Genomic DNA, 115,343 nt, shown 5'->3' with positions numbered 1-115,343 from the left:
ACAAAAGAACAGTGCCGGTAAAGACTTTAGTCGCTTTACTGACACTCTAAAAGGGCGAAAAAGGGGCTGCACACTTAGTCGGTGCAGTCCCGTTTTTTTTGTCTACTCCCCTCCCCCACTACGACAAAATGTCAGTCGTAAACACTCGTCACCCTACGCCGCGCTTTGGCACGCCGTTTGGAGAATGGGACGGCGAATCGCCCGAAAGGGCATCCAACCAACCAGAATTTCAAATAGTAAAAACAGATATAGAACATGGGAAAGATTATTGGTATAGACTTAGGAACAACCAACTCGTGTGTCGCCGTATTGGAAGGTAACGAGCCGGTAGTGATTGCGAACAGTGAGGGTAAACGCACCACGCCTTCCGTGGTAGCTTTCGTAGAAGGTGGCGAACGGAAAGTGGGCGATCCGGCCAAACGACAGGCCATCACTAACCCGCAGAAAACGATTTTCTCGATCAAGCGTTTCATGGGCGAGACGTTCGATCAGGTACAAAAAGAAATTGCCCGCGTGCCGTATAAGGTAGTGCGGGGCGACAACAATACGCCGCGCGTCGACATCGACGGACGGCTCTACACGCCGCAGGAAATCTCGGCCATGATCTTGCAAAAGATGAAGAAGACGGCCGAGGATTATCTGGGTCAGGAGGTATCGGAGGCTGTGATCACGGTACCGGCTTACTTCAGCGACGCACAACGTCAGGCCACCAAGGAGGCCGGCGAGATCGCTGGCTTGAAGGTGCGCCGAATCGTCAACGAGCCTACGGCCGCATCGCTGGCTTACGGTCTCGACAAGGCAAACAAGGACATGAAGATCGCCGTCTTCGACCTCGGTGGCGGTACGTTTGATATCTCCATTCTGGAGCTCGGCGGCGGCGTCTTTGAGGTAAAGTCGACCAACGGCGATACGCACCTCGGCGGCGACGATTTCGACCACGTCATCATCGACTGGCTGGCCGAGGAGTTCCTCAAGGACGAAGGCGTCGACCTGCGCAAAGATCCGATGGCGCTGCAACGCCTGAAGGAGGCTGCAGAGAAGGCCAAGATCGAGCTCTCCAGCTCGACGAGCACGGAGATCAACCTGCCCTACATCATGCCCGTGGACGGTGTGCCCAAACACCTCGTTCGTACGCTGACCCGCGCTAAGTTCGAGCAGCTGGCCGACACGTTGATCAACGCCTGTCTGGAGCCGTGTAAGCGCGCCCTGTCCGACGCTGGCATGTCGACGTCAGACATCGACGAGGTGATCCTCGTGGGCGGTTCGACACGTATCCCGGCCGTGCAGCAGCTGGTGGAGAAGTTCTTCGGCAAAGCACCGTCGAAGGGCGTGAACCCGGACGAAGTCGTGGCCATCGGCGCAGCCATCCAGGGCGGTGTCCTCTCGGGCGACGTGAAGGATGTGGTGCTGCTCGACGTAACTCCGCTGTCGCTCGGTATCGAAACGATGGGCGGCGTGATGACGAAGCTGATCGAGGCCAACACAACGATCCCCACGAAGAAGTCGGAAGTCTTCACTACGGCTGTCGACAATCAGCCCTCGGTTGAGATCCACGTCTTGCAGGGCGAGCGTTCGCTGGCCAAAGACAACAAGTCGATCGGCCGCTTCCACCTCGACGGTATCCCGGCCGCCATGCGCGGTGTGCCGCAGATCGAGGTGACGTTCGACATTGACGCCAACGGTATCCTCAACGTCTCGGCCAAGGACAAGGGCACAGGCAAGGTGCAGAGTATCCGCATCGAGGCCTCCAGCGGTCTGAGCGACGACGAGATCCGCCGCATGAAGGACGAGGCCGCAGCCAACGCCGAGGCGGACAAGAAGGAGAAGGAGCGCATCGACAAGATCAACCAGGCGGACAGCATGATCTTCCAAACGGAGAAGCAGCTGAAGGACCTCGGCGACAAGTTGCCGGCCGACAAGCGTTCGCAGATCGAGGCTGCGCTGGGCAAGCTCAAGGATGCACACAAGGCACAGGATCTGGCTGCCATCGACACGGCCATCGCCGAGTTGAACAACGTCTTCCAGGCCGCCAGCCAGGATCTCTACAATGCGCAGAACGCGCAAGCTGGTGGCGCCGGTCAGCCCTCAGGCAACGCCTCCGCGGGCAATGCCTCGAACAACGACGGCGGCGTAACGGATGTAGACTTTGAAGAAGTGAAGTAATCTGCGCGATCCATCTCTTAGAGAGCGTTATTCGTACCATCATACAAGTGTGAAGAAATCGCAGTCGGCCCAGTAATACGGTGCAGGCTGCGATTTCTAAGTCTGCAATAACAATAAAACGGTTTCATGACTAGTGAACAGAGAAATTATATAGAAGTTCTGACTTTCCTCCAGGATCAAGAAGTTCATAAATTCCCTATGAGTTCTTTTGAAGCATGGGTTGAATACCAATGTCCTAAAATATCTCTACACGGGATGACCACAGTTCAAATTACAGAAAAAGGACGCATTAGCATTGTTGGAGAAAAGTTTGATATAGCAGGTATTCGTCGAGTAGGTCGGGAGCATTACTGCTCCCGACCCCTCTAAGAACCGTACGTGAGAGTTTCCCCTCATACGGCTCAAGCAACTCAAAGTTTCTATTATGAAACCGGCTCATAAGCTCTAATTTTACGGGTAAGTGTACGACTGCATCTATCGTGGGCGATAAACTTGTATCTGCCGGACTTGTCGGATAATTCCTTGATAGTCCAGATTTTATCCGGTTCGATAATCTCACCGCACAACGGACAACGCTGGTTTTGTTTTTCCCACATTCTGAGGAAGCCCTGTCTTCCTTTGAAAGTGCTTAACATTTTCATTCTGTTACGCATCTCAAAGTATGGACGCCATTCCGGGTCGAATGGGTTGGCTTTACTGCGGATTTTGATAGGCTTGGTCTTCATGTCAATGTCGGATAGATACTTCAGTGTGTACGGGAATGTCTTCCCGTTGTTCTTCAGTGTCGTACCGAATGTCCACGCCCGGCCTTTCTTCGACAGAAAATACTTGTTGTAAACCCAGTTCTTTCCCTTGTGGCGGTGGCGGCGTAATGCCCACGCCCACAGTTTGTAGAAGATTTGTGCGTCTGCGTTCTTGAATGTTTTGGCGGCTACGCAACCTTTGTAATAGTTGCCCCAACCAGTTATGAAAGGATTTAGAAGTCCGATAAGTTTGTCCTGCCTAATAGCTTGATTCTTACGAATAATGCCTTTAATTTTGGCAAGAAACTCCTTAACATTCTTCTTTGACGGCTTAATAAGCAGCGTACCTTTGTATTTCCTGATATTGAAACCCAGAAAATCAAATCCTACCTCGATGTGAGTAACCTTCGTCTTTTCTTCTGATAGGGTAAGCCCCCTTGCTTGAAGAAACTCGCTTACTGCGGGTTTGATTAGCGATTCCAATGTTTCCCTGTCGGAACAGGTAATAATGAAATCGTCTGCGTAACGCACAAGATTTACCATAGGGTTGAAATGCCCCTTGTTGATACGTCTTAGCTTGAACTTTTCCGCAAGCATAGCTTGCAGGCCGTCAAGTGCCATATTAGCGAGAGTAGGCGATATAATACCGCCCTGCGGCGTTCCTTCCTCGGTGGGGAATAGTTGTCGGTTGAATACAAATCCACTTTCCAGCCATTTGCGAAGCATGACCTTATCCATAGGGATATTGTCGAGCAACCATTCATGACTGATGTGATCGAAACAACCTTTGATGTCCCCTTCGAGTATCCATTGCGGAGACACCCCTTTTGAAAGTACCGTAAAGCATTGTTCTATCGCATCGACCGTACACCTTTCCTTACGGAAACCGTAAGAGTGCCTGTCGGCGGTAGTTTCTGCCACTGGGTTTAGTGCCATCAGGTATAACGCCTGCATAGCCCTGTCTTTCATCGTGGGTATTCCTAACGGACGGAGTTTGCCGTTACTCTTCTTGATATGTACCCTTCGTAACGGTTGCGGGTTGTAGCCACGCCTTTTCAGGTTGGCGATTGCACCCATTTTTGCGTTGGGAGTAGTCCAGAGAACTTTATCCACTCCCGCAGTGTTCTTACCTTTGTTAGAGGTAACTCGCTTGACTGCCAATGCTTTGGCGTAAAACGAATGGGTCAGTGTCCATTGCAAGGCTTTAACCTTGCCCGGACGACCTTCTTTCTGAGCCTTTACAATACGTCCTTGCAGCTTCTGAACCGCAGTTTCGCATCTGACCCAATCAATGTCGGTCCAGTTGTTCCACTGCCTACGGTCAGCAGGTGCACACGATAAGTTAATCTCGTTCATTTGCATTCCTTCTTTTTGAAAGTTCTACATAGTTTCTTGTAAAGAGTTACTTTGCAGAAGTCTGCCCGCTTTCGCGGCGGAGTAACGTTGAAACTCCTATCCGCCCCGTTACAGGACGGCATTCGCTTTTTCTGCGTTCCCATACCCGCACCCCATTCGGTCTTCCTTGCGGTCGGCTTACCTGCCCATAGGCAGGAGAGATACGGGCTTACCAAGTTTCGTGTAAGTAACAAATGAGCGGGTTAGGTTCTGTCCATTGCGCCGGCAGTGCTTTGTCCGTGTAACCCCACAATACAAGGGGTTATCCGACTGCGTTACCTTTTTGGTTCAAGCCTATCAGCAACTTTGGCTTGTTCATACATTACGACGCTTATAACAGTTCGCTTGTGCTAACCATACCGCCCAGCCTCGCTCCCCAGCTCTTTTGTGCTAAGAGCAGTTGCCGTTCCCTCGCGGTTCAGGCTCCTCCTTGCGGAAGGGCTACTTTGTCCGGCCAGCTTCGCACCCCGCCTTTTGAGCGACGCACGTGACCGTAGGCTACTATTGACGGAACAATAGGTTTAATCTGACTTTAATGACATTTGTTACTTCATTTAATTGTTAAACAATTACTTACACGACTTCTTGTCGCACATACTGATTTTAGTACAAGATACCAGACCTGTAAATACAATAGAAAAGATAGAAAACTCACAATTGCAGGGAATTCAGATATAATGAATGGAGATTATACTGTATCAATCTCTATTGAATAAAGAATAATCGACACGGAAGAAAGGAAATCGATATAGTTTCAGTTATAATAATCGCGGTAACCTTCGTATGAGGTTACCGCGATTATTATAACTGAACAAAAAAGCGTCGCTTATTCGACTCCTCATTAAGTATTTAGTGGGCGTATAATTCCCTTGCCCTGCCGGCCGGAAAATGGATCCGCGCAAGTTCCGCCGCATTTACTGAGACGTTTGCGCAGGCCACGCAAGTTCCGCGGCATTCACCGAGACGTTTGCGCAAGCTGCGCAAGTTCCGCGGCATTTACCGAGACGTTTACGCAAGCCGCGCAAGTACCGCGGCATTCACCGAGACGTTTGTGCAAGCCGCGCAAGTACCACGGCATTTACCGAGACGTTTGCGCAGGTCGCGCAAGTTCCGCCGCATTTACCGAGGTGTTTGCGGGACTCCCGCAAACGCCAAAAAATTTTCCGAAAGACTTGCGGGACTCCCGCAAACGCCAAAAAGTTTTCCGAGAGACTTGCGGGACTCCCGCAAACGCCAAAAAGTTTTCCGAGAGGCTTGCGGGACTCCCGCAAACACCAAAAGGTTTCTCGAGAGACTTGCGGAAGTTCCACAAATACCCACGACTCCGTCAAAATGTCAGTCCGGTGGCGACTGGCATTTTTTTTGACCCAAGGGGCCGGCGCGTGATCCGAAAGATCACCACCAACTATCCAATAGATCCATTCATAAACAACAAATAGACAGAAGACCACTATGGCAAAACAAGAAACCAAGGGGAACATTGGCGTAACCAGTGAAAACATCTTCCCCGTCATCAAAAAATTCCTCTACAGCGACCACGAGATCTTCCTCCGCGAGCTGGTCTCAAACGCCATCGACGCCACGCAGAAGCTCAAGACGCTGGCCTCCGTCGGCGAGTTCAAGGGCGAGCTGGGCGACCTCACGATCCGCATCCGCACGGAGAAAGGCAAGCTCATCATCTCCGACCGCGGCGTGGGCATGACGGCCGACGAGATCGATCGCTACATTAACCAAATCGCCTTCTCCGGCGCCGAGGAGTTCGTCAAGAAATACAAGGACAACGCGGCCGCCATCATCGGCCACTTCGGGCTCGGCTTCTACTCCTCGTTCATGGTGTCGAAAAAGGTGGAGATCGTCACCCGCTCGTATCAAGAGGGCGCCACGGCCGTGCGGTGGAGCTGCGAGGGCACGCCGGAATACGAAATGACCGAGACGAAGAAGGACGACCGCGGCACGGACATCATCCTTCACATCGACGACGACAACAAGGATTTCCTCGAAAAGGACAAGATCACCTCGCTGCTCGAGAAATACTGCCGCTACCTGCCCATCCCCATCGCCTTCGGCAAGAAGCAGGAGTGGAAGGACGGCAAGTATGTCGACACCGACGAGGACAACATCGTCAACAACACCCACCCCGCCTGGGTGCGCAAGCCCTCGGAGCTGAAGGATGAGGACTACAAGGCGTTCTACCGCGAGCTCTACCCGATGGCCGACGAGCCGCTCTTCTGGATCCACCTCAATGTGGATTATCCCTTCAACCTGACCGGTATCCTCTACTTCCCGCGCATCAAAAGCAACATGGATTTGCAGCGCAACAAGATCCGGCTCTACAGCAACCAAGTGTTCGTCACGGACTCCGTCGAGGGCATCGTCCCCGAGTTCCTCACCCTGCTGCACGGCGTGCTCGACTCGCCCGACATCCCGCTCAACGTCTCCCGCTCCTACCTGCAGAGCGACCAGAACGTGAAGAAGATCTCCGCGCACATCACCAAGAAGGTGGCCGATCGCCTGGAGGAGATCTTCAAGAACGACCGCAAAGCCTTCGAAGAGAAGTGGGACAGCCTGAAGCTCTTCATCCAATACGGCATGCTCAGCGACGAGAAGTTCTACGACCGCGCCGCGAAGTTTGCCCTGCTCAAGGACGTCGACGGCACCTATTACACCCTAGAGGAGTATCGCAAGCTGATCGCCTCCGAGCAGACCGATAAGGAGGGCAATGTCATCTACCTCTACACCACCAACCCGGACGAGCAGTACAGCTACATCCAAGCAGCTAAGGATCGCGGCTACAACGTCCTCGTCATGGACGGACAGCTCGACGTCCACGCCATCGGACAGCTGGAGCAGAAGATCGAGAAGACGCGCTTCGTCCGCGTGGATAGCGACACGATCGACCGCCTCATCCTTAAGGCCGACGCCCCCACGGTAAGCCTCACCGACGATCAGCGTCAGGCGCTGCAACAAGTCTTCCGTAGCCGCTTGCCGAAGATGGACAAGACGGACTTTGTGGTCACTTTCGAGGCGCTCGGTCCGTCGGCCAACCCAGTCATGTTGACCCAAGGCGAGTTCATGCGCCGCATGCGTGAGATGTCGGCCATGCAACCCGGCATGTCGTTCTACGGCGAGATGCCCGAGAGCTACAACCTCGTGCTCAACACCGATCACCCGCTCATCCTCTCCGTCCTCAGCGACGAGGAGAAGGCCTGCACCGACAAGCTGCAGCCCATCCTCTCCGACATCAAGGGCTGGGAGGCACGCCAACACGATCTCCGCGAGGCGCAGAGCAAGAAGAAGGAAGACGAACTGACCGAGGCCGAGAAGGAGGATATGACGAACACGAACCGCACGCTCGACGAGCTGTGTGGCCGTCGTGACGCCATCCTCACGGAGTACGCCGCCGGCAACAAGGTGGTCGGTCAGCTGATCGACCTCGCCCTCTTGGCCAACGGTCTGCTGAAGGGTGAGCCGCTGAGCCGCTTCATCCGCCGCAGCGTGGAATTGATCGGCTAAAACGGCCCCATTCGTAAGAACAGCCCCCGAATTATAATCCGCCAATCAAAAAGTACAAGGTTTCCAATCAAAAAGTACAAAAACGGGACGTGTTTTTCGCGCCCCGTTTTTTGTATCCCTTTCACACTTCGAAAGGGGGCATTTTCGCCCCTTTTGATCGTCTACTTTACTTCTTGGAAGGTCGTCGAGTAGGTCAGATTGAACACGACGATCTTATTGCTGCGTGTCTGCATTGTGGCACGGCTGCGGCTGAGGGTGGAAACCGTATCGCCCAGCGTCTCACCTTGGAGGGCATCGTGTAGCTTTTCCACCGTGTCGAGCATTTGCAGGGCCATGTCGCGCACCTTTTCAGGGGCGTGGTTGTGCGTTTCGCCAGCCGGCGGAAAGGCCACGCGTAGGGTGATGTCAGCCATCACCAATTGCGTATTCACTTCCACGGCGAGGTCACGGCAATTCGTGTAGTCGATGCTCAGCAGACAGCAAGGCCATTCCACGGGCGGGCGTTCGCCGGATGCGCTCAGCTGCCCGCGGTCGAAGTCTATAAAACGAATCTCGGGTACACACTGCCCGATCCGGTCGCATAAAGCGATAAACAGTTCCTTATTCATTGCCTCTATTCTATTTGATTACAGTATGCCATCGATGGCCTCATCGAGACGCTTTTTGATGCGGTCGGCCATGTCTCGAGAATAGCCCATGAATTGCCGCTTGGGGATATTCATGTGACGCGTGTGCGCCTTTACCGTGCCCGGGGCGTCGCCGGCATCCGCCTTTTTCTTATTCGCTTTGCCCTTCGTGCTGCGCACGTAGGACTGTATGGCCACATCCCCCTCGAAGCCCTCGTTGTGCACCTCTGCATAGGGCACTTGGGCGTTACCAGCTGAGATGACGACCTTATCTGGCCCCACGTAGGCGGGGCGGATACTATTCATCAGATTACCGCTTTGCACCAATAGGGAGCCGCTCTTTTTCGGTCTGCCTGGTATCCACGGAGATCCATCGAACCCTTTCACCGCAAAGCGCTCTTTGTAATACTCTACGGCTGTCTCTGACACAATGGCAGGCGCAGTGCTCAAAATCTTTTCCGGTAACGCCTTCAAATAATTCTTGAACTCATCTATATCCATATTCTGTTCCCTGTTTCGTTGTATATTTGCATTGAAGTCTGCAATCACGGTTAAGCAATATCGTCAACACCTCGGGGATGATGGGGGGAGAAGCGTCTGTAACAGCTACAGCGTGGATTGCTGATTAATCCCCATACAATAAGCCGGATCGCTCCGGCTTATTTTGTTTTCGGGGCTTTCTTAATCAGCAACCCGCGACGCACATTCTTATCCCTTAGTACATACCACGATTTTAGCATCAGCTTCGCTCGTTCAACTTTTCCAATCACGGCGATCGCCTCATCTTTGTAGTATTTGATCATTATGTAATTGTTAACTGCCCTCACATGGGTGTTCCTATCTTTTCGATCTCGACCAAGCCACACTTCATCAGGTGCATCAGCTACTTCCCGGATGGCATTCAAAAACTCAGTACGGAAAGCCCGTTTCTTTACTATGTCCGTAGAGTGCACCCTAAACGCCTTCTTTGTCATCTGCCACACACGGCCGACATAGTCTTTCACCTTCAATAGTTCCATGCCGGCCTCAATGACTTTATTCGCATCAAACCATTCTTCCGGTGATCCCTTGTATTTGGGCACCTCTTTTTTTGCTTCCTCTTTTAGCACATCGATCGATCCCTCAACGCCCCATTCGTCTGGGGTGATCTGCTCGATCGTCTTATCCGGCATATCCATGAAGTTTTGGATATACATTTGATTAGCTGTAAATACTTCGGCCTCATTAGCCCGATTGATACCGAATCCCTGTGTCTCGCACCGTTTCCATTCGGGTGATTCGAGGTATCCGTCGCACTGCGCGCGCATAGCTTCCATATCCAAATCAGCCCCTTCATGCCTCATTCTGGGGGTAATGTAGCAGCGACAGTTCCATCCGTTTGGCGGCATAATCTTTTGCCAGCGCGGGTCTTCTATTGGTAGAATCAGCCCCTCCAACGCTTGGTGCTCCTGTCGGACACGATCGTCACCCACGGTGCGGTACTCCCAAAACGGGAATACGTTCGTTTGTGCCATAAGGCGCCGATAAGTGCTTACCGATTCTCCCACAGATACGGCCGTATTGTACTCCGTGCGCAGCCATTGCTCATTGTAGACCTTTAGCAGCGCTCTGGCCTTCTTCCTGAAATCGCTGTATCCCTTGCTCTCGCGGAACAGACGGTTCAACTCACTCACCTCGGCCAGTGTTTTGGCGGCTGAGAAATGAAACAGGTTTTGCTCCAAGGCGGTGATGTAAGCATCATCGTTGGCATTGTAGACAAAGCCACTATCAGCCAGACGGACGTCCGCGCGGCGATAGCCCTTTCGCAGTCCGCGGATGAGCTCCGTGTGGGTGTAGGCAAACAGGTCGGCGCTGAAATAAGCGCGGCCCTTTGTCTCAATCGTCTGTCGGATCAGGGCATCCGCAAGCGTGGCTTCCGAGAGTGTGAGGATGTCGGATGTCGCCCGGCCGTATGACCGGGCGGGGACGAAAAAATCGAATAACCGGGTAAAGAAATTGCTGCGGTCGCGATCCGCATGTTTCACTTTGCGACTTGTCGGCGCATCTTCCTCCGCTGCCTTTTTGTCAGGCTCTGGCGCGTCTGCCTTGCCTTCGTCGAGGCTGGCTTCCTCGTCCGTTTCTTCTTCCTCACTGTCCCCTTCAGGCACGCTAAAGAGTGGCTGCGCCTGCCGGCGGGCAATAGGCTCGCCGGGCTCGGGTAGAGGAATGTTGTACTTTTCATGCAGGTAGCTCTGCGGGATGGGTAGGATGTCCGAGAGTTGGATGATCTCGGGCACCTCGAGCTCGCGTTTGGCATCCATGTAGCGGAACTTTCCGCCGGTGATCGGATAGCCGCGGCGGATGAGCATGGGCACGAAATAGCGATTGAGCATGCGCTCCACGAACCGCCTATCGGCACGGTACTTCTTTTCTTGAACAGCCATGTGCACCTGTCCCTGCGCCAGCGAACTGCCGTCTACGGTGGTCATCGTTTGCCCCAAAATGGTGATCAGGATTTCCTCCGTGCAAGCCTGCCGGAACTCTTTATATAGAAGCCCGTTGCCAGACGCAGCGTTGGCTTCCTGCGTGGCCTCCGTCTCTTTGGGGATAACGAGATAAGGCGCCGATCCGGCCGTCTCAAAAGCACGGATCAATTCGCGGCGGCTGGCTTCATCCATTGCGCTGTATTTGCCGATGCGAAGCGGCATGCCGAACAGCTCGACAAACTGCGCCCAGTCGCCAAATCCGCCGCGTTTGTAGATGACCAATGGCGAGACCTTCAGCAGTAGCCCGAGATCGTCGTCTTTGCCCCACTGAATGACCCGATCATCACCGGCGTAGGAAATGCCGCGGTCATCCGTCTGCTGCCTTACGATCTCTTTCAACTTCGGGCGGATGTGCTTCCGATTGATAGACGTAAAGCGAAAGGTTCGATCCTCATCAAAATCGAACTCATCGACGGAGATACCCCAGAATTTGGCCATCATAATCTCGCCGATCAGTTCCTCGAACTCGACCGTATCCATCAGATCATACATCACATCCACGTCTTTGTTGTCGATAGTGAACGACAGATCGGCGTCTTTGACGGCGTCGATACGTTTATCGATGGCGTCGGCAAGCACGCCATCCAGCAGGATGTCGCTATAGAGGTCGTAGAGCTTTGTACGGTTACCGTTGTCGGCCATACGCAGTGCGGAGCGCCACGCGGCCACATCGTGGACAGTGCGCTGTCGCGGGCTGCACGATGATCTGCGTAGAGATGGGGCCAGCGGCGGCCTGTTTATGCTTCGTTTTATTGCTCATTAAATGGCGTTTAATCGGTGTTTAATCAGTGTTGAATTGTTTAGGGCTTCGCCCTGTTTAGTTGTTTAGTTGTTGAACAATTCAACGAATAAACGGGGCGAAGCCCCCAACAACTAAACAGGCCGCAAGGCCTAAACAGCTTAAAAATGCTGGCCGCGTTTGGGGTTGCTGCCAAAGTGGATCTTTCCGATCGGCGACTCATTACCGGGCTCAGCGGTGCGCGGGGGTAGGTCTGGCGAGAGATCGCCCTTTTGCACAAGCCGTAGCCACGCGATGGCGCTGTCGTAGCGCTTTTCGCGCAGTTCCATATCGATACAGGCATTTCCGAGGTTCACAAAGTGCCACACGGCAATGTCTTTGACAAATAGCAGCAGCAAGGCATTGCGCGCCTCACCTTCGGCTGAGAAAATGGCAGCCGTATCGAAGTCATGCAAGTAGCTTTTGGCCTCGGCAATGGCGGCGTCGATGGCGGCCACGGGTATGGCCTCCGTGTCGCGGCTAATGACGGCCACCGTCTCGTCATGCAGGTGGGTATAAAGTTCGTCGACTGTCAGAAACATGGGGGAAGAAATGAAAAACGAAAAGTGAAAAACTAAGCCTGCCCGGCGCTCAGCTGGGCGATGATTTCGCGCTCGCGGTCGGAGATCGCCCACGTCACGCTGGCAGCCTTTTCGGCTTTAAGGCGGTCGGCCTCGAGGAGAGCGGCTTCCATGCGGGCGGCCTGCCTATCAGACAGCAAAAAGCCACCGCCGTAGATAGCTTTTTTCACCGCTTGCTGGCTGTCCAAACGGCGGACAAACGTGGCCTCGCCGCGAGGGATTGAGAGCGCTACGCCGTGGCTGGCGCAGCGGGCCAGATCGGAGAATGTCAGTACATGCGAGGGGTAGCTATAGCACGGCAAAGGATCCTTGCTGCGCGCAGCCGCGGTGAGGCGCTCATAAAGATCGGGCACGGACATAGCCAGCACGTCACCGAATAAGTTGCTGGCAAAAGAGGTGCGCACCGCGGCGCCGTTCTCATAAATCACATCCGCGCCGCAAACGAGACGCGTGTAGGGCGCATCGAGACCCAAAATCGTCTTATGCTGAGCGAACAGGAAGAAGCGTACGCCGCGCTCTAAGTACCACCGTACGATCTCGGCGAAAATCGAAAACGGCGGGTTGTCCACCACGACGCACCCATCGGGATATTCCACTTCGCGGTAATCCATATCCGGCCAAAAGGGGCGTACGATCTGGGCGTCGGCGAGGTCGACCTGTTCGCTGAGCCAGCCGCGCACGATGTCGTACACCTCGGGTGGCGTGTAGCAATCGTCGGAGGTGCGTTTGCGCTCAAATTTGGCCACGAAAGCCTCGTAATCGTCTTGCCTCTTTTTCATCTGTCCGCCCCCCTTCAAATGATCGCCGCCACCTTGTCCAGATTCACCCAGTAGGGGGCGTCTTTCTCGTTGTAAAACTTCACTTGTCGGCGCTCGAAGTCGACGGCAGTTACGTAGACCTCCCGCCCATCCATCAGCCGCGCCCTGGTCTTTCGCGTGAAAGCGAGAGCGTCGAAGGCTGCGGGGGTGATCGGCGTGGGGCCTTGCACCAACGTAGGCTGGGGCGGTACGGCCGGGGCGCCCGGAGCGGCTGGCCGAATGGGAGGCACCACCGGCGGTTCGATGGGTGTTGCTTTGCGCTCGAAGTCGGGCGTGTAGGTCACGTTTGGATCGCCGCCGGCCATGTAAAGGGCCACCTGCCGGCCGATGGCGGTCATCTTTTCGCAGTAATACTTCTTGCGGGCGCTCTGGATGTCGGTGATCCCGAGGGCGCGGTAACGCTTCACGATGGCCTTCTCATAGTCGAGCTTCAAGTCATCGATGCCTTCGCCCCTCTCAAGTGCACGCTGCGCGGCGGGGCTGAAAAGGGTGCCCCAAACAATGGGCGTGCCTTCGATTTTGTCAATCACCTCCGAGGGGGTGTCCGTCTTGAGGTTCACGCCCCAACGGGGGTGCTGAATGAGCTGCAATTTGGCCCGGGCAAAGTCTATGTGATTGGCATAGTTGGCATACGGATCGAGGCTGCCCTCTACTTTGTCATCTCCCAAGCGGCCGCTTTGCCCGCGACGTGCTTTGATATTGCAGTAATTGAAGTCGCCTACGGGTCTCATGCCTGCGCCGGTATCCAGCACGTCCATCGCAATCATCAGCTGGCGCATCGCGTTGCTGAGCGTATTGTCAGCCTCGAAATAGGCGCGGTCGCTGGCCTTGACAAAGGACGGCCGGGTATTGGCTCCAAAGGCGCCCTTGACGGGTTGGCCCTTGTAGCTGTAGGGGACGTAGGCCGGGGTAAACTCCGGCGGTATGGTGGTTTTGGTTGGAGTGTTCATTGTTGTTGAATCGTTTATTTGTTGGGTTGTTGAGGGGGCGGTTGATGGCCGTGCAAGGTGTCATCTGCCTTCTTCCGTAGAATCTCGGCGAGGTTATCCGTTCCAAGGGCTTCAATCACGGCTTGCACGATAGCCTCAGAGCGGCGGCGAGTCTTTTCGTCGGCCTTTTCGCGTACGCTGAGAATCTCGATGATGCAGAGAAAGACACTCATCAGACAGGTAATGACGGGCAACCCTACGATGGGGTGCAGCTTCATCAATACAAACAGATGCGAGAAATGCAGCATGTAGTCGATCATGGTCGCAATGACCACGGCGCCCTCATAGATGACGAACTTCGTGACCGTCCGGCTGAGTGGTTTCGAGCGGATCTCTTGCTTGCTCTCTTTGGCCTTCCGTATGCCGCTGATGAGGTCTACGATGATGGCGATTAAAACGAATAGGAAACACGCGGTGGCCACGGGAAACATGGCACCGGTTCCTTCAAAGAGTACTTTCATTGTTGTTAGTCGTTGTTTGTGTCGAAAAGACAGGGCGCCCCATCCTGTAATGTGGTTAAGGCAGGGCGCCCCAAGGGAAGCGGCTAAATCTCAGCCACGACCTCCCGTTCAATCAGCAAATACCCCTCGGAGGTGCGAGAAAGCGTAACCGCCTCACCCAAATGAATCCGATTGTTAGGAGCATTCAGCTCACCCCCTCCGATCGGAGTATTCAGCTCAAACTTAGCGACGGGGGAACAGATGACGCCCTCACCGCCCGGCGTAATCGTAGCCGAAAGCGGCATAGATACCCCATTCACTGTTGGAACAATGTCACGCCCCGGCATTCCAGCGGCGACCTCTGCCGGGCCGGCCAGACTCTTATTCGTCACCTTGTACTTGTGCACGATACCCGTAAAGGCAGGCACCCCTGTAATGGATGTGTTCAGTATCATAAGATGACGATGTTAACGGTGAGCGATTCTTGTGGCTGCATGGCGCACGCAAACGTCAAGCGGCCTTCTTCCTGCGCGGCAGCATATACGCCGCATTTCCCATACGTCGTAACCGAATCTGGTGCAGGGCTCACGATGATCGTGCTCTCAGCTGTCACGCCGTCTACGGCCACTGAGATACGACCCATACCGGCGGGATCCCAACCCGTGGACTCGAGTGTGATCGTTCGTGTGGTCACCTTGCCGGTGTCACCCTTTTCACCTTTCTGGGCAGCAAGGAAGTCGGACATGCTGCCCTCGTTGCCTGCCTCTTTCCAAAGGTCGTACGTCGATTTACCGGCGTCACCCTTTTCACCTTTCTGCTTCGCCAGGAAGTCGGACATACTGCCCTCGTTGCCTGCTTCTTTCCAAAGGTCGTACGTCGATTTACCGGCGTCGCCCTGTTCGCCTTTCTGCTTAGCCAGGAAGTCGGACATGCTGCCCTCGTTGCCTGCCTCTTTCCAAAGGTCGTACGTCGATTTACCGGCGTCGCCTTGTTCGCCTTTCTGCTTAGCCAGGAAGTCGGACATGCTGCCCTCGTTGCCAGCCTCTTTCCAAAGGTCGTACGTCGATTTACCGGCGTCGCCTTGTTCGCCTTTCTGCTTAGCCAGATAGTCTGCCACGCTGCCCGTGTTGCCCTGCTCTACCCAAAGCTCGTAGGCACTTTTGCCAGCCTTTCCCGGTTCGCCTTTCAGCTTAGCCAGAAAGTCGGCCACGCTGCCTTCGTTGCCCTGCTCTTTCCAAAGCTCATAGGCCGATTTGCCATCCTGCCCGAGCCGCTGGTCGAGCGCTACTGTTACGTTAAACTCTTTTCCTTCCATGTCTTACGTTGTTTAATTGTCTACTACTTCAATACCTGTGTTCACTTCGCCCGAGGCGATGTCATAGAATCCATCCGGAAAGGTGGCATCATAGATGCGCGTCCGAAAACGTGCAAAGAGGGGGCCCTCGGTGAATCGGGGGTTGTCGAGGCCTACGACCACCTGCCCATTATCCACCTTCAATCCCGGGGGGAACGCTTCGCCGAGCTTTCGCCCGACGACGATACGCCGCGACCGCGACGTGTAAAACTCAAATTGCAGGTCGCACTTCGTTGGATCGACGGGGTTACCCATTCGGTCCGTAATGTCGATGCGAAACTTTGCATCCGATTGCTTTTGCAAATACTGTCTGTCCATACTTCGTATAATCGTTAATGGTTCATTGTCTATACTTCCGGCCGCGTCCACGCATAGGGGCGGCGCTGAGTGAGGTAGTTCGGATCGGCCATATTGCGGTATGCTTCACGCTCGAATCGGATAGCCCGGTAAGCCGTGTGAGCATCGCGGAGACGCAGCATTCCCCATAGCCATTCCAGCATATAGATGAGGTAGAATCCGAGGTAACCCGTTTCGCGCATCTGCGCCGTGTGGATGGCCTCATGCCGTAGGATGGCTTCGGATAGCGGCCGATACTCCCGCCGAGCGAATACGACGCCCAGCAGATTGATGGCCGTAAAGCCACGGAAAGGCACGAGGCCGTTGTAGATCACTTTCATGCCTTACGCCTTCTTTTCAGACGTACCACTCGCGGGTCGGAACGCACTGGCCACCTCGTCCACGATAGCGGCAAACACAGCCTTCTTTTCCGCGTCGGACAGATTGCTCCCTTTATCGATGTAAAAGCTGATCCACCCGTCCGGAAAGGCCGAAACACTGCCGAGGTTCCGAACCTCACGTTCGATCGAGTCATTCAATTCTATCGTTCGTCCGCCTTCTTCCGTGATGTTGTACCGGATCGACAGCGTGCCAGCCTCGTCGATCTTTGTCACGCCCTGTCTGATAATTCGTTGCAGTTCCATAGCCGTCATCCCTCTTTTACGTCGATCGCCGCGTTTTTGACATCTCGAATAATCGAGTAAATGAATTTCCCGGTGAGGCGCTGAATAAGCAGTGCAAATTCATCGTCTGAAAACGTTTCTTCCTTGCCCGCGGGGGCAAAGTACACCTTACGTGCCAGCGCATCGACATCGAGGGTAAACGACTCCGCGTAGATGGCATTGCCGAACGCCCGCCGCTGGTCGAGCACCTCGAAGCGCCCGGGCTCTACTTCCAATTTGATTCTGCTGAAATCGATTCTTTTCATATTGTCTATTGTTTGATTGTTCGTTTGTGTCATTCCCAGCAAACGATCCACTTGTTTTCTTCGATCATTAGCTGCCTGAAGGTGTTTCCACCTTCCTTCTTTACCGTGTTCACATGGGGTAGTGGCCCCATATTGAGGCGGAGGCGTGGCTGCCACTCTCCGAGGAATGGGGAGATCTTGACATAAAACCCTGCGTCCCCTTTCTCATAGCTAAAGCCGTCGCCGCCCATGGATACCGTTCCCCCGCCATTCGTCCGCTTTACGCTGATCTCACCGCCTCTGATTCTCGTATATCCGTAATTCCCATCTCTGACATCGACACCGCCGTTCGGACTAATACTTACTCCTTTTGATCGTTCATAATCCCCATAGTGTTCCACCGTGAGAGAACCACCCCTCACTATAAAATCACCAATTTGTGCAGCCTTCTTTACGATCAAATTGTTCGTGTCGATCAGACTCGTTTTGATATACCCCCCATCAATGATCGTTTCATCCATCATTGCCTTCCCGATTTTGTTTCTCCAGGCGAGGCTACCCAGACTGCTGCTGTCTGGCTTGTTATCGATCTTTTCCCGCTGCGTATTGAGTTGTGATTGCAGGCTCTTGAACTCAGCGCGACCAGTGAGGGAGATGTTTTGCGATATGAGATTAATCGCCGTCGGGCTTTGGGTGATGTACGAGGCGATCGTGTCCCCGTTGGCCAGCTGCGCGGAGGCGTAGAGCGCATTACCTTGTGCGGTGGTTATAAAGCCCGCCGTTTGCAGTCGGTAGATCTTATCCTCGGACGTTGCTTGCCGATTCAGCAGGCTGTTCACCTGATTTTGCGACCACGTTTGCAGCGCCGCGAGCTGATCCTTTGTTCCCCCGGCCGTGACATTGATACGCCCCACCTCACCGCGGATCTGATCGGCAAAGACCTTGAACTCCGAACGCGTCTCATAGATCGAGAGATCCGGTTTGTCCGTCAGGTTGCTGTATCCCACGGAGCCCGATTCGATGCGAATATTCCCGCCGATCACCCCCTCGGCCACGTTGAAATACGTCCGGCCGTCGGGGCTGATGATGTTGCGGATGCGCATTTGCCCGGGTAGGATTTCCGTGTAGCCGTAGGCCGTGGCGAAGCTGCGTTCCCCGCCCGATTCAGACGAAAGCAGCCCCACGAGGAAGTAATAAAAGCCATCGCCCGGGTCATACTTGTATACCTCTTGCAACAAGAACTCGCCCGACGTGCCCCCTTTGGCACATTTAGCCACGAGGTAAAAGGCCGATTTTTCGCCCCCGAGGAAGGGCGAGGTGTAGCCCGCCACGTCCCAATACTTATAATCCGTCGCTTTGTGTGCTGATGAGGTCTTATTGATGCCCATCGTCATATGCTTCAGGATGGCAGCCGGAGCCGTGAACACCTTCGTCTCATTATTCATCTCGAACAGCGGGATGATTTCGCGCTGCGTCTCCGTCCGGTTGTCGACGAACATGAATTGCTGATACTCGTTGCCCACCAATACGGACATCGTGCGCACCCAGATGGGATTGACGCCAGCCGAAAAATTGTCCAGCGCCTTTTCCAGCATATCCTGCGCCTCTTTGGCATGCTCATAGGTGCGCGCCGTCTCGTGACGCAGCTGTCGGAAGCCCTCTTCCGTTGTTACCTCGTTGCGATCGATCTTACCCAGCTGCCCCGACACGCTGCCCGGCGATGCCACATTCGAGAGCTCGAACTGGGGGCGGCGCGGGGTGTTCACCGGCGTGCGTACCCCAGTGATACGGATCAGCAGGCCGTCCGTGGGGGCGTACTTATCTGACTCGAGCAACACGAATCCACCTTTGACGATGCGGCTGCCGATCTCTATCCAGTGACGGTCGGCATACAGCTCATCCAGCTCGGCGGAAAAGGTGTATCGCTCTACTTCGTTTTCATATTTCACCCGCACGGCCTCCCGGAACATCTCCCACGAGGCGCCCGTCCGTGTGGTATTGTCGCACACATAAGCGTCGGGCAGCGAGCAACCGAATACGGCATAGGTGTCACCCACCTTCGGGATGTAGACCGTGCCGCCGGGGGGGCCTGCGGGCCCCTGCGAAGTTTGACCGGGTACCCGGCCATACTCGCCGGCCGGCGCACCGGCCCCCGTCAGGTTGCCGCTTTGGAAAATGACTTTCATCGTCTGGCCTTTGATCAGCGCCTTATTGTAGTCGAGGGCCTCAGGGATGGAACTGTCGATAATGTCGTAATTCACATGGCCATCTTTACCGGCAATCATCTCGACGGACGAGACCGTGCCCACGCGTTTGGGGTAGATCTGCGACAGGTCGATGCTATCCTCGACAAAGGTCAGAAGCGGCCGGTCGGCACGGGTGATCTCCGTACCTGTCGCATCCGTTTTGTAGCTGCGCGCCGTGGCGGCGTTGAAGCCCGCTTCATCGGCGAACTTCGTCCCATCGAAAGCGATCGTTTGCGACTTTGGAAGCAGCAGTTCCACACTGCCATAGGTCGAGGCGTCGATATTCTTCCGCCCGCCCTGTACAAGCAGGATCTCGCAGGGCTTCTTTGACCCGAAATTGTCACGCGACACGCCCGGCTTCAGCCCGCAATCGCGCCCGTAACGCAAGCGCAGCGGGTTGGCTTTGTTGTATTCCACACGGCGCAGGTAGATGGCTTTACCCCGGATCTCCCATTCCGTTTTGAACTCATCGGCCAGCATTTGCAGGGCATCGGCGCAGGAGGTGTGGCTGTATGAAAGCGTCTTTTCCGTCGCCTCAATGCAGCCGCCCACCGTCCAGCCGCTATCCCTGCGACCCTGAGTGCCTTCACGATCAGCTCCAAGTGTGCCCGCGGTTTGGCCGTGTAGGCAAACTTCAGCAGGTTTTGAATCGTCGTGTCGCGCACTTTGTACTTACGCAGGGCAGCCTCTGGGCCTTCCATCGTCACGGTGTATTCGAAGTTGCGGTCGCCGTGGCAGATGAATTTTTGCGCGCTTTCCAGCCGGTAGCGCGTACCTCGGAAATCGGTGTAGGCCCCTTCCGGGATCTCCACATATTCAGGCAGGGAATAGTAGAGCGTCAGCAGCTTTGTCTGATGGATCCGATCCTCGGCATAGCTGCTATCGTCCGGCTCGACGTCGAGGATTAGCGCATCCTTTTTATCGTAGATTTTCATCGGATCACCGTCAAATTCAGTTCAAACTCATACAGGATGAAGCCGGGGCCCGGTGCGCCGGGCAGCGAAGCTACAGCCGGGGGGGCGGGCCCCGGTAAAGTCTTATTTCTGTACATGGCTATTTCTCTATTGTTTAATCGTTATTGTATTGTCTCTTTTAAGTTCCCTCCCAGGCGACCCTCGCCGCAGGCTCCAAATCGGTTTTTGGTGCAAAAAGAGGGTCGCCGCGGGCTTCAAATCAGTTTTTGGTGCAATCCTTGGCACGTTTCGGGCTCCAAAACGGTTTTTGGTGCAATCCTTGGCACGTTTTGGGCTTCAAAACGGTTTTTGGTGCAATCCTTGGCACGTTTCGGGCTCCAAAACGGTTTTTGGTGCAATCCTTGGCACGTTTCGGGCTCCAAAACGGTTTTTGGTGCAATCCTTGGCACGTTTCGGGCTTCAAAACGGTTTTTGGTGCAATCCTCGGCGAGTTTTAAGGTATCCGTGTAGGGGCGCAACAGCATACACCCCACAAACGTCCCGACAGGGACGGGTGCCGGACATATTTATTCGGCCCTACGGGGGGCGTCTCATGGGGGCGAATGCAGGGTTCGCCCCTACACACGGGTACCCGGCAGACTTCCCAGCCTCGGCAGAGGCCGCCGGGGCCCGCAGGCCCCCCGCCCCGTACCACCCACACGCCAAAGGCCGCCCGGGCGTCCACGCCATCGATGTAGATATTCGTTTTCATTTCCGTCTTATCCGTTATGCTGTTCGCAGGATGACCCCGCGGGAATTGATTGTCTCCAGTTCGCGTTTCATACTGCCGATGCCGCTTTCGATCTGCTCGAGGCGTCGACAGTAGGCCGTATTGTCACGTATCTCTGTCAGTATGGCTACACCTACCACGAGGGTCTGATTGATCCCCCCTACGGATAGTTTGATGGCGTCTTGATAGATCAGCAGCGCCGTCAGCCGTCCCTCGATGGCCGTAGCCGTGATCGATACCTGTCGGCAGAGAGGGGGGGATCTTGCGGATTCTCCCTCTTCACAGCGGCAGCGCCTCTTTGCCGGCTAACCTGCTTTGCTGCCCCCCTTTTCTTGCCTTGATGCAAGAAAAGGAGCAAAAGAAAATCAAGGGCTGGGCGCGCTTCGCTCGACGTTGAGGGCGCTGCGGCGGGGCAGCTCACCGCGTATAGGTCCGGGGAGGCCTGACAGCCGGCAGCATACTCCACACTCTGCATGTACCCGGCAAGGTTCGCCGGCGTCCGCAGACGCCCCCGCCTCGTCCACAAGCCCCGGGAAGACCTTCATCAGATCATCCGTGACCTTGTCTTTCTTCTTGCTGAATATGCCCGCAAGCAGTCCGCCGATCGTCCCCACCACGGCGCCGATGGCCGTACCGATGCCAGGGACGATCATCGAGCCCACGGCCGCGCCGGCCAGTGCCCCCGTGGCCGCCCCTTTGACTACGTTGTTGCCGTCGACTACGTTGCGCAGGTCGACGTTGGCCTGCCCCTCATGCAGCTTGCCGATGGCCTTGGAATAACCGTCCATTGCGTTATTCAGCGCTTTGAAGCTGTCTTTGATCTCGCCGGCGTAGTTGCGCACAAAGGCGCCCGACTTGCTTTGCAGGCGCAATTGCTCATTCAGCGACAGGGCATATTCATGGGCAAAGGCGATTGAGTTTTTGTAGAACTCTTTTTCCACGGCACGGCGTTTTTCGGCCGCCGCGGTGATCATATTGATCAGCGTGGCCGTGCCCGAGATGGCCGTACTGATGGCGCCCACCTTGCCCCGTGTCGTATCCATGTCGCGGGAAAGCATCTCACTGGCGGCGGCGAGGCTCGAACCGATTGCCGCGAAGGCCTGACCCACGCTGCCGCTCAGTCCGCCCAGCGCCGCGGCCATCTGCCCGAAGGCGCCGAGCACCTCGGACAGCTTTTGCGTCGGGATACGTCCGAGTTCCTTATTCAGGGCTTCGAGTTCCTCGCGGGCAAGGGCTATTTCCTTAGCCAGCTTATCCGTCGGGGCGAGCTTGTACCGCTCTTCCATCAGCCGGATACGTTCCTTTTGCACCCGGCGCTCTTCCTCGAGTTGCTTTTTGCGACGATCCGCTTCCCAGCGATAGAAAGATTCCGCATTGGCCATCTGCTTACGGGTGATCTCAATGTCATAATTGAGCATCTCCGCGGTGTAGCTGTTTTTGGCCAGCGTGATCTCTTTCTCTTTGGCGACGGTGAGTTCGGCGATCAGTTTCTCATTGTTTTCCGCCATCCGCAGCCGCTCTTTGTAGTAGCTTTCGATGTCATCCAGCTGCACGGCCAACTCATCGGCGAAGCGCAAGCGCCCTTCCTTGAATGCGCCGTTGACGGCTTCATCAATCTCAGCCGCGGACTTCTTATAAGACTTTTCGGCCAGATCGACGAGGTTTTTGAAGTAGGTCGTTTCTTCCTCCGATAGGGTGGCATTTTTGCCGTAGGCCTCTCGTTTGGCCTTCAGCATATCCTCCTCCTGCTGTTTGATGGCAGCCAGTTCCTTCTTCTTATTCAGTTCGGCCTGCTGGCGTTGTTTGTAGTAGCTGTCATTCAGCAGGTCGATCTGCTTTTGCGCAAACTCGAGTTGGTTATTCTCCCATTCCCGCTGGTAGGCCTTTTGCAGTTTGAGCCGTTCCTGTTGTTCGCGAAGCGCCTTTTCTGCATCCTTGTTCCCTCTTCCGGAGCTGGAACGCGCCGCCTTGTCTATAGCGCCCAGTTCCTTTTCCCGATCCGTGTCCAATTTGATCAGAGAGGCCTTCAGCTGGTTCACCTTGTCGATGTCTTCCAGACTGTTTGTCGTTAGTTTGTTTTGGCCCTCCTGTATGCGTAGTTCCTCAGTAAGTTGTCGCTTCCGCTCGTCGTAAATCTCATTGACGACGGCCTTGTATTCGTTGGCTAATTGGATCCGCCTTTTGCCTTTGGCGCTTTCCATCTGCTCGCGCAGCTTCTCCGCTTTGGCCTCTTTTTCCGCTTCTTCCACCCGCCATTCGCTACGGTCACGCGACAGCTTTTCCCCAGCTACACCCAACTCAGCCGTTTTTTTGGCTGCTTCATGTATAGACGTGAGATAATCAGACACGCGCTCATTGGCACGATCTATTCCCCAGTAGAATTTTGAAAAACCTGCACTAAGCTCGTCAAAACCCTCCGTAAAGCCCGAGAAAATGATTTTGCTCAGCCCTTTGAACATATCCCCCAAAGCCAATAAGCGGTTGGCGAGATTCGACAAAATGGCTCCACACACATCGTTTACAGCCTTTATCGGATCGCGGACGGCGTTATAGATCGTTTCGCCGAGCTTAATGAGCGATTCCCTAAGCTGCCCCATCACACCAGAAAGATAGCCAGACGTACGGGCAAACTCCATCTGTCCCTCAACAGACGAGTTGAACCACATCACCAAGGATCGCAGGGCAACGACGATGGCGTCGAGGAGAAAAACAATCCCAGAGGCTTTGAGGGCCCCAAAGGCTTTAGAGAGGGATCCAACTCCCGAGGCGGCTGTATTCAGTGGCCCAGGCAGCTTATTGATGACATCGGCTTGCACACGAAAGCCCCGCGACACGAGATTGCTCCCCTCAGCCATCTTTTTTAGGACTTTGGAGGCCTCTATCTCTAATCGGTCGAGACTGTTCGTCACGCCGTCGACATCCTTATCCAGATTGCCCTGAAACTCGAATGTTACGTATATCGTTTTTTTCGTCGGCCACGGCCTTTTCTCGTTAGTTGTTGGTGGGTTATGGGGGCGGAGGCTGTCCCGCCGTTTTAAGCCAGATTGAAAAACTTCTTGGCTTCGGCCTCAGAGGTGATTTCACCCTCATCAGCCGGCTTCTTCTTTCCGTATTTGGGTTGGTCATTGATGGCCGCCAGCACAACGCTCCACGGCACTTTATACATCAGTTCGCGCCACGTCCAAACGCCTTGCGAGGCGATCTGGAACAGTGCGCCGAAAGGGCTATGGGGGCCTTCGTCCCTTAACTCCCCGTCGCTTCCCGGCTCAGATTCGGAGTCGTCACCTGTAGATGAGCAATCGATCTGATAATAGTCGTAAAATGGCCCGCGCCACTTAGCAGGACGATCACTTTGGCCAGCTCGGCCATCGTTTGGGCATCCATCCGTCGGCGTAGGTAGGCCGCCACGGCACGATGAAACAGCGCACTCATCAGCCCCGAACGGATCAGCCCGAGGGCGATCAGCCGACTGGCACGGACGCCGTTTTTGGCTGCTGAGGTGAGCACCGCGGCAGCCTCGCCCGTTTCGAGCGTTTCGAGGTCGACGTGCATACGCACATACATCCGACTAATGCGCAACAGTTGGGCGTAGACGGGGCGCCGAAAGCGCATCGGGAACACCTTTATCCCCAACATGCGCAGTGGGCGGGGCGCCGGCACCTTGACCAGCAGCCCCGTATCCAACAGCGCGTCGGCCACATCGATCTCGACCGCCCGCTTGTTTTCCGTCTCTTCCATTATGTCCAGCTGAATGGCTCGTAGGTGCCACTATCGTCCCCATCGGGATTCATACAGCGCGCCGTGACTTCGATCTGCGCGATCTCCGTACGGGTCAGGTTCCACTGGAAGAGGGCGAGGATCTTTGCGCGGGGAATGTCGAAGCCCACCTTGTAAGGCGTAAGCACACGAAGCGCCTTTTCCACTTCCACGTAGTCCTTCGGAGGGATGAACTTTTTCACGTTATGCTCCGTGCCAGACTGATCCTTGATTTTGCCATCCACCTCTTTGCCACCAAACAGGGTTTTCAGCACTGCGTTATCCCATTCGAGAATGTTAAACGTGAGGTTCTTCAATCCCTTTTCCGAGATCACGGATTCCACCGGGGCATCCGGCTCTTCCTCGCAAAAGAACTCTTGTGTCTGATCCTGTTCGGTGGTAAAGGTGGCCGTGCCCTTCAGGGTGCGGGCCAGCTGCTTCATCTCTTCCGGCATCTTAGCGCCGCCGTCTGTCACGTCGCCGAACAGGATGGCGCTCAGTCCGACAGATCGGATTTTCTTTCCTAATGCCATGTCTTTTCTTTAATTGTTAATGGTTGTTGGTTGTAATAATTAGGGGATACCCCCGCGGCCTCTGATGTAGAGCCGCACGATGAGCCACGCGGCCATACCGAGCACAAGGGCCAGGAAGGCGTATCCGCCGCCCATCAGCGCCCGGTGATGCCACCGGAAGGGGCGTTCCACGGTGACATACTCCGTGCGGACACGGTCAGTCAGCTCGCGGATGGTGCGGTCGCGCAGGGCGATCACCCGGCGGAGGCTGTCTTCGTGGCAGTGCACATCGAGCAGGGCACCGCGGTAGCCCGTATCGGTCAGGACGTCCGTCAGCGTCACGTTCGGCACGATGCGCGTGCCGGGCACGGCGATCAGCCGCGAGAGTGCCACCCTGCCCGACTGGCATTCCAGATAGGCACGGATCAGGGCCGAATCGGGTTCGATGACCACGAGCGTATCGCGCACCGTCTCGGCCACTTCCCTTTGCGTCATCTCGCGCTCCGTGTACGGCATGCGCAACAGGCGGCAGCTGGTCAGGCAGAGCAGGGAACTAAAAACGAAAAGTGAAAAGTGAAAAACGACCCGCGGCCGGGTGCCTCTCCTACCGGTAGGACTTTTTGTTTCTAGCTTTTCACTTTTCGTTTTTAGTTCCCCAAAGAAGGCGCGCGCACGGCCGGGAGAGAGGTCGGCCAGTGCGCGCAGCCTCGGAACGAACAAAAAAGTGAGGGGAAACACCTTGGCAGGGTTACTTATTCGTTTTTGCGGGGTCGGCCTTTGGGGCCTTTGCCTCCGTGGATGGTTCCGCCTTCGTAGCCTCGGAAGGTCCCACCGTCTCGGGCGCCTTCGCGGCCTCGGAGGCTTTCACCGCCGTAGATTCTTCCGGCTTTGGCGCCGCTTCCGTGGGGCTCACCCACGGGGCCGGGCCACCCAGACGGACGTACCTGTCCGCGCCGCCGGTGTACATCATCACCGTATCCCCGGGGTAGCACGGAATGCCCGAAACGGTCACCGGTTTATCGGTCTCGTTTTCCACGATCAGCATGGAGGCAGGCTGAATGCCCTGCGGGAAGGCGCGCAGCTCGGTCGGGTCATTGGCAGTCACCGGTACGATGCAAGGATTGCAATCGTGACCGATGATGCCGTCCGCCGTAGGCCGGCGCAGCGCCGCGGCCGGGAAAGGTACCATGACCACATCCGGCCCCTCTAAACTGTCCGGGGCAACGAACGTGTACCGCCGCCCCGTGGTCTCATTTCTGTACATCATCGTTTAATTGTTATTGTATTGTCACTTTTAGGCTACTCGCTGCCGGCGACCCTCACCCGCGGCCCCCAAACCCGCCGAGGATTGCACAAAAAACCGATTCGGAGCCCCAAACCCGGCGAGGATTGGGCCAAAAATCAATTTGAAGCCCAAAACCCGGCGAGGATTGGGCCAAAAATCAATTTGAAGCCCAAAACCCGCCGAGGATTGCACCAAAAACCGATTCGGAGCCCAAAACCCGCCGAGGATTGCGCCAAAAACCGATTTGAAGCCTAAAACCCGCCGAGGATTGGGCTAAAAACCGATTTGGAGCCCGCGGCGAGGGTCATTTCACAGTACCCGTGTAGGGGCGAATTGCATTCGCCCCCATTAGACGGCCCCCGTAGGGCCGAATAAATATGTCCGCTGCCCGTCCCTGCCGGGACGTCTGTGGGGCGTATGCAATACGCCCCTACACGGGTACCCTGCAGACTTCCCTGCCTCGGCAGAGGCCGCCCCTACACGGGTACATGGTCATTGTTAGGTGTTGAGGCCTCCGGCCTGTTGAGTTGTTGAGGCCTCCGGCCCGTTGAGTTGTTGAGGCGTTTGTTCGTTGGCTTGACAAGCAGTTCAACATCTCAACGACTAAACACCTAAACATCTAAACAGGGCCGTTAGGCCCCAACACATAAACGCCTATTCCTCCGGCAGGGTGATGTCCGGATTGCCGTCGCCGCCCGGCTTCTTCGGTTTCTCGCCGCCCGGCTGGGGCTGTTCGCCGGAGCCACCGCCCGGCTTCTTGGGGTCTTTGGGATCTTTGGGATCCTTGGGATCACTGCCGCCCGGCTTCTTCGGATCCTTGGGTTGCTTCGGGTCTTTAGGCTCCTTGGGCTCCTTCGGCTGCTTGGGTTCCTTGGGGACGGATGGCTTGCGGGGCGTGCGCTTCTTCTGGGCGGCGGACTGCTTCCAGGCGGCGTCCAGCTCGGCGGCGCGCTGATTGAGGCGGGCGGCGAGGGCCTCGATGGCCGGCTTCTCGATGGGCGTGGAGCCGAAGAGGTAGTTGGAGCGGAGGGTGAAGAGGATGCGCTCGTAGGCCGCGTCGGTCCGCGGGCGGACTTTGGAGGCCAGCGGCAGCTTCGTGGCCGCGCGTCCGTCTGAGCGCTTGGTGGCCAAGTCGGAGAAGGCCTTGTTGAGGGCCTCGAGTTTGGCCGGCAGGTCGGCGAGGTGAAGCGTGGTGAGGTGGGCCGTGAGCTCCGCCTTCTTCAGGTCGACCACGAGGCCGGAGATGAGGGCCGTCTCACGGTCAGCCGCCTCGGTGGGGGCGCCGCTGTAGACGCTGACGGTGGGCATGAGCGCGGCGGCAGCTTTCTGTACGGCCTCGTCGGGCGAGAGTCGGGCGGCGCGGACGGAGGCGAAGAAGTACTGCACGGCGCGATCGCGGGCCGTGTCAGCCTTCACGAGCTCGGCCGTGAGGGCGTCGGCTTGGGCCTCGCGGTTGAGTTCGGTCTCTTCGGTGATGCCGCCGTTGTAGTCGGTCATGATCTCGGCCGGGATACCGGTCTTGGCCTGATCGGCCGATTTCAGGATGCCGTGCATTTCGGTGTGATAGGTCACGTGCATCGCGTTGTCGAGCTTCGTCTGCCCGACGGTCTTAATCTCTAAATCTTTGTCCATACTGATGTTTGTTGTTGGTTGTTGGTTTGTTTAGGTGTTTAGTTGTTCGTTGTTAGTTGTTAGTTGTTAGTTGTTAGTTGGTTCGTTGGTTTGTTGATTCGGCGGCAAAGGTGAAGGGCGCTCAGACGCCCCGCAAATCGGCGTGTAAAGAACTGCGGATTCAGGCGGTTTTAACGGTTAAAATCGGCGGCTCTTTGCCGTGGGGATCCGGGCAGTCGGCACTTGTTTTTCCGACAATTAGCGGTGTAGGAAGGGGGTGAAAAGAGGCTCGGAGCGGAACCGATATGCAGGTAACAGGTCAAACTTCGCCGCCCGGCGCACCGGGCCCGGTAGTGGTGTCCGCGATGTGATCAATGTATCGCAGGCCTTACTGAACCCTCGCTGCGCGCCTTCGATCCCACAAAGGCCATCGAGGTCAGCGCCCTATTCGATCAATACATTAAAGAGATGCTCCGATGAAGCTGACGGACAAACAGGCTTTACAGGAATGGGAGCAATACCTGCAATCCATCCGCGAAGAAACGGCCATCGATCGCGCCATGCCCGTGGCCGAACGCGAAAAGCGCCGCCAATGGCCCCTGAGGCGCATCCCGCCCAGAATGGATCAAAGAGCTGTTCCCACTCCCCTCCCTCATGTACCCGGCCAACTTCGCTGGCGGCAGCAGCCGCCCCCGGCCAAACTTCGCCGGCGGCCGCAGCCGCCCCCGACGATTTCGACACGGATGAAGAATGCCGCAATCCTGAAATCATCGCCGACAAATGGAACTGGACCAGAGCAAGCCCTCTACTTTACACGCTCATTCAGCGAGCCCCTGTTGGTTATTTGGTGCGGCAACATCATCGCCCGCGATTGCTGTATTGCCCGAGCCGGTGCGCGTGCCCGTGAGCTGGCCGGGCGGAATAAGCCGCTGGGAAATTGGGACATCATCAATATCCGAATGGTAGACATCCGCCGCCCCGACCCCAAGCGAGACTTTGCTGAGGGCGTTTCGGTCTGGCCGGAAAAGAATACGGAGGCGATGATCGACGAAGTACTCGCTCAGGTGTCGGCCGCCTCGGCGCAAAAGGAATGCTTCAACAACCCAGTGGTTGAAGGGACGTACTTCAAAGAGATCACATGGGGCGCCGTGCCCCCGCTTAATAAGTTTCCTTTCCTCATTAGTTATGGCGACCCGGCGCCCTCCAATCGTACGACGCACCGCAAAGGCGTGAAAGCGCTCGGATCGTTTAAGTCGAACGTGCTTTTGGGCATTTTGGATGGCCGTCTGTATGTCATTACGGCCTTCCTCGACCACGTCACCAATGATGAGTTCGTCAATTGGTACTACTACCAAAAGGATTACGTCCGCGACCGTACGACGATTTACAACTACATCGAGAATAACAAGCTACAGGATCCCTTCTACGAACAGGTTTTCAAGCCGCTTTTCCTGCAAAAGGCCATCGAACGGAAATTCATCATCTCTATCGCACCCGACGAACGAGCCAAACCGGATAAGTTCGCCCGAATTGAAGGCAACCTTGAGCCGCTCAATCGGGCGGGCAACCTGATTTTCAACATTGCCGAAAAAGAGAATCCCCACATGCAGCGACTCGAGGAACAGTTTAAGCTCTTCGATGATGGACTCCCCGCCCCAGCCGACGGCCCAGACGCAGTGGAAGGGGGTTACTTCGTGGCTCAGCGTAAGGTTGCCGCCATCACCCCCACGGCGTGGTCGATCGGCACGCGGCCGGTGAATAAGAAAAGGTATTGAAAGCGTTTTTTACCCCTCCCAGTTCCACGAGGGGTAGGCACGACGGAGGGCGGCGGCTGTTTCGCGGCGGGTATGTAGGTCGGACAGGTAGTGGCTGACCCCACGCAGCACGTCCATAATAGACCGTTCGTCTACGAAAAACTCATGCTCGGACAGAATGTGCATCACATCATCGAAGCGGCGACGGCGTACCTCTGTCCAGTAATAGAAACGCGCTGCCAGCAGCCGGCGGCGCGCCTCGCGACGCTCCACCCGTGTCAAACACATGGAAGGATTTCCCTCCGTCTCTTTCGTCTGGTTCTGTCCGGTCATCATTGATTGCTTGTCCTTGCTTTTGCAAAGGAAGCAAAAGCGGAGGGAAAGGGCGACGATTTGGCAGGTGAAAAGATAGACACAATGTCACCCGCCTATATACAGCAAAGGCGGCCTATCCATCCCGGACTCCGGCCGCCCCTATCAAAAGAAATTTATAACATCTTACTCTTATACCTTGTCTACTTCTTTCCTGACGTCAGGAAAATGCTCCCCCCGCTCTATCTCTACGATCCCCCGTATAATCTCATAAGCCACTTGCGGGACAATCGCGTTGCCGGCCGCTCTTAGGGCTTCTTCGTTGAATCGTTTATCGGCACGGCGGGGCGCCTGCGGGCGCCGGCGAAGTCTGCCGGGTACAGGCCCGATGGCTGCCCCCGGTGAGTATCGTACGGCGGCCATAGTCGGTGCCGAATCGTGGAATAAGTCTTTCATCGATGATCGTTTTTGTCAGTGTACGGATGTCTTTATGATGATAGGCGGCGGGGAACAGGGAGGCCAACACGTCGGAACCAAATGCGCCGATCTCACACGATACGACCGTCTCGATGCCGCCCCCGCGCGTACCCGGCCAAACTTCGCAGGCGGCCGCAGCCGCCCCGATATGAATCATCCCCGCCGCCATCCTGTTTTACTCCTCGCTGACCGTTTCCGATGTGTTATTCTCGGTGGCATGCGTCCGACAAACTTCGCAGGCATGTACCCGGCAAGGTTCACTGGTGGCCTTGAGATCCCCCCGGCCAAACTTCCCTGCCTCGGTAGAGGCCGCCGCCCGGTAGGCCTCTTCCTGGCGGCGGATCCACGCGGCAATATCTTTCCACGGGAGCATCCCGCCTACGTTCTTATCGTCCACGTAGCAATGCGCATACACCTTGCGCGCGTCGCTGCCATAGGTCACCACCTGATCCGGCTGATGATCATTGATTCGATCGAAACCAATGCCCTTTTCAAGCAGCCAGTTCACCATCTCCGTTTGCTGGCGCCCTTCGCGGCATGTCCAGATAATGATGTAGTGCCCTTCGGCGCGCAGAGCGTTGATCGCCTCACGCGCCCCAGGCATCGCCTCGCCGATCCTCGGCCACTGGCCGTCGTGGATCGTTCCGTCAAAGTCTACTGCGATGATCATACGTCCGTCATGCTTAAGGGGATGGCCACCCAGGCGCCCGACTCGTCGCGTACCGCCGCGCGGATGTAGTCTTTCGAGGGCGTGGGTTGGTAGCTCTCTTGGATGATGCGCACGCCCTCTATAAAGCGTTCGTCACCCGTTTCCTCGGCCATCTTTTGCAGTTGTAGCACGCGGGAGGCCTTCAGATTGCCCGCCTCGTCGCGCGACAGCAGCCGCAGGATGGCCTTGACCAGCGCGCGGCTGGCATCGTCGCGGGCCTGCGATTCGATGTACGTTTTGACCATCGCGATACCCTCGTTCACCGTGTCGCGGTAATTGTCGAGCATGTAGTGCCCGATGGTGATGCGCATCGTGCCCTCGGAGTTGGTGAACGTGTGCGACTGCTGATCGTCTTTGACGCCGAACAGCTCCGCCTTCATCTCTAATGCCCCGCGGAAGGCCTCCGCCGCGGCCGTCTTTTTCTGGGCGATAGCCTCGCTGATATTCGTCAGCTCGGGCATTACGGCCGCGATCGTCTCATCCACCAATTCCGTGTAGGCTTCGCGATCGGACTTCCGTTTGGCCTCCGCCGCTTTTTTCTCTTTAGCCAGTTTGTAGGCCTCAAACTCTTGGCGCTCCTCGGCCGTCATTTCTACTGTTGTCATTTCTGTTTATGCGTTTAGGTGTTTATCTGTTTATGCGCCCAGGGATCTCTTTCCGTCCGTCGGGGAACATCACATAGAGGAAGCCCCCGCCGCCCTGAGGTGTATCCGCCATTCGGCCGACCTTTTCAATGTCTTTTACACGCTGCATAAAGGCGTTGTAAAGGCTGCGTAAACGATCCAGCGGAATGCGGTTGAAGTTCGTTGCCCCGGCCGCTCGGCAGGCAATAGCCTTTACCCGATTTACATCCGCCTCATAGTCCATTGCTTGGCAGTAGCCGAACACGGCGGCCATCACCCGCTTGCGCCAGCGGTCAGCCTCGGACGCCCGCGGGGTCATCGCCACGGCCAGTTTACTGCACACGTCGGCCAGCCCTGCGCAATCCATTTCCGAGGAATGCTCTACGCCATACGAGGCGAGGATCTCGCGCTTACCGTCCTCATCGATCCGCGCCCTGTTCAGCAGCATGTGGAAGCGCTTCAGTAGTTGCCGCTTCCGGTGATCGTTGTCTATTGTTTTCATCATTCTTTGAACTAAAATCTAAAAGGTAAAAACTAAAAGTCCTACCGGCAGGAGGGGGCCGGTCGGGTACCCGGCAACTTTTCATTTTTAGCTTTTCGTTTTTCCGTTTACCTCCCGCCCCCAGTATTCATCCGCGCCTTTATCCCAGATCACCACCGGGCGACCGCCGCCGTAACGGCTCGTGGGGAAGGCTTTGAACCCCTCGATGCGGAAGGCCACGTTGGCATCGCGCAGGATGCGCAGGGCCGTGGGCGTCGAGGGGCGACGGCCGTCCACGTGACTGATGTAGACGAACAGCTTCGTGGGGAAGCGTCGTTTGAGGTCTTTGTATTCTGAAAACTTCAGATCCATGAATTGCACGGAATCGATAAAGACGATGTCCGCACTGCGTTGCCGCCGCAGCCTTTCGCAAAGCTCGTCCTTGCTTTCGCGGTCGAGCAGTATCCAGCGGGCGCCCGCCTCGAGCAGGCCGGCGCGGTCGACAGCCATCTGGATCGTCCGCGAATTGCCCTCCTCGACGCTGTTGTAGGCCACGCGGCCGAAGGCGGTCAGATACTTGGATAGCATCATGGCGAAGGTCGTTTTGCCATTCTTCGTGTCGCCATAGATGATCCAGCTGCCCGTCAGTTCGGGCTCACCCACCGCATCGCGCCATACACCGTCGAACCCGAGGGTGTTGAACTTTGTGGTCAGCACATTGCGCGCCGTCAATGCTCTTTTCATAAGCTAAAATCTAAAAGTGAAAAGGTAAAAACTGCCAGGGTATAGCCGGATGAGATTCACCGCTCCTGCCGGCAGGACTTTTCGTTTTTCGTTTTTAGTTGTTAGTTCCCTTCGAGAGTTCGATGTTTATCCGTCGGAGGGATGGCGTGTTGTCTTCGCCCATCAGGCGGCGCAGCAGGCGATTCACATCCGTATCCGCTCCGGCGTTGGCTTTGATGATCATCGCGGCCGTCAGTTGCAGGAAGCGCTCGGCCTCTTCGCGGGCCGTGGGCACGACCTTGCCGTAGCGCTTGCCAAAGCGGCCGAAGATTTCGGCGTAGCCCACCTTCTTGTTGTCGATGGCCCGGCGGATCTTTTCGCTGAGGCCATCCGCGCCCATCATGTAATACCCGCAGCAGTGCTCCGTGGCGTTCCATAGGGCTTTGATCTCGAGGAAAGCCTCATAGCTGAGGTCGCCCGCCTCGTCGAGGATGACCAGCGGCCGATCGAGCGTTTTGAGGTAGAACACGAGGTCGTTGTAGACGTCCGCCAGCCGCCCCGTGCTACCCACGCCAAACTCTCGGGCGATGCCCCGTAGCAGCTTTTGCCGCGTTTTGACCTGCGAGCAATCCACATAGACGGCATTGCGGTGCGTTTTGACATATTGCCGGGCGGTGTAGGTCTTTCCGATGTCGGTCAGGTCGCAGAGCATGGCCGAGAGGCCGTTCTGCTGGCACATTTCGAGCTGCGCCGTGATGTATTTGAAGACGGGTGTTTCGGCCGTCTGCCATGCCGGCGCATCGGTCAGGCCGACGCCCAAGCGGCGGGCAATGCTGATCCACTTTTCGTCGGCCAGCACCCCGACCGTCTCGCCCCGCTTGATGCGGCTGTATTGCGCGCTGCCTATGCCAAGCGTGGCGGCAAAGCGGGCGTCCGAGCCGTCGAAATTGCCCCGACGCGCCGCCAGCGCGGCCCGGATTTTCTCTTTGTATTCGTTCGTGAGGCTCATATATTCGCGTGTTTTTAACGTTATTCTTACTTGCTTATGACTGAGTATTATTTGCTTGAATGCATGATCCCTGACGAGCTGCCCGACAAGCAGTTCGTCGAGAGTACCAAAGCTCTTTTGTCGTTTTCCCGGCTGATGAAATGCCCTTGCCGGCAGGTGCAAGGGGAAAACTATTGGTTAGTTGAATTGCCGGCTGACCCATATGCTTTCTGCGAGGCGATAAATGCGTTTGAGGCGTTTTGTCCACTTTATCAGATTGCTCATTCTCTACAATATTATCCTGTCGAAACATGTCCTATTCGTGTTAAGTAGTTTCTATTTTGTTGGTTCATAATTGATCGATCGCGCGGGCGGCCCAATCCTCCATCGAGGCCGTCAGTTCGTCTTCCTCATAGCCGATCGGCTGACGGGTTTCGACGATTTGGACGGGCGCCGCGGCCGTGGCCTCAGCCGTCTCTTTACTGATCCGGCCCACCTGGGGGATCTCTCGGCGCCGCTCGCGGATCATCCGGTCGAAGCGCGCCGCACGCTTATGTTGCGTGAGCATCCGCGCCTCGTCCGCCTCAGTGCGTTCCGCGGCGCATTCGTTGTAGGCCATCTCCGCCCGAGCTGTCGCCTGACCGATGTAGGCGTCGCCCTGATAGAGGTAGACGCACGGCACCGAGCCATCCTCGAGGGGCAGCCAGTAGGCCGTCACGCGCCGATCGTTCGGCTGGAGGCGGCTGAGCATATCGAAGTCCGCAAGGGCGAACTCGGCATTGGCCACCCGCACGTAGTCGTTGTTGCGGATGGTCGTTTCGGTTATGTTGCCGATGTGTTTATACAGCCTTTCCGGCGCGATTGGCCGCAGCGTCGGGTTGGCGTGCTTCAAAAGCACCTCGCGGCGAGTCAGCCCGGGGAACTCTTTCTGCCGTGGATGCAAGGCGTTATTATGCAACTCAATGTCTGCCAAATCGTCGGCAATGATCGTTTGCGGTTGAAAGGTGGGATCGATGAAATCACCATGCACCTTGTTGCGCACGCTTTTGAAGGCCTCCGCCTTGCCGTACCAACGGCCGCGCATGTGCCCTTGCTTCTTCGATGTGCCCCATTTGAGCGACCGGATGTTGTGCTCGGCCCGTTTCTCGGTGGGCGACGAACAGAATCGGACGAATTGGAAGGCCTCGGGCAGCCATTCGATGTTTTGCATCAGGTGATGCTCCACTTCCAGCTCGGCCGGCATGGGCAGACCCAGCTCCGTGAGCTCGCAAAAGACGTTGCGGAAGGCCTCCATCACGGTGTCCAACGTCGGTGTGCCCACGGTGTAGGCCGGGCGGAACCAGTAGCCCGAGACGACGTCCACGCAGAGGTATTTGGCCACCCAGCCGCGGGTGCTTTTTCGGGACAGGACGGCGTCGTCCATCGAGATTTTGGAGAGGGCAAACCTGCCATTGTGTCGCACATGCTTCGGGCGCTGCGAGTTGGCGTAGTCGAACTGGCCGTTGCGGTCGGCATAGACGGCCGTCTCGTTGACCACGTTTTTCAGGTACCGCCGGATGGTCGAGCAGCTCACCGCCTGCGGGCGGCCTTTGTAACGGTAATCCTCGGGGCGGAACACCTCGCCGGTCGTCCGGTCGAACAGCTCCGTATCGCCCGCCGCGAACTCCATGTAGAGTTCGTGCACTCGGGCTGCAAACGGCTTGTCGTTCGTTCGCCAAAGCGCCACGATCAGGTTTTCAGCCCGGCGGGACACCTTCCGCGCCGCGTCGTTGCCCATGTTGCGGGGCAGCAGCGAGGCATACCCCTCAGCCATGTAGGCGCGGAAGGCGCGCTCGAGGCTGCGTGCGTTGGTGTACTCGGGGACGGCCACGCCATACGTTTCGGCCGACCGCCGGCATTCCTCCGTGTGCCACTGGAGCATCGTCTGCCAGTAAGCCCCTTTCTTGAGCTTCGACCCACTGGCCGCGCGGCGCTCCGTCTGTCGGCGCAGCCCGTCGCCGAGGGCGTTGAAGATCGAGGCCTTGGCCGTGAGCTGCCGGACGGTCTCTTCCGAGAGGCGTGTCCCGTCTGCCTTTTCGTAGGCGGCGAAGAAGGCTTCCGCCTCCCGGTCTACATCCACCGCGTAGAGCGCCCGGTGTTCCTCGCGCGGCACGCGCCCCATCACCCTTTCGATCACCCGCAGCCAGTCGGCCCGACGGATCGAACGCGCGTCGATCACCGTCTCACCTCCTTTGCGTTGGCTGATGATGGATACATCGCCGTTTTGTCTGTCATAACAAAACTGCCGATACGTCAGCCCCGACTCACACCAGTCGTTCACCGTCAGGGCGGGCACTCCATCTATATATGCGTAAGCGGGCATCGTTCTTTTTATCTCCTTTCAATGTCCGGTTCGGGGGAGTCGAACCCCCGCGGCCACTTTCGGCCGTCAAAACCCTGAACCGGCGCCCCCTTAGGGATCAGGCACCCCCTTGGGGACTCACGTCAAACAGTTCTAAGAAATAAGCATCTATGTCGAGCAAAAAAGTATTCTTCTAATCCTCGCCGAAGTGGTCGGCTATGCGTTTCATCCGTTCCCGGTCGAGCCACCAAATCACCCCCACCATAACACCTGCAACCAGGTACAGGGCAATGTCTGTCATCGTCTCCGATCCTTCCGTCGGGCTGCACGAGAGCAACACCCCAAGGCATCCGAACCGAAGCCACATCCCCACGCTTGTCATTCTGAGCGCGCCCAAAAACATGCGTAGCATAGCCCTACGCCCTCCCTTGGATATATCGTTCCACCCGTTCGGCCGTCAGACTGACCGACTGCCCATCGTCCGAATCAAACAAGTAGACATCCAACTCCCGGTATCGGTATCGCAGCATTTCGCGCCGCCCCCGGCCCGTGTACCAATAGCACGCGCCGGACCTCAATTCTCTCGCCTTCATATATAATTCCTCCTTTCTATCACGCTCAACTCTCTGTATAAAACAGCCTCCAGCGCCCATTTCAGGCGCTTATCGCTATAAATGAAGTTGCACGCCTCCACCAGCATCTCATTGCTGCCTTTTGATGAGACACATACAACAGGGAAGTATTCGCCCTCACCGCTCCGTTCGATCGCAACCAAAATCGTCGCACGGACTTCGCCTTTCTCTTCGACCATTTCTTCCAGCTCGTCCGCCATCTTATGAACCCGTTCAACAAATAGATGCCTACGCTCCTCGATGCCCTCCGTCGTATGGGGGGAAGCGACAAAAACGCCTTTCAGTAAGTAACTCAGCTCGTCAAACCCATAAAGAGCGCTGTCCACCCCCGAAGGCCCCAGTGCCATTGTGTCCTTATCCATTTCGTTTTTCAGCTGTTAATGATCAATTCTATCGCATCGCTCAGCGCGTCGATACGCGCCTGTGCACGCAGCAGCTCCACATATAGCGGGTGCGCCGCCTGGACGATCGCTTCGTCCATCAGTTCCTCTTCCAATCGTTCCGCGTCCGCCCGCGCCAGCTCCAACTGCTGGCCCAGCTCGCCGATTACGGATTCATACTTCGTTTCCATCGCGTCGTTTTTCGTTGCCATTCAGTTGTTCGATGACGGACGTCATCCGCGCCTCCGACAGCGGATTCACATACTCCCGACAGTTCTTCAGCGCCCGTTCCTGCAAAGCCAGCATCACGCTCCCGGCATGCCCACCGGCCTGCCCAGCCACTACCCGCTGCACGAACCACACCGGGTAACCTGTCGAGCGCGCCACCTGTATATAGTCCCGTCGCGACAGGTAGCGCTGCATCCGCCCCATCATCACCCGTTCCAGCTCTTCCCGTTGCTCGTCGGTCAGCTGTGCCCCCGGATCCACGTAGTAGCCATATTTCCGAAGGCTCGGCAGCACCTCGCCCGTCACCCATTTCCGGAACGCCCGGATCTTTTCTCTGCGCTCGTTTATGTAATCGGTGCTCACTCCGCGGGCTTTTTGAGGCTGATATTGAAAGATCATTGAATACAAACCACTCTCATTTACGATCGCAACGGTCTAATTTCCACCGGGGGTCTCCATTTGCGTCACCCCCTTTTCATCATCATCCAAAGCCCTCATCGTTCGTTCTCTATGAGTGTCACCGAAATAGTCCGCCACATCCTTTGCAACAAACCACGGCTCATCCTTAATCATTTGCACCCGAATCGATGCCCCTTCTTTCCATTGTAAAATGCTCGTTTCCATTCTTCTTACTCCTTCATTTTAATACAGTTACTTGTTCCTTTCCTTTCTCTTTCAGACCCATATCCAGCGCCCGTTGCCGGATGCGCTTGACCAAGTCACTGCGAAACTCACCGTTCAAAGCCATGTTCACCATCCGGGTAGTCACCCCAAATGCCTCAGCCAAAGCCTTTACCGATGCCGAATCCCGCAGGATCTTTCTCATTTCATTGTTCGTGCTCATATATCTTATCTTTAGCGCGCCTTCCTATCAGGAAAGCGCTGCAAAGAAAAGAGGGATAATTCAATTATGAAAGAAATTGCGAGAGAAATTTCAGTTCTAAAGAGGCGTATTCTGGAATACGCTGATAGCAAGGGGATTAAAAAGTATGAGATTTACCAGAATACGGGTATATCCAATGGGGTTCTTTCCCAAAAAGGCGGGTTGTCCGAGGATAATGTAATGAGATTTCTCTCGCATTATAGTGATCTATCTCCCGAATGGCTACTTACTGGCAAGGGGGCTATGCTGCGCGGGCAATCGGCGCCGGAAGTGGCTCCCCCACCATCGGAGCCGGCCTTCCCCGGCTTTATCGAAGAAATAAAGTCTCTATCCGTCAAAGTCGGCCGCTTAGAAGCTGAAAATGAGCACTTGCGCACCGCCATCGAGGCCAAACAGAGGGAGATCGAGGCCCAACAAAGAGAGATCGAAGCCCAGCGAAGGGAGATTGAGGCCAGACAAAAAGAGATTGAGGATAAGGAACGACAGATCAAGCTGATGCGCATTGATCACCTGAAAAAAGAGGAACCCGATATTCATACTCAATATCTCGAACCTGCCCACGCACCTCTACCCCCCGAAAACCCCGTAGAATCCGCCGAACTGTTAAAATCTCAGCCCCAAGAAGCCCTCTTTACCCCCTGAAAACGGCCTAAAACGCTGGTTTTAAGCCCCTTTGTTGCGTCCCATCCGTCGCAACTCGCGTTCCTACGCCGTAATAAGGGGCAAAACTCACCTCGAAAAGTCCACAACTTAACACATTCTTAACCCGTAGGCGGAGGGCACTCACCCCCGTTTGTTGTCAATATTCTGTCATTATTCGGCGCCAGGATTGTCATTATCGCGTCATTATTCGATTTTGAGGGGTAAAAAAGAGGGGTGCCCGAACCCACGTCCGAACACCCCTTTTTAGGCCCTTTTTAAGGCCTCTGAGCGCCTTTGTTTATCCCCTCAGATCATCAGTATTCATGCGCCTTTTCGCGCGTTTTTGGCCCTTTGAGAGGCCTCAATCCAACCCGCCCGTTGTAGGCCCTCAATTCCATCCCCTTGAATCCAACCGAAATCCAAGCAAAATGTACTCAATGTTTGGCGGCTCTTTTTCTCAGTTCTCTGTTTTTCAGCTCTTTCCATTTTCCCCGTTGTACTTAATGTTTTGTGGGGCATAGAATCCTCCGCAACAAAAGGAAGGGTTCGGGGGCTTTCTTATATCCTCACTGAAAAAACAAAAGCGATCTTCATTACGAAGGTCGCTTTTGCCAAAACTCCAAATCTTTTTCGGGTATCATGAATAAGGCGTAAAGATTGTTCTGGTTATCTGCCCGCAAAGAAGGGGCAAAGCTGATAGGCCTGCAAATTTTCGAACCTGTTCTACAACATGTTTTGAGAATTTGCTCGTCCCGTATTTTCTACTTACCGGACGAATTGCACGGCCATGCCTCGTACGGTGTCCGACACGCGGCCATCGGCGTAGGCCGGCTGACCGTTGACGAACGTCATCCGCACGGCGTGCTGGAAAGTCTGGCCTTCCATCGGCGACCATCCGCAGTGGTAGAGCAAATTCTCGCGTGTGACGCGCCACGGTGACGTCGGGTCGACCAGCACAAGGTCGGCGTAATAGCCCGGACGGATGTAGCCGCGGCGGTCGATGTGGAAGAGGTCGGCGGGATTGTGCGCCATCTTCTGCACCACCTGCTCACGTGTTACGACGCCGCGCGCGGCCAGCTCAAGCATAGCCACCAACGTGTGCTGCACCATCGGCCCACCGGACGCGGCCGTGAGGCACGATCCTTCTTTCTCGGCCGGTAAATGCGGCGCGTGATCGGTAGCGACGATGTCAATGGCACCCGTGAGGAGGGCGTGACGAAGCGTCTCGCGGTCGTCGAACGACTTGATCGAGGGGTTCCACTTGATGCGGTTGCCGTAGGTGGCATAATCGGCGTCGGTGAACCAGAGGTGATGCACGCAGACCTCGGCCGTGATCTTCTTCTCCGTCAATGGCCGACCGGTGGCGAAGAGCGAAAGCTCGCGCTCGGTGGAGACGTGGAGCACGTGCAGACGCACGCCCATCTTGTCGGCCAACTCGACAACGCGCGACGAACTGGCGTAGCAGGCTTCGGCGTTGCGGATCTTGGTGTGAAAGGCGGGCGGCAGATCCTCGCCCATGAGGTTGATGTAGCGCTCGCGATTGCGCTCGATGATGGATTCCTCTTCGGCGTGGACGGCGATGGGCAGGTCGGTCTCGCCAAAGATGCGGCGGACGGTGTCGGCGTTCATGGCGCCGTTGCCGGTGGAGGATCCGAGGAAGAGCTTGAGGCCGGGCACGCGGGTGGGGTCGAGGCGACGGATCTCGTCGGCGTTGTCGTCCGATCCGCCGAAGTAGAAGGCGTAGTTGGCCGCCGATGTATCGGCCGCGCGCGCCATCTTCCACTCCCATTCGCGCCGTGTGACGGTCTTGGGGTTCGTGTTGGGCATGTCCATGAAGGTAGTCACGCCGCCGGCCACGGCCGCACGACTCTCGCTGGCGATGGTGCCCTTGTGCGTCATGCCGGGTTCGCGGAAATGCACATGGTCGTCGATCACGCCGGGCAGCAGCCATTGGCCGCGGGCGTTGATCACGGTGGCGCCATCCGCGCGCGGCGTCTCGCCTTCTTCATAGACCGCGGCGACGAATGCGCCGTCGATCAGTACCGATCCGACAAACGAGCGTCCCTCGTTGATGATCACGGCGTCTTGAATCAATGTCTTCATATAAGGAATCGTAGGGGGTAGTATAGGGTAGTATAGGGTAGTTAGATGTAGAGGGGGAACCTCTCATATGGGCAAAAAGAACGGGGGGCGCGTCCATTATGAGGATGTGCGCCCCCCGCGTTTACGGGTTGTTTATCCGACTTTCTTCTGTGGATATTTCCTGAAGAAGCCCTGCCACTTGAGCCGGAGTACGCCGAAGAGCGCCTCGCCGAAGATGGATGAGTTCATTTTGGATGTCCCCAGCACGCGGTTGACGAAGACGATGGGCACCTCCACGATCTTGAATCCGCAGCGGTGGGCGGTGTATTTCATTTCGATCTGGAAGGCGTAGCCCTTGAAACGGATTTTGTCGAGTTCGATGGTTTCGAGCACCTGGCGGCGGTAGCACTTGAATCCGGCGGTGGTATCGTGCACCTTGAGGCCGGTCACGAAGCGGACGTAGGCCGAGGCGTAGTACGACATGAGCACGCGCCCGAGGGGCCAGTTGACCACGTTCACGCCGTTGCAGTAGCGCGATCCGACGGCCACGTCGGCGCCCTGTTCGGTGCAGGCGGCGTAGAGCCGAAGCAGGTCTTGGGGGTTGTGGCTGAAGTCGGCGTCCATCTCAAAAATGAAGTCGTAGCCGTGCTCGATGGCCCACTTAAAACCGCAGATGTAGGCCGTGCCGAGGCCCTGCTTGCCGCTGCGTTCGACCAGATGCAGCCGCCCGGGAAACTCGCGCTGGAGGCGTTTGACGATGTCGGCCGTGCCGTCGGGCGAGCCGTCGTCGATGATCAATACGTGGAAGGCCTTCTCCAAGCCGAAGACGACGCGGAGGATGTTTTCGATGTTCTCTTTTTCGTTGTACGTCGGGATGATGACGATGCTGTCCGTTTCCATACTGGTTATTGTTTGTCGGGCGTCTCCACCGCCGCGCACGAGGTCGGAGGGAGGAACGTGGCCCTGTTTTCTTCTTTGATTTTCACGGGCCAAAAGTAGAAAGATTGTTTGGCGCCCCTTTTGCGCCCCCCCGCGGCGTGCCGACTCGGTTTCCGAACCGTTCCCGAACGGTTTCGCCCCAGAATCAATGTTTCCAGACCATTCCCGAACGGTTTCGCTCCAGAATCACTGTTTCCAGACCATTCCCGAACGGTTTCGCCGTAGAATCACGGTTTCTGGATCGTTACCGGACGGTTTCACCGCAGAAACACGGTTTCTAAACCATTCCCGAACGGTTTCGCCGTAGAATCACGGTTTCTGGACCGTTCCCGAACGGTTTCACCGCAGAATCACGGTTTCTGGATCGTTCCCGAACGGTTTCACCGCAGAATCACTGTTTCCGGACCGTTCCCGGACGGTTTCGCCGCAGAGTCACCCTCAAAAAAGGCATGCCTCCCGACAAACGCGGGAAGCATGCCAACATGAGCTAAGCTAAAAATAGTACCCCTCTCGGGGAGATCTGTTTACCAAGCGAAAATGGGGTACTCCTTCATCGTGTGGTTCACCTTCTCGCGAACGGAGGCGATGGTGGTGTCGCACGTCGGTTTGGAGAGCACCGTGTCGATCATCTCGACAATCTCACCCATGAGCGACTCCTTAGCGCCGCGGGTGGTGATGGCCGGGGTACCGATACGGATACCGGAGGTCTGGAACGGCGAACGGCTGTCGAAAGGCACCATGTTCTTGTTCACCGTGATGTCCGCGGCCACGAGCGCCTTTTCGGCCACCTTACCGGTGAGGTCGGGGAACTTCGTGCGCAGGTCGATGAGCATGCTGTGGTTGTCCGTTCCGCCGGAGATGATCTTGTAACCCTTGTCGACGAAGGCCTGGGCCATGACGGCGGCGTTCTTCTTCACCTGCGTCTGGTAGGTCTTGTATTCGGGCTGCAGCGCCTCCTCGAAGGCCACGGCCTTGGCGGCAATGACGTGCTCCAGCGGTCCGCCCTGAATGCCGGGGAAGACGGCCGAGTCGAGCAGCTGCGACATCTTCTTCACCTCGCCTTTCGGCGTCTTCTTGCCCCACGGGTTGTCGAAGTCCTTACCTAAAAGGATGACGCCACCGCGCGGTCCGCGCAGGGTTTTGTGGGTCGTAGAGGTGACGATGTGGGCGTACTGAAGCGGATTGTTGAGCAGTCCGGCAGCGACGAGTCCGGCGGGGTGTGCCATGTCGATCATGAGCAGGGCGCCGATCTTGTCGGCGATCTCACGCATGCGCTTGTAGTCCCAGTCGCGGGAGTAGGCCGAGGCGCCGCCGACGATCAGTTTCGGACGCTCGCGGAGGGCCACTTCTTCCATCTGGTCGTAGTCCACGCGGCCCGTCTCCTCCTTCACGTTGTACTCCAGGGCGTGGTAGAGGATGCCCGAGCTGTTGACGGGCGAACCGTGCGAGAGGTGTCCGCCGTGCGAGAGGTTAAGGCCGAGGAAGGTGTCGCCAGCGTTGAGCACCGCCAGGAAGACGGCAGCGTTAGCCTGTGCGCCGGAGTGCGGCTGCACGTTGACCCATTCGGCGCCGAAGAGCTTCTTCAGCCGCTCAATGGCCAGCGTTTCGCTCTCGTCCACCACCTCGCAACCGCCATAGTAGCGCTTGCCGGGGTATCCTTCGGCATACTTGTTCGTCAGGCAACTGCCCATGGCCTGCATGACCTCGTCGCTGACAAAATTCTCTGAAGCGATCAGCTCAATACCTTTCAGCTGACGCTGATGTTCGCGTTCGATAATCTCGAAGATTGCTTTGTCTCTTCTCATAGAAATACTCTGTTTACGATTACGTCTTACGTGACTTGAATAGTGATTATTGATTCTTTAACGGGGCGTAAAAGTACCCTGATTTTAATATCCGCAAAGAGAGGCCGCTTCTGGTGCGCCCTCCCCCGGGGGGGAGATCACCGGGAGGGCAGGAGGGCGGGCGGGGGCAGGTGCATACCGGCCATGACGAGTCCCTCGCGGCGGGCATAGTCGAGGATGCGACGACGGGTGCGGGCGGCGGCGGGTCGGTCCATGTCGTAGGACGTGCTGTACTCCGGGCGCTCGAGTTGCAGGGCGGCGCCGTGGATCAGGTCGCCGATGATGAGCAGCCGGCCGACGCGATAGGCAGTGTGGCCGGGCGTGTGACCGACGGCATCGATGGTGAGGACGCCGCCGGGCAACGTGTCGCCGAAGGCAAAGAGATGCAGGCGGTCGCGGTAGGCGTTCATGGTCTTCACCTGCTGTGCGTTCCGGTCGGGCGGCATGGCCATCCAGGCGTCATACTCCGGGCGCGAGGCGTAGACCTCGGCGTGGGGGAAGGCTGCCGTGTCGCCGTGCATCAGTCCGCCGATGTGGTCGCGGTGGAAGTGGGTGAGGTAGACGAGGTCGATCTCGGACGGGTCGTGCCCGAGGCGACGCAGCGCGTCGGCTGTCGGGGAAGCCGTAGCCGGTGTCGAAGAGGATGATCCGGCCGCCGGTCTCGACGAGGAAGGTGCTGATGGTGGCGGGCACGCCGTCGGTCAGGCCGAGGCGCGCCATGACGCTGTCCGGGGTGTCGACGAACAGGCTGCGGGCCATGGTGTGGTCGGCGGCGTTGTCGCGGATCCAGGTGACGGTGACGCCGTCGCCGATGGTGCGCGTTTGGGTGTAGCGGTCGGCGGTGTCAGCTTGAGCAAGCCCTCGCTCGGTGACGGCCACAAGCAGGACGAGGGCGAGTGCCTGCCGGGCGATGCGGAAAAGGTTCATTGTTGCAGGTAGTTATTATGCGCCTTGCGGCGCGGTGGTTAGTGGATACTCTTCTCTTGTTCGCCTCCTGTTCCTGTCTTGACACAAGAAAAGGGACGAAAAGAAAGTCAAGGTGCGAGCGGGGCGCCGGCCAAGTTGGCCGGGTACCCCTACTCCCTCCCCACCAGCATACGGCGTATCGTCTCGCGACCGAGAAGCTCGGCCGAGGTGAGGAAGGCGGTGACGGTGACGCCGAGCACGCCGTGCACGTTCACGCTCTGACCCGTCTGGAGGAGGTTCGGGATGGGGGTGCGCGGCGAGAGAAGCGTGCGCGGCAGGTCGCGACAGTCACGGCGGATGCCGTAGGCTGAGCCGCGGGGCGTGCCCGTGTAGCGATGGTAAGTCCGGGGCGTGGAGGTGGTCACGCGCTCAATCGTAAAGTCGGGCGGGAGGGCGGCGTGTTCGCGGAGTCTCTGCTCGCATAGCTCCGCCGATACGGACTTCCAAGCGTTGTATCTGGGGTTTTGTCGATAATCCTTGGTGTCCCAAGCGAGGAGGCTGTTGATGCGGGGCGTGATGGGGTGCAGGACGTCGAGCGTGGTGACGGTGCGCAAGTCGGGTGTGTCCGGCGGACGGCAGGAGATGAGATAGCTGGGGGAGATGTCGCTGCGGTCGTTGTGCCAGAGCGATTCGTAGTCGTCGTAGATGCTGACGTTGCGGTTGAGGTATGGGATGGGGGTGTCGGGCGCATGGAGATGTAGGGTGAAGAAGCCGAACGTGTTTTGGAGCGACTCAATGCGCTGGCGGTAGACCCGTCGGAGGAGGCCGCTGTCGGACGGGATGAGCCCGACAGTGAGCGCGGGGTGAAGGTCGGAGATGAAGGTGCGGCCCTCGACGCGTTCGCCGTCCGAGAGCTCGGCGGCCGTGAGGCGACCGTCGGCGGCGATGAGACGCGTGACGCGGGCACGGGTACGCACTGTGCCGCCGGCAGCCTCGATCTGCTCGACGAGTCGGCGGACGATGGGCTCGCCACCGCCACGCAGTCGCCAGGCGCTTTGGATGTATGAGTTGTTGATCTGGGCGAAGGTGTAGAGCGGTAGGGCGTCGGCGTGAAGCTCCATCTTCATCGACGCGCCGGAGAGGACGCTGCGCAGGCGAGGGTCGGTGATGGTGCGCTGGAGGAAGGCGTAGGCCGACTGGCCGAAGCGCTCCCGCGTATGAGCGCGGGCGGTGTCGACGTCGTCAAAGAGGTGAGCCAATGAGTGACCCGTGCTTTCGAGCATGTCCATGAACGCCTCGAGGCCGGCGCGCTCGGTGGGGAAACGCTCCGCGAGGGTCTCGATGAAGCGTTCGCGACCCTGCGCAAAAGCGTAGACATCGTCACCGATATGTATCTCCTCAAAACACGCTTCGTCCATCTGTACCCAAGGGAGGTCGAGCAGCCGCAAGTGGCGGAAGTAGGGATGGAGCACTTCGCCGGGGCGGAGTCCGCCGACGCAGTGGAAGCCGGTGTCGAACGTGGCGCCGCCGCGGTGGAAAGACTGGAGGCAGCCGCCGGCCTGGGTGTGCTGCTCGAGAACGCAGACGCTCATGCCGTGCCGTGCGAGGATGGCGCCTGAGGCGAGTCCGCCCAGACCGCTACCGATGATGATGATGTCGTGCATGAATAGGGGTAGTTATGCGCCTTCGGCGCGGTAGTAGGGGCGGGCCTTGTGCCCGCCCCGGGTAGTTATGCGGCTAAAGCCGCAGTAGTTAGAAGGAGGGTCGGGGCACTTTTCACTTTTCACTTTTCGTTTTTAGTTCTCCCGATGACGAGCGTGGAGTTGGTGCCGCCGAAGCCGAAGGAGTTGGAGAGGAAGGTGTCGAAGGCGTAGTCGTCGAGGCGCTCGGTGGGGATGCGGAGCGGGGCGGTGTCGTCGTCCGGGTGCTCGAAGTTGAGGTGGGGGGCGATGAACTGGCCGCGCATCATGAGCAGGGAGTAAACGACCTCGGAGGCGCCGGCCATCCACATCTCGTGGCCGGTCATGGACTTGGTAGAGGTGACGGGCGGCATGGTGTGACCGTCGAAGAGGGCGGTGAGGGCGCGAGCCTCGTTGCGGTCGCCGACGGGGGTGGAGGTGGCGTGGGCATTGATGTAACCGATGCTTTCGAGCGGCACGCCGGCGTCGGCCACGGCCATGCGAAGGGAGCGCAGGGGACCGTCGACGTTGGGCACGGAGATGTGGTCGCCGTTGGACGAGAAGCCGTAGCCGAGCACCTCGGCGAGGATCGTCGCGCCACGGCGTCGGGCGTGCTCATAGCTCTCCAGAACGACGGTGGCGGCACCGCCACCGGGCACGAGCCCGTCGCGGTCGCGGTCGAAGGGGCGGGAGGCGCGCGTCGGGTCGCTCTCGCGGGTGGAGAAGGCGCCGATGCCGTCGAAGCTGCCGACGGCCGTGGGGTTGACCTCCTGCGCACCGCCGCAGATGATGCACTCCTGCAAGCCCTGCCGGATGAGCAGTGCGCCGAGTCCGATGGCATGCGCACCGCTGGCGCAGGCGCCGGAGATGGTGAGGTTGATGCCGCGGAGGCGGAAGATGCAGGAGAGGTTCATCGTGACGGTGGAGTTCATCGATTGGAAGATGGAGCCGGAGCCGATGAGCGTCGTGTCGCGCTTCTCGCGGAGGAGGTCCATGCTGTGGACGACGGCCTCGGCCGTGCTGTCGTTGCCGTAGAGGATGCCCACGTCGTGGCGGTCGATGTAGTCGGCGTCGAGGCCGGCCTGACGGAGGGCGTCGCGGGTGGCGACGTAGGCGTACTTGGCTTGTTCGGGCATGTAGGTGCGTTGGCTGCGGCTGAGTTCGCCCTTGAGGTCGGGCGTGTCGAGTTGGGCGGTGAGTGCCGACCGGAAGCCGAGGTCTTTGCGCTGGGGGTCGAGGGTGATGCCCGACCGTCCCTCGCGGAGGGATTGCTCGACGGCGTCGAGCGTGGTGCCCAGGCAGGAGTAGATGCCCAGGCCGGTGATGACTGCTCTGTTCATAGGATCTATATATGTAGGGGGGCAAAAGTAGGTCTGCTTTTGCTGGGAGCCGCTGTGCGCACGGATACAAAAATGCCGGGCACCCACTGGGGGGTGTCCGGCATTTTTGCGTTTAGGTTACCCTTATTCCTCCGGCAGGCGGTAGGGGCGTATTGCATACGCCCCACATGTACCCGGTTGTCGGATCATTCGGCCCCTTTCGGGTCCGTGTGGTAGGGCGTATGCAATACGCCCCTACCCGGTTACCGGACGCCTTATTCTTCCGGCAGCTTGATGTCTGGATTACCGTCGTCGGGTTTCTTCGGATCCTTCGGCTTCTCGTCCGGCTTCTTCGGCTGCTCCGGTTGTTTCGGGTCGGGCGTAGGCTTGGGATCCTTCGGCTGCTTAGGCTCCTTGGGTTCCTTGGGCTGCTTCGGCTCGCCGTCTTCTTTCCTCTTGCCAGAGGTGTTGTAGACGTTCTTCGTCTTGTTAATGGCGGCGTTGATGCGGTCGATGAGGTCGCCGATCAGCTTGCGGTCGTCGTCTGAGGTGGCCATCATGTAAGCCGTCTCGATGTGACGGAAGATGGTGGCTGTCATCTTGTCGTTCTTCTGACGCACCGAGGCGCTGGAGGGCAACTTCTTGATGCCAGCGTCAAAGTCGAGGCGCTTGAGGTAGAGGCTGTCGAACTCCTCATTGGCCGTGCGAAGCATTTGCACCAGTCGGGTCTGCCCGATCGTAGTCAGGTCGGCCACGGCGGCGGGCTTGTCGAGGTCCTTGAGCAGGGCCTTGATGTGAGCCGTTTCGGAGGCGTAGTTCTCGCGGATGATGTCTTTGTAGGTGTTGAGCACGATCAGCAAGCGGGCGCCAGGAGCACGGTTTTCTTTGATGGGCGACTTGGCGGCCAGGCGTGTCTCTTGGATCAGGGCCCAGAGGATCTCGTCGCGCGTGTCGTCTTTCTCACGGAGGAGGGCCGTCTCTTCGGCCTTTTTGGCTTCGCGATCGATTTCCATTTCCTCGAGGATACCGCCGTTCCAAGTGTCGATGTCCGACGCCTCGAGCAGCAGTTTAGCCGGTGTGATCGGATGGATCAGGGTGTAAAGGGTAGACTGCAAATTGGCGTGCAGTCCGAGTGGGAAGCGTCCTCCCCACGTTCCATTAATTGTCTTGATTGCTTTCATCTCTTTATAAGTTAATGTCGTTGTCATTCTGTCGAAGTGTTCGACAGCGTGTTTCAAATCTGCAACAGCCCGTCGAAGTGTTCGACGGAGCTTTCCTAATCTGCGACGGCCCCTCGAAGTGTTCGACGGAGCTTTCCTAATCTGCGACAGCCCGTCGAAGTGTTCGACGGAGCTTTCCTAATCTGCGACAGCCTGTCGAAGTGTTCGACGGAGCTTTCCTAATCTGCGACGGCCTGTCGAAGTGTGTTTTGAGCGTTGCAAATTTTGCGACAGCCCGTCGCTGTGTATTTCCGAGCCTCCGCCCGGAGCGGCGGCAAAGAAATGGAAAAAGCCGGGAGCGGTTGTCCTATAGTCGCACCCGGCTTTTCGTTCTTAGCGATCGGCTCTTCGATCAACGGTTACCGCCGGCCCACCAGACGGGGTCGCTGTAGACGTACTGACCGTCGCCGTAAGCGGCGTTGACCTTGGGATTGGCGATGACGTCTGAGTTACCATAGGGTGCACGCAGCGGGAAGGGCTTCGGGTTGTCGAGCTTAATGAAGTCTTCCTTCAGGGCCTTCATGCGGCGGATGTCGTTGTAGCACTCGGTGGATTCGCCAAAGGCGCCCAGCATGGCGAGGTACTTCTGGATCATCACCTCACGCAGCGGGTTGGCGGTGAAGAGCGGCTTCACGTTCTTGTCGAAATACTCCTCGGCTTCCTTCTCGGTGATGGCCTCGGTGGTCTCCTCGATGCCGCCGTAACCGGCTACGGTGGGTGCTTTGAAGGCGCCCTTGAGACCCATCTCTGCGTTGGCGATGGCGGCCACGACGGCTTCCTTCAGCGCCGCTTCGGCCTCGGCCGTCTTGTTCAGACGGGCCAGCGCTTCGGCCTTGAGGAAGAGCAGTTCGTGGTAGCTCATCAGCAGTGTGGGGCAGACCTGAGCGTAGAAGAAGATGGGCACGTTGTAGTGATACTTGATCGAGGTGGCGGTGCCGTTCTCGGCCATGAGGAAGGCCGGATCATCGGCGCCCTTGATCTGTATCGTGACGCGCTTCGAGCCTTTCGGCAGGTGGTCCTGCCCGATGCAGAAGAAGCGGCGCAGGCGCGGGTCTTTACGCTCGATGAGCTTGTCGCTGTAGCTCTTGCTGGCGGCCAGTCCGTCACGACTCCACTGGAAGCCGAAGAGCGGGTTGAGGTTGTTGGCATCGTAGATGGCGTAGGCGGCCTGATCGTCGATGCTCTTAAACGATTTGTCGACGTACTCGAGCACCTTCTGGAGGTCGGCTTCGCGATTCTTAGAGCGGGCCAGTAGGCGCATCGTGTAGCGCGCCTTGAGTCCGTAGGCCAGCTTGACCCACTTGGCGCCGTCGCCCTTGTAGATGAAGTCGTACGATCCGACCTTGTCCTTGGCGTCACCCTTGGGCAGGTCGACGATGGCGTCGTCGAGCGACTTCATGATGGCCTGATAGATGGCTTCCTGCGTGTCCACGTCCGGGTTCATGTATTGCGGCTTGCCGTCCTTGAGCTCCGGCAGGGCGGCCTGTGAGTAAGGCGTGTTGCCGAACGCGTCGGTGATGAGGGCGCTGTTGATAGCCACTAACACCTCACCGATGCCCTTGGTGGTATAGTTGGCAGCCACCTCGTCCGAGGCCTTCAGCACAACGATGCGTGCGTTCTTCAGCGTGGAGTATAGGTTCTCCCAAACGTTGTTGAAGGTGGACGCCACGGAGGGTTCACCGTTGCGGATCTCGGCATTGTAGAGCTGGTTGTCCACGCCCACGGTGTGCTCCGTGTAGGCGGAGAAGTAGGTGTTCAGATCGCCGCCGACGTTGCTGAAGGCGGTGGAGGTGATAACGTCCGCCAGGACGAATTTGGCGGGTGCGCTCGTGGTGTGATCGTTGTCTTCGTTGACCCGATCCATCGCATCTTCCGAGCATGAGGCCAGGGCCGTAAAGCCTAAGGCGGCAAACAAGATGCACTTCCAGATATTGCTGTTGATTGCTTTCATCTCTGTGTGGTAATAGTTTTAGAATTTGACTGATAAACCAAAGCCGTAGCTGCGCGCACCCGGCAGGGAGAAGCGCTCGAAGGATCCGGCCATGTTGTTGTTACCCTGCGTGGACTCGGGGTCGATACCGTTGTTCATCTCCGACCAAAGGAGCACGTTGCGCAGGAAGACGTTGGCCGTCACACTCAAGAACGGTTTGTTGTAAACGGGGTAGCTCAGCGAGATCTCGCGCAGCTTCAGGAACGAGGATTTGTAGACGCCCGCTTCCGAGATGCGTGACAGGGCATTGAAGTAGTCGAAGGCGTTTTCGCCCTTGATCTTGATGTCGTTCGGGGCATAGCTTCCGTCAGCCAACTGCTTCACGGCAGGGCGTTCGAAGAGGAAGTCCTTCTTGTTGCGGAAGTCGGCCGAACGCTGCGACACGCCGTAGAAGTCGAGCATGTAAGCCGTACCGGCGTACATCGATCCGCCCTGCTTCCAGTCGAAGACGGCTGAGAGGCGGAACTTGAAGAGCTCCAGCGTGGTGTTGAAGCCCATGCGGAAGTCGGGAGCAGCATCGCCCAGCACTTTGTTTTCGCCAGCTATTGGCAGACCGTTCTCATCGACTACGATATCGCCATTCTTGTTGCGCAAGAAGCTCGTACCATAAAGCACGGGGAACTTATCGCCCTTGCTCAGGCGCACTTGCGGATCAACGAAACCGCCGAGCATGATGCTTTCCACGCCTGGGGCCAGCTCGTCGACATAGTTGTCGAGCTTGGTGAAGTTCACGCCCACCTCCCAATGAATGTTCTTGCGGCGGATGGGGGCGATGTTCAACGTGATCTCGTGTGCATTGGTGTGCACCGATCCGCCGTTTGTCCTGAGCTTCTGGTATCCCGTGGAAGCGGCCAGGGGCACGTCGAAGATCTGATCCTTGACGTTCTGGCGGGAGTAGGTGTAGTTCAGCGAAACGAGGTCGTTGAAGAACGAGAGGTCGAGGCCGATCTCGTACGACTTCGTGTTCTGCGGCCTGAGGTTCGGGTCATAGATACGATACGACGGTGTGTAAGCCATCACCGAGCCGATCGGGTATTGCAGCGGGGTACCGTTGTAGAAACCGCCGCCGTAGCCTGGTACCGTATAATAAGAAGCGTAATACGTGCCTGCCTGTCCGACTTCAGCGTAGGAGGCGCGCAGCTTACCGTAGGTCAAGAAGTTGTTCTTCAGTGCGTCGAGCTCGGTAAAGATGAAGCCGAGCGAAACGGACGGATAGGTGAACGAACGGTTGTTGCGCGGCATGTTCGACACGACGTCGTTACGGATCGTACCGCTCAGGTAGAGCATGTTGCGATAAGCCCACGAGGCACTGGCAAAGTTGCCGACCGTACGGGTGCGGTGGAAGGTGCCGGATGAGGTGTACACCGTGGCGTTGCTCATGTGGTCCCAGCCTGGGAAGTTGAAGTTGCTGCCCGTGTTGTCCTTGTACTTACTGGCCGTCTGCACGAACTCGTTGCCGTAGAGCACATCCAAGTTCATATTGTCATTGATCGCCCAAGCCCAAGTGAAGGTGAGCAGTGAGTTCAACTCGTTGCTCGTCACGCTCTGCTCCTCGATCTCTCCGCGACCATTGGAGTGGCCATAGCCCCAGATGTCGGTGTAGTTCGTGGTGTAGGCGTCGACGCCGAGCTGATACTTAGCGGTCACCTTGTGGCTGTCGCCGAAGTTCGTAGCGTACTGCGTGTAGGCGTTGCCGAAGAAGCGCTGCGAACGCTCTACGAAGGAGTTATGCTCCACAGCCCAGTAGGCTCCGTCGAAGCCGCCCGTACCGCGATACGTGTTCTGCGTGTAGGGGTCGCCCTGTATGTGGTTCGGAATGCCCTTGAAGTCGTAGCTGGCGGGCACACCGTAGACCGTGGCAATGATACCGTTGTTGGCACCCGTCTGCTTCTTGATCTTGGAGGTGGCGAAGTTGCCGCTGAAGCCCGTCGTCCAGTGGTTGTTCAGGGTGGCCTGCGCCGTCAGCTTGGCGTTGTAACGGAGGAGACCGGTGGAGGGTACGATACCTTCGGCGGTGGTGTTACCCAGCGAGAGGGAGTAGCTGCCCTTGTCCATGTTCTGCGCCACGTTGACGGAGTTATTCCACGTCACGCCCGTGTTGAAGAACTCCCGAGCGTTGTCGTACGTCTGCGGCGTAGCCCACGGATCGAGCCCCGCACGTGCACGCTGTACGACATAATACTGCCCCGGCTTCCGCCCGGACTCCTTCGTGTAGTCATTGTCCGTGTTGCCGCCATACTTCGGATCATTGGCCAGGTCGGCAATCTTCGGACCCCACGAGCGGGAGTCGGTAGCTACGTATTTACCACCGATACCCTGCGCGTATTCCGTCTGGAACTTCGGCAGTGTGGAGGGGTTTTCGAACGAGAAGCCCGTATTCACCGTGATCTCCGGCTTACCCTTGCGGGCACCCTTGCCGCTCTTGGTCGTAATGACGATGACGCCGTTCGTGGCGCGCATACCGTAGAGCGCTGAGGCGGCCTGCCCCTTCAGGATGTTGATACTCTCGATGTCGCTCGGGTCGATGTCCACAGCGCGGTTCGCATAGTCAGCACCGGTCACAGAGTTGCCCGTACCGATGTCGCTCGAGGAGGTGATCGGCATACCGTCCACGACGTAGAGCGGCGTGTTGTCGCCCGTGAAGGAGCGCGATCCGCGGATCGTCATCTTCGACGAGGCGCCGGGCATACCCGACGACGGGGCGATGTCGATACCGGAGACCTTGCCTTGCAGGGCGGAGGCCACGTTGGTGTTGGCCGCCTGAGTCAGCTGATCCCCTTTGACGTCTTGCACGGCATAGCCTAAGGCTTTCTTTTCGCGTGAAATACCCATTGCCGTGACCACGACTTCGTCCAGCGCAAGGTTAGCGCGCAGCACGGTCGTCGCATGCTTGTCCGTGACGGGGATCTCTTCCGATCGCATACCGACGTAAGAGATGACCAACGTCTTGGCAGAACTCGGGACGTCCAGCGCGTACTTTCCGTCCACATCGGTGACAGTCCCCACGTTGGAGGCGCCCTTCACCGTGACGGCTGCACCGATGATGGGTTGCCCATCTTCATCGGATATTACCGTCCCACTCACTTTGACCGTTTGAGCAACGGTCCATCCTATGCTCAGTAGAAGGCACAGGAGAAGCATCGTACTTCTTTTCATAGATACACTCTTTTGGTTAAAGACTCAACTAATTCTCTCTTAGAACAACGCAACAAAGATAGGTATGGCCTTCACAAATCAAAACGAGCGTCTTACAATCTCACACCAAAACGCCCATTCAAGTTGCGCTTCGTTAATCGCAACCCCCGCTTTCACTGCATTTATTGCATTAAAAATCCCGTAATAGGGAAGAACTGACATGCTGCAAAAAGGTCTTCATGGTCTGTGGTCGTGTCGGCAGACATTCTGCCGGGGCCATCATGGGGTGTGGTGGTGCTGGCAGACATTCTGCCGAGGCTATCATGGGGTGTGGTCATGCCGGCAGACATTCTGCCGGGGCTACCATGGGGTGTGGTGGTGCTGGCAGACATTCTGCCGGGGCTATCATGGGGTGTGGTGGTGCTGGCAGACATTCTGCCGGGGCTATCATGGTCTGTGGTAACGCTGGCGACACTGTCGCCGAGGCTATCATGGTCTATGGTAACGCTGGCGACACTGTCGCCGGGGCTATCATGGGGTGTGGTAACGCTGGCGACACTGTCGCCGGGGCTATCATGGGGTGTGGTAACGCTGGCGACACTGTCGCCGGGGCTATCATGGGGTGTGGTCATGCTGGCGACACTGTCGCCGGGGCTATCATGGGGTGTGGTGATGCTGGCGACACTGTCGCCGGGGCTATCATGGGGTGTGGTAACGCTGGCGACACTGTCGCCGGGGCTATCATGGCCTGTGGTAACGCTGGCGACACTGTCGCCGAGGCTATCATGGCCTGTGGTAACGCTGGCGACACTGTCGCCGAGGCTATCATAGGGTGTGGTAACGCTGGCGACACTGTCGCCGGGGCTATCATGGCCTGTGGTTGGACTACTCAAACAAAAGCCCCGAAGCGCACATGTGGCTCCGGGGCTCTCTATGAATTATGAATATGACGGCGGAATTATTCGGCGGGCGGCACCTCGTCGGCGGCGGGCCTCAGCACGGTGTGCGTCATGCGATCCGTGGCGGCGTCGTAGCCCAGTGTGATCGTGTCGCCGGGCTGAATGTCTTCCAGCAGGACGATCTCGGCCAACTCGTCCTCGATGTACTTCTGTATGGCGCGCTTGAGCGGCCGGGCGCCAAACTGCACGTCGTAGCCCTTGGTGGTGACGTAATCCTTGGCCTCGGGGGTGAGCTCGAGGTGGTAGCCGAGGCCGTCGATGCGGCGATAGAGGTCGCTGAGCTCGATGTCGATGATGCGGTAGATGGACTCTTTTTCAAGCGGATCGAACATGATCACGTCGTCCACGCGGTTGAGGAACTCGGGGGCGAAGGAGCGCTCGAGGGCCTTACGGATGACGCCACGCGAATAATCGCGGTCGACCTCCGTGCCAGAGGCTTGGGGATGGAACCCGATGCCACGGCCGAAGTCCTTCAGCTGGCGGGTGCCGATGTTGGAGGTCATGATCAGGATCGTGTTTTTGAAGTTGATCTGCCGGCCGAGGCTGTCGGTCAGGCGACCTTCGTCGAGCACTTGCAACAGCAGGTTGAAGACGTCCGGATGGGCCTTTTCGATCTCGTCAAGCAGAACGACGGAGTAGGGTTTGCGGCGCACCTTCTCGGTCAGCTGGCCGCCCTCTTCGTAACCGACGTAGCCCGGAGGCGCGCCGATGAGGCGGGAGACGGCGAACTTTTCGAGGTATTCGCTCATGTCGATACGGATCAGCGCGTCGTCGGAGTCGAAAAGGAACTCGGCGAGTTTCTTGGCCAGATGCGTCTTGCCGACGCCCGTGGGGCCGAGGAACATGAAGGTGCCGATGGGCTTGTTGGGATCTTTCAGCCCGACACGGTTGCGGCGGATGGCCTTGACGATCTGGGCCACGGCCTCGTCTTGACCGACGATCTTCTGCTTCAGGAGGGTGTCCATGTCGCGGAGCTTGACGTTCTCAGTCGTGGCTATACGCTGCACGGGTACGCCGGACATCATGGCCACGACTTCGGCCACCTGATCGGCGTCGACCGTCTCACGGTGCGCCTGCATCTCCTGCTCCCAACGGCCCTTTGCCTCGTCGAGCAACTGAAGATACTGCCGCTCTGTATCGCGATAGCCAGCGGCCAGCTCGAAGTTTTGCGACTTGACGGCGGCCAGTTTGGCGTTCTTCGTCTCCTCGATCTTCGCCTCCAACGCCTCGATGTGTTGCGGCACAACCACGTTGGCGATGTGCACCCGCGACCCGGCTTCGTCCAGCGCGTCGATAGCTTTGTCGGGGAAGTTGCGATCGCTGATGTAGCGCTCGGTCAGTTTGACGCATGCCTCGAGTGCGGCGTCGGTGTAGATCATATTGTGGTGCTCCTCGTAGCGTCCCTTGATGTTTTTGAGGATCTGGAGTGTCTCCTCGGCCGTCGTCGGGTCGACGATCACCTTCTGGAAACGGCGCTCCAAGGCTCCGTCTTTTTCAATGTTCGTGCGATACTCATCGAGCGTCGTGGCGCCGATGCATTGCAACTCGCCACGTGCCAGCGCCGGCTTGAGCATGTTCGCCGCGTCCATCGATCCGGCGGCAGATCCGGCACCGACGATCGTATGGATCTCGTCGATAAAGAGGATAATGTTCGGGTTCTTGGTTAGCTCGTTCAGAAGGGCTTTGATACGCTCCTCGAACTGTCCGCGGTATTTCGTCCCAGCCACGACCGAGGCCATGTCGAGACTCACTACACGCTTGTCGAACAGCACCCGCGAGACTTTCCGCTGCACGATGCGCTGCGCCAATCCCTCCACGATGGCTGACTTGCCTACGCCCGGCTCACCGATCAGCACGGGGTTGTTCTTCTTCCTTCGGCTCAGGATCTGCGCCAGTCGCTCGATCTCCTTCTCACGGCCTACGATGGGGTCGAGCTTGCCCTCGGCGGCAGCCTTTGTCATATCCGTACCAAAATTGTCGAGCACGGGCGTATCGCTGGGTGTCGATGATGCTTTCTGTGCCGTGGTAGTGTTGGTGTTGGGTTGGTTGGGCTGTGGAGTGGGTTGTGGCGGAACGGGCTCTTTCTTGAAAGGCGTGAATCCCTCCTCTTCCTCGTCATCGTCGGTGAAGCCATCGCGTGTCTCATCGACTTCGGCCAAGCGATCTACGCCTGTGATGGCGCTGATCCGGTCGTAAACCATGCGGTAGGTGATGCCGCTTTGGTTCAGCACCTGTGCCACGATGTTGTATTCCTCTTTGAGGAGCGCCAGGAGGAGGTGCTCGGTGCGCGTCACGTCGCTTTTGAACATCCGCGCCTCCAGCATGCTAATGCGCAGCACGCGTTCGGCGCTTTTGGTTACGGCAATGTCACCCGGCGCAATGTCGTCGACGGTGTTACTTATTTCGAGTTCGATATCTTGCTTGATCTGGGTTAGGTTGGCCTGAAATCCGTGGAGGATGCGAATGGCATTGCCATCGCCTTCGCGCAGCAGGGCCAGCATCAGGTGTTCCGGCCCGATGTAACCGTTCTGCAAACGGCTTGCTTCTTCGCGACCGGCTTCGATCACGTCGTTCATTCTTTTGGAATAGCTATTACTCATACTCTTCATGCTTTGTTCTCCGCAAAATTACACATGGCCTCAGTCGTTCCAAACATCATGCCAAAGTACGGATTGGAAAGGAGGGTAGGGACGGGAGATAGTGGGATCACGGGGGGAAAATTGGGGGGATACGTAAAAAAGAAAAGGAACGTGACCGAATCGCCACGCTCCTTATTCTTCTCTTCGAGGTTCCTAGCAGAATCGAACTGCTGTAAACGGTTTTGCAGACCGGCGCCTAACCACTCGGCCAAGGAACCCTTTTGTTCTCTTGTCGGGCACAAAGATAGAGCCATTCTCTAAACCTGCAAGTATCGATAGATAATTTTCCAACTATGCCCCGCCTCGGGGGAGAATCATTCTTGAAGCGGCGGCTACGGCCACCGGCTAAGATCGTCGGGTACTCGATCGCCCCGAAGAAGCGTGCCGAGTACCCATTACCTACATTATCAATTGGTAATTATCCGAGCTGCCGATAGCGGATGCGCTTAGGCTCGGTGTAGCCTTCCTTCTTCCGCTTGTACTCCTCATAATCGGAGTAGCTGCCTTCGTAAAAGACAACTTCGGAGTTGCCCTCGAAGGAGAGGATGTGTGTGCAGATACGATCGAGGAACCAGCGGTCGTGCGAGACAACAACGGCACATCCGGCGAAGGCTTCGAGGCCCTCTTCCAAGGCGCGGAGCGTGTTCACGTCAATGTCGTTCGTCGGCTCGTCGAGGAGGAGGACGTTGGCTTCGGACTTCAGCGTGAGCGCCAGATGGAGGCGGTTACGCTCGCCGCCAGAGAGGACGCCGCAACGTTTCTCCTGATCGGCGCCGGCGAAGTTGAAACGTGAGAGATAGGCGCGGGCGTTGATCTCGCGGCCGCCGATGCGCATCGTGTCGTTGCCGCCGGAGACGACTTGATAGACGGTCTTGTCGGGGTCGATGGCGGCGTGCGACTGGTCGACGTAGCCGATGCGGACGGTCTCGCCGACGGCAAACTCGCCGCGGTCGATCGATTCCTGGCCCATGATCATACGGAAGAGGGTAGTCTTACCGGCGCCGTTGGGGCCGATGACGCCCACGATACCGTTAGGCGGGAGCATGAAGTTGAGGTCGTCGAAGAGGAGTCGGTCGCCAAAGGCCTTGGCTACGTGTTGCGCCTCGATCACCTTGTTGCCAAGGCGTGGGCCGTTGGGGATGAAGATTTCGAGCTTCGTCTCGCGCTCCTTCTGATCCTCGTTGAGGAGGGCTTCGTAAGAGTTCAGACGGGCCTTACCCTTGGCCTGACGCGCCTTGGGGGCCATGCGAATCCACTCCAGCTCGCGCTCGAGCGTCTTACGACGTTTGCTGGCTTGCTTCTCTTCTTGGGCCATGCGCTGAGTCTTCTGATCGAGCCAGGAGGAGTAGTTGCCACGCCAGGGGATACCCTCGCCGCGGTCGAGCTCGAGGATCCAACCGGCGACGTGATCGAGGAAGTAGCGGTCGTGAGTGATGCAGATGACGGTGCCGGCGTACTGCTGGAGGTGCTGCTCGAGCCAGTCGATGGACTCGGCGTCGAGGTGGTTCGTGGGCTCGTCGAGGAGAAGGACGTCGGGCTGCTGGAGGAGCAGGCGGCAGAGGGCCACGCGACGGCGTTCGCCGCCGGAGAGCGTGTCCACGATGCGGTCTTCGGGTGGGCAGCGCAGGGCATCCATGGCGCGCTCGAGGCGACTGTCGAGGTTCCATGCGTCGAGGGCGTCAATGCGGTCTTGTAGCTCGGCCTGACGGTTCATCAGGGCGTCCATTTTGTCCGGGTTTTCGAGCACTTCGGGGTCGCCAAAGCGTTCGTTGACTTCCTCGAATTCCTTGAGCAGGTCGACCGTCTCGCAGACGCCCTCTTGGACGATCTCCTTGACCGTCCGCCCGGGCTCCAGATGCGGGTCTTGCTCGAGGTAGCCCACCGAGTAGCCGGGCGAGAAGACAACTTCGCCTTGATAGTCTTTGTCGAGTCCGGCGATGATCTTGAGCAGGGTGGATTTGCCGGAGCCATTGAGTCCGATGATGCCAATCTTGGCGCCATAGAAGAAGGAGAGGTAGATGTTTTTCAACACCTGTTTTTGGGGCGGGAAGGTTTTGCTCACGCCCACCATAGAGAAGATGATTTTCTTGTCGTCAGCCATAAATAATAATAGTTACGGGGTGGTTTGAGTGTGATCGACCGTCATGCGGCCTCGGCCAGATCTGCTGTAGATACCCAACCGCTTCTGCATCGTAGCTGCATGAGTGGTTGTGCATAATAGCAAGCGGTGAAATGTGCTTCAGAATCTGATTCTGGGGCTTTGCAGACCGTTGTAATCGCTCAGAATCTGATTCCGGGGCTTTACAGACCGTTGCAATCGCTCAGAATCTGATTCTGGAGGATTGCAGAGCCTGCAATTCGTCTACAACCCGGTTTTGGGACATTGCAGACCCTGCAACGCGTCTAAAACCCGGTTTTGGGACATTGCAGAGCCTGCAACGCGTCTACAACCCGGTTTTGGGACATTGCAGAACGTGCAATTCGTCTACAACCCGGTTTTGGGACATTGCAGAACGTGCAACGCGCCTAAAACCGGGTTTTGAGTATCACCCCAGCTGCGCACGGATGGCACGACTCTCGGCCTCGAAGCCGGGCTTGTCGAGCAGGGCGAACATATTGCTTTTGTAGGCCTCCACGCCGGGCTGATCGAAGGGGTTGACGCCGGAGAGGTAGCCGCTGATGCCGCAGGCGGCCTCAAAGAAGTAGAGCAGGCGACCGAGGTGGTCGGCGGTGAGGCGCGGGATGGAGACGCGGATGTTGGGCACGCCACCGGAAGCGTGGGCCAGGCGGGTGCCGAGCTCGGCCATCTTGTTGATCTCGTCCACGCGGCGGCCGGCCAGGTAGTTCAGCCCGTCGAGGTTGTCAGCGTCCGTGGGGACGGAGAGCGTGCGCTCGGGGGAGTCGATCGAAACGACCGTCTCGAAGATCGTCCGCTCGCCCTGCTGGATCCACTGGCCCATAGAGTGGAGGTCGGTGGTGAGGTCGACAGCGGCGGGGAAGAGGCCGCGGTGGTCCTTGCCCTCGCTCTCGCCGTAGAGCTGCTTCCACCACTCGCCCACGTAGTGCAGCTTGGGGTGGAAATTGGCTAGGATCTCGATCTTCTTGCCCTCGCGATAGAGCGCTTGGCGGGCGGCGGCGTAGCGCAGGGCGGGGTTACGGTCGAAGGGCACGTCGGGGCCGACGGCGCGCTCCATCTCGACGGCGCCACGGACGAGGGCGCGGATGTCGATGCCGGCCACGGCGATGGGCAGCAGCCCGACGGGCGTGAGGACGGAGTATCGTCCGCCGACGTCGTCCGGGATGACGTAGGTCTTGTATCCCTCGCGGTCAGCCAGCGTGCGGAGGGCGCCCCGGGCACGGTCGGTCACGGCCACGATGCGCTCCTTAGCGGCCGCGGCGCCGACGTTCTCCTCGAGCAGGCTGCGGAGGATGCGGAAAGCGATGGCTGGCTCGGTCGTGGTGCCGGATTTGGAGATGTTGATGATGCCGAAGTCGCGTCCACGGAGCAGGTCGCAAAGCTCGCTGAGGTAATCCTCGCCGATCTGGTTGCCGGCGTAGAGGATGACGGGGTGCGTGCGGTCGGCGCCGGTACGGAGCGCGTCGAAGCTGTCCGTGAGGGCTTCGATCACGGCGCGTGCGCCGAGGTAGCTGCCACCGATGCCGATCACTACGACAGCTTGGCAGGCGCGCAGCCTCTCAGCCGTCTGCTCGATGTCGGTCAGCTGCGTGTCGGTAATGGAACTGGGCAGGTGGAGCCAGCCGAGGAAGTCGTTGCCGGCGCCGGTGCCTTCATAAAGGGTTCGGAGACTCTTTTCGGCCTCTGGGCGGATGGCCTCGAGGCGCTCATCGGCCGCTGGGCCGAAGGCTTTGGTGAAGTCTAATTGAAGAGGGTTCATGGGAGCTAAAAACTAAAAATGAAAAACTAAAATGGGGGAACTCAGAAGCGAAAAACTAAAAGTGAAAAACATGGGGGGCTGCGGCCGCCAGCGGAAGTATGCCAAGTATCCGGCCATTTTTAGCTTTTCGTTTTTCGTTCTACTTGAATGTTTCTGTCATGCGACGGATGGGGAACTCAGAAGCGAAAAACTAAAAGTGAAAAACAGGGGGGGCTGCGGCCGCCAGCAGAAGTATGCCAAGTATCCGGCCATTTTTAGCTTTTCGTTTTTCGTTCTACTTGAATGTTTCTGTCATGCGACGGATGACGGCCGGGGGCGACTGGCGCTCGTAGAGGATGGCGTACAGGGTGTCGAGGATGGGCATATCGACTTGATAGCGCTCATTGATCTCGTAGATGCACTTGGCGCCGTAGTACCCCTCGGCGATCATCTCCATCTCCAGTTGTGCCGTTTTGACAGAGTAGCCCTTGCCGATCATGGAGCCGAAGGTGCGGTTGCGGCTGTATCGCGAGTAGGCCGTCACGAGCAGGTCGCCCAGGTAGGCCGAGTCGGAAATGTCGCGCGGCAGCGTGTGGGCCGAGCCGAGGAAGCGCTGCATCTCCTTGATGGCATTCGAGATGAAGACCGCCTGAAAGTTGTCGCCGTACTTCATGCCGTGGCAGATACCGGCCACAATGGCATAGATATTCTTCAGCACCGAGGCGTACTCCATGCCGCGGACATCGCGGCTGCAGGAGGTGCGCATAAAGTCGTTCGTGAAAATCGGGGCGAGGGCCCGCGCGCGATCGAGGTCTTTGCAGGCCAGCGTGAGGTACGAGAGGCGCCCGAGGGCCACCTCCTCAGCGTGGCACGGCCCGGCGATGACGGCCAATCGATCCAGAGGCACTTGGTAACACTCGGCCAGATAGTCCGTGATGAGCATGTTCTCGTCCGGCACGAGGCCCTTGATGGCCGAGAGGATCGTCTTATCGCGCAGAGGCACGCGGAGCTGCTTCAGGTGGTTCTTGAAGAAGGGCGATGGGGTGGCGAAGATGAGCAGGTCGGAGCGGTCGACGATCTCGTTAATGTCGGTCGAGAAATGGATGCGCTCCGTGTCGAACGTCACGGCGGAGAGGTACGAGGGGTTGTGCTTCGTCTGCTTGAACTCCTCGATGACCTCCTGCCGACGCATGTACCAATTCATCTCCGGCTGGTTCGAGAGCACAATCTTGGCCAACGCCGTGGCCCAGCTTCCGCCGCCCATGATGGCAATCTTTCCGGGGAAATTTTCCATGTCGATCTTGTTTTGTTTACGGGTTACGGGGGGTTACGCCTCGTCCGGCTGGCGGGTCCACGCCTCGACGGCTTCCGGCGAGGGCAGCTCCAGCCCGAGGGCATATTTCTTATTCAAATCGAAGAGGGCGCGGCGGAGCAGTTGCGCGTTGGCGCCTGCCAGCATGTCAGCCGTGGGATAGCCCGCCTTCTGCACGGCCGGCACCCATTCCGCGGGCACACCGAGCGGTGCGTATTTCTCCGGTGCATCCTTCCGCACGGTCTTTTCCGGACGCATCTGCGGGAAGAAGAGCACCTCCTGAATCGTCGTCTGGCCCGTCAGCAGCATCACTAAGCGGTCGATACCGATACCCATACCACTCGTCGGGGGCATGCCGTATTCGAGGGCGCGGACGAAGTCCATGTCGATAAACATCGCCTCGTCGTCGCCCTTCTCGCTCAGTCGCAGCTGCTCCTGGAAGCGCTCCAGCTGGTCGATCGGGTCGTTCAGCTCGGAGTAAGCATTGCAAAGCTCCTTACCGTTCACCATCAGCTCGAAGCGTTCGGTCAGCTCGGGGTTGTTACGGTGACGCTTGCAGAGGGGCGACATTTCGATGGGGTAATCGGTGATGAAGGTGGGCTGGATGTAGTGTTTCTCGCATTTCTCGCCGAAGATCTCGTCGATCAATTTGCCCTTGCCCATCGTCTCGTCCACCTCGATTTCGAGCTGACGGCAGACGGCGCGCAGGGCCTCTTCGTCCATGCCGGTGATGTCTATGCCGGTGTGTTCGCGGATGGCGTCGGTCATGGTGACGCGTCGGAAAGGCGCCTTGAAGCTGATCGTCTGGCCGTCCACTTCGACCTCCGTCGTGCCGTTCACATCGCGGCTCACCTTCTCGAGCATCTGCTCGGTGAACTGCATCATCCAGTTGTAATCCTTGTAAGCCACATAGATCTCCATCGCCGTGAACTCTGGGTTGTGCGTGCGGTCCATGCCCTCGTTGCGGAAGTCTTTCGAGAACTCATAGACGCCCTCAAAACCGCCCACAATAAGACGCTTGAGGTAAAGTTCGTTGGCGATGCGGAGGTAGAGATCGATGTCGAGCGCGTTGTGGTGTGTCACGAAAGGGCGGGCGGCGGCGCCACCGGGTATGGATTGCAGGATGGGCGTCTCGACCTCAAGGTATCCGCGGGCGTTGAAGAACTCGCGCATGGAGGCGTAGACTTTACTGCGCTTGATGAAGATCTGCTTCACGTCGGTATTGACCACGAGGTCGACGTAACGCTGGCGATAGCGCTGTTCGGGGTCGGTGAAGCCGTCGTAGACTACGCCGTCTTTCTCCTTGACCACGGGCAGCGGTCGGAGCGATTTAGAGAGCACGGTCAGCTCTTGCGCATGGACGGAGATCTCGCCCATCTGCGTACGGAAAACGAAGCCGCGGATGCCGACGAAGTCGCCGATGTCGAGCAGCTTTTTGAATACGGTGTTATACAGTTCCGTGTCGGATGGATCGGGGCAGATGTCGTCGCGGGTGACGTAGACTTGGATGCGGCCGGTGGAGTCTTGTAGTTCCATGAAGGAGGCCTTGCCCATGATGCGTCGGCTCATGATGCGGCCGGCAATAGAGACGGTGCGCGGCTCGGCGTCGTCCTTGAATTGGGTCTTGATTTCGTCGGCGTAGCCGTCCACGGGATACTCCGCAGCGGGATACGGATCGATGTGCATTTCGCGCAACCGGTCAAGGCTGCCACGCCGGATGATTTCTTGTTCGCTTAACTCTAATACGTTCATTCTTTACTTATAGGTGATGGTTTATCTGCGGGCAAAAGTAGGAATATGCCTGTGTAGCCATTTTCTGCGGCTTCACCTGTCGGCCCATCCGCCTCCGCTTGTCGCCCCGGATTCTCACGCCGTGGGCGCCTGCACCTCAGGCGTGGCGGCCATTTCGAAGAGCATCAGTAGCGCCATGTTGACGGCACGGCTGATGTTATGATCGCGGGCTGCTCCGAAATGGTATTCCTTGGAGACAACCGCGGAAGGCGTAGCCACGGCGATCCAAACGGTCCCGACGGGCGCTTCCGGCGTGCCGCCACTCGGCCCAGCGAAGCCCGACGTGGCTACGGCCAAATCGCACCCCAAGGCCTCACGCGCACCGCGTGCCATCTGCTCCACGACGGGCTGACTGACTGCGCCCACGCTTTCGAGGTCGGCGGCAGAGACGCCCAGCGTGCGGCGCTTCACCTCGTCGGTGTAAGAGACAATGCCGCCTTTGAAATAAGCCGAACTGCCGGCCACGGATGTGATCGCTGCGGCGATGGCGCCTCCGGTGCAGCTCTCGGCGGTGCCAACCGTCAGCCCTGCGGCTTGCAACCGACGGCCCAAGAGGGCTTCGATGGGAAGGTCTTCCTCGGCGATGATGTGCTCTTTCAGGATGGTGCGGAGGCGGAGGCGCAGCACGTCAGCCACTCGATCGGCCACGGCTTGTGGCGAACAGTAGGCCGAGAGTCGGAGGCGGATAAGCCCCGGTTGAGGCAGGTAAGCCAGCCGCACTTCATCGGGCAGATCGCGCTCAAAGTCGGCCAACGCCATCGCCAGAGCAGACTCCGTGTAGCCCGTGACCCAACAGGTGCGATGGGCTATGCCGGCCTTGCGCCCATAGTACTCCTGAAGTCGGGGAATCACGCGGTTCGTCATCAGCCACTTCATCTCCATCGGCACGCCGGGCATGGAAATCACCATGCAGCCCCGGCGCTCGAACCAGGTGCAGGGCGCCGTGCCCACCTCGTTGATGATCACCGTGGCGTTGTCGGGTACCATCGCCTGATCACGCGTTAAGTCGTTCATTTCTACGCCGCGCTCCGCAAATAGCTGTTGATTGTGTTCGTGCACTTCGGTCGAGAAATGCCTCGCCGTGTCGAAGTGTTTGCAAAGCGCGTTGAGGGTCACGTCGTCCTTGGTGGGCCCCAGTCCTCCGGTCAGGAGCACCACATCCACGCGTTGCTCAGACTCGCGGAGGGCGCGGAGTATCTCTGGCTCGTCGTCGCCCACGGTTTGTTTACGCATGACACGAAATCCGTGGTCTTCAAGGGCTCGACTGATCCACACCGAATTGGTGTCAGTCACTTGTCCGATCAGCAATTCGTCGCCGATCGTTATAATTTCTGCGGTCATATAGTTAGATTATTATCCCAAAAAAATCGCTCAAAAATAGGGCGATGTCGGGGTTAACACATCAAAGTTTAGCGATTGTACGATACAATCGGCCGAAACGATTTCATTTCTCGTGATTGTACGATACAATCGGCCGAAACGATTTCATTTCTCGTGATTGTACGATACAATCGGCCGAAACGATTTCATTTCTCGTGATTGTACGATACAATCGGCCGAAACGATTTCATTTCTCGTGATTGTACGATACAATCGGCCGAAACGATTTCATTTCTCGTGATTGTACGATACAATCGGCCGAAACGGTTTCATTTCTCGCGATTGTACGATACAATGAGCCGAAACGTTTCCGATTCTCGCGGGTTGCCTCGAGAAATCGTACGCTGGGCTCACGTCTCACCTCCCCCCACTCCTCAGACGGATAGGCACAAAAAAACAGCGGGTAGCAACCCTCCCGGCCACTACCCGCGATAAAAACCAGTGCAATACATGGAGAAAAATGATAGAGATATGAATAGATGTAGTCGACCATGTATCTATTGGTTATGGTTACTTGTCCTGCACCTGATCCATCGTGTCGGTGAGGCGGCCGTGAAACCGTCGTCACCTGCGGTGCATACAATAAGATGAAGGCCGGGAGGATGTGTCGGAGTGAAAAAGCTCCGCGCCCCCCCGGCCTGCTCAATCATTTGTATTCGCCTTTGCCGGTCATGAAGTTCAGGTAGACCTTCCGCCCGGCGCTCTGCTTCGAGCGATCTTGGTCGCCGCCCGCGCCGCGGTAGAGGATCTCGCCCTCGGCCAGCACGATGAACTCGGAGTGCCACCAGTCTTCGCCTTCAATCTTGACGCACATGCGCACCTCACCAGCAGCAGCCAGGGCGGGCGAGACGAACCAGCCGTCGGCCGTGGTGGGAACGCTGAAGAGATTCTCAGCCGTGATCTCCCATTTTCCACCCACGCTGACGTCGCCGATGAGGTAAACGTTCGGCTTCTCGAAGCTGACGGTGTACTTCAGGTCACGCCCCTGAGCGGTCGTCTTGATGACCACGAGATACCAGCCCGCGTTGGCCACCTTGAGGTTGCCACCGTCGTCCGAGAGGCCGGCCGAGGCGTTGTCCACGAGCTTGGCGGACGATCCGAACTCGCCGCCGTCGAATTTCTTCTCGGCGTTGAACTTCATCGAGGTGCCCGCTTCGAGATACAGGATGCGCCAGAAGGTGCCATCCTTCGCCCAGGTCTGCACCATCGGCACAGAGCCAGCCCAATTCCACTCGCCGATGCCCTTCGTGCTGCCGATGACGTTCATCGTCGAGGGCACTGCGGCGGGAGTGAGGGCGAAATGGGTGCGCGCATTGATGGAGATGACGTTGGAGTAGACCTCGCCTTTGCCACTGGTCAGGGCCGCCCTGAGGCGCACGTAGAGCTTCGAGGTGAGGGGAAACTTGTCCTCTTTCACGCCCTTTTTCACGGCCAGCGTGGTCTGCGCCACGGCGATCTCCGAGGCGTCGACTTCCATCTGGGCCTTGGGGTAGGTGGTGGGCAGGGTGATGAATTTGCCTTCGGTGGCGAAATCGTTGTCGAGTGAGACTTGCACGGCGTATACCGTGGCGGCAGAGAAGCCGTAGTCCGGTTGGACGCAGGTCAGCTCGACGTTCTTCACATGTTCTAAGTCGTAGACGGTGTTCTCGGCCGCGGTGGGCGTGTTCAGCGTGAAGCTGGAGGACGTCTTGAGGGTGGGGTTAGCACTGTTGTCGTCGTCGCATGCGGTGGTGAGGCCGATCAGGCCGGCCAGCAGCGCGAACGCTATCTTATGGATTGCTTTCATATTCTGTTGTTCGTAGTTAGGGGTCCGTTAATATCCCGGATTCTGCTTCAGGTTGGAATTGACGTTCACGTCCTTAGTCGGGATCGGGTAAAGGTTGAGATGGCGAGACAGCGTCGTACCGTCCTTCGCGCCGCCCTTCCATTGCCAGGTGTAGTCCGCATTGCCGGCAAAGCGGTTGAAGCGAATCAGGTCCGAACGACGACGTCCCTCGAAAGCGAACTCGCGTGCCCACTCGTCGAGGATATTGCTGAGCGTGTAGGACGTCTCCGTCTTCGCATGAGCCCGCTTGCGGAGCGTGTTGATGGCTTCGGTAGCGGCTGCAGTCGGTCCGCCGTTGCGACGCACCTCTGCTTCGGCATAAGTCAGGTAGGCCTCAGCCAGACGCATGAGGGGCAGGTCGGTGTCGGTAAACTTCGAGTCGTGCGTTGTGGCTCCGTCGGCGCGGAGGTTAGAGAACTTCACGAGGGAGTATCCACTGGCAAACTCCGACTCCACATCGATCGACAGCGAACGGCCTTTGCTGAAGAAGAGCGCGCGATCGTCGTTTGCAGCCTTCGTCATAGCGTCCGCATCGCCTGCTGCCGGTGCGTTGCCGTTGGGGAAGAACTTGCTGACGAGCTGCGGCCGGCAGCGGTTGCCTGCCCAGCCTTCGGTGGTGCCGAAAGCCGGCATGTCGTCTGTCTTATGCGTGGAAGCAATGAGGAAGAGCGAGCCGCCGTAGTTGCGGGTCGTGCCACCGTCCTGAAGGATAGGCAGGAGGATCTCCGTGTTGGCCTTGTTCACGCTGCTGCCGTTGTTGTCGGCCATGAAAAGGTGCTTGTAGACGGGGCACAACGAGTAAGCGGAGTTGATCGCCTTCTGCGCATACTCAGCCGCCTTTGCCCACTGTGGCGTACCGGTGTACACCTCGGCATTCAGATAGAGGCGGGCCAGGAGCAGCCAAGCCGCCGCCTTATCGGCGCGACCGTAGGTGTTGGTGCGCGGATCCTTCATGGTCTCCGACGCCTCAAGGAGTTCCTTTTCGATGAACTTAAACAGCTCCGCACGCTCCACTTGCGACGGCTTTTCGGTCGAGACGGTCGTCACGAACGGCACCTTGCCGTAGAGGTCGATCAAGTAGTAGTAGTTCAGGGCGCGGATGAAGCGCGCTTCGGCCCGTTGGGTGACGCTCTCGGCGTCCGTCTTCCCCTCGGTCTGCTCGAGGAAGAAGTTGCAGAGCGTGATGTCAAAATAGAGGCGATAGTAGAGCCCCGTAACTAAGGAATGCGACGCATCCCATGTGCCATGCACCAATTCGGGCACGCCACCGTCGATCCAGCAGCAATGCGCCTCATCGGCCGGCAGTTCGTTCATGTTCCAGATCAAGCGGAAGAAGTCCGACGAGCCTTCGTCGATACCGTCCACGTCGCCAGAGCCAATCGAGCCAGCCGGCCCTTCGAGGCCTGTCAAACCGAGCGTAGCGTAGATCTTGGTGAAGACCTTGTTCTGGTCAAACGTCGTCGTGACGCTGGGATCGATCGGCTCCACGTCCAAATCGCCTACGCAGGAGGTGATGCCCGAGGCGGAAATGAGGATCGCGCATGCGGCGACCCAAGCAGTGATCTTATTTCGTTTCATTTTGAGTTCCATTTCAGTAGTTGCGGATTAAAAGTTCAGCGTAAGTCCCACGAGCGAGGTCAGCGGTCGCGGATAGAAGTCGCGATCGATACCATAGTTGGTACCCGTACCCGATCCGGTGATCAACTCGGGATCGAGGCCCTTGTATTTCGTGACGGTGAAGACGTTCTGCACGGCGGCAAAGACACGTCCCGAGCCGATCTTCTTCAAATTGAAGGAATAGCCGAGGGTGATGTTGTCGCACTTGAGGAAGGAGGCGTTCTGCACGAAATAATCCGACATGTAGTAGTTGCCTTCGCCCTGCCAATTGTTCTCCAGCACCATGTTGGGTCGGTTGGTGAGGTAGCCCGAGGGAGCGTAGATCGTGCTCATGTTGCTGGCGTTGGCCTCTACATTATTATATACGTAGTTGTTGAGGCTTGCGCGGAGCGTGAAGCTGAAGTCCCACGCTTTGTAGACGAATTTGGAGGAGACGCCCATCAATACGTCGGCCGTGGGCTTCTTGTAGAAGTACTTATCGGCATCGTTGATCACGCCGTCTCCGTTACGATCCACAAACGTGTTCTCGATCGGTTTGCCCTTCTCGTCGTAGACCTGCTGATAGACATAGAACGCATAGGCGGGGTGACCTACGGCGTGCGCCTGGACAGTGCCACCGGTGCCGATGGTCACGCCGCCCGCAGCCACGTAGTAATCCGAACGATCGCCTCCCGTCAGCTCCGTAATTTCGCTCTTGTTATAGGTGAGGTTGAAGCCCAAGTCCCACGAGAAGTCCTTCTGTGCGATGGGTTTGGAGTTGATGGTGAACTCGACGCCCTTATTCTCCAGCGAGCCTATGTTGGCGTTCACCTGATTCTTGAAATTCGTTCCGGCCGATACGTACACGTAGTTAATCAGGTCGTCCGTACGACGGAAATAGTAGTCCACCGACCCCGTGAGGCGACCGTTCAGGAAGCCATAGTCCACGCCCGCGTTGTAAGTCGTTGTTCGCTCCCACTTGAGGTTCTTATTGTAGGCGTCGGGACGATACGATTCGCCATCGCCGTAGCCTATCGGATAGTAAGCGTAGTTCTTGCTGGCCGTATAAGAGGCAAAATAGGAGTAGTCAGAACCAATATTTTGCTGACCTGTGACACCGTAGCCGAGGCGCAGTTTCATGTCCGACAGGGCCTCCACGTCTTTGAGGAATCCCTCTTCTTTCATCTTCCAACCAAAGGCAAACGAGGGGAATGTGCCCCATCGGTGATCCTTATGGAAGCGTGAGGAGCCGTCTCGACGTACGGTAGCCGTGAAGAGGTACTTATCGGCCAGCGTGTAGTTCAATCGGCCAAAGAAGGAGACCAAAAAGTTCTCCGACGCCCACTCCTTACTCGAGGGCGAGTACTCCTTGCCCGGGTTCACGGCGTTCGTCTGCGGATAGATGCCCGCGTAGCGATTGTGGCCCTTACGGTGGAAATGTTGCCACTCGTAACCGATCATCGCATCGAAACTGTGCACACCGACTGACTTCATGTATTGGAAATAGCTATTGAAAGACAGGTTGTATTTGTCGATCTTCTCATAGCCATAGCTACCGTAATAGTTGTTCGAGTAGGACTGGGGATCCACGTTGGTGGTCTGCTTACCGGACGAGAGGTCCATACCGCCATTGGCGTGGAAACGCAGGTCGGGGAGGAAGTGAAATTTGTAATCCACCTCGATGTTTCCGACGAGCGACTGCGATTTGGCGCGGTCGTCCTTCATCTCCAGCAGGGAGACGGGGTTAGCTGGGGCCAGCGAGTTGTTGGTCAGCAGCCAGGTGGGGTCGTTGAGCGACTTTCCGTCGTTCGTCCACTGGAAGAAGCCTCCGAAATACTTCTGATAGGTCTCGCCCGCGTCGCGCACCGAGTGGGTGGGATCCATTTGCGTGGCCGCACCTACGGCGCCTACGTCGGCGAAGCGACTTTCGGCATACATTCCTTTGAGGTTACCGTTCATCTTGAGCATGCCGCCCAAAAACGACGGAGAGAGGTTCAGCGAGGCCGTGTAACGGTTGAAGCTCGAGGTTTTGAGGATACCGTTTTGGTTCGTGTAGCCCACGGACATGCGGAAAGGCATCGTCCCGAGGCCTCCGAAGACGCTCACGTTGTGATCCGTCGAGAGGGCCGTGCGATAGATCTCCTTCTGCCAGTCGGTGTTGGCCGTGCCGAGGGCCTTATAGGCGTTGCTCTCCTCGCCGTACTGGCTACGGATGCGTGCGCGATAGGTGTCGGCGTCCATCATGTCGAGCGTGTTCTTGACGTTACTCATCGACACGTTGCCGTCGTACGCCACGCGGAGGCGTGCCTTACCGCCCTCTATGGAGCCCTTCTTGGTGGTGATAATGATGACACCGTTCGAGGCACGTGAGCCGTAAATGGCCGTCGCCGAGGCATCTTTCAGCACGGTGAAGGTCTCGATGTCGTTCGGGTTGACCATCGCCAGCGGGTTGGAGAGGCCCTTGACGCCGTCGTTGTCCATCGCCAGACCGTCGATGACGATCAGCGGGTCGTTGTTGGCATTCAGCGACGAGCCGCCTCGGATACGTATCGTGGAGCCGCCACCCGGCGAACCGCCACTCGAGACCACGTTCACGCCGGCAATCTTTCCAGTCATCAGGTCTTGCGCACTCGTCGTGAGACCGCGATTCATCTTGTCCGGCTTGATGGCCGTCACCGATCCCGTAGCATCGTCCTTCTTGACGGATCCGTAACCGATCACAACCACCTCATCCAACAGCTCCGTATCCTCTTTCAGCATCACGCGCATGGGCTGTGCGGAGGCCGGAAGTTCTTGAGACTGATAGCCGATGAAGGAGAAAACGAGCGTAGCACCTCGCTCGACCGACAGCGTGAAGTTGCCGTCCAGATCGGTAATGATGCCATTCGTTGTTCCCTTCTCCACCACGTTCGCACCAATGATCGGTTCGTTCGTCGCATCTACGACGACACCTTTAACCGTCATCTTCTGTGCATAACCGCCAAGGGCTGGCAGCAGAGCAGCCAGCAGCAGGTAAATGCACCGCTTCCAATTAAATAGTTCTCTTTTTTCCATTATGCTTTGTAGATAAATGTGTCACACAAGAAGAGGCGCCGACGCAGGGATCGCATCGACACCTCTCACGGTTCTTATTGCTCAATAATTGAGATGGCAAATCCGCCGCCCGAGGCCGCGCGGAGGGTCAGGCGTGACTTATTCGTCACGGTCATCTTCTTAATGGTGTACGCCTGGGGGTTCTTCTCGTAATGCGCCGTCGGACCGTCGGCATAGATGGTAGCCGTGTATTTGCGCTTGGGGTCGAGGAAGTCGAACGAGATGTTAGCCATGTGGCCGTTCTCGCTCGCGGTGCAGCCTACGAACCAGTTGTTCGTGCCCTTGGCCTTGCGGGCCACGGTGATGTAGCGCCCCGGCTCAGCCTCCAGATATTTGGAGTCGTCCCAGTCCACGGCCACGTCTTTGATGAACTGGAAGGCGTCCATGAAGCGCTCATAATTTTCGGGCAGGTCGGCCGCCATCTGCAGCGGGCTGTACATCGTCACGAAGAGGGCCAGCTGGCGGGCCAACGTGGAGTGCACAAACGAATTGTTCTCCGGATTGACGTTCTTAATGCGGGTCTCAAAGATGCCCGGTGTGTAATCCATCGGGCCGCCCATGAGGCGCGTAAAGGGGAGTATGGTGGTGTGGAACGGTTTGTTACCGCCAAACGATTCGTATTCCCCGCCGCGGGCCGCCTCGTTACCGATCAGGTTGGGATAGGTGCGACAGAGGCCCGTGGGGCGCACCGCCTCGTGGGCGTTGACCATGATGTGGTGCTCGGCGGCCTTCTTCACCGCGTATAAGTAGTGATTGATCATCCACTGCCCGTAGTGATGTTCGCCGCGTGGGATGATGTTGCCCACGTAGCCACTCTTGACGGCGTTGTAGCCGTATTTGTTCATCAATTGATAGGCTTCCTCCATGTGGCGTTCGTAATTGCGGACGGAGGCGGAGGTCTCGTGGTGCATCATCAGCTTGACGCCCTTCGAGTGGGCATATTCGTTGAGCGCCTTGATGTCAAAGTCGGGGTAAGGGGTGAGGAAATCGAAAACGTAGTCCTTAGAGTGGCCAAACCAGTCCTCCCACCCGATGTTCCAGCCCTCGACGAGCACCTGATCGAAGCCGTGCTTGGCGGCGAAGTCGATATAGCGGCGCACTTTGTCGTTGTTCGCCGCGTGGGTGCCGTTGGGCTTGACCTTGGTGTAGTCCGTCACGCCGATGTGTACCGAGAGAAGGTCGTTGGTGTAGGCCCACGTCGATTTGCCCGTGATCATTTCCCACCAAACGCCGATATATTTCACCGGCTTGATCCATGAGACGTCTTTTAAGGCACATGGTTCGTTGAGGTTAAGGGTCAACTTAGACGCCAGAATCTCACGCGCGTCGTCGCTGACCATGATCGTACGCCAGGGAGACTGGCACGGCGTCTGCATATAACCCTTCTTGCCCTGCGCGTCGGGGGTTAACCAAGAGCGGAAGGTCATCGTCTTGTCGTCCAGCTCAAGCGACATGCAGGGATAATCCACCAGCGCCGCCTCATGCAGGTTGATGTAAAGTCCATCTGCTGACTTCATCATGAGCGCCGTCTGTACGCCAGTCGGAGAGAACGGAGTCTGCGACGTATTGAACGTGACGGCCGCCTTCATTAGCTTACGGATCTCGGAAAGGTGCGACTCGGTGTAATCATATTCCTGCGTGTCATAATCGCCCGGAATCCAGAAGGCTTTATGATCTCCCGCCATCGCAAATTCGGAGTATTCGTCTTTGATAACGAAGTAAACGAGGTTCTTTTGCTCTGGGAATTCGTAGCGGAACCCGAGACCATCGTCGTAAAGGCGAAAGCGGATGCGGATAGTCCGGTCGTCCTTCGGCTGATGGAGCGTCACGGCCAGCTCGTTGTAATGGTTGCGGATGGAGCTAACCTCGCCCCAGACGGGCTTCCAAGTCTCGTCGAAAGTAGCTGTCTCCGCCTTTTGGAGTTGGAAACCTTCGCGCAGCGAGAAGCCCTCCGCCTCGAGGCCCAACCGACTGCGTTTAATCACCGGCTTCCCCTTATAAGATAAGGTATAGACCGGGCAGCCCATGCCGTCCACTTCGAAATGCATCAGCAATCGACCGTTGGGCGACTTCAAATCCTCCGCTTGCAAGCCCCAAGCGGACATCATCAAGAAAGAGAGCGAGAGGAGCACGCTCTGAATACGATTAATCATGTGGCAGTAAAATTATTTTGTATAAGTAATGTACACTGCCAAAGTTACGACCCTATTTTTCGATCTGCCTAATGCAGTGAGATAAAAAGTAGATCCCGGAGTACATCTTTATATCCCTATTCATTTGGTAGATAGATGGTTGGAAGTTCTGATAAATTTCAAATTAGTAGATGACATGTAGATCATTTAAGCCCCAAACACGCCCCATAACGCCCCTCCCCCACCCCACGAGCACCCTCAGCCGCCCCGCACACTTGTATAACGGATCGCATAAGACCGTTAAGGGGCGGAGCGCACATGCAGCCCGATCAAACCCCATCCAACGGGCAGGCACATAGGTCCACCCCACATCCGGTACCCGCCCAATTTGGCTGGCGTCCCTGACGCCTTGATTTTCTTTTGCCTCCTTTTCTTTCATCAAGGAAAGAAAAGGAGAAAAGAGGACAAAGCGACATCCCCGTTTGTAGGGGCGTATTGCATACGCCCCACAGACGATCCGCGAGGATCGAATGATTGAATCCGAATGCCCATATTTATCCCCTTTCGGGAACAGGCGCAGGCCGGCGAGTACCTTCTTTTCTTCTCTTGATAGAAGAAAAGAAGGCAAAAGAAGATCAAGGCCTCTGCCGAGGCCGGGGAAGATGGGGCGGATGTGACTGATTAGGGCGGTGCGCAGGCTATTCAAAAGACGGAATTTTTCGCCTCATCCATTTTTCTGTTTGCTGTTTTGAAAAATGGTTTATGTTTGCGCCCGTTACTGCAGCGGCAGAATGGATTTATATCATTTGAATCTCACAAGAGGATACTTTATCATAGAGTAAGTCGAAAAGAGCCTCGGGAAGGGACTTCTCGCGATGGAGAACACCCATCGGAGGCTACGAAAGGGACTTCTCGCGATGGAGAACACCCATCGGAGGCTACGAAAGGGACTTCTCGCGATGGAGAACACCAATCGGAGGCTACGAAAGGGGCTTTTCGCGATGGAGAACACCAATCGGAGGCTACAAAAGGGACTTCTCGCGATGGAGAGCACCCATCGGAGGCTACAAAAGGGACTTCTCGCGATGGAGAACACCAATCGGAGGCTACGAAAGGGACTTTTCACAACGGAAAGTACCAATCGGAGGCTACGGAGGGTCCTCCCCACAACGGAAAGTACCAATCGGAGGCTACGGAGGGTCCTCCCCACAACGGAAAGCACCAATCGGAGGCTACGGAGGAGAATCTCCACAAAAAGTATTCGAATGATTCGCCATGGCAAAGACTGCGGAACGAAAAAATTGTTGTTCAACTAAATAAAGATCCAGATGAAAGACGGATTAGAAATCAAAAGAATAGGTACATCCAAATTGGATAATGCCTTGCATGTGAAATATCATGATTCGATGTACGGCTTCGTCATTGAATTTGACCTCCCGAAGCTCGGTATTCCGGAAGAACTGAAGAACGAGTGGAAAGAGAGCATTGACACGGAGAAGGAAAATAATTTGGAGGCTCAAGCGAGCGTCAATTCGGAACTCTTAGTCAAGAAGAACGAAGAGCGCGACCGCCTGCTGAAGTATATTTTCGGTGTCGTGCGCAACGGACTGCTCTCTCCGGACAAAGAAAAATCGGATGCTGCCATGCGTCTAAATGTTGTCATGAATCCCTACGTTGGGATCCGGAAAGAGTCGTTTGATCGAGTAACGTCGCATGTAGACGGCCTGCTTACCGACCTCAAAAAGACAGAAAACGCCGCCGACGTGTCCAAGCTGGGATTTACTTCGGATGTTACGAAGCTGGAGACGCTCAACAAAGAGTTTGATTCGATCAATAGCGATCGGGCGAAGAAGCGCGCGGATAATAAATTGCCTAAAATGCCAGCCGTGCGTAACCGTACGGATGCCATTTTTGAGCGTATCCTGCTCGTGCTACAATATAAATATGTGTATGGGACAACCCCCATCGAGCCGGAACTGATCGCCAAGCTGATTGCACGTTTTAACGAGCGCGCAGAAGATATTTACGCGTCTTATAAACAAGGTCAGGCCATCAAAAAGGCGGCTGCCGAGAAGCGGAAGCAGAATCCGAACGCCCCGAAAGAGCCGAAAAAGCCCAAGGAACCGAAACCGAAAAAGCCGGAAAAGGATAACAAGGATCCGGACATTCGTCTACCGGAAACGGAGGAGCCGAAAAAGCCGGATCAGCCGAAAAAACCGGAAGGGGGTGGCACGCCCGGAGGCGGCGAGAAGCCCAAACAGCCCGAGGCGGGCGGCGGCGAAGGTGGCAATCCGGACATCCATCTGCCGGAAGAATAGATTGAAGCATCTCGTTGTCCTCTCCGTTTCGCGGACCTCCGCCCGGAGTCGACAATAGCGCATAGACCGAGGCGCCCTCCCCGCTACACATCGCGGAAAGAGGCGCCTCGACGTTTATTGCACCTTTTTTTATCGAAAAAATCAGATGCTCAACAATCAGCTGTATAACGTTATTCCATACAACGTATCTAATATGCCGTCTCTGTCTTCATCTAATGACTCAACTGTCCATGAATAATAAGATGGAAAGTCAAGCCGTATTAAATGGCTTGTTTTTATCGCGTAATCGTATGGATGACGTAGTTTATTCTTGTTATACCGACCTATATATTCCTTGCATCTTTTAGGCTCATTATAAAGGAGTCTGCTCATTACTAGATCGTGATGCATCCAAGGACATTCTGTCTTCTGATTCATGACATGCCCTTGCATGATGATATTTGAACTATTCACATAGAAGAAACATTCCGTTTTATAAATCATCATATCCAAGACTGTCCTTGTCATCATATAAATGTACTTCCTAATCTCATCGCGCATCTCCTGATTATGCATTTCATCATGCTTACGCTGCAAATAGTTGTCCTCCAGCTCTTGCAGAAAAAGATCGGCCTGCTTCCAGATGTATGAATTAAGGATAGGCACCAAACCTATACTCTCTCTAATCTCTCCGGCCAAAGCCATCGCAAAGACTTCATCATGGCGGGAATGTGAAATATAAACATCTGCATTCATCTGAAAGAGTATATTGTGTTCCATGAATCTGGTTTTGGTCGATCCATTTCTATTCATGTATGAATGAAGAATAGAGCGAAAGGCTTCTACATTTTTGTCTTTCCCACTCCTTTGAAATTCTTGCTCACACGTGTAAAATAGTTCTCCAAAACCCTCTTCTTGGAAGCCTTTCCAAAAAGAAGATCCCACTTTGTAGGCTTGATACATAATTGATTTATTAGGACATGTTTCCGCAAAGGTATTTTTTAACCGCCATCTATCTTACATATCTCTCCGCCCCTAATATTCAGAGCTTCCGTCTCTCGCTCTCCTCATAATTTGTCACAAGAAGAAGATCTTCGACGTCTGTATGTGCTGAAATGGCCACCTGTTTATCCGCTCTTTCTCTGACACTTACATAAATAGATCAATAAGGGGACGGGCGAGCGCGCAGGCCTGCCCCACCCATCGGGTAGGCGTATGTATTTCTTCGGAATGTGAGAAAATGTATACAATTAGCAGCTCTGTCTGCTTGCGGAATAGATCCGATAGGCGCGGCGTGCTGCTCCATGCGCTTCGGAGCTCGCTCCCGCACCACATTCCGCACCTTTCGACTAATCCCGACGTATTTTTGCGCCATAAATTTGAACTCGCAAGATGAACCTACGATACGCTGCGGCGCTGTTGGCCGCTGGCATACTGGGGGCGTGCCGCCCCGAGATGCCGACTACTTCTACCATTACGATCGATCTGGATCGGCCGACGGTGGCCGTTGATCGCGACCTCTACGGGGTGACGTCCGAGGCGGCCGACGGTACGGTCCGCCCCGACGAGTGGTCGGCGGACATGATTACGAATGGTAGTTTCGAGGTGGATGGCCCCTCGGCGACGGATTCGATCGCTGGATGGCGCGCCCTGACGACGGGTTCGGCGCTGACGATTGATGCCCGCGCGCCACTGAGCGAAACGAACCGGCGGTCGCTGCTTGTGCGCGACGGCGTGGTGGCGGATGTGTCGCGGGGAGCGGCTGCGGCACGCGGCGAGCGCTTCGAATTGACGTGTTACCTGCATGGCACGGTCGGCCGGTCGCTCACCATCTCGCTGCGCGACTCCCTGGCCGGGCGCATGCTTGCCGAGCCGCTCCGGCTGACCCTCCCCGACGCGTGGACTACGCTCCGGCACACCTTTACGGCCACCGACAGCGTGTGCGGCGCCACGCTCGTCTTCGAGACGGACAGCGGCGCGTCGTTCGGCTTAGATATGGTCGCCCTTTTCCCACAAAAAACGTGGCGCAACCGGCCCATGGGGCTCCGGACGGACCTCATCGAGGCGATCACGGACCTACGGCCGCGCTTCATCCGCTTCTCCGGCCGGATGATGGCCGACGATGGGTCGCGGCGGGTCACGGCCAGCGAATACACCCGCCTCTGCCAAGACCTGAACATACGCCCCGTGATGATAAAGGCCGACGAGAGCGGGCCTAAGTACCTCATGGACGCGGATTTGATGATGACGCAGAGCGACCTCTTCACCTCCGACAGCGCGGACCGCTATTCGTCCTCGGCCACCTATACCGACGCTTTCGGGACGTCCGGGACGGACGACACCGGGACGATGCGTGCGGCCGTCGGTGAGGCGGCGTTCCTCATCGGCGTGGAGCGTCGGCCGGGCTGTGTCCGCGGCCTCTCCTACACGCCACTTATCGGCACGCCGAGCACGGGCGGACTGCTCCTCGCGAGCATGGGCCGACTGGTGCGCACGCCCTCGTATTACGTCTGGCAACTCTTCGCCGATCACCGTGGCCGACGGCTCCTCACCACGAACGTCACCACGGCCCGCAAGCCCCTCCTGACGTACGGCAAAGCCTCGGTAGCGGTCGTCGGTGACGCCTTTGCGGTCGAGTCGGCAGACACCCTGCGCGGCAGTTCGTCACGGACGTATAACGGCAGCCTCTCGGCGCGTCTGATGCGCAAAATGAACGGCGCCTCGGGCTCCGTCCGGCTACGGATCCGCGATAATGGTCGCACCGGAGCACTCCGCGACGCAATCGTTTTCGAGCTGACCGACAGCACCGTATGCCTCATTCATGAGTCTGGCACTCTGGATCGCGTCCTGGCAGGCCCCATCGAGATCATGCGCTCACCGGGCTGGATGGAGGCCAAGGTGGAGTGTGTCGACGAGGCCATTTGCGGCTATATCAACAACGTACGGGTGATCGAGGCTGCGGCGCCCTCCCGGCCGTCGTTAGTGGCCGTGGCGACCTCCGATCCGAACAGTGGCACGATCATCCTCAAGGTGGCGAACACCACGCAGCACGACGAGCGGACAGCGCTACGCATAGAGGGTGGCAGCGTCGCCACCTCGGCGCACATCGTCAGCCTCGCCGCTTCCCCCACGGCCCGCAATACGCCCCTCCAACCGACGGCCGTCATGCCCGTGATCCGCAACGTGCGCCTCCCCCGCTGGCCGATGGTCTACGTTTTCCCCGCCAACTCAGTGACGATCCTCACCCTGAAGATGCAGTGACGAGGGCAGCACAAGGGAAAGCCAAAAATGACGAATGGCCGGGTACTCGCGAGGAACATTTTCCTCAGGTACCCGGCCATTCGTCGCATGAGGGGGAGCGAATTTCGCTTCAAGAGTCCCCTTAAAACAGGTTCGCGTACGACGGCGAGGAGCATCCCCTCCATCCGTTCGCACGCGAACCTTATCATCTATGCGAGTCGGGCGATGCGCCTCGACCGCCACTCATCCGATCATTTCTTGGCCGCGCCTTGCTTGGCTACAGCCTCCATCAGCTTGCGCACTTCCTCGGGATCCCCCAGGAAATAGTCCTTCGTCAGGTTCAGTTTGTCGTCGAACTCAAACACGTAAGGCACCGCCGTGGGTAAGTTCAGCGAGGCTATATCCGTATCGGAGATGCCTTTGAGGTGCTTCACAATGCCACGCAGGCTGTTGCCGTGCGCCACGACCAAGAGGTTATCGTGCTGCTTGAGGGAGGGGAAAATGACGCATTCCCAGTAAGGCATGACACGCGCGATGGCGTCCTTGAGCGACTCGGTGCGCGGCAGATACTCGTCGGGGACGCCCGCGTAGCGTGGGTCCTTTTCGGGGTTACGGGGGTCGTCAGCCTCCATGGCCACGGGGGCAATGTCGTAGCTGCGACGCCAGATATGCACCTGCTCGTCGCCGTATTTAGCCGCCGTTTCGCTCTTGTTCAGGCCTTGGAGCGTACCGTAGTGCTTCTCGTTGAGGCGCCACGTTTTCTCCACCGGAATCCAGTCCTCGTTCATACGATCCAGCACGCAGTTGAGCGTCTTGACGGCACGTTTGAGGTAGGACGTGTAGGCCATGCCAAAGGCAAAGCCCGCGTCACGGAGTGCGTCGCCCGCCTTCTCGGCTTCGGCCACACCCTTCTCGCTCAGGTCGACGTCTGTCCAGCCCGTGAAGCGATTTTCCTTGTTCCACTGGCTTTCGCCGTGGCGCAGCAATACGATCTTCTTCATGTCTCTCGTCTCCCAGGGTTATGCGAGGGTGATCGACGGATCGAGATAAACGTCCTGGATGGCGTTGAGCAGCTTTACGCCCTCGTTCATCGGTTTCTGGAAGGCCTTGCGACCGCTGATGAGACCCATACCACCGGCACGCTTGTTGACTACGGCCGTGATAACAGCCTCCTCCAAGTCGCCCGCTCCGTGCGATTCGCCGCCAGAGTTGATCAGGCCGACGCGTCCCATGTAGCCGTTAGCTACTTGGTAGCGGCAGAGATCGATGGGGTGATCGGAGGAGAGCTCGGTGTACACCTTGTCGGAGGTGCGGCCAAACTTGATGGCCTTGAAGCCGCCGTTGTTGGTGGGGAGCTTCTGCTTCACGATGTCGGCCTGGATGGTTACGCCGAGGTGGTTAGCCTGCCCCGTGAGGTCGGCGGCAGCATGGTAGTCTGTGCCGTCTTTCTTGAAGCCATTGTTGCGCAGGTAGCACCAGAGGATGGTGGCCATACCCAGCTCATGCGCATAAGCGAAAGCCTTGGCTACGTCCACAATCTGGCGACGGCTCTCTTCAGAACCGAAGTAGATGGTGGCTCCCACGGCTACGGCGCCCATGTCCCATGCCTCCTTGATGGTACCGAACATCACCTGATCGTAGGTGTTGGGGTAAGTCAGCAGTTCGTTGTGATTGATCTTCACTACGAAGGGGATCTTGTGGGCATACTTACGAGCCACAGCGCCAAGGACACCGTACGTGGAGGCCACGGCGTTGCAACCGCCTTCGATAGCCAGCTTGACGATGTTTTCGGGATCGAAGTAGACGGGGTTCGGGGCGAAAGATGCGCCGGCAGAGTGCTCGATACCCTGGTCAACGGGGAGGATGGAGACGTATCCCGTACCAGCCAAGCGGCCGTGGTCGTAGAGGGCGGCGATGCTGTTCAACGTCTGCGGATTGCGGTCGGAATCGAGCCAAATGCGATCGATGGCGTCGGGTCCCGGCGCGTAGATCAGGCTCTTGTCGATGGTTTTGCACTCGTGGGCCAGGTAGTAGTCTGCCTGTGCACCCAATAATTCAACTGTCTTGCTCATATAATTTGTTTTTGAGATGAAACGTGATGATCAACTGATCATTGATGGCACAAAGCTACGATTAAAGCCGGATCAGGGCATTAGGGCTTAGGCCCACGGGCCTCATGCTGCTCCCTGGAACGCAAGTCGGCACAAGCTGCCGCGCGGTCTGATCGCCTCACTTTGTCTGCCACCTATTCCGTGTATTTTTGCCCGCTCTCAAAACAAGATAAACACCTATGTTCAAAGCTGTATTCCTCCGTTTAGTCGCCTTTACGTTCCGCCCGATGGACGCGTGGGAGGCGCTGAGTCACAAGAAGGTGAAGGAGAATGACGACGACTTCCTCTCGCATTTCCTCTACCCCATGATTGGACTCATCGCGCTGGCGGCGTTTGTCGGTATGCTCTTCACGGGCCCGGAGTTCGACTTCGTGATCGCGCTCAAGTCGACCATCAAAGCGATTGTAGCCTCGGCCGGGGGCTTCTTCCTGGCGTCGTACCTGCTGAACGAACTGTGGGCACTCGTCTTCAAACGTCCGCGCAGCATGCGACTCATCCAGCCGTTCGTCGGCTACTCCTCGTCGCTGCTGTTCGTGATCGAGATTGTGCAATCGTTCTTCCCCGAGCTGATCTTCCTGCGCATCCCGGCGCTGTATACCATTTATATGATCTGGGCGGGCGCGGTGAACTACTTACATGTGGACAACGAGGTGCAGCTGAAGTTCACGACCCTTGCCTCGTTCATCATTATCGGCACACCGGCCATCATCTCCTTCCTCCTGTTCACACTGATGCCGGGGCTCCGCTTTTAATTGACACGGGCGAATGCCATTCGCCCCCACTCCAATTCATTCATCATGGCTAAAGAGAAACCTACGAACCAAATCACGATAAAGAATAAACGCGCCTCGTTCGACTACGAGCTGCTCGAGACCTTCACCGCCGGCCTCGTACTGACGGGCACGGAGATCAAGTCCATCCGCCTGGGCAAGGCCAGCCTCGTGGACACGTTCGCCATCGTCGAGCGCGGCGAGGTGTGGGTGAAGAATATGTACGTGGCCGAATACTTCTTCGGGACGTACAACAACCATGCGCCGCGACGCGACCGCAAGTTACTGCTGAACCGCAAGGAGATCCGCCGACTGCAGACGGCCGCCAAGGATCGCGGCTTCACCCTCGTGCCCACGCGACTCTTCATCAACGAACGCGGGCTGGCCAAGCTCGTCCTGGCCATCGCCCGAGGCAAGAAAGAGTACGACAAGCGACAGTCGATCCGCGAGCGCGACGATCGCCGCGAGATGGACCGCATGTTCAAGAAATAAAGCCCCCGTCGGAGCAGAAAAACCATGTCACTCGTAGAAGGGACCATCGGGCAGAGGGTGTGGCGGTGCGTGCGTCGGGCGCTGCCCAAGGCGGCCCGGACGTGCCTATGGCTGCTCAAGATCATCCTGCCCGTCTCGCTGGCCGTACGACTGCTTCAATACTCCGGGCTGCTCGGCCAGGCGTCGGGATTTCTGGCGCCCGCCTTCAGCCTGATCGGGCTGCCGGGCGAGGCCGCCATCGTTTTCCTGACCAGCATTTTCACACCGCTCTACGCGCCCATCGCGCTGATGACCTCCATGCCGCTAACGGTGCGCCAGCTGACCATCCTCTCGCTCATGTGCCTCCTCTCGCACAGCCTACCCGTAGAGTGCGCCGTGCAGGGCCGCACGGGTTCGACCTTCGTAGGCATGCTCGTGCTGCGCATTACGATGAGCTTCGTTATGGCCTTCACCGTGCACCACCTCATGCTCCACGGCGCCTACAACGCGCCCCTCGCCATCACGGGCGCCGTCGCCGTGAGCCACTCCATCGGCGACGTCCTCGTGCTTTGGCTGCGCAGTTCGCTACGCATCGCGCTGCTCTTCGCCGCCATCGTTCCCTCGCTCATGATCCTGCATTACATCCTCGACGAGTTCGACCTCCTGCGCGGCCTCTCGCGCCGCATGGCTCCAGTGATGGACTTCTTCGGCCTGCCGCGCGAATGCTCCTTCCTCTGGCTCGTGGGCAACATCGTGGGCCTGAGCTACGGCAGCGCGATCATGATGGAGCAGCTGAAGCAAGACGCCATCTCGCGCCGCAGTTGCGACCTGCTGAACCACCATCTGGCCGTCTCGCACTCCCTGCTGGAGGACACGATCCTCTTCGCCGCCCTCGGTGCCCCGTGGCTTTGGATCATCCTGCCGCGATTAGTCTACGCCTTCATCGTCGTGCGGATCAAGCTGCTTGTGGAGCGGTTGCGGGCTAACAGCATGAGACTTTAGGCGCGCCTCAAGAGAATCAACCCACAGCTGAGGTGGCTGCTATGCCCATCCCGTCCTTATTCCGCCGATAAGGACGACGTCTTCACGCCCTCGGCCCACGTCTACATCCGCTATGGCGCCGCGTAGGGGGCGGCCCTTGTGGACGCCCTTATTTTGTACGTACCGGATGCGCCCCGAAGGGACAGTTCATCACTAGCCCGGGATAGAGCAAAGCGGCACCCTGGATAGGGATCGACGGTGATGATTTTCCCTTTGTATTATGTGAGAGCCCGTTTTTCTCTTCTTTCGTTCTTATATTGTTAAAAATGCAGGTTGCAGATCTGTTTTTGGGGGGTTCTGTTTTGTGTTTCTGTTGCATGAAGCCAATTTTGCCCCTGTAATTCAAAAACACAACATATTATGAAATCATTGACTTTATCTACAGTGATTCTGGTATTGTTGGCCGTGCTCTCATGTACAGAAGATGCGCAGACCGGAATACCGGAGCGAAACGACAGTGTTCTGAGCAATCAGAAAGGGAGTGGCAATTCATCCGTTCAGGGTGAATACTTCATCGACCTGAAAGAAGCGGAAGCTATTTCAAGCCGATTTATGAATTGGAACAGAGGAAATGAGCAAACTCTCCGAAGCGGCAGCCGAGAAGATAATCCTTTGCTCAATGCGACACGGTGGTCAAATCTGACGAGATGGACACACTGATGTATGTCATCAACTACCGGAAAGGGGTTGCCATCGTCAGCGCCACAAAAGAGGTTTTCCCCATTTTGGCCTATTCCGATGAGGGTAATTTTGACGCATCCGAATTGGAAGACATGGAAAACAACGAGAATATCGGGCTTTCGATTTGGTGGGATCTTACGAAAGAGAGCATTATAGAAGCCAAGAAGAAGGCCGACCTCGACCGTTCTGCGGTCTTGGGTTCGTATGCAGCATTCAAGAAGATAATAGAGGGAGAAAAGATCGTAGAAGGGGATCGGGCAGTTCTTCGTTCTGAGCACTACTATGATGAGATCCGAAACTATAAGAAAGTTGGGCCGCTCTTAACCACAGAATGGCATCAGGATTATCCTTTTAATCGTTACACACCGATTAAAGGGGAAAAACATGCGCCGGCGGGATGTGTGCCTATTGCTATCGCACAAGTTGTCAACTACCACCAAAGATTGGATGGAGAAAATATCGCTTGGAATCACCTTAAAAGAATGGAGATCAGCAAAAAGTAAACGCGGCTGCTATGCACACAAAATCATTAGTTGTAGTTGCCATCCTGCTGCTGTTCGCAGCAGTGGGATGTGATAAGGAAGATTGGCGCTTTACAACCCCTAACCGTTTCGATGTGGATGCTTCTGCGCATCAATTAGAAGTCGGTACGAGTATAGGCACCATGATAAACATTGTCAGAATCAATGAACGGAAGGAGTTTGAGTTATTCAGTATGCCAAGGGCAGAAAGCAAGCCGATCCGTATTCCGGCCGAAGCCGATAGCTGTTGCGTGTATTGGAATGTTAATAATCCGACAAATTTGGCCGATACAATCGAAGTGATTGGAGGATGGTTCAACATCATGGATACAGGAGAGTTGAAACATATCCGTATTGATGAGAACGACAGTGGCAGAAATAGAGATCTTGTTATAAAGGTTCGCGGAAAGGTCATCGGTGGGGATATTGTCATACATCAAAAGAAGAAGTAAATGACAGCTATGCGCATAAAAAGTAGGAATACATAAAGTCTCCCCACGCTTGAATCAAGGCGTCTACGTGGTCCGCGCAGGCACACACACCGAGAAGGTGTTCGTGGATTGATGTTGAGTTGTTAGCGCCTTTGGCGCGTTGAGTTGTTGAGGGCTTCGCCCTGTTGAGTTGTTGGCGCCTTTGGCGCGTTGAATTGTTGAATTGTTGTGCCGGGTACATGTGGGGTTCGCCTGCGTGTGCCCGGCATTTCGTTTTTCGTTTACCGTTTTCCCCCGGCCGCCAAACGATCTTTTTCCTTTTCTTCGCCGGCGCTTTTGGCCATACGCCCCGGCTGAAGGCTGGCGAAGGCGTTTCTTCGGAGAAATTCCTCCAACCGAATGCTTTTGAACGAATTTCTTCGGAGAAACTCCTCCGACCGAATGCTTTTGAACGAATTTACTCGGAGAAATTCCTCCAACCGAATGCTTTTGGGCGAATTTACTCGGAGAAATTCCTCCAAAAGAGAGTCGTCGGTGAAAATTACTCAAGGAAATTCCTCCAAAAGAAGTCCGTCGGTGAAAATTACTCAAGGAAACGCCTTCAATGGATGTCAGTTGGGCGTATTGCTTACTACAATTACAGGATTACACTCTAAATTTTACAGAAATGATACTTTACTTCAATCTCACCAAGCTCCGCCTGATGAATTTCTATCAGGTGATGACGAATGTGCAACTGTTCCTCTCTCAGGAAGATCTGGAGACGCTGAAGCTGAAAGACGCGGCCAAGGTCTTCGATGAGAAGTACAAGACTTTCGACGCGGCCGTGCAACCCATGCGTGGCGATGTGGACACGAAAGAGCTGAACAAGCTCGACGAGCGACGCGACAAGGCCCTGATAGGGCTTTACGGACACGTGCGCGTCTTCACCGGCTTCCCCGAGGAGGCCAAGGCGACGGCCGCGCAACAGCTACAGGCCATCCTGCTGAAGTACGACAAGGCGCCGCAAACGAAGCCCCTACGCGAAGAAACGGCCATCGTCTCCAACGTCGTCAGCGACTTGGAGGTGGCCGACGCGAAGGCCAAACTGACGCTTATCGGTGCCGACAAATGGCTGGACGAGCTCAAGGACGCGAACAAGAAATTTGAAGCCGCCTACAACGCCCGTACGCAGCGCAACATGGATCTCGTGGGCCAAACCAAGGAGAAGCGTATCGCCCTCGACGATGAGTATCGCCACCTGGCCCACACGATCAACGCACTGGCCACACTCGGCGGCGAAGCGCCCTATAAACGTCTGATGAGCAGCATCAATGCGGACATACAGCAGGCCCTCCTGGCCGAGCGTCCGGAGACGAAGAAGAAGGAGCCCAAGGAGCCGAAGGAACCCAAGCTGCCCAAAGAGCCGAAGGAACCGAAGGAACCGAAGACTCCCAAGGATCCGAAAGAGCCCAAACAGCCCGACACGCCCAAGGATCCGAAGAAACCCGACGACGGCAACCCCGACATCAAGCTGCCGGAGGAATAAGGCGTCAGGGAACCGGGTAGGGGCGTATTGCATACGCCCCACCACACGGCCCAACGGGGCCGAATGATCAGATGACCGGATACACGTGGGGCGTATTGCATACGCCCCACCACACGGGCCCAACGGGGCCGAATGATCAGATGACCGGGTACACGTGGGGGCGTATTGCATACGCCCCCCTGCCGGGTACACGTGGGGCGTATTGCATACGGCCCCACTACACGGCCCAACAGGGCCGAATGATCAGATGACCGGGTACACGTAGGGGCGTATTGCATACGCCCCACCACACGGCCCCAACGGGACCGAATGATCAGGTGACCGGGTACATGTGGGGCGTATTGCATACGGCCCCTGCCGGGTACATGTAGGGGCGTATTGCATACGCCCCACCACACGGCCCAACAGGGCCGAATGATCAGGTAACCGGGTACACGTGGGGCGTATTGCATACGGCCCCTGCCGGGTACATGTAGGGGCGTATTGCATACGCCCCACTACACGGCCCAACGGGGCCGAATGATCAGATGACCGGGTACACGTGGGGCGTATGCAATACGCCCCTACCGCGGTACATCGAAAATCTAACAGCTAAAAACTAAAGCCGAGTACACGTTGGGATTTCCCCATCATGTACCCGGCCCTATTCGCCGGCGTCCGTAGACGCCCCTACCGTCTGCGACGGACGCTGCGGGTGGCTCCGGCCGACTTCTCCGCCTTCACCTTGGGAACCTTTGGCGCCTTGGCGGCCTTCTCGGCCTTCGGCTTGGCGGTCGATTCCTTATCGGATGAATCGGACTTTTTGGCAGACGATCCGCGGCGTGCGCTCTTCTTCGTCTTGCTCGTGGCGGCCACCTGCGCCGTGGTGTCCGGCTGGAACCAGAGGTTCTTGTTGAAGGCCTGCAGCTGGTCCTCGATCTTCTGCTGCTCACGCGCCATCGAGTCGGGCGTTGGGCAGTAGGCCTGCAGCGGTATGTTGAGCAGGTTTTCGGTCTTGATGATCTTGCCGTCGAACATGCGGCGACGGAAGTAGTCGTCGATGGTGAACGTCTTGGCGTTGTTCATGTTCGAGGTCATGATGTACGTGTTCGAGACGTACGGCCGCACCTCCTCATAGAGCACCCAGAACATCGGCGTGCGCTCCGTGCCCATGTCGCCCTCATAGAAGATGATGGGGCTAATGGCGAGCGTTTTCACGTCAAAGACAGAGTTGTTTTGATCGAAATACCACGCCTCTTTGACATAAAAGGCGCGCACTTCGCCAGAGGGGACGTCGCTGTCGTTGATCACATAACGCGTACGGCCGTCGCGCCCGGATGAGGTTTGAAACATGATCGAGAAGCGGTCCAGGACAGACTTGAAGTCGACCAAATGCGCGTCGTCGAAGGCCTCGTAACCGTCCAAATACTCGTAGGCCGGCAGCTTGCCATCGGCCACGAGTCGGAAGATGGTCGTGAAGAGGTTTTGCGTGCCATTGATCGGCGTGACGGGATAATAAAGCGGCGCGTTTTTGTCCTCCAGCATGTTCAGCTCGCGGTAGATGATACGCATCCAGCGGGCGTTGCCCACCTCTTGCGTCAGCTGATCGTTGAGGTGCTGGGCGCGGACGGTAAGCTCGGGCAGATCACCATCGCTGTCATTTTGTCGGTTACGTTCGCTGCTACGCCCCATCTGTGGCGATCGGCGCGCGGGCCGTCCGCCGTCCTCCTGCGCCTGCATGGCGGGGGTGAGCATCATCCAAACGCCCGCGAGGAGCGCTAAAAAGCCAATCCGATTCATGTCTTCGTTTATCTGTTTATCTGTTTATGCGTTTATCTGTTTGAGCGACGTTGAAGCCCACTTCTAACAACCCTCTTACTACTTCTAACTACCCTCTTACTGCACAATGACGTCGAAGACGATCGGCTCTTGCTCTACGCCTTCGGGCGTGACGGAGACGGACTTGATGTAGAACTGCTTGCCGCGTTGCAGGTTGCGGATGTAGTTCTTCTGCCGCTCGGTGAAGGAGCCGCCCTGCGACACCTCCATGAGCGAGTTGCCCATCGAGTCGGAGTAGGTGAGCGTGAACTGCTTCACGCGGCACTCGATGTCGAGGATGCCGTCGTCGATGGCCGATTGCAGGCCGACGGCGTCGAGCAGGGCGCGCTTGGAAATGCGTCCGCCGGTGAACTTACGCGTGGTGCCGTTGGCATCCTTATATAAGATGTAGGGCTGAGCCTTGGGCAGTTGGCGCACCTTGAAGGTGAAGTCGCCGATCTTGGCCGATACGCCGCCGATCTTAGCCGATACGGAGATCACCGCCTCGCGAGCGCCCATGTTGGGCACGGCGTAGCGCTTGCCGTTCTCGGTGCGGATCTGGCCGTTGGTCATCGTGGCCGTCACGTCGCCACTGGCCACGCCCGGCACAGCGATCTCGATCTCGTTCTCTCGCACACGGCCGGCGTAAAGGACACGCATCAGGGCCGATGCCACGGTGGCCGTCTTGGCCGATACGGAGTATTCGCTGCTGAAGTAATACGGATCCTTGCCGGGCACCTTGAGGTAGCCCTGGACGGGGAACGTGCCGGTCGATCCGGTGCCGACGGTGTACGTGCCGTCATAGCCGACCACCTCGCGCTCGCTGCCGCGCGGACCGATGAAGAGTTGCGGGCGCTGCGTGGAGTCGATGGCCGAGAGGACGATGGCCGCTTCGTAGGGTGTGCCGCTCATGACAATCTGACTCTTGGGCACCACCTGCGCCACGATCTTATTCACGCGATAGTCGCCCACATCCACGCTGCGAGCGATGGACGCGAGGGCCTCGCCCTCGACGTAGCGGATGTCGTTCTGATACTTCGTCAGTATGGTGACAGCCGACGCCATGGGCATGTTCTCAAAGAGCGCCGTCTCCCAAGAGCGTAGGTTGAGGCCCGACTTGCCGGGCACCTTCGTGTCGATCGCCCGCTCCAACATGGTGCGTTTCTCGGGGTCGTCCACCATGCGACTCATCGCCGCGCGGTAAGCCTCCAGTCGCTTCTTCAGCTTAGCAGCCTCGCTGCCCATCGGTGAGAGCATAATCTCCGACGCGGCGTCGAGGTCTTCCTTGTGTTGTAATTGGTCCACGTTCGCATCCTTTCCGTCGGCTTGGCGAATGATGCGGAGCTTGAGTTGCTGGATGTACTCGAAGAGTTCGTCGGACTGCTTCTTGACCTCCACGCCTTTCTTGTACCACTCGCCGACCTTGGTCGGGTTCACCCGATTGGCGGCCTCCAATTCCTCCAGCGTTTTGCGGTTGCGATCGGCGGCCGTAGCGGCAGATTCGCGCAGGCTTTTCTCCACCAGCTCGAACCCGCTGAGCACCTCTGACGATGTATCGTTCATGGCCATCATGGCAATGAAAACGAGGTACATCAGATTGATCATCTTCTGGCGCGGAGAATTGGGATTGTTTGATATTCCTGACATTATACTGTGGGGTAGATCGGTCTCTGTTCGTCGACTATTATCTCATCGGCTGTTGTGTGTAGGGCGGCTGTTGCGCGTAGCCACCCTGCGGCGGATAGGCGGCCGGTGCACCTTGGGGCGGATACATGGGCTGCTGCGGGGGATACATGTTGCCACCCGGAGCCGCCATGTTAATCGTCATGGCCTGCAAGAGTCGGCCGTAGACCTGATTCAGCTGCGAGAGCAGTTGCGCCATACGTTCGTTCTCGTTGCGGAAGGCGGTACTGTCCATCACGGAGTTGTTGTACATGTCACGGATGCGACCCAAGCCGTCGTTGATCTGTCGGATGGTGTCCATCTGCGCACGGAGACCGTCGAGGTGGGCCGAATAGAACTCGTTCATGCCCGAGAGGCTGCGATTGAGTTGCTCCATCTGCTGCACATAACCGACGGTCTGCTCCTCCGTGCCCTCGGTCGTCGTGGCCGCAGCAATGGAGCGATAGGAATTGACGATCGTGTCGGATACGTCGCTCAGCGATTGCGTCACGGTGCTGAAGCGCTCCAAGTTGGCCGATACACCCGTGATCTGCTCGATGTAGGTCTTTGTAGCCTCCGTCAGGTCGGCCATGTGAGCGATCTGCTCGGCGGCGTCACCCAGCTTCTTAATGCTCTCGCTAAGGCTGCGCGTATCCTCCTCGGAAACATTCAGCCCCATCGCCGCCATACCGATCTCAGCGCTACGAGCCGCGCGTGCATTGCCTGTGAGCGGCGCACCGCCTCCGCCCTGCAAGCCCGACAAATCGCCGAGGACAATCGAGCTGCCGCCCAGACCCTGGCTGCTGTCGCTACCGCCAAGACCTTGCAGACCGGACAAGTCGCCGACTACAATCGATCCGCCGCCGTTGCTCCCGCCATTGCCACTGCCGCCGAACTCGGGTCGGTCGAGTGGATTCTTGGACTTCAACACGGGGAAGACCTCTTCCCAATGGTATTCGTTGGACGGTCGCTCAAAGGCTGAAATGAAGAACACGAGGGCCTCCGTAACCATCGCCACGGACAGGATGGGGCTGCCCAGCGGGTGGTGCAGGATCTTGAACAATGCGCCGATGATGACGATGGATGCGCCCCAGCTATAGACAAAGTTCAACGTCCGTTTGCCGTTTTCGGACGAGAGGAACATCTCCATCCGGTTCTTATATCTTCTATATTTTCCCATATCGCTGATTAATTATTGGAGGGGGGATAAGTGTTTACTTCTTCTTTTTGCTCTTGTTGCTGTTGCCCTTGCCTTTGGCATTGGAGAATCCGACCTGTGTGCGAACACAGCGGAAGCCGATGTAGGAGCGCGTCTCGTTCTGATACTCAAACGTGCGACGGTCGGAACGGATAAACTCGGCTACGTCTTTCCACGATCCACCGCGGACCACCTTCTTCTTCATTTCGTAGGGGTCTTCTTTGGCGGCGTGATAGTGCAGGTCAGGATTGAGATCGCTCGTCTGACTGAGGCCTGATTCGGTGTAGACCGATGAGGTCCATTCGGCCACGTTGCCGGCCATGTCATAGAGTCCGAACTCGTTCGGGGCGAAGGTGGCCACGCGTGAAGTGATCAGGTGACCATCCTCGGTGTAGTTGCCATCGCCCGGCTTGAAGTTGGCCATAAAGCAGCCCTTGGCGTTCTGCAATTCGTTGGTCGACCAGGGATATTTGTTCTCACTCTTGCCGGCACGGGCAGCGTATTCCCACTCGCCCTCAGTCGGCAGTCGGAAAGGTTCGATCACGGTGCCCGGCGGCAGGTTAGCCGACTTCTTATAGTACTCCGTACGCCATACGCAAAAGGCCTCGGCCTGCTCCCACGATACGCCCACGACGGGATAATCGTCGTAGCCCGGATGCGTGAAATACATCTTCAGATACGGCTCGTTATGGGCATTCTTGAAATCGTTCACCCAGCTCGTCTCGTCGGGGTAGATATTGACAATGCGCGTATTGAGGAAGTCGAACGGGCTACTGAGGGGGCGCGTGATGGTCTGATTGACGGGGCGCCCTTCGGCGTCGAAGAAGGCGGTGTCTTTGGAGATCATCACCACCTCGTTCGGATCGACTTGATAGTCCGTGTTGCGCTCGCGTTCGGCTGGATCGATGCGATTGCGACGCAGCGCGGCGGCGGTGTAGTCAAACCATTCGTATTTGTAGTTCATCTGTCGGGCGTCAAGACTGCGATCGCCCGTCACGGGATGCGTGTAGTAGACACTCTCGATGGCGCGGCGCTCGTCTTCGTTAGCGCGCTTCCAGGGGATGGGGCGCGACCAGTCGAGGTGCGGTGTGACGGGGTCTCCGAACTTATCCTCGGTGATCATAAAGAGCTCGTTGCCGCCGTAAGCTGGATCGGCCAGACGGGTGCGGATGATGGAGTCGCGCACCCAGTAAACGAATTGGCGATACTGGGCGTTGGTGATTTCCGTCTCGTCCATCCAAAAAGATTCGAACGAGACGCCGCGCGTATCCGGCTCGAATCCCCACAAACTGTCTCTGTCAGAAGGTCCCATCTCAAAGGATCCGCGTTTGATGAGCACCATCCCGTAAGGGCTCGGCTCGTTGTAGGAGGCCATTCTGGCGCCGACCAGTTCGCCACCGTCACCGGAAAGCATTTTCCCGCACGCTGTAAGCAGCCATGCCGCCACGCCCATGATCGCTATCTTCTTTATCATCGTCTCTATGTGTCTATATTCTCTGTCTTACAATATTCTGATGCTCTTGTGCCTGTTTCGCCCCCCCTTGGGCAGGTTCAGCTGCAGGCGATAGGTGACGACGGCTTCGTGACTGCCGAAGGTCGTTCGGGAGAGCGCTGAAAAGGGATATTCATACGCGTAGCTGACGCGAAAGCCGGCAATGTCGGCGCCCAGATAGAGGATGCCATTTGTCGTACCGCTGTCCGTGACACGCACGCCGAGCCCCCCGTTGAACATCTTCTTATAAATGGCTCTGAGGGTCACGTCGCCGACTGACATGTGCAGATCAGACCGCACCAGCAGCGACGGACGCAATTCCACCAACGGGTTGCGCAGAGCGATATTGTATCCTGCCATCAAATTGTATTCGCGCATCACCTTACGTCCGAAGTTGTCGTTCAGCTGCAGTGTGGGGGCCGTGAGATGGGTCGAGGCCAGGCCGATGTAGTATCTGTCGGTGGAGTACATCACTCCGGCGGCCAGGTCGAGGCCCTTGGCCGTAAGGTCTTCCTTAGGGATGGCGTCGTCCTCGGACGCATGGTCCGCACTTCCGTCCGCACCTTCGGGTACGGGACGCGCTTTGGAGCCTTGATAGGTGCTATTAATCATGCCCACTTGCAGGCCGATGCTGAGTGTGCCCTTGCCGAGGCGTCGCTTGTGAGCCAGCTGCGCAGCGGCGTACATATCTTTATAGAGGGTGCTTTTGTCGTCGTTGAAGAGGATGATGCCGACGCCGTTTTGCGTCTCTCGGAAGCGATAAGGCATATCGGCAGCTACGAAGATGGATTTGGGTGCGCCCTCGTCCAGCCCGACCCATTGCAGGCGGTAGAGGGCCGTGGCCTTGATCTCGCTTTGCATTCCCACCGCGGCGGGGTTGTAGGCCGTCATGGCCGTGAAATAATGGTTCAGCGGGGCGTCCGTCTGCGCCACGACGACCGTCGCACACAGCAGGAGGTTAAGCCAGAGTGTCCAAAAACGATAATTCTTCATTCTCAACCTACACGGGGGGGATGCGTATAATACAACTCATCACAGGCGGGTAAAATTGTATCCGAACAAACGAAAAAAGAGCTGCAAGCGCGCATTGGCCTGCAGCTCCATCATTTTCTCTCGGTTTCAATATTCCTCTTCGTTGAAGAAGAAATCTTCCTTACTGGGGTAATCCGGCCATATGTCCTCTATGCTTTCGTAGACCTCGCCTTCATCCTCCATTTCTTGCAGGTTCTCGATCACCTCGAGCGGGGCGCCGGAACGTTGCGCGTAGTCAATCAACTCGTCCTTGGAGGCAGGCCAAGGGGCATCTTCCAGTTTGGAAGCCAACTCTAATGTCCAATACATGAAGTCTCCTTTTTTATACTGTTTAGATTGTCATTTATCCTTCTCTCCGTGCAGGCGAAGTGCCCCCACGTGAAAGGCGCGCAAAAGTAGACTTAATATAATCACTTGCAAGCCATAAGCGAGGAATGGAAAACGAAAAGCGAAAAATGCCGGATGCGTCCCTGTCATCATGTCGCATGACGAGGCCAAAATGGCCATTGAGACGCTGTCATGCCGCATGACGAGACCAAAATGGCCATTGAGACGCCATCATGCCGCATGACGAGACCAAAATGGCCATTGAGACGCCATCATGTCGCATGACGAGGCCAAAATGGCCATTGAGACGCCATCATGTCGCATGACGAGACCAAAATGGCCGTTGAGACGCCATCATGCCGCATGACGAGGCCAAAATGGCCATTGAGACGCCGTCATGTCGCATGACGAGGCCAAAATGGCCATTGAGACGCCGTCATGTCGCATGACGAGACCAAAATGGCCATTGAGACGCCATCATGCCGCATGACGAGACCAAAATGGCCGTTGAGACGCCATCCCGCCACGGGATGAGACCAAAATGGCCATTGAGACGCCATCATGCCGCATGACGAGACCAAAATGGCCATTGAGACGCCGTCCCGCCACGGGACGAGACCCAAATGACCATTGAGACGCCGTCCCGCCACGGGACGAGACCCAAATGACCATTGAGACGCCGTCCCGCCGCGGGACGGGGGAAGGCGATCGACAGTTGATCCCGCCGCCTCAGGCGCCTTCCTTGCTGTCCCAGATGATTTCGTCGTCGCCACGGCGGACGCACTCGTTGCGACCGATGACGAAGAGCAAATCCGAAAGGCGGTTCATGAAGATGAGGACGGGCTCCTCGACCTCAGCGCCGGTCTCGGTCAGTCGATAGATGCAACGCTCGGCGCGGCGGCAGACGGTGCGGCAAACGTGCGCCTGAGCCGAGGCGCGGTTGCCACCGGGCAGCACGAAGGCGTTCAGGCGGGGCAGCTGGCCGTCGATGCGGTCGATGGCCGACTCGATGCGTTGGATGGCCTCGGGTGTGACGCGACTCTCGATCCGGAAGTCGGTCTTGGTGGGGTCGGTGGCCAGATAGGAGCCGACGGTGAAGAGTTTGTGTTGCACGAAGCGGAGCGTGTCGAGCGTCTCGGGGTCGTCAACGTCGGCCATGAGCAGGCCGATGTGCGAATTGAGCTCGTCGATGGTGCCATAGGCTTCGAGCCGCGGATGGGTTTTGGGCACGCGAAAGCCGCCCACGAGTGCGGTGGTGCCTTTGTCGCCACCGCCGGTGTAGATGATGCTTTTCTTCATTTCGTTTTGTTTTTTTGAGAGGATGGTTGATGGGGGATGCGCCCCACCTATAATAATAGGTACGGGCGCACCGATTCATTGCGCAGCGCGCGGCTGCATGAGGGAGGGCGGGTTGAGGATATTGGCCAAGTATTGCTCGACGTAGGGGAAGGCGGCGTCTTTCATCACCACGCGGTGGTCGCGGTCGACGAGGTAGAGCGCGGGCAACACACGCAGGATGTAGGTGTGGTTGTTGGCGATCTCCAGATCGCGGTCGTAGCCGTGCGTCCAGGCGGAAGGCATCTGCGGCAGATACTGGCGCCACATGTCGGCCGCCATGTCCGGATAGATGGCCAAGACGGTCAGTCGACCGCGTTTCATCAGCTCGCTGACGATGGGCGAGGCGCTGATGGCGGCGGCCAGCTGGCGGCAGTTGCCGCAGTCGAGGTTGTGGAAGAAGATGAGCACAAAGTCCGTCTTCAGGGCGTAGAGCGAGCCGGTTCCGCCGCTTGCGGTGGCATAATGAATGTCCGCAGCGGGTGTGCCGGGGCGGTTCTTCACGACCTCCTCGAGCATGGCCTGCGCCCGGGCCTTACGGTAGCGGTCGAGGCTGTCGGTGGCCAGCATGTGTTGCAGCGTGGGAATGAAATACTCCTCGTTGCGCATGGGCGAGGCCGGGTTGAAGAGGTACTGCTCCATCTTGGAGGTGAAGAAGGCGTACATGGCGCGATTCGTGACGGCACGGTCGAGCAGGTTGCGGATGCCGGCGGCGGCCACGTCGTACGGGACGTTGGGGAAGACGGCGTTGAAATAGTCCGTCAGGGCGTTTTCGGTGACGCTGGCGGCAGAACCCACGAAGGCTGTGTCGCGGAAGTCGAAACCGTCCCAATAGTGCATGGCCAGGTAGGCGGCGCGGGCCTGAGGTTGGCGATATTCAGCGGGGACAGCGGCGGGCGTGAAGGTGTGCGGAGCGTCGTCCGCTCGTTTCGTCGGGCTGCATCCGACGGTCAGCGCAATGATGGCGCAGCATGCAGCAAGGAGTTGTCTTTTCATCTTTATCGTTAGGTGAGTGATGGAGGCCTCAGCCGAGGCCGTGGAGTTTGGCCGGGTACTTCTATGGGCGTGCCTTAGTGTCTGACCTTGTTTGTGAACAGTCCTTCGACCGATAGGTAGCGTTCGCCGGTGTCGAGGCCGAAAGTCAGGACGCGTTTCGACACACCCGATCCAGCCAGCACACGCTCCACGGCAGCCAGCGACGCACCGGTGGAGATGCCGCAGAGGATGCCCTCCTCACGCGCCAGTCGGCGGGCAAACCGGAAAGCGTCCGGCCCAGTGATGGCCGTCACGCGGTCGATCACGTTGCGGTCGAGCGTCTCAGGCACAAAGCCCGGCCCGATACCTTGGATGGGGTGTGCGCCGGCGCATCCTCCGGTCAGCACGGACGAATCAGCCGGCTCTACGCCCACGATCTGCACACTGGGGAAGACGCGCTTCAGCTCACGCCCCACGCCCGAGATGTGGCCACCGGTGCCAATACCGGTGACGAAATAGTCGAAGCCCTCGGGAAAGTCGTCCATGATCTCGCGCGCCGTCGTACGGGCGTGCACCTCAGGGTTCGATGGGTTCACGAACTGGCGCGGCATCCACGATCCGTCGATCTCGGCGAGTAGGGCCTTGGCCCGTTCAATGGCGCCCTTCATGCCCTTCTCGCGCGGCGTCAGCTCCAGCCGAGCGCCGTAGCTCTGCATCAGTCGCCGACGCTCGACAGACATCGATTCGGGCATGACGATGATCAGCCGATAGCCTTTCACGGCGGCCACAAAGGCCAGTCCCACGCCGGTGTTGCCAGACGTAGCCTCGATCAGCGTGGCGCCCGGGCGAATCATTCCCTGCTGCTCGGCATCCTCGATCATGGCCAGCGCGATACGATCCTTGATGCTGCCCGCGGGGTTCTGTCGCTCCAGCTTCATCCACACCTCGTGGTCGGGGAAGAGTCGTCCCAACCGAACGTGTGGCGTGCCTCCGATAAGTCCTAAAATGTTGTCTGCTTTCATCTTTAGATGGAGTAATTGATCGGTTCTTCGAAGCCCTTCACGGTCTTGACCTTCACGTCGACCTTATTGTACACGAGCGAATAGGGGATCACGCTATGCGTCAGCCAAGCCCCACCGCCGATGGTCGAATCGTGGCCGATGACGGTCGATCCACCGAGGATGGTGGCCCCGGAATAGATGACCACGTTGTCCTCCACCGTCGGGTGACGCTTGACCTCGGAGAGCTTCTTCTCTAAGTAGATGGCGCCGAGCGTGACGCCCTGATAGATCTTGACGTTGTTGCCGATCTCGGTCGTCTCGCCGATGACGATGCCTGTGCCGTGATCCATGAAGAGGTTCTTGCCAATCGTGGCGCCGGGATGGATGTCGATGCCGACCTTGGAGTGGGCGTATTCGGAGAAGATGCGCGGGATGAGGGGTACGCCGAGCGTGTAGAGCTCATGGGCGATGCGGTGAATGCTGAGGGCGAAGAAGCCGGGATAGGAGATGATGACTTCCTCGAGCGACTTGGCGGCGGGGTCGTTGCGCAGGTAGCAGGCAGCGTCTTTGTAGAGCCGTTCGCGCACACCGCTGAGGCGGCTGAAAAAGGCCTCGGTCTTCTCTTCGGCCTCCGGATTGCCGATCAGGCGGGCAATGTTGGCGTGCAGCTTGATGGCTGCGTCCATTAGACCACTGCGCACGTTGATCATCTTCAACTCGTCGCACACGGGGAACATCCACGTGAAGAGCGAGCGGGCGATCGTCTCCAATTCGCTTTTGTCGAGCGGGATCCTGATCGGTTGCGGGGCGAAATCGTCGATCAGTTCAAATATCTTTCGAAGCATGGGGAGAAAGGGGGGAATTGTTGGGGGGAGTAGGAAAGGGTTAGAGGATGTAGGACGTAGCTCCTATCGTCTAAACACAGAGAAAGGGTGGAACCCTTGCGGGGAGCTCCACCCTTTCGTCACTTTGAGAACAAATGCACTTAAAAGAGATCAAGCGATAGGTTACGAGAGGGGCTTAGAGGTTCGGATTCACCTTGCTCCACTCAGCCACCGGAGGCAGTACGCCGAGGCCGATCACTTCGTCACGCATAGCGCAGAGGTGCTCGTAGCTCTTGGCTAGATCTGCCATCTCCGACGGGGTGCCCTCCACCTTGCGGTAGGCGCAGCCGTCCTTGGTAATCTCCACCGGCATAGCCATCATAATGTGGTGGAACTCGTCGGTCGAAACGTACGTGCCAGCTGGCCAGCGGAACGTCTCGCCGCCCATGGCTGCGCGGATCATCTCTACCGACACGTAGGCCGGGCTCTGGAACGAGGAGCGACCGCGGAGGTTGATGATGTTGGCGCCGCCTTTGATGACGCGCTGCTGCAGTGCCGCCCATTCTTCAGCGGGAAGTTTCGGGGTACCGATCAGGTCGGTCAGCGGGGTGCCGTCCACCTTAGCTGTGGATGCAAAAACGGCCATCTGCTCACCGTGTCCACCGAATGTGCTGCAGCCCGTTACGGCGCTCTGCGGCAGTTTGAAATATTTGGCCAGCTCGCTCTGCAAGCGGGTAGAGTCGAGGGCGGCTAGGGTGGTCACCTGCGAGGGCTTCAGGCCGGAGTAGATCAGGGTGATGAGGCCCGTGATGTCAGCGGGGTTGAAGATGATGACTACGTGCTTACAATCGGGGCAGTAAGCCTTGATGTCTTTGCCCAGCTGCTCGGCCACCTGCGCGTTGCCCTTGAGGAGGTCTTCGCGCGTCATGCCGGCCTTGCGGGCAGCGCCGCCAGAGGAGATTACATACTTGGCGTCCTTCAGCGCTTCAGCGGAATCGGTCGTGTACGTGAAGTTCATTCCCTCAAAACCGCAGTGGCGCATCTCTTCATACACGCCTTGCAGCGCAGGTTCATACACGTCTTGCAGGCAGATGTTGGGCGTCAGGCGCATCATCGCCGCAGTTTGTGCCATGTTGGAGCCGATCATGCCACCGGCACCAACGATTGTCAATTTTTCGTTCGTCAAAAATTCCATAGAATATATCGTTTAGGTGAGTAAACAGAGGAAAATCTTGTTCGCAACGGCGGCAAAAGTAGAAGAGATTCGGAAATACGGAAATATTTCCGTAATCAATTTCACCCTGAGGGCGAATCTGCCACAGGGCTTTTCACCCAGAAAAACGTGAATATCCCATCTCTCAATGATCGAAACAATAGCAACCCCTAAGATTCTGAGCTAACGTTGTCTCGGACAATGGTAACTCCTAATGTTTGGACCTAACATTATGCGATAAAACAGTAAGTCCAAATTTTATGAGCTACCATTGTCCGAGACAACAGCAACTCTCAAGGTTTCGATCTGATATTTCACACACAAATAGTTGATCATAAAGTTATGAGTTAATATCGTCTGAAGCAATCATAGCTCATAAGGTTGCGGGTTAATGTGATCCGAATCAATAATAGCTAATAAGCTAAAGAGTTAATGCTGTCTGAAGCAATAGCAAATCACAATACTTACAAGTTGATATTGATCGAAGCAATGGCGGGTTATTCAATCCAGAATCGCTCAATGAATGAGTCAATAGGAGATGAAGGGCGGGGGTGAGACTTATTCTGAAGAAATTTGCCTTCGCTCCACCCAAGGAATCTTCCGGCGCGGCTACTTTTGCGCCTTTCTATACCTATTTATATGCATCGACATCTGTCTGACAGCTTTACCTTTCGCCTCTGTCTGCTGATGGCTGTCACGGCCACTACTGCAGTGCTGATGGCCAACCGACAGTGGCTGGCGGGTGCACTGTGTGCGACGGTGAGTCTCATCGCCGCTGTCCATACGGCGGCTCTCTACCGGCGCAATCTCCGTAAGATTGCCTTTATGTTTGATGCTGTCGATAATGACGACCTAACGTTCCACTTTTCCACCCGTCGCCAGTCACTGGACGAGACGTTGCTCAACGAATCGCTGAATCGCATGCTTGGTATTCTGCTGCAGGCTAAAGCTGACACGATGGAGCGGGAACGATATTACGAGACCATCCTGCGGGCTGCGGGTACCGGCATCGTAGTGGTCGACGAGAAAGGGTTTGTCTTACAATGCAATGAGGAGGCTCTCCGGCTGCTGGGGCTACCGCTCTTTACACATGTTCGACAGCTGGAACGTATCGATCACAGCCTAGCGGAAGGCTTCGCTAACCTCCGCGCTGGTGAACATTATGACATGGCCTTTAGTAACGAGCGCGGTGGAGTGCGTCTTTCGGTCCATGTCTCTAAGACTGTCTTGCGTGGGCGCAGCGCCCTGCTAGCGGCTATCAACGACATTCGCGGTGAAATGGAGGATACCGAGGTGGAGACTTGGGTGCGCCTCACACGCATCCTCACGCATGAGATCATGAATGCCGTCACTCCCATCGCCTCTGTCAGCGACACACTCCGAGAGCGTTTTGGCCCAACTGACAGCGAACTGCGCGCGGGCCTCGAGACGATCTCTGAAACGGGCAAGGGATTGATGAGTTTCGTGGAGTCGTACCGCCGCCTAACCCGCATCCCTGCCCCGCAGCCGACGCTCTTCTATGTGCGCCGATTTTTAGATCGCACGTTGCGGTTGGCCCTCCCCGACGTTGTCGGCACCACGGATGGCAGCCCACATATCGCAGTCGACATTGACATTCGCCCTGACGACCTCATCCTCTATGCAGATGAAAATCTGATTAGCCAGGTTATGCTCAATTTGTTAAGGAATGCCGTGCAAGCGATCGGGGCCGACCGCTCAGACGGCCGTATTCGCATCGTCGCCGCCTGCCGTGCGGACGATTCCGTCGAGATCGAGGTCTCGGACAACGGTGCGCCCATCCCGCCCGACGTGGCCGAACACATCTTTACGCCCTTCTTCACGACCAAAAGCGGAGGCTCGGGCATCGGCCTCTCCGTGGCGCGCCAGATCATGCGCCTCTCCGGCGGCGCCATCTCCCTCAAACGCCCCTCGTCCGACGGCCTGACCACCTTCCTGCTTCGCTTCCCCTGAGCCTCATTTCCTCTCGCAACCTCATTCATTCCTCAATCCTCCTTCTTATGATTCACTACCTCGTCCATCCTATGCCCCTCCGCCCCCTGCTTATCGTCGACAGCGGGCGCGGCATCTCCCAGATCGACTTCGTCACCGACGATCCGCTCCCCCTCCCACCCGACGCTACAGAGCGCGTCACGCCACTACTGCAACGAGCGGTCACGCAGCTCACCGAATACTTCGCTGGCTGCCGCCGCACCTTCGACCTCCCCCTCGACGAGCGCGGCACGCCCTTCCAACTCCGCGTCTGGGCGGCCCTCCGACGGATTCCCTACGGCGTCACCTGGTCGTATAAGCAACTGGCCGCCGAAGTGGGAAGCCCCCGGGGATTCCGAGCCGTCGGTATGGCCAATCACTGCAATCCGATCTCGATTGTCACCCCATGCCATCGTGTGATCGGTACCAATGGTACACTGGTCGGTTACGCGGGAGGAATTGACATCAAGCGGGCGCTCTTGGACCTCGAAATGCGCTTCTCAGGCCGTCTTTCGCAGTCTTTATTCGCCGATGATTTGGAGAAAAGTTGAGATCCTTTCGAAAAAATCTCGTTTCCCTCTTTGATTTTACAGAATATACACACTACATTGTCGGCCTAAACAATAGAAAAACTGACTTTCATGATTTCATATAGAGACAATTTCCAGGTCAAACACAACGATCTAAAACCTGAAAAGGGAAAGATCTTGATCTCCGAACCCTTCTTGCAGGACGCCTACTTTCAGCGCTCTGTCGTACTCTTAATCGAGCATGGAGGGGAGGGATCGATGGGTTTCGTTGTGAACAAGCAAACTGATTTAATCGTCAATGACTTCTTCCCTGAGCTCAAGGAGCGCCCCGTGATCCCCATATACTTGGGCGGCCCCGTCAGTCCAAACCACTTATTCTTCATCCACTCTTTGGGCATGGCTATCCCCGGCAGTGTGGAGATCGGCGAGGATTTGTATTTCGATGGCGACTTTGAAGTGCTCAAGCATCACCTCAAAAGCGACAATTCGGCCTATGGGCAGGTGAAGTTTTTCTTGGGGTACTCCGGTTGGACGAAGGAGCAGCTGGATAGCGAGATTGTGTGCAATTCATGGCTGGTGGGACATTCCTCCTGCCGCAGCTTGATCTTAGCGCGCGACGATTCGTTTTGGAATCATGTCGTGGAGCGATTAGGCCACCCGTATAGTACGTGGATTAACTACCCTAAAAATCCGGAGATGAACTGATTCTCGGACCCTCTCTCTCCGAACATTTCAGCATCAGATAGCAAAAAATGATGCGTCTATTCGGCATCACTATGCTCGGATAAACGCATCATCAATTTCTATTGAAATAGAAAGTTATTTTATAGGAGGAATGAAAAGTGACCCCGACAGGATTCAAACCTGTAACCTTCTGATCCGTAGTCAGATGCTCTATTCAGTTGAGCCACGGGGCCTTTGGGTTTTCTTTTATCGTTAACGGGCGCAAAGGTAAACTCGTTTCCGAAACCTCCAAATAATGCAATGCATTTTTTTCGCTCCGAAGAGCTTCCAACAAGCCTTTACCTGGCGAAACGAGGGGGTGCTGAGACCTATTCCGAGGGCTTAATGCAGCGAAAGAGGCGGGCAAGAATATGCTGATGCCCAACGATAAACACCAGCAGCACCTTCTCATTTCGCGAAGTGTCGCCACGTCAACGCGTCACTCCACAAGGCTCGAATTAAAAAGTAGGAAGCCTATGTTCAGGCCGACGTTGAAGTCATTCTTCGGGTAGCTGTAGCCGTTGGCGAAGAGGCTGACGGAGATGAACGGTAGATTCAGTACCAGAGCGGCCTCACCCATATAGCGGAAGGTTTCGACGGTCTTGCCGTAGCGTACGCGTTCGCCAGTGAAGGCGTCGGATGCGAGGGTGCGCTGGATGGGGTGAAGGGGAAGGAAGCCGTAACCTTCGAAGCGGAGGTGGAGCGATTTGCCGAGGGTGACGATGGGCATGACACCGATGGCTACGTATTGATTGGCGCGGAAACCTTCGTTGAAGGTGATCTTGCTGTGAGGCGTGGGCGTGAAGGCGGGCGCTTGGAGGACGGTGGCGGTGTAGTTGCTCAGCAGATTCTTGCTGGAGAGCACGGCCTCGCCCATCAGCCCGAGGCGGAAGCGACGGCTAAGAGGGATGTAATCCGTCCAGAGGCCTTTGACCTGGAGCCAGCTTTGGTATGGCTCACGGGTGTGCGGCGCGTCGGAGGGGGAGTAGGTCTCGCGACCGGCCACGTACTGCGCAAGGAGGTACTGGCGGCGTCCACCGGTGGGGTATTGCTTGGCGTTAAGCGAGTTTCGCTCGATGCGTAGTGAACTCGCAAAGAGGTCGTGCCGACTGTTGTCGAAGGGCGAATCGGAGAAGGAGACGTCGCTGCGCTGATAGTAGTTGTCGCTCAGTTGGCCGTAGCCGACGCCCAGCTCGGCCTTCGCTACGGAGAGAAAGGGCAGCCCGAACTTGAGCTTGGCGTAACGCTCGCGCTGCTTGATGAAGGCCGGCAGCAGATCTTCGTAAAAGAGCGACTGGCCCTGCATGTACTTCCGATAGGAATAGACGGTTTGAAGCTGGAGGTAGGTGGGCAGGGCCGTAGGCAGGTAGGCGCGGCCGGAAACGGCGATGCCACTGAAGAGGTTACCCATCTGGAAGTCCGCGTGCAGGTCGATGGCGCTACCGGAAAGGATCTGATAGTTCAGCCCGAGATAGAGTTGGTTGGCCTGATGCGAGGAGATGTTGCCGCCGATGCTCACCTCCACCTCCTCATTGATACGGACGTCGAGATAGAGATCGAAATTGAGGTTCTTGCGGTTGTACACCGCCTGCGGAATGATCTCCTTGATCTTCGAATTAGAGAGCATCTTGAAATAGGCGCGCTTGAACTCCTCCATCGAGAACTCCCCGTTGATATCGCGGTGCAGCTGCTCCTCGACATAGCGCCGCTGTGCGCCCGTGACACCCGTGACGTAGATATTCTTGAACATCAGTTTGGGCAAGCTGGCGCGATAGGCGCGGCGCCGGGCGTTGACCTCCGAGAGGGGGACACGCCGCGTGACGCGCTGACGGATGGAGTCGATCATCCCCAGTGTGCGCCGATAGCCCTCATCCATCAGCTCCTTGGCGCGGGGAAAGTCGAGCAGGTTGACGTCCGGGAATTGGAACTGAATCATCATACCGTCATCCTCCGAGATGTCGTATTCCGTGCCACGCATCACCATCGGCTCGATCTGTTTCATAAGGTCGGCAGAGGGGTTGGGCGTACCGGCCACGGAGGAGCCGAAGATGAAGTCGGGGTTAAATTCGGCCTTGATAACATCCACGGGGAAGTTGTTGTAGATGCCGCCGTCGAAGAGCGGGACGCCATCTTTCCAAATCGGCTTGAAAAAGAACGGGAACGTCATCGAGGCGCGCACCGCCTGGCTCAAATCGCCGTTGCGCCAGACGACAGCTTTCTTGTGATAGATGTCGGAGCTGACGCAGCGGAAGGGCACGAAAAGGTGGTCGAAATCCCAGCCCGACTTCGCCGTGGAGGGTGCATAGAGGGCCATAAACGCCTGATTCATCTGTATCGGGTTGATGAGGCTTTGCGGCAGCAGGTTGGGGATGATTTGCAGCGAATCGGAGAGGTCGACGGCGAAGCGCATAAAGTCTGGCGAGGGGTCGGGCTGCTTGAAATAGTAGACATACTCGTCCTCCACGCGGCCAGACTGCCAGTATCCAAACTCGTCGGAAAGGAACAGCCGGAGCATCTCGTCGGGCGTGTAGCCGATGGCGTAAAGGCTCCCGACGATGGCGCCAATAGACGTGCCGGCGATGTAGTCAATGGGGATTTCGTTTTCCTCCAGGGCCTTGATCACGCCCAAGTGTGCGGCGCCCTTCGCCCCGCCGCCGCTCAGCACGAGGCCCACCGTCTGCTCTTGCGCCGCGCTGTGTACGGGCGTCAGCGCCGCCAGCATAAGCAGGGCGGCCTGCATGAGTTTCTTCATTCTACACATATATATAATAGGTATGCAGTGGCCCCGTGGCGGGCCAGTTTGGATAGAGCGGGCCATCGACCATAGCCCTTTACTCGTCAATCTATTTTCGGGGGAACCCGTATGCGCTAACATACAGCCCTACTTTTTTCTGGGTAGCGCTGGAACCCTCAGGGTTTAGCCCTACTTTATTTCAAGTGACACAAAACCCTCAGGGGCCAGCCCTACTTTATTTCAAGTAGCGCAAAACCCTCAGGGTTCAGCCCTACTTTATTTCAAGTAGTGCAAAACCCTCAGGGTTCAGCCCCTCTTTTTTTCAAGTGACGCAAAACCCTCAGGGGCCAGCCCTACTTTTTTTCAAGGAGCGCAAAACCCTCAGGGTTTAGCCCTACTTTATTTCAAGTGACACAAAACCCTCAGGGTTTAGCCCCTCTTTTTTTCAAGGAGCGCAAAACCCTCAGGGGCCAGCCTCACTTCTTTTATAGGAGAAACACGGCTCCCCGGACACTCCCTCCATAGGGTGCGATCGGGCGTATCACACACCTCGATCGGATAAGGATCAAAAAAAGGCCGCCGCCGGATCACGAATGATCGGACGGACGGCCTGTGTTTCCCTTTCTTCCCAATCCGGAGAAACAAGAATCGCTCTTTAGCTCACCGAGCTCACCAACTCAGCGCCGGGCTTGAACTTGATGACCTTGCGAGCGGGGATCTCAATGACCTCTTTAGTCCGAGGGTTGACCCCTTTGCGTGCGGATTTCTCCACGACGGTAAAGGATCCAAAGCCGAGGATCGAGATCTTTTCGCCTTTTTCCATCTCGCTCAGGATGGTTTCCACCATCGCGTCCACAGCCTTTTTCCCGTCGGCTTTGCTCAGTCCAGCCTTCGCCGATACGGCGTCAATGAATTCTGTCTTGTTCATAATATTGCAATTAAAAAAATAGTAATGTATCGTACTCTGTAGAAGCATCAATGCGTTTATACTCACGCGGATTGCGGCGCCAAATATAGAGGCATAAATTAGAATGGACATTCGGGGTTGCTTTTTCGCAGCATGTGGCTGCGGCACCCGGACAGTCGTTTGGGCACCCTTTTTGCACAACCCCGCACGGGTCAAAAGGCAAACAGCTTCTTGCCGTATTTTTGCCCCGCAACAGAAACCCCGTACATAGAAACAATGATGCAAAACAGATTTTCCAATACGATGCAAATGCCGCCCGTCACGCAGAACTTGATCCTCATCAACGCCCTCTGCTGGCTGGCGAGTTTAGTCTTACCTCGATTCGGCATCGACCTCATCGAGCTGGGCGGGCTGCACTTCCCGGGCACACACACCTTCCACTGGTTCCAGCCCCTGACCTACATGTTCCTGCACGACACACACTCCATCGGACACCTTTTCTTCAACATGTTCGCCGTCTTCATGTTTGGGCGCGTGCTGGAGATGACTTGGGGGCCGCGGCGCTTCCTCTTCTACTATCTCGCCACGGGGGTCGGCGCAGCGCTGGTGCAGGAGCTGACGTGGCTTTATACCGTCTCCAGCTATGCGGCCGGCAACGGACTCAGCATCATGCAGCAGGTGGCCCTCGATCCGGGCGTGAGCATGCTTGTCACCATCGGCGCCTCAGGGGCTGTATTCGGCGTGCTGCTGGCCTTCGGAATGCTCTTCCCAAACGCACCGCTCTACGTTATGTTCGTACCGATCCCCATCAAAGCCAAATACTTCGTGGTCATCTACGGCCTGATCGAACTCTTCATGGGGGTGGCCAACTTCACGAACGACAATGTGGCGCACTTCGCCCACTTGGGCGGCATGCTCTTCGGCCTGATCCTGATCCTTTATTGGCGTAAGAAAGACAAAGACCATGGACGAGTTTCTTACTAAGCTCCGTCGCTCGTACGAGGCCGGAAGCCTGCTCACGAAGCTGCTATATATCAATGTAGGGGTGTTCGTCGTCGTACGTGTGGCACTCATCGCGCTGCGGCTATTCAACATAGAGGGCACACCGCTGCTGGCCATGTTCCAAACGCCGTCGAACATCGGGCTGCTCCTTCTCCGACCGTGGACGGTGGTGACGTACATGTTCCTACACGTCGACGTCTTCCATCTGCTTTTCAATATGCTCTGGCTGTACACCTTCGGGCGCATCTTCCTGCTCTTCCTTGACGGGCGTCGGCTGGTGGGCGTCTACCTCACGGGCGGCATCGCTGGGGCTGTGCTCTATGTGGCCGCTTACGCCTTCTTCCCCTACTTCCGCGGCATGGGCCAGACGAGCTATCTAATGGGTGCCTCGGCCTCGGTGATGGCCATCGTCTTTGCCGTCTCGTTCTACCGCAAGGATTACACGGTCAACCTCCTGTTCATCGGGCAGATCAAGCTCCTTTACTTGGCGCTGGGTGTCTTTGCCATCGACTTCTTTTCGATCACATCGAGCAACGCGGGTGGACATATCGCCCACATCGGCGGTGCACTCTGGGGCTTCACCTTCGCCAGCGCCCTGCAACGTGGGCGCGACCTCACGGCCCCCATCAACCGTATCCTGGACCGTCTGGCCAACCTCAAGAAGCAGCGCGAGCCGCAGATGAAAGCGACCCCCGGCGGACGCGCAGAGAGCGACGAGGCCTATCGCGAGCGTAAGCGTCGTGAGGCCGATACGCTCGACGAGATCCTCGACAAACTGCGTCGGTCGGGCTACGAGAGCCTCTCGGCCGACGAGAAAAAGACGCTCTTCGACGCCAGTCGGGCGCAAGGCGGAGGGGGAGACCGCACACCATGAAACGGAAACCCTCACGCATAGGCGCCACCACGCTCAACGCCATCCACATCCCCGCCATCCTGCTCTTTCTGGCCTCAGCCTACGGCGGGTTTGTCCCCCCGGAGCGTGGGCTGGCCTTCACCTACCTTGGGCTGGCCTTCCCGCTCATCTTGCTGCTCAACATCGTCCTCCTGCTGGTGCGCCTCGTGCGACGTGATCGCGCGTTTACGATCGTCGTGATCGTCATGCTACTCATCTGTCGGCGCTCCATCGAATACTATTCGCCGCTCCATTTCTTCCGCCCTGAACCGCCGACGGAGCACACGCTCAAAGTGCTCACCTACAACGTCCGCTGCTTTGGCTACAAGGACCACACGACCGACAATCCGAACGAGATCATCCGCTACATCGCCGCCTCAGACGCTGACGTGGTCTGCCTACAGGAGTACCTCGAGGGCGACGCCGAAAACATCCTCACGGCCGGTAAGGTGGCCCGCGCGCTGAGCATGTATCCCTACCATTATTACCGCCCGCTGGTCTATTATCACCACTACTCCACGGGGCTGGCCATCTTCTCCAAATACCCCATCCTCAGCTCGCGCAAGGTGCGTTACGACAGCACCTTCAACGGCTCCACGATCCACGAGATCGACGTCAACGGCCATCGTGTGACGGTGGTCAACAACCACCTCGAGTCTTTCAAGCTGACCCAAGAGGATCGCTCGCGCTACACGGATTTTATCCGCAACGCCAACGCCTCGACCCTCAGCCGCGTGGAGGACATCTTCCGCACCAAGGTGGGGCAGGCCTTCCGCATCCGCGCTGAGCAGGCACGCATCGTGGCCGAGGAGGTGGGCGAAATGCCCAGTGGCAGCCTGATCATCTGTGGCGACTTCAACGACACGCCCCTCTCCTACACCTACCGCACCGTCTGCGGCCCCTTGGGCGACGCCTACGCCGAGTCGGGCATTGGGCCGGGCATCAGTTACAACCGCAGCATCTTCCGCTTCCGCATCGACCACATCCTCCACTCGGCGGACATGAAGGCCTACAGCGCCACGGTGGACACACGCATCCGCCTTTCGGATCATTACCCCGTCTGGTGCATCCTGAAGTTGGAATCACAGAACTAACGCCGCCCCCGGAGGCCCTTAAAAGGCTGGCAGGCGGCCTGCCAAACCTATCGGAGACTCTGGTGATGGTGGCAGGCCGCCTGCCGGGACTATCGAAGACTCAGGTGACGTTGGCAGGCCGCCTGCCGGGACTATCGAAGACTCAGGTGACAGTGGCAGGCCGCCTGACAGGGCTACCAAAGACTCTGGTGATGGTGGCAGGCCGCCTGACAGGGCTACCAAAGACTCCGGTGACGTTGGCAGGCCGCCTGCCAGAGCTACCAAACACTCTGGCGATGGTGGCAGGCCGCCTGCCGGGGTATCGGATCCGGTTCTAAGGTTAGAAGCATGGAGGCGAAGGGGGCGATCTCTTCGCGTCAAGCTCATCGTAGAAGCCCCCGCACTTACGGGCCGGGCATTCTCCCCCACAAGCACAAACACAAAAGACTACGCGCAACGGGCACTCCTCCACTGAGAGAGGTTATGTCCGTTACGCGCAGTCTTTTTTCTGAGGGCTTCTCTAAGGCCTTACACCTTGAAGGCCGACTTGCACCAGGGGACGAGTCCGCAGGTGTCGCAATGAGGCTTGCGGGCCGTGCAGACGTAACGCCCGTGGAGGATGAGCCAATGGTGAGCCTTGGCGATGAGCCGTTCGGGGATGTGGCGGATAAGCTCTTTTTCGGTGGCCAGCGGCGTGCGACTGTTCGTGGTCAGGCCAATGCGATTGGCCACGCGGAAGACGTGCGTATCGACGGCCATGCGTGCTTGATGAAAGACGACGGAGGTGACCACGTTGGCCGTCTTGCGACCCACGCCGGGCAGCTTCATCAGCTCCTCGACGCTCTCCGGGATGCGCCCGCCGAAGTCGGTCGTCAGCATGCGGGCGGCGCCGACCAGGTGCTTCGCTTTGTTGTTCGGATAGGAGACGCTGCGGATGTACTCGAAGACGGCTTCAGGCGTGGCCTCGGCCATCACTTCGGCCGTCGGGTAGGCCTCGAAGAGCGCCGGCGTGACGAGGTTCACACGCTTGTCGGTGCATTGCGCGGAGAGGATTACGGCGACAAGCAACTGGAAGGGATCCTCGTAATGCAGCTCCGTTTCGGCCACCGGCATGTGCTCCTCAAACCAAGCGATGACGCCGCGGTAACGCTCCTTCTTGGTCATTCGGCCACGGCGAACTGGCGGAGGAAGCGCAGGTCGTTCTCGAAGAAGAGTCGGATGTCGTTGATGCGATACTTGAGCATGGCAATGCGCTCGATGCCCATACCGAGGGCGAAACCGGAGTGCGTGTGGCTGTCGATGCCGCAGCTCTCGAGCACGTTCGGGTCGACCATGCCGCAGCCGAGGATCTCGACCCAGCCCGTGTGCTTGCAGATGTTGCAGCCCTTGCCGCCGCAGATGTGGCAGGTGATGTCCATCTCGGCCGAGGGTTCGGTGAAGGGGAAGTAAGAGGGCCTGAGGCGGATCTCGGTGCCGGCGCCGAAGAGTTCGCGGGCGAAGAAGAGGAGCACCTGCTTGAGGTCGGCAAAGGAGACTTGGCGGTCGACGTAGAGCGCTTCGACCTGATGGAAGAAGCAGTGCGCGCGGGCCGATACGGCCTCGTTGCGATAGACGCGTCCGGGGCAGATGATGCGCACGGGCGGCTGCTGGCGCTCCATGACGCGCACCTGCACGGAGGAGGTGTGGGTGCGGAGCAAGACGTCGGGGTGGTGCTGGATGAAGAAGGTGTCCTGCATGTCGCGTGCGGGGTGATCCTCGGCGAAGTTGAGGGCGGAGAAGACGTGCCAGTCGTCCTCCACCTCGGGCCCTTCGGCGATGCTGAAACCGAGTCGGGCGAAGATGTCGCAGATCTCGCCGCGGACGATGGAAAGCGGGTGGCGGGTGCCGAGGGCGATGGGGTAAGCCGTGCGGGTGAGGTCGACCAGGTCGGTGCTATCGTTGGCGGCGTCGAAGCAGGCCTTCAGCTCGTTGATCTTGTTTTGGGCCGACTCCTTGAGCTCATTAAGGTACTTGCCGACCTCGCGTTTGCTCTCCGCGGCCACGTTGCGGAAGTCGCCCATCAGGGCGTTGATTTCGCCTTTCTTACTGAGGTATTTGATGCGTAACGCCTCGAGTTCTTCGGCGTTTTGGGCTTGGAGGTTTTCCACCTCAGCAAGCAGTGCTTTGATTCGTTCGATCATAATTCTGTTATGCGTAAAGGGCGGGGGGCACTATTTGGCCGTCATGCGGAATTGCTTCGGCGTCTTGCCCGTGGCCCGTTTGAAGTATTGGGTGAAGAAGGAGGGATTGGGGAAATTCAGTTCGGTGGAGATCTGTTGCACGGTCTGCGGCGAGGTCAGGAGCATGCGTTTGATGTGTCGGATAATGAAATCGTCGATCCACTCGGCGGCCGTCTTTTGCGATACACTCTTGACCAGATGAGCCAAATGTTTGGACGAGATATGGAGCTTTTTGGAGTAGAAATCCACACGCCGCTCGGACATGTAATTGTCGGAGACGAGGCGGATGAACTGGTGGAAGATGCGCTCCTTATACGTGTCTTCACGCCTCTTGACGCGCTGACTCTTTTGATAGATGGCGGCCACTTCGCAGCCGAGCACCATCATCAGTTGGCGGGTCACCTCGAGGCGATACGGGAAGAGCCTGCGGGAGTAGCTCAGGCGGATGTATTCAAAGCAGGTCATGAGGATGTCACGCTCGCGCGGGCGGATCGGCACGCAGGGCGTCTCGCGGATCAGGAGGTAAAGTTCCGACATGGATTTGACGGGCAGATTGCGCACCGAACCGATGTCGCCAGCCAGCACGAGGCAATCCATATCGGCGCTGCGATCGAAGGTCTGCACCAACATGCCCGGGAAGACGATGCACAGGTCGTCGGCCTTCACGGGGATGTCTCTGCCGTCCAATTTCAGCCGGAAGCTACCCCTACGGCATAGGGCGATGCAGCCCGATTTCATTAGGGCAGGCACCTGCTCGATGTTTAGCGTATTGCTTTCGTTTCCTTCAAAGTGGAAGAGTTTCAGCAGCATTTCCTGCTCCGAGGCCTCGGGATCGTCGACGAAGTATCGAATGTTCAAATTGTTTGTTTCCATATAAATAGAACGTTTTGCCTAATGCGTGCGCAAAAGTAGGACGATCCGCCGTATCTCAAAGAGGAAAAAGGGAATAGAATGCATGCCTCCGCCCGTATCCGGGGAACAAACGATGGCTGCGGAGGGGCTTGGGGTGTTCGTTTTAGAACGATTTGTGCGACGCGGCAGCCCGTCATCAGCCCCGGAAGTCCCGGCGACACTGTCGCCAGCACCACCACACCCCATGATAGTCCCGGCGACACTGTCGCCAGCATTACCACACCCCATGATAGCCCCGGCGACACTGTCGCCAGCACGACCACACCCCATGATAGCCCCGGCGACACTGTCGCCAGCACGACCACACCCCATGATAGCCCCGGCGACACTGTCGCCAGCGTTACCACACCCCATGATAGTCCCGGCGACACTGTCGCCAGCATTACCACACCCCATGATAGCCTCGGCGACACTGTCGCCAGCACCACCACACCCCATGATAGCTCCGGCAGAATGTCTGCCGACGTCACCACATCCCATGATAGCCCCGGCAGAATGTCTGCCGACGTCACCACACCCCATGATGGCCCCGGCAGAATGTCTGCCGACACCACCACACCCCATGATAGTCCCGGCAGAATGTCTGCCGACATCACCACACCCCATGATGGCCCCGGCAGAATGTCTGCCGACACCACCACACCCCATGATAGTCCCGGCAGAATGTCTGCCGACACCACCACACCCCATGATAGCCCCGGCAGAATGTCTGCCGCCTCCCCCACCCGTCTTTGCGCATTCTCCTACTTTCGCGCCGCTTTTTTCACCCCCTTACTCACGTCAAACCATTCATTCATGAAGCGAGCTATTGCCCTCACCTACTCCCTCGTCGTGGCTACGATGGCCACGGCCACGTGGATCGAACACTTCCGCGGAACCGAATTTGTCGCCCGTCACCTCTATGGCGCCTGGTGGTTCACGCTGCTCTGGGCCCTACTGGCGGCCCTGGGCGTGGCGTGGATCGTGAAGCGACGTGTCAGGCGGTGGAGCACGCTGCTGGTGCACGCCGCCTTCGTCGTCATCCTCCTCGGCGCCCTGCTGACGCACCTGACGGCCTCGCGCGGCATCGTCCACCTCCGACAGGGCACAACTGTCGACACCTACCTGGCCGAACAGCCCGACGGCTCCACCGAGGAGCGGCAGTTGCCCTTCCGCATCACCCTCGACAGCTTCCGCGTCCACTACCACGCCGGCACGACGGCCGAGCGCGACTATACGTCCCACTTCACCGTCAGCGACGGCCAGACCGTCCTCCGCGGCGAAAC

Annotated in this window: 96 protein-coding genes and 2 tRNA genes (1 of these 98 cut by a window edge); 21 read left to right on the top strand and 77 right to left on the bottom strand. The window is 57.3% G+C overall.

Annotation, left to right across the window (positions count from 1 at the left end):
• Positions 1–255: 255 nt before the first annotated feature.
• Positions 256–2,163, top strand: coding sequence for a molecular chaperone DnaK (gene dnaK, locus C7123_RS11990; RefSeq protein WP_069175203.1), 1,908 nt, complete (start codon positions 256–258; stop codon positions 2,161–2,163).
• A 422-nt stretch (positions 2,164–2,585) separates the two neighbouring features.
• On the opposite strand, the gene ltrA is transcribed toward dnaK, so the two are convergent.
• Positions 2,586–4,262, bottom strand: a complete 1,677-nt coding sequence (gene ltrA, locus C7123_RS11980) for a group II intron reverse transcriptase/maturase (RefSeq protein WP_173897010.1) — start codon at positions 4,260–4,262, stop codon at positions 2,586–2,588.
• 1,491 nt (positions 4,263–5,753) lie between these two features.
• On the opposite strand from ltrA, the gene htpG reads away from it, so the two are divergent.
• Positions 5,754–7,814 carry a molecular chaperone HtpG gene (htpG, locus tag C7123_RS11970; RefSeq protein ID WP_069175201.1) on the top strand — a complete coding sequence of 687 codons (2,061 nt, stop codon included), beginning with the start codon at positions 5,754–5,756 and terminating at the stop codon, positions 7,812–7,814.
• Positions 7,815–7,975: 161 nt separating this feature from the next.
• On the opposite strand, the gene C7123_RS11965 is transcribed toward htpG, so the two are convergent.
• The 21 genes from C7123_RS11965 to C7123_RS11865 form a co-directional block, all read right to left on the bottom strand.
• Positions 7,976–8,422 carry a hypothetical protein gene (locus C7123_RS11965; RefSeq protein WP_069175200.1) on the bottom strand — a complete coding sequence of 149 codons (447 nt, stop codon included), beginning with the start codon at positions 8,420–8,422 and terminating at the stop codon, positions 7,976–7,978.
• Positions 8,423–8,440: 18 nt separating this feature from the next.
• Positions 8,441–8,941, bottom strand: coding sequence for a phage virion morphogenesis protein (locus tag C7123_RS11960; protein WP_069176358.1), 501 nt, complete (start codon positions 8,939–8,941; stop codon positions 8,441–8,443).
• Positions 8,942–9,099: 158 nt separating this feature from the next.
• A complete protein-coding gene (locus C7123_RS11955) occupies positions 9,100–11,634 on the bottom strand; it encodes a phage portal protein family protein (RefSeq protein ID WP_159049932.1) in 2,535 nt (844 codons plus the stop codon).
• Between the two features lie 231 nt (positions 11,635–11,865).
• Positions 11,866–12,285 carry a phage protein Gp36 family protein gene (locus tag C7123_RS11950; protein WP_069175198.1) on the bottom strand — a complete coding sequence of 140 codons (420 nt, stop codon included), beginning with the start codon at positions 12,283–12,285 and terminating at the stop codon, positions 11,866–11,868.
• A gap of 32 nt (positions 12,286–12,317) precedes the next feature.
• The gene (locus tag C7123_RS11945; RefSeq protein ID WP_069175197.1) at positions 12,318–13,103 is read right to left on the bottom strand and encodes a hypothetical protein; all 786 of its coding nucleotides are present in this window, start codon (positions 13,101–13,103) and stop codon (positions 12,318–12,320) included.
• Positions 13,104–13,117: 14 nt separating this feature from the next.
• Positions 13,118–14,092 carry a hypothetical protein gene (locus C7123_RS11940; RefSeq protein WP_069175196.1) on the bottom strand — a complete coding sequence of 325 codons (975 nt, stop codon included), beginning with the start codon at positions 14,090–14,092 and terminating at the stop codon, positions 13,118–13,120.
• Between the two features lie 14 nt (positions 14,093–14,106).
• Entirely contained in the window at positions 14,107–14,592 is a 486-nt protein-coding gene (locus C7123_RS11935; protein ID WP_069175195.1) for a phage holin family protein, read from the bottom strand.
• Positions 14,593–14,675: 83 nt separating this feature from the next.
• Positions 14,676–15,026: a hypothetical protein gene (locus C7123_RS11930; RefSeq protein WP_038001080.1), complete on the bottom strand. Its 351-nt coding sequence runs from the start codon at positions 15,024–15,026 to the stop codon at positions 14,676–14,678.
• Positions 15,023–15,886, bottom strand: coding sequence for a hypothetical protein (locus C7123_RS11925; RefSeq protein ID WP_069175194.1), 864 nt, complete (start codon positions 15,884–15,886; stop codon positions 15,023–15,025). The genes C7123_RS11930 and C7123_RS11925 overlap by 4 nt, the downstream gene beginning before the upstream one ends.
• Positions 15,887–15,898: 12 nt before the next feature.
• Positions 15,899–16,243 carry a hypothetical protein gene (locus tag C7123_RS11920; protein WP_038001076.1) on the bottom strand — a complete coding sequence of 115 codons (345 nt, stop codon included), beginning with the start codon at positions 16,241–16,243 and terminating at the stop codon, positions 15,899–15,901.
• A 29-nt stretch (positions 16,244–16,272) separates the two neighbouring features.
• Positions 16,273–16,602, bottom strand: coding sequence for a hypothetical protein (locus tag C7123_RS11915; protein ID WP_069175193.1), 330 nt, complete (start codon positions 16,600–16,602; stop codon positions 16,273–16,275).
• A 3-nt stretch (positions 16,603–16,605) separates the two neighbouring features.
• Positions 16,606–16,905 carry a hypothetical protein gene (locus tag C7123_RS11910; RefSeq protein ID WP_159049931.1) on the bottom strand — a complete coding sequence of 100 codons (300 nt, stop codon included), beginning with the start codon at positions 16,903–16,905 and terminating at the stop codon, positions 16,606–16,608.
• Positions 16,906–16,910: 5 nt separating this feature from the next.
• Positions 16,911–17,189 carry a hypothetical protein gene (locus C7123_RS11905; RefSeq protein WP_159049930.1) on the bottom strand — a complete coding sequence of 93 codons (279 nt, stop codon included), beginning with the start codon at positions 17,187–17,189 and terminating at the stop codon, positions 16,911–16,913.
• 29 nt (positions 17,190–17,218) lie between these two features.
• Positions 17,219–19,966 carry a hypothetical protein gene (locus C7123_RS11900; protein WP_159049929.1) on the bottom strand — a complete coding sequence of 916 codons (2,748 nt, stop codon included), beginning with the start codon at positions 19,964–19,966 and terminating at the stop codon, positions 17,219–17,221.
• A 1,496-nt stretch (positions 19,967–21,462) separates the two neighbouring features.
• Positions 21,463–23,952, bottom strand: coding sequence for a glycine zipper domain-containing protein (locus C7123_RS11890; protein WP_069175189.1), 2,490 nt, complete (start codon positions 23,950–23,952; stop codon positions 21,463–21,465).
• Between the two features lie 179 nt (positions 23,953–24,131).
• Entirely contained in the window at positions 24,132–24,263 is a 132-nt protein-coding gene (locus C7123_RS13490) for a hypothetical protein (RefSeq protein ID WP_257791032.1), read from the bottom strand.
• A 77-nt stretch (positions 24,264–24,340) separates the two neighbouring features.
• Positions 24,341–24,835 carry a hypothetical protein gene (locus C7123_RS11885; RefSeq protein ID WP_069175188.1) on the bottom strand — a complete coding sequence of 165 codons (495 nt, stop codon included), beginning with the start codon at positions 24,833–24,835 and terminating at the stop codon, positions 24,341–24,343.
• Positions 24,835–25,386 (bottom strand): hypothetical protein, encoded by a 552-nt coding sequence (locus C7123_RS11880; RefSeq protein ID WP_069175187.1) that lies wholly within the window; start codon positions 25,384–25,386, stop codon positions 24,835–24,837. The genes C7123_RS11885 and C7123_RS11880 overlap by 1 nt, the downstream gene beginning before the upstream one ends.
• 39 nt (positions 25,387–25,425) lie before the next feature.
• Entirely contained in the window at positions 25,426–25,860 is a 435-nt protein-coding gene (locus tag C7123_RS11875; RefSeq protein WP_159049928.1) for a hypothetical protein, read from the bottom strand.
• A gap of 253 nt (positions 25,861–26,113) precedes the next feature.
• The gene (locus C7123_RS11870) at positions 26,114–26,632 is read right to left on the bottom strand and encodes a dihydrolipoyllysine-residue succinyltransferase component of 2-oxoglutarate dehydrogenase complex (protein ID WP_069175185.1); all 519 of its coding nucleotides are present in this window, start codon (positions 26,630–26,632) and stop codon (positions 26,114–26,116) included.
• A 672-nt stretch (positions 26,633–27,304) separates the two neighbouring features.
• The gene (locus C7123_RS11865) at positions 27,305–28,282 is read right to left on the bottom strand and encodes a DUF6261 family protein (RefSeq protein ID WP_069175184.1); all 978 of its coding nucleotides are present in this window, start codon (positions 28,280–28,282) and stop codon (positions 27,305–27,307) included.
• 455 nt (positions 28,283–28,737) lie between these two features.
• Between C7123_RS11865 and C7123_RS11860 the strand changes: the two genes are divergently transcribed.
• Entirely contained in the window at positions 28,738–30,036 is a 1,299-nt protein-coding gene (locus C7123_RS11860) for a hypothetical protein (RefSeq protein ID WP_069175183.1), read from the top strand.
• Positions 30,037–30,045: 9 nt separating this feature from the next.
• On the opposite strand, the gene C7123_RS11855 is transcribed toward C7123_RS11860, so the two are convergent.
• The 14 genes from C7123_RS11855 to C7123_RS11785 form a co-directional block, all read right to left on the bottom strand.
• Entirely contained in the window at positions 30,046–30,348 is a 303-nt protein-coding gene (locus tag C7123_RS11855; protein WP_159049927.1) for a hypothetical protein, read from the bottom strand.
• 310 nt (positions 30,349–30,658) lie between these two features.
• Positions 30,659–30,961, bottom strand: a complete 303-nt coding sequence (locus C7123_RS13050) for a hypothetical protein (protein WP_159049926.1) — start codon at positions 30,959–30,961, stop codon at positions 30,659–30,661.
• An 18-nt stretch (positions 30,962–30,979) separates the two neighbouring features.
• Positions 30,980–31,474, bottom strand: coding sequence for an HAD family hydrolase (locus C7123_RS11845; protein WP_069175180.1), 495 nt, complete (start codon positions 31,472–31,474; stop codon positions 30,980–30,982).
• The gene (locus C7123_RS11840) at positions 31,471–32,118 is read right to left on the bottom strand and encodes a DUF3164 family protein (protein ID WP_037985079.1); all 648 of its coding nucleotides are present in this window, start codon (positions 32,116–32,118) and stop codon (positions 31,471–31,473) included. The genes C7123_RS11845 and C7123_RS11840 overlap by 4 nt, the downstream gene beginning before the upstream one ends.
• A 22-nt stretch (positions 32,119–32,140) precedes the next feature.
• Positions 32,141–32,638: a hypothetical protein gene (locus tag C7123_RS11835; RefSeq protein WP_159049925.1), complete on the bottom strand. Its 498-nt coding sequence runs from the start codon at positions 32,636–32,638 to the stop codon at positions 32,141–32,143.
• An 87-nt stretch (positions 32,639–32,725) separates the two neighbouring features.
• Complete coding sequence (locus C7123_RS11830; protein ID WP_069175178.1) at positions 32,726–33,361, bottom strand: P-loop NTPase family protein; 636 nt, start codon at positions 33,359–33,361, stop codon at positions 32,726–32,728.
• 94 nt (positions 33,362–33,455) lie between these two features.
• Positions 33,456–34,349, bottom strand: coding sequence for an ATP-binding protein (locus tag C7123_RS11825; protein ID WP_069175177.1), 894 nt, complete (start codon positions 34,347–34,349; stop codon positions 33,456–33,458).
• Between the two features lie 328 nt (positions 34,350–34,677).
• On the bottom strand, positions 34,678–36,690 hold the full coding sequence (locus tag C7123_RS11815) for a hypothetical protein (protein WP_069175175.1): 2,013 nt from the start codon (positions 36,688–36,690) through the stop codon (positions 34,678–34,680).
• A 172-nt stretch (positions 36,691–36,862) separates the two neighbouring features.
• Entirely contained in the window at positions 36,863–37,081 is a 219-nt protein-coding gene (locus tag C7123_RS11810) for a hypothetical protein (RefSeq protein ID WP_069175174.1), read from the bottom strand.
• 177 nt (positions 37,082–37,258) lie between these two features.
• Complete coding sequence (locus tag C7123_RS11805; RefSeq protein WP_107490665.1) at positions 37,259–37,663, bottom strand: hypothetical protein; 405 nt, start codon at positions 37,661–37,663, stop codon at positions 37,259–37,261.
• A gap of 8 nt (positions 37,664–37,671) precedes the next feature.
• Positions 37,672–37,872, bottom strand: a complete 201-nt coding sequence (locus tag C7123_RS11800) for a hypothetical protein (protein WP_069175172.1) — start codon at positions 37,870–37,872, stop codon at positions 37,672–37,674.
• On the bottom strand, positions 37,856–38,272 hold the full coding sequence (locus C7123_RS11795; RefSeq protein ID WP_159049924.1) for a BRO-N domain-containing protein: 417 nt from the start codon (positions 38,270–38,272) through the stop codon (positions 37,856–37,858). Before C7123_RS11795 ends, C7123_RS11800 begins: the two co-directional genes overlap by 17 nt.
• A gap of 72 nt (positions 38,273–38,344) precedes the next feature.
• The gene (locus tag C7123_RS11790; protein ID WP_069175170.1) at positions 38,345–38,533 is read right to left on the bottom strand and encodes a BRO-N domain-containing protein; all 189 of its coding nucleotides are present in this window, start codon (positions 38,531–38,533) and stop codon (positions 38,345–38,347) included.
• Between the two features lie 13 nt (positions 38,534–38,546).
• Positions 38,547–38,753 (bottom strand): hypothetical protein, encoded by a 207-nt coding sequence (locus C7123_RS11785; protein ID WP_069175169.1) that lies wholly within the window; start codon positions 38,751–38,753, stop codon positions 38,547–38,549.
• Between the two features lie 66 nt (positions 38,754–38,819).
• On the opposite strand from C7123_RS11785, the gene C7123_RS11780 reads away from it, so the two are divergent.
• A complete protein-coding gene (locus C7123_RS11780) occupies positions 38,820–39,434 on the top strand; it encodes a hypothetical protein (protein ID WP_069175168.1) in 615 nt (204 codons plus the stop codon).
• A gap of 765 nt (positions 39,435–40,199) precedes the next feature.
• On the opposite strand, the gene C7123_RS11770 is transcribed toward C7123_RS11780, so the two are convergent.
• The 9 genes from C7123_RS11770 to C7123_RS11730 all read right to left on the bottom strand — a co-directional run bounded on the left by C7123_RS11770 (position 40,200) and on the right by C7123_RS11730 (position 54,569).
• On the bottom strand, positions 40,200–41,537 hold the full coding sequence (locus tag C7123_RS11770) for a dihydroorotase (RefSeq protein ID WP_069175166.1): 1,338 nt from the start codon (positions 41,535–41,537) through the stop codon (positions 40,200–40,202).
• A 132-nt stretch (positions 41,538–41,669) separates the two neighbouring features.
• Positions 41,670–42,416, bottom strand: a complete 747-nt coding sequence (locus C7123_RS11765) for a polyprenol monophosphomannose synthase (RefSeq protein WP_069175165.1) — start codon at positions 42,414–42,416, stop codon at positions 41,670–41,672.
• Positions 42,417–42,979: 563 nt separating this feature from the next.
• Positions 42,980–44,260 carry a serine hydroxymethyltransferase gene (glyA, locus tag C7123_RS11760; RefSeq protein WP_037984813.1) on the bottom strand — a complete coding sequence of 427 codons (1,281 nt, stop codon included), beginning with the start codon at positions 44,258–44,260 and terminating at the stop codon, positions 42,980–42,982.
• 137 nt (positions 44,261–44,397) lie between these two features.
• Entirely contained in the window at positions 44,398–44,901 is a 504-nt protein-coding gene (locus C7123_RS13420) for an MBL fold metallo-hydrolase (protein ID WP_335755865.1), read from the bottom strand.
• A gap of 474 nt (positions 44,902–45,375) precedes the next feature.
• Complete coding sequence (locus C7123_RS11750; protein ID WP_069175162.1) at positions 45,376–46,869, bottom strand: phytoene desaturase family protein; 1,494 nt, start codon at positions 46,867–46,869, stop codon at positions 45,376–45,378.
• Between the two features lie 119 nt (positions 46,870–46,988).
• A complete protein-coding gene (locus C7123_RS11745) occupies positions 46,989–48,224 on the bottom strand; it encodes a beta-ketoacyl-[acyl-carrier-protein] synthase family protein (RefSeq protein ID WP_069175161.1) in 1,236 nt (411 codons plus the stop codon).
• A 254-nt stretch (positions 48,225–48,478) separates the two neighbouring features.
• Positions 48,479–49,411, bottom strand: a complete 933-nt coding sequence (locus C7123_RS11740; RefSeq protein WP_216820856.1) for a DUF6261 family protein — start codon at positions 49,409–49,411, stop codon at positions 48,479–48,481.
• 364 nt (positions 49,412–49,775) lie between these two features.
• Positions 49,776–51,374, bottom strand: a complete 1,599-nt coding sequence (locus C7123_RS11735) for a SusD/RagB family nutrient-binding outer membrane lipoprotein (protein ID WP_069175159.1) — start codon at positions 51,372–51,374, stop codon at positions 49,776–49,778.
• Positions 51,375–51,392: 18 nt separating this feature from the next.
• Positions 51,393–54,569 carry a SusC/RagA family TonB-linked outer membrane protein gene (locus C7123_RS11730; protein WP_069175158.1) on the bottom strand — a complete coding sequence of 1,059 codons (3,177 nt, stop codon included), beginning with the start codon at positions 54,567–54,569 and terminating at the stop codon, positions 51,393–51,395.
• Between the two features lie 231 nt (positions 54,570–54,800).
• Between C7123_RS11730 and C7123_RS11725 the strand changes: the two genes are divergently transcribed.
• Entirely contained in the window at positions 54,801–55,379 is a 579-nt protein-coding gene (locus C7123_RS11725) for a hypothetical protein (protein ID WP_159049923.1), read from the top strand.
• Positions 55,380–55,506: 127 nt separating this feature from the next.
• On the opposite strand, the gene C7123_RS11720 is transcribed toward C7123_RS11725, so the two are convergent.
• The 11 genes from C7123_RS11720 to C7123_RS11670 all read right to left on the bottom strand — a co-directional run bounded on the left by C7123_RS11720 (position 55,507) and on the right by C7123_RS11670 (position 75,126).
• Positions 55,507–58,107, bottom strand: coding sequence for an ATP-dependent Clp protease ATP-binding subunit (locus C7123_RS11720; RefSeq protein ID WP_069176357.1), 2,601 nt, complete (start codon positions 58,105–58,107; stop codon positions 55,507–55,509).
• A 186-nt stretch (positions 58,108–58,293) separates the two neighbouring features.
• Positions 58,294–58,364, bottom strand: a tRNA-Cys gene (locus tag C7123_RS11715).
• A gap of 200 nt (positions 58,365–58,564) precedes the next feature.
• Positions 58,565–60,247: an energy-dependent translational throttle protein EttA gene (gene ettA, locus C7123_RS11710; protein ID WP_069175156.1), complete on the bottom strand. Its 1,683-nt coding sequence runs from the start codon at positions 60,245–60,247 to the stop codon at positions 58,565–58,567.
• Positions 60,248–60,692: 445 nt separating this feature from the next.
• Entirely contained in the window at positions 60,693–62,042 is a 1,350-nt protein-coding gene (locus C7123_RS11705) for a glucose-6-phosphate isomerase (protein ID WP_069175155.1), read from the bottom strand.
• Positions 62,043–62,316: 274 nt separating this feature from the next.
• Positions 62,317–63,315: an NAD(P)H-dependent glycerol-3-phosphate dehydrogenase gene (locus C7123_RS11700; protein WP_038009981.1), complete on the bottom strand. Its 999-nt coding sequence runs from the start codon at positions 63,313–63,315 to the stop codon at positions 62,317–62,319.
• Positions 63,316–63,348: 33 nt separating this feature from the next.
• The gene (gene lysS, locus C7123_RS11695) at positions 63,349–65,085 is read right to left on the bottom strand and encodes a lysine--tRNA ligase (protein WP_069175154.1); all 1,737 of its coding nucleotides are present in this window, start codon (positions 65,083–65,085) and stop codon (positions 63,349–63,351) included.
• A gap of 114 nt (positions 65,086–65,199) precedes the next feature.
• The gene (locus C7123_RS11690) at positions 65,200–66,465 is read right to left on the bottom strand and encodes a CinA family nicotinamide mononucleotide deamidase-related protein (RefSeq protein WP_069175153.1); all 1,266 of its coding nucleotides are present in this window, start codon (positions 66,463–66,465) and stop codon (positions 65,200–65,202) included.
• 685 nt (positions 66,466–67,150) lie between these two features.
• Complete coding sequence (locus C7123_RS11685; RefSeq protein WP_069175152.1) at positions 67,151–68,290, bottom strand: SusF/SusE family outer membrane protein; 1,140 nt, start codon at positions 68,288–68,290, stop codon at positions 67,151–67,153.
• Between the two features lie 27 nt (positions 68,291–68,317).
• The gene (locus tag C7123_RS11680; protein ID WP_069176356.1) at positions 68,318–69,907 is read right to left on the bottom strand and encodes a RagB/SusD family nutrient uptake outer membrane protein; all 1,590 of its coding nucleotides are present in this window, start codon (positions 69,905–69,907) and stop codon (positions 68,318–68,320) included.
• Positions 69,908–69,934: 27 nt separating this feature from the next.
• Positions 69,935–72,979 (bottom strand): SusC/RagA family TonB-linked outer membrane protein, encoded by a 3,045-nt coding sequence (locus C7123_RS11675; RefSeq protein ID WP_069175151.1) that lies wholly within the window; start codon positions 72,977–72,979, stop codon positions 69,935–69,937.
• A gap of 74 nt (positions 72,980–73,053) precedes the next feature.
• Entirely contained in the window at positions 73,054–75,126 is a 2,073-nt protein-coding gene (locus tag C7123_RS11670; protein ID WP_069176355.1) for a glycoside hydrolase family 97 protein, read from the bottom strand.
• 1,352 nt (positions 75,127–76,478) lie between these two features.
• Between C7123_RS11670 and C7123_RS11655 the strand changes: the two genes are divergently transcribed.
• Positions 76,479–77,468, top strand: coding sequence for a DUF6261 family protein (locus C7123_RS11655; RefSeq protein ID WP_159049922.1), 990 nt, complete (start codon positions 76,479–76,481; stop codon positions 77,466–77,468).
• A 156-nt stretch (positions 77,469–77,624) separates the two neighbouring features.
• On the opposite strand, the gene C7123_RS11650 is transcribed toward C7123_RS11655, so the two are convergent.
• Complete coding sequence (locus C7123_RS11650; RefSeq protein WP_069175148.1) at positions 77,625–78,410, bottom strand: hypothetical protein; 786 nt, start codon at positions 78,408–78,410, stop codon at positions 77,625–77,627.
• A gap of 429 nt (positions 78,411–78,839) precedes the next feature.
• On the opposite strand from C7123_RS11650, the gene C7123_RS11645 reads away from it, so the two are divergent.
• Positions 78,840–80,708 (top strand): alpha-L-arabinofuranosidase C-terminal domain-containing protein, encoded by a 1,869-nt coding sequence (locus C7123_RS11645; RefSeq protein WP_069175147.1) that lies wholly within the window; start codon positions 78,840–78,842, stop codon positions 80,706–80,708.
• A gap of 230 nt (positions 80,709–80,938) precedes the next feature.
• Here C7123_RS11645 and gpmA read toward each other — a convergent pair whose 3' ends face one another.
• A complete protein-coding gene (gene gpmA, locus C7123_RS11640; RefSeq protein WP_037982710.1) occupies positions 80,939–81,688 on the bottom strand; it encodes a 2,3-diphosphoglycerate-dependent phosphoglycerate mutase in 750 nt (249 codons plus the stop codon).
• An 18-nt stretch (positions 81,689–81,706) separates the two neighbouring features.
• The gene (locus tag C7123_RS11635; RefSeq protein ID WP_037985390.1) at positions 81,707–82,759 is read right to left on the bottom strand and encodes a class I fructose-bisphosphate aldolase; all 1,053 of its coding nucleotides are present in this window, start codon (positions 82,757–82,759) and stop codon (positions 81,707–81,709) included.
• A 218-nt stretch (positions 82,760–82,977) separates the two neighbouring features.
• Here C7123_RS11635 and C7123_RS11630 point away from each other — a divergent pair, with 218 nt between their 5' ends.
• The 7 genes from C7123_RS11630 (at position 82,978) to C7123_RS11600 (ending at position 88,241) form a co-directional block, all read left to right on the top strand.
• Positions 82,978–83,550, top strand: a complete 573-nt coding sequence (locus tag C7123_RS11630) for a YIP1 family protein (RefSeq protein WP_037982712.1) — start codon at positions 82,978–82,980, stop codon at positions 83,548–83,550.
• A gap of 45 nt (positions 83,551–83,595) precedes the next feature.
• On the top strand, positions 83,596–84,060 hold the full coding sequence (gene smpB / locus C7123_RS11625; protein ID WP_037982714.1) for an SsrA-binding protein SmpB: 465 nt from the start codon (positions 83,596–83,598) through the stop codon (positions 84,058–84,060).
• Positions 84,061–84,084: 24 nt separating this feature from the next.
• Complete coding sequence (locus C7123_RS11620; protein ID WP_069175146.1) at positions 84,085–85,041, top strand: nucleoside recognition domain-containing protein; 957 nt, start codon at positions 84,085–84,087, stop codon at positions 85,039–85,041.
• A 399-nt stretch (positions 85,042–85,440) separates the two neighbouring features.
• A complete protein-coding gene (locus C7123_RS13045; RefSeq protein WP_159049921.1) occupies positions 85,441–85,740 on the top strand; it encodes a hypothetical protein in 300 nt (99 codons plus the stop codon).
• Entirely contained in the window at positions 85,728–86,264 is a 537-nt protein-coding gene (locus C7123_RS11615; protein WP_069175145.1) for a C10 family peptidase, read from the top strand. The genes C7123_RS13045 and C7123_RS11615 overlap by 13 nt, the downstream gene beginning before the upstream one ends.
• Positions 86,265–86,275: 11 nt before the next feature.
• Positions 86,276–86,734 carry a hypothetical protein gene (locus C7123_RS11610; protein ID WP_069175144.1) on the top strand — a complete coding sequence of 153 codons (459 nt, stop codon included), beginning with the start codon at positions 86,276–86,278 and terminating at the stop codon, positions 86,732–86,734.
• Positions 86,735–87,380: 646 nt separating this feature from the next.
• Positions 87,381–88,241 carry a DUF6261 family protein gene (locus tag C7123_RS11600; RefSeq protein ID WP_069175142.1) on the top strand — a complete coding sequence of 287 codons (861 nt, stop codon included), beginning with the start codon at positions 87,381–87,383 and terminating at the stop codon, positions 88,239–88,241.
• Between the two features lie 669 nt (positions 88,242–88,910).
• Here C7123_RS11600 and porN read toward each other — a convergent pair.
• The 11 genes from porN to C7123_RS11545 all read right to left on the bottom strand — a co-directional run bounded on the left by porN (position 88,911) and on the right by C7123_RS11545 (position 101,079).
• On the bottom strand, positions 88,911–90,020 hold the full coding sequence (gene porN, locus C7123_RS11595; RefSeq protein WP_069175141.1) for a type IX secretion system ring subunit PorN/GldN: 1,110 nt from the start codon (positions 90,018–90,020) through the stop codon (positions 88,911–88,913).
• A 96-nt stretch (positions 90,021–90,116) separates the two neighbouring features.
• Positions 90,117–91,685, bottom strand: coding sequence for a type IX secretion system motor protein PorM/GldM (gene porM / locus C7123_RS11590; protein WP_069175140.1), 1,569 nt, complete (start codon positions 91,683–91,685; stop codon positions 90,117–90,119).
• A 37-nt stretch (positions 91,686–91,722) separates the two neighbouring features.
• Positions 91,723–92,880 (bottom strand): type IX secretion system motor protein PorL/GldL, encoded by a 1,158-nt coding sequence (gene porL, locus C7123_RS11585; RefSeq protein WP_173897009.1) that lies wholly within the window; start codon positions 92,878–92,880, stop codon positions 91,723–91,725.
• A gap of 34 nt (positions 92,881–92,914) precedes the next feature.
• Positions 92,915–94,372 (bottom strand): T9SS ring complex lipoprotein PorK/GldK, encoded by a 1,458-nt coding sequence (gene porK, locus C7123_RS11580; RefSeq protein ID WP_037978961.1) that lies wholly within the window; start codon positions 94,370–94,372, stop codon positions 92,915–92,917.
• Positions 94,373–94,399: 27 nt separating this feature from the next.
• Positions 94,400–95,383 carry a PorP/SprF family type IX secretion system membrane protein gene (locus tag C7123_RS11575; protein WP_069175139.1) on the bottom strand — a complete coding sequence of 328 codons (984 nt, stop codon included), beginning with the start codon at positions 95,381–95,383 and terminating at the stop codon, positions 94,400–94,402.
• Between the two features lie 126 nt (positions 95,384–95,509).
• Complete coding sequence (locus C7123_RS11570; protein ID WP_037976913.1) at positions 95,510–95,731, bottom strand: DUF2795 domain-containing protein; 222 nt, start codon at positions 95,729–95,731, stop codon at positions 95,510–95,512.
• A 747-nt stretch (positions 95,732–96,478) separates the two neighbouring features.
• A complete protein-coding gene (locus tag C7123_RS11565; RefSeq protein WP_069175138.1) occupies positions 96,479–97,048 on the bottom strand; it encodes a cob(I)yrinic acid a,c-diamide adenosyltransferase in 570 nt (189 codons plus the stop codon).
• A 75-nt stretch (positions 97,049–97,123) separates the two neighbouring features.
• Positions 97,124–98,080, bottom strand: a complete 957-nt coding sequence (locus tag C7123_RS11560) for a DUF5106 domain-containing protein (RefSeq protein WP_069175137.1) — start codon at positions 98,078–98,080, stop codon at positions 97,124–97,126.
• A gap of 74 nt (positions 98,081–98,154) precedes the next feature.
• Entirely contained in the window at positions 98,155–99,081 is a 927-nt protein-coding gene (gene cysK / locus C7123_RS11555) for a cysteine synthase A (RefSeq protein ID WP_037998597.1), read from the bottom strand.
• Between the two features lie 2 nt (positions 99,082–99,083).
• Positions 99,084–99,905: a serine O-acetyltransferase EpsC gene (epsC, locus tag C7123_RS11550; protein WP_037982376.1), complete on the bottom strand. Its 822-nt coding sequence runs from the start codon at positions 99,903–99,905 to the stop codon at positions 99,084–99,086.
• A 175-nt stretch (positions 99,906–100,080) separates the two neighbouring features.
• Positions 100,081–101,079: a malate dehydrogenase gene (locus C7123_RS11545; protein ID WP_037984311.1), complete on the bottom strand. Its 999-nt coding sequence runs from the start codon at positions 101,077–101,079 to the stop codon at positions 100,081–100,083.
• 657 nt (positions 101,080–101,736) lie between these two features.
• On the opposite strand from C7123_RS11545, the gene C7123_RS11540 reads away from it, so the two are divergent.
• From C7123_RS11540 to C7123_RS11530, 3 genes are all read left to right on the top strand, one after another.
• Entirely contained in the window at positions 101,737–103,068 is a 1,332-nt protein-coding gene (locus C7123_RS11540; protein WP_069175136.1) for a sensor histidine kinase, read from the top strand.
• Positions 103,069–103,115: 47 nt separating this feature from the next.
• On the top strand, positions 103,116–103,637 hold the full coding sequence (locus C7123_RS11535) for a methylated-DNA--[protein]-cysteine S-methyltransferase (protein WP_069175135.1): 522 nt from the start codon (positions 103,116–103,118) through the stop codon (positions 103,635–103,637).
• 90 nt (positions 103,638–103,727) lie between these two features.
• Entirely contained in the window at positions 103,728–104,321 is a 594-nt protein-coding gene (locus C7123_RS11530) for a YqgE/AlgH family protein (protein ID WP_037984319.1), read from the top strand.
• 138 nt (positions 104,322–104,459) lie between these two features.
• Here C7123_RS11530 and C7123_RS11525 read toward each other — a convergent pair.
• From C7123_RS11525 to C7123_RS11515, 3 genes are all read right to left on the bottom strand, one after another.
• Positions 104,460–104,533, bottom strand: a tRNA-Arg gene (locus C7123_RS11525).
• A gap of 245 nt (positions 104,534–104,778) precedes the next feature.
• Positions 104,779–107,091, bottom strand: coding sequence for a patatin-like phospholipase family protein (locus C7123_RS11520; RefSeq protein WP_069175134.1), 2,313 nt, complete (start codon positions 107,089–107,091; stop codon positions 104,779–104,781).
• Between the two features lie 637 nt (positions 107,092–107,728).
• Positions 107,729–108,001: an HU family DNA-binding protein gene (locus tag C7123_RS11515; RefSeq protein ID WP_037982392.1), complete on the bottom strand. Its 273-nt coding sequence runs from the start codon at positions 107,999–108,001 to the stop codon at positions 107,729–107,731.
• A gap of 258 nt (positions 108,002–108,259) precedes the next feature.
• Here C7123_RS11515 and C7123_RS11510 point away from each other — a divergent pair, with 258 nt between their 5' ends.
• Genes C7123_RS11510 through C7123_RS11500 form a run of 3 tightly spaced genes read left to right on the top strand, consistent with a single transcriptional unit; the run spans position 108,260 to position 110,968 of the window.
• A complete protein-coding gene (locus C7123_RS11510; RefSeq protein ID WP_083207028.1) occupies positions 108,260–108,964 on the top strand; it encodes a rhomboid family intramembrane serine protease in 705 nt (234 codons plus the stop codon).
• Positions 108,945–109,856, top strand: coding sequence for a rhomboid family protein (locus C7123_RS11505; RefSeq protein WP_069175132.1), 912 nt, complete (start codon positions 108,945–108,947; stop codon positions 109,854–109,856). The genes C7123_RS11510 and C7123_RS11505 overlap by 20 nt, the downstream gene beginning before the upstream one ends.
• Positions 109,853–110,968, top strand: a complete 1,116-nt coding sequence (locus C7123_RS11500; protein ID WP_069175131.1) for an endonuclease/exonuclease/phosphatase family protein — start codon at positions 109,853–109,855, stop codon at positions 110,966–110,968. Before C7123_RS11505 ends, C7123_RS11500 begins: the two co-directional genes overlap by 4 nt.
• 507 nt (positions 110,969–111,475) lie before the next feature.
• Here C7123_RS11500 and nth read toward each other — a convergent pair.
• From nth to C7123_RS11475, 4 genes are read right to left on the bottom strand one after another with little or no spacing between them, the layout of a single operon-like run.
• Positions 111,476–112,111, bottom strand: a complete 636-nt coding sequence (gene nth, locus C7123_RS11490; protein WP_037982398.1) for an endonuclease III — start codon at positions 112,109–112,111, stop codon at positions 111,476–111,478.
• On the bottom strand, positions 112,108–113,127 hold the full coding sequence (gene pheS, locus C7123_RS11485; protein ID WP_069175130.1) for a phenylalanine--tRNA ligase subunit alpha: 1,020 nt from the start codon (positions 113,125–113,127) through the stop codon (positions 112,108–112,110). Before pheS ends, nth begins: the two co-directional genes overlap by 4 nt.
• Before the next feature lie 30 nt (positions 113,128–113,157).
• Positions 113,158–114,039, bottom strand: coding sequence for a helix-turn-helix domain-containing protein (locus tag C7123_RS11480; RefSeq protein WP_069175129.1), 882 nt, complete (start codon positions 114,037–114,039; stop codon positions 113,158–113,160).
• Positions 114,021–114,803, bottom strand: a complete 783-nt coding sequence (locus C7123_RS11475) for a hypothetical protein (RefSeq protein WP_159049920.1) — start codon at positions 114,801–114,803, stop codon at positions 114,021–114,023. The genes C7123_RS11480 and C7123_RS11475 overlap by 19 nt, the downstream gene beginning before the upstream one ends.
• A gap of 70 nt (positions 114,804–114,873) precedes the next feature.
• On the opposite strand from C7123_RS11475, the gene ccsA reads away from it, so the two are divergent.
• Positions 114,874–115,343 carry the 5' end (the start) of a cytochrome c biogenesis protein CcsA gene (gene ccsA / locus C7123_RS11470; RefSeq protein WP_069175127.1) on the top strand. 1,771 nt of this gene lie beyond the right edge of the window, so only the first 470 of its 2,241 coding nucleotides appear in the window; the start codon lies at positions 114,874–114,876; its stop codon lies off the right edge, out of view.

Origin of the sequence: Tannerella serpentiformis (assembly GCF_003033925.1) — a bacterium.
Classification (GTDB): domain Bacteria; phylum Bacteroidota; class Bacteroidia; order Bacteroidales; family Tannerellaceae; genus Tannerella; species Tannerella serpentiformis.
The sequence above is the reverse complement of the archived record's forward strand: the minus strand, read 5'-3'. Positions and strand labels throughout refer to the sequence as shown.

Bases quoted from the DNA above. Each gene is read 5' to 3' on its own strand.
- dnaK (WP_069175203.1), top strand. From the start codon at position 256: ATGGGAAAGATTATTGGTATAGACTTAGGAACAACCAACTCGTGTGTC.
- ltrA (WP_173897010.1), bottom strand. From the start codon at position 4,262: ATGAACGAGATTAACTTATCGTGTGCACCTGCTGACCGTAGGCAGTGG.
- htpG (WP_069175201.1), top strand. From the start codon at position 5,754: ATGGCAAAACAAGAAACCAAGGGGAACATTGGCGTAACCAGTGAAAAC.
- C7123_RS11965 (WP_069175200.1), bottom strand. From the start codon at position 8,422: ATGAATAAGGAACTGTTTATCGCTTTATGCGACCGGATCGGGCAGTGT.
- C7123_RS11960 (WP_069176358.1), bottom strand. From the start codon at position 8,941: ATGGATATAGATGAGTTCAAGAATTATTTGAAGGCGTTACCGGAAAAG.
- C7123_RS11950 (WP_069175198.1), bottom strand. From the start codon at position 12,285: ATGTTTCTGACAGTCGACGAACTTTATACCCACCTGCATGACGAGACG.
- C7123_RS11945 (WP_069175197.1), bottom strand. From the start codon at position 13,103: ATGAAAAAGAGGCAAGACGATTACGAGGCTTTCGTGGCCAAATTTGAG.
- C7123_RS11940 (WP_069175196.1), bottom strand. From the start codon at position 14,092: ATGAACACTCCAACCAAAACCACCATACCGCCGGAGTTTACCCCGGCC.
- C7123_RS11935 (WP_069175195.1), bottom strand. From the start codon at position 14,592: ATGAAAGTACTCTTTGAAGGAACCGGTGCCATGTTTCCCGTGGCCACC.
- C7123_RS11930 (WP_038001080.1), bottom strand. From the start codon at position 15,026: ATGATACTGAACACATCCATTACAGGGGTGCCTGCCTTTACGGGTATC.
- C7123_RS11925 (WP_069175194.1), bottom strand. From the start codon at position 15,886: ATGGAAGGAAAAGAGTTTAACGTAACAGTAGCGCTCGACCAGCGGCTC.
- C7123_RS11920 (WP_038001076.1), bottom strand. From the start codon at position 16,243: ATGGACAGACAGTATTTGCAAAAGCAATCGGATGCAAAGTTTCGCATC.
- C7123_RS11915 (WP_069175193.1), bottom strand. From the start codon at position 16,602: ATGAAAGTGATCTACAACGGCCTCGTGCCTTTCCGTGGCTTTACGGCC.
- C7123_RS11910 (WP_159049931.1), bottom strand. From the start codon at position 16,905: ATGGAACTGCAACGAATTATCAGACAGGGCGTGACAAAGATCGACGAG.
- C7123_RS11905 (WP_159049930.1), bottom strand. From the start codon at position 17,189: ATGAAAAGAATCGATTTCAGCAGAATCAAATTGGAAGTAGAGCCCGGG.
- C7123_RS11890 (WP_069175189.1), bottom strand. From the start codon at position 23,952: ATGGCTGAGGGGAGCAATCTCGTGTCGCGGGGCTTTCGTGTGCAAGCC.
- C7123_RS13490 (WP_257791032.1), bottom strand. From the start codon at position 24,263: ATGTATAAAGTGCCGTGGAGCGTTGTGCTGGCGGCCATCAATGACCAA.
- C7123_RS11885 (WP_069175188.1), bottom strand. From the start codon at position 24,835: ATGGAAGAGACGGAAAACAAGCGGGCGGTCGAGATCGATGTGGCCGAC.
- C7123_RS11880 (WP_069175187.1), bottom strand. From the start codon at position 25,386: ATGGCATTAGGAAAGAAAATCCGATCTGTCGGACTGAGCGCCATCCTG.
- C7123_RS11875 (WP_159049928.1), bottom strand. From the start codon at position 25,860: ATGACGCAAAGGGAAGTGGCCGAGACGGTGCGCGATACGCTCGTGGTC.
- C7123_RS11870 (WP_069175185.1), bottom strand. From the start codon at position 26,632: ATGATGTACAGAAATGAGACCACGGGGCGGCGGTACACGTTCGTTGCC.
- C7123_RS11865 (WP_069175184.1), bottom strand. From the start codon at position 28,282: ATGGACAAAGATTTAGAGATTAAGACCGTCGGGCAGACGAAGCTCGAC.
- C7123_RS11860 (WP_069175183.1), top strand. From the start codon at position 28,738: ATGAAGCTGACGGACAAACAGGCTTTACAGGAATGGGAGCAATACCTG.
- C7123_RS11855 (WP_159049927.1), bottom strand. From the start codon at position 30,348: ATGACCGGACAGAACCAGACGAAAGAGACGGAGGGAAATCCTTCCATG.
- C7123_RS13050 (WP_159049926.1), bottom strand. From the start codon at position 30,961: ATGATTCATATCGGGGCGGCTGCGGCCGCCTGCGAAGTTTGGCCGGGT.
- C7123_RS11845 (WP_069175180.1), bottom strand. From the start codon at position 31,474: ATGATCATCGCAGTAGACTTTGACGGAACGATCCACGACGGCCAGTGG.
- C7123_RS11840 (WP_037985079.1), bottom strand. From the start codon at position 32,118: ATGACAACAGTAGAAATGACGGCCGAGGAGCGCCAAGAGTTTGAGGCC.
- C7123_RS11835 (WP_159049925.1), bottom strand. From the start codon at position 32,638: ATGAAAACAATAGACAACGATCACCGGAAGCGGCAACTACTGAAGCGC.
- C7123_RS11830 (WP_069175178.1), bottom strand. From the start codon at position 33,361: ATGAAAAGAGCATTGACGGCGCGCAATGTGCTGACCACAAAGTTCAAC.
- C7123_RS11825 (WP_069175177.1), bottom strand. From the start codon at position 34,349: ATGAGCCTCACGAACGAATACAAAGAGAAAATCCGGGCCGCGCTGGCG.
- C7123_RS11815 (WP_069175175.1), bottom strand. From the start codon at position 36,690: ATGCCCGCTTACGCATATATAGATGGAGTGCCCGCCCTGACGGTGAAC.
- C7123_RS11810 (WP_069175174.1), bottom strand. From the start codon at position 37,081: ATGCTACGCATGTTTTTGGGCGCGCTCAGAATGACAAGCGTGGGGATG.
- C7123_RS11805 (WP_107490665.1), bottom strand. From the start codon at position 37,663: ATGGATAAGGACACAATGGCACTGGGGCCTTCGGGGGTGGACAGCGCT.
- C7123_RS11800 (WP_069175172.1), bottom strand. From the start codon at position 37,872: ATGGAAACGAAGTATGAATCCGTAATCGGCGAGCTGGGCCAGCAGTTG.
- C7123_RS11790 (WP_069175170.1), bottom strand. From the start codon at position 38,533: ATGGAAACGAGCATTTTACAATGGAAAGAAGGGGCATCGATTCGGGTG.
- C7123_RS11785 (WP_069175169.1), bottom strand. From the start codon at position 38,753: ATGAGCACGAACAATGAAATGAGAAAGATCCTGCGGGATTCGGCATCG.
- C7123_RS11780 (WP_069175168.1), top strand. From the start codon at position 38,820: ATGAAAGAAATTGCGAGAGAAATTTCAGTTCTAAAGAGGCGTATTCTG.
- C7123_RS11770 (WP_069175166.1), bottom strand. From the start codon at position 41,537: ATGAAGACATTGATTCAAGACGCCGTGATCATCAACGAGGGACGCTCG.
- C7123_RS11765 (WP_069175165.1), bottom strand. From the start codon at position 42,416: ATGGAAACGGACAGCATCGTCATCATCCCGACGTACAACGAAAAAGAG.
- glyA (WP_037984813.1), bottom strand. From the start codon at position 44,260: ATGAGAAGAGACAAAGCAATCTTCGAGATTATCGAACGCGAACATCAG.
- C7123_RS11750 (WP_069175162.1), bottom strand. From the start codon at position 46,869: ATGCACGACATCATCATCATCGGTAGCGGTCTGGGCGGACTCGCCTCA.
- C7123_RS11745 (WP_069175161.1), bottom strand. From the start codon at position 48,224: ATGAACAGAGCAGTCATCACCGGCCTGGGCATCTACTCCTGCCTGGGC.
- C7123_RS11740 (WP_216820856.1), bottom strand. From the start codon at position 49,411: ATGACAACGACATTAACTTATAAAGAGATGAAAGCAATCAAGACAATT.
- C7123_RS11735 (WP_069175159.1), bottom strand. From the start codon at position 51,374: ATGAAAGCAATCAACAGCAATATCTGGAAGTGCATCTTGTTTGCCGCC.
- C7123_RS11730 (WP_069175158.1), bottom strand. From the start codon at position 54,569: ATGAAAAGAAGTACGATGCTTCTCCTGTGCCTTCTACTGAGCATAGGA.
- C7123_RS11720 (WP_069176357.1), bottom strand. From the start codon at position 58,107: ATGAGTAATAGCTATTCCAAAAGAATGAACGACGTGATCGAAGCCGGT.
- ettA (WP_069175156.1), bottom strand. From the start codon at position 60,247: ATGGCTGACGACAAGAAAATCATCTTCTCTATGGTGGGCGTGAGCAAA.
- C7123_RS11705 (WP_069175155.1), bottom strand. From the start codon at position 62,042: ATGAACCCTCTTCAATTAGACTTCACCAAAGCCTTCGGCCCAGCGGCC.
- C7123_RS11700 (WP_038009981.1), bottom strand. From the start codon at position 63,315: ATGGAAAATTTCCCCGGAAAGATTGCCATCATGGGCGGCGGAAGCTGG.
- lysS (WP_069175154.1), bottom strand. From the start codon at position 65,085: ATGAACGTATTAGAGTTAAGCGAACAAGAAATCATCCGGCGTGGCAGC.
- C7123_RS11690 (WP_069175153.1), bottom strand. From the start codon at position 66,465: ATGACCGCAGAAATTATAACGATCGGCGACGAATTGCTGATCGGACAA.
- C7123_RS11685 (WP_069175152.1), bottom strand. From the start codon at position 68,290: ATGAAAGCAATCCATAAGATAGCGTTCGCGCTGCTGGCCGGCCTGATC.
- C7123_RS11680 (WP_069176356.1), bottom strand. From the start codon at position 69,907: ATGAAACGAAATAAGATCACTGCTTGGGTCGCCGCATGCGCGATCCTC.
- C7123_RS11675 (WP_069175151.1), bottom strand. From the start codon at position 72,979: ATGGAAAAAAGAGAACTATTTAATTGGAAGCGGTGCATTTACCTGCTG.
- C7123_RS11670 (WP_069176355.1), bottom strand. From the start codon at position 75,126: ATGATGTCCGCTTGGGGCTTGCAAGCGGAGGATTTGAAGTCGCCCAAC.
- C7123_RS11655 (WP_159049922.1), top strand. From the start codon at position 76,479: ATGAAAGACGGATTAGAAATCAAAAGAATAGGTACATCCAAATTGGAT.
- C7123_RS11650 (WP_069175148.1), bottom strand. From the start codon at position 78,410: ATGTATCAAGCCTACAAAGTGGGATCTTCTTTTTGGAAAGGCTTCCAA.
- C7123_RS11645 (WP_069175147.1), top strand. From the start codon at position 78,840: ATGAACCTACGATACGCTGCGGCGCTGTTGGCCGCTGGCATACTGGGG.
- gpmA (WP_037982710.1), bottom strand. From the start codon at position 81,688: ATGAAGAAGATCGTATTGCTGCGCCACGGCGAAAGCCAGTGGAACAAG.
- C7123_RS11635 (WP_037985390.1), bottom strand. From the start codon at position 82,759: ATGAGCAAGACAGTTGAATTATTGGGTGCACAGGCAGACTACTACCTG.
- C7123_RS11630 (WP_037982712.1), top strand. From the start codon at position 82,978: ATGTTCAAAGCTGTATTCCTCCGTTTAGTCGCCTTTACGTTCCGCCCG.
- smpB (WP_037982714.1), top strand. From the start codon at position 83,596: ATGGCTAAAGAGAAACCTACGAACCAAATCACGATAAAGAATAAACGC.
- C7123_RS11620 (WP_069175146.1), top strand. From the start codon at position 84,085: ATGTCACTCGTAGAAGGGACCATCGGGCAGAGGGTGTGGCGGTGCGTG.
- C7123_RS13045 (WP_159049921.1), top strand. From the start codon at position 85,441: ATGAAATCATTGACTTTATCTACAGTGATTCTGGTATTGTTGGCCGTG.
- C7123_RS11615 (WP_069175145.1), top strand. From the start codon at position 85,728: ATGGACACACTGATGTATGTCATCAACTACCGGAAAGGGGTTGCCATC.
- C7123_RS11610 (WP_069175144.1), top strand. From the start codon at position 86,276: ATGCACACAAAATCATTAGTTGTAGTTGCCATCCTGCTGCTGTTCGCA.
- C7123_RS11600 (WP_069175142.1), top strand. From the start codon at position 87,381: ATGATACTTTACTTCAATCTCACCAAGCTCCGCCTGATGAATTTCTAT.
- porN (WP_069175141.1), bottom strand. From the start codon at position 90,020: ATGAATCGGATTGGCTTTTTAGCGCTCCTCGCGGGCGTTTGGATGATG.
- porM (WP_069175140.1), bottom strand. From the start codon at position 91,685: ATGTCAGGAATATCAAACAATCCCAATTCTCCGCGCCAGAAGATGATC.
- porL (WP_173897009.1), bottom strand. From the start codon at position 92,880: ATGGGAAAATATAGAAGATATAAGAACCGGATGGAGATGTTCCTCTCG.
- porK (WP_037978961.1), bottom strand. From the start codon at position 94,372: ATGATAAAGAAGATAGCGATCATGGGCGTGGCGGCATGGCTGCTTACA.
- C7123_RS11575 (WP_069175139.1), bottom strand. From the start codon at position 95,383: ATGAAGAATTATCGTTTTTGGACACTCTGGCTTAACCTCCTGCTGTGT.
- C7123_RS11570 (WP_037976913.1), bottom strand. From the start codon at position 95,731: ATGTATTGGACATTAGAGTTGGCTTCCAAACTGGAAGATGCCCCTTGG.
- C7123_RS11565 (WP_069175138.1), bottom strand. From the start codon at position 97,048: ATGAAGAAAAGCATCATCTACACCGGCGGTGGCGACAAAGGCACCACC.
- C7123_RS11560 (WP_069175137.1), bottom strand. From the start codon at position 98,080: ATGAAAAGACAACTCCTTGCTGCATGCTGCGCCATCATTGCGCTGACC.
- cysK (WP_037998597.1), bottom strand. From the start codon at position 99,081: ATGAAAGCAGACAACATTTTAGGACTTATCGGAGGCACGCCACACGTT.
- epsC (WP_037982376.1), bottom strand. From the start codon at position 99,905: ATGCTTCGAAAGATATTTGAACTGATCGACGATTTCGCCCCGCAACCG.
- C7123_RS11545 (WP_037984311.1), bottom strand. From the start codon at position 101,079: ATGGAATTTTTGACGAACGAAAAATTGACAATCGTTGGTGCCGGTGGC.
- C7123_RS11540 (WP_069175136.1), top strand. From the start codon at position 101,737: ATGCATCGACATCTGTCTGACAGCTTTACCTTTCGCCTCTGTCTGCTG.
- C7123_RS11535 (WP_069175135.1), top strand. From the start codon at position 103,116: ATGATTCACTACCTCGTCCATCCTATGCCCCTCCGCCCCCTGCTTATC.
- C7123_RS11530 (WP_037984319.1), top strand. From the start codon at position 103,728: ATGATTTCATATAGAGACAATTTCCAGGTCAAACACAACGATCTAAAA.
- C7123_RS11520 (WP_069175134.1), bottom strand. From the start codon at position 107,091: ATGAAGAAACTCATGCAGGCCGCCCTGCTTATGCTGGCGGCGCTGACG.
- C7123_RS11515 (WP_037982392.1), bottom strand. From the start codon at position 108,001: ATGAACAAGACAGAATTCATTGACGCCGTATCGGCGAAGGCTGGACTG.
- C7123_RS11510 (WP_083207028.1), top strand. From the start codon at position 108,260: ATGCAAAACAGATTTTCCAATACGATGCAAATGCCGCCCGTCACGCAG.
- C7123_RS11505 (WP_069175132.1), top strand. From the start codon at position 108,945: ATGGACGAGTTTCTTACTAAGCTCCGTCGCTCGTACGAGGCCGGAAGC.
- C7123_RS11500 (WP_069175131.1), top strand. From the start codon at position 109,853: ATGAAACGGAAACCCTCACGCATAGGCGCCACCACGCTCAACGCCATC.
- nth (WP_037982398.1), bottom strand. From the start codon at position 112,111: ATGACCAAGAAGGAGCGTTACCGCGGCGTCATCGCTTGGTTTGAGGAG.
- pheS (WP_069175130.1), bottom strand. From the start codon at position 113,127: ATGATCGAACGAATCAAAGCACTGCTTGCTGAGGTGGAAAACCTCCAA.
- C7123_RS11480 (WP_069175129.1), bottom strand. From the start codon at position 114,039: ATGGAAACAAACAATTTGAACATTCGATACTTCGTCGACGATCCCGAG.